103 protein-coding genes and 2 tRNA genes (1 of these 105 running past the window's edge) are annotated in these 111,221 nt (G+C 72.4%); 56 read left to right on the top strand and 49 right to left on the bottom strand.

Annotation, left to right across the window (positions count from 1 at the left end; translation table 11 throughout):
* The 3 genes from D3273_RS09495 to D3273_RS09485 form a co-directional block, all read left to right on the top strand.
* Positions 1–646 carry the 3' portion of an efflux RND transporter periplasmic adaptor subunit gene (locus D3273_RS09495; protein WP_129225804.1) on the top strand. The gene continues 449 nt to the left of window position 1, outside the view, so the window shows 646 of its 1,095 coding nt (coding positions 450–1,095); its start codon lies off the left edge, out of view; it ends in the stop codon at positions 644–646.
* A gap of 80 nt (positions 647–726) precedes the next feature.
* Positions 727–1,767, top strand: coding sequence for an efflux RND transporter periplasmic adaptor subunit (locus tag D3273_RS09490; protein WP_129225970.1), 1,041 nt, complete (start codon positions 727–729; stop codon positions 1,765–1,767).
* Positions 1,768–1,778: 11 nt separating this feature from the next.
* A complete protein-coding gene (locus D3273_RS09485) occupies positions 1,779–4,910 on the top strand; it encodes an efflux RND transporter permease subunit (RefSeq protein WP_129225802.1) in 3,132 nt (1,043 codons plus the stop codon).
* A gap of 10 nt (positions 4,911–4,920) precedes the next feature.
* Here the strand turns inward: D3273_RS09485 and D3273_RS09480 are convergent, their stop codons facing one another.
* From D3273_RS09480 to D3273_RS09470, 3 genes are read right to left on the bottom strand one after another with little or no spacing between them, the layout of a single operon-like run.
* Entirely contained in the window at positions 4,921–5,241 is a 321-nt protein-coding gene (locus D3273_RS09480; protein WP_129225968.1) for a DMT family transporter, read from the bottom strand.
* Positions 5,242–5,252: 11 nt separating this feature from the next.
* Complete coding sequence (locus D3273_RS09475) at positions 5,253–6,278, bottom strand: glycosyltransferase family 4 protein (protein ID WP_129225800.1); 1,026 nt, start codon at positions 6,276–6,278, stop codon at positions 5,253–5,255.
* Positions 6,278–7,099 (bottom strand): UDP-2,3-diacylglucosamine diphosphatase, encoded by an 822-nt coding sequence (locus tag D3273_RS09470; RefSeq protein ID WP_129225798.1) that lies wholly within the window; start codon positions 7,097–7,099, stop codon positions 6,278–6,280. The genes D3273_RS09475 and D3273_RS09470 overlap by 1 nt, the downstream gene beginning before the upstream one ends.
* A 364-nt stretch (positions 7,100–7,463) precedes the next feature.
* Between D3273_RS09470 and D3273_RS09465 the strand changes: the two genes are divergently transcribed.
* A complete protein-coding gene (locus D3273_RS09465) occupies positions 7,464–8,081 on the top strand; it encodes a helix-turn-helix domain-containing protein (RefSeq protein ID WP_129225796.1) in 618 nt (205 codons plus the stop codon).
* 81 nt (positions 8,082–8,162) lie between these two features.
* On the opposite strand, the gene D3273_RS09460 is transcribed toward D3273_RS09465, so the two are convergent.
* A complete protein-coding gene (locus D3273_RS09460) occupies positions 8,163–16,493 on the bottom strand; it encodes an apolipoprotein A-IV repeat region-like domain-containing protein (RefSeq protein ID WP_129225794.1) in 8,331 nt (2,776 codons plus the stop codon).
* A 287-nt stretch (positions 16,494–16,780) separates the two neighbouring features.
* Here D3273_RS09460 and D3273_RS09455 point away from each other — a divergent pair, with 287 nt between their 5' ends.
* From D3273_RS09455 to D3273_RS09440, 4 genes are all read left to right on the top strand, one after another.
* The gene (locus D3273_RS09455) at positions 16,781–17,182 is read left to right on the top strand and encodes an Hpt domain-containing protein (protein WP_129225792.1); all 402 of its coding nucleotides are present in this window, start codon (positions 16,781–16,783) and stop codon (positions 17,180–17,182) included.
* Positions 17,183–17,464: 282 nt separating this feature from the next.
* Positions 17,465–17,785 carry a 2Fe-2S iron-sulfur cluster-binding protein gene (locus D3273_RS09450; RefSeq protein WP_129225790.1) on the top strand — a complete coding sequence of 107 codons (321 nt, stop codon included), beginning with the start codon at positions 17,465–17,467 and terminating at the stop codon, positions 17,783–17,785.
* A gap of 129 nt (positions 17,786–17,914) precedes the next feature.
* The gene (locus D3273_RS09445; RefSeq protein ID WP_129225788.1) at positions 17,915–18,952 is read left to right on the top strand and encodes an NAD(P)/FAD-dependent oxidoreductase; all 1,038 of its coding nucleotides are present in this window, start codon (positions 17,915–17,917) and stop codon (positions 18,950–18,952) included.
* 400 nt (positions 18,953–19,352) lie between these two features.
* Entirely contained in the window at positions 19,353–20,036 is a 684-nt protein-coding gene (locus D3273_RS09440) for an outer membrane protein (RefSeq protein ID WP_165359441.1), read from the top strand.
* 94 nt (positions 20,037–20,130) lie between these two features.
* Here D3273_RS09440 and D3273_RS09435 read toward each other — a convergent pair whose 3' ends face one another.
* Together D3273_RS09435 and D3273_RS09430 are read right to left on the bottom strand one after the other, a co-directional pair.
* Positions 20,131–20,727, bottom strand: a complete 597-nt coding sequence (locus tag D3273_RS09435; protein WP_129225784.1) for a glutathione S-transferase family protein — start codon at positions 20,725–20,727, stop codon at positions 20,131–20,133.
* Between the two features lie 79 nt (positions 20,728–20,806).
* Complete coding sequence (locus D3273_RS09430) at positions 20,807–23,017, bottom strand: TonB-dependent siderophore receptor (RefSeq protein WP_165359440.1); 2,211 nt, start codon at positions 23,015–23,017, stop codon at positions 20,807–20,809.
* 454 nt (positions 23,018–23,471) lie between these two features.
* Between D3273_RS09430 and D3273_RS09425 the strand changes: the two genes are divergently transcribed.
* The 5 genes from D3273_RS09425 to D3273_RS09405 all read left to right on the top strand — a co-directional run bounded on the left by D3273_RS09425 (position 23,472) and on the right by D3273_RS09405 (position 29,599).
* Positions 23,472–24,152, top strand: a complete 681-nt coding sequence (locus D3273_RS09425; RefSeq protein WP_129225780.1) for a hypothetical protein — start codon at positions 23,472–23,474, stop codon at positions 24,150–24,152.
* Between the two features lie 95 nt (positions 24,153–24,247).
* Positions 24,248–26,983 (top strand): TIGR02302 family protein, encoded by a 2,736-nt coding sequence (locus tag D3273_RS09420; RefSeq protein ID WP_165359439.1) that lies wholly within the window; start codon positions 24,248–24,250, stop codon positions 26,981–26,983.
* Between the two features lie 208 nt (positions 26,984–27,191).
* Positions 27,192–27,962 (top strand): hydroxyacylglutathione hydrolase, encoded by a 771-nt coding sequence (gene gloB / locus D3273_RS09415; RefSeq protein WP_129225776.1) that lies wholly within the window; start codon positions 27,192–27,194, stop codon positions 27,960–27,962.
* Positions 27,959–28,408 carry a cupin domain-containing protein gene (locus D3273_RS09410; protein WP_129225774.1) on the top strand — a complete coding sequence of 150 codons (450 nt, stop codon included), beginning with the start codon at positions 27,959–27,961 and terminating at the stop codon, positions 28,406–28,408. The genes gloB and D3273_RS09410 overlap by 4 nt, the downstream gene beginning before the upstream one ends.
* Before the next feature lie 18 nt (positions 28,409–28,426).
* The gene (locus D3273_RS09405; RefSeq protein ID WP_129225772.1) at positions 28,427–29,599 is read left to right on the top strand and encodes an aldose 1-epimerase family protein; all 1,173 of its coding nucleotides are present in this window, start codon (positions 28,427–28,429) and stop codon (positions 29,597–29,599) included.
* Positions 29,600–29,636: 37 nt separating this feature from the next.
* Here D3273_RS09405 and D3273_RS09400 read toward each other — a convergent pair whose 3' ends face one another.
* Both D3273_RS09400 and cueR read right to left on the bottom strand, forming a co-directional pair.
* On the bottom strand, positions 29,637–30,134 hold the full coding sequence (locus D3273_RS09400) for a hypothetical protein (protein WP_129225770.1): 498 nt from the start codon (positions 30,132–30,134) through the stop codon (positions 29,637–29,639).
* Entirely contained in the window at positions 30,131–30,535 is a 405-nt protein-coding gene (cueR, locus tag D3273_RS09395; protein WP_129225768.1) for a Cu(I)-responsive transcriptional regulator, read from the bottom strand. Before cueR ends, D3273_RS09400 begins: the two co-directional genes overlap by 4 nt.
* Before the next feature lie 76 nt (positions 30,536–30,611).
* On the opposite strand from cueR, the gene D3273_RS09390 reads away from it, so the two are divergent.
* The 5 genes from D3273_RS09390 to D3273_RS28195 all read left to right on the top strand — a co-directional run bounded on the left by D3273_RS09390 (position 30,612) and on the right by D3273_RS28195 (position 34,480).
* Positions 30,612–33,131: a heavy metal translocating P-type ATPase gene (locus tag D3273_RS09390; protein WP_281011245.1), complete on the top strand. Its 2,520-nt coding sequence runs from the start codon at positions 30,612–30,614 to the stop codon at positions 33,129–33,131.
* Between the two features lie 32 nt (positions 33,132–33,163).
* On the top strand, positions 33,164–33,541 hold the full coding sequence (gene copM / locus D3273_RS09385; RefSeq protein ID WP_428977765.1) for a CopM family metallochaperone: 378 nt from the start codon (positions 33,164–33,166) through the stop codon (positions 33,539–33,541).
* Between the two features lie 84 nt (positions 33,542–33,625).
* Entirely contained in the window at positions 33,626–33,934 is a 309-nt protein-coding gene (locus D3273_RS09380; RefSeq protein ID WP_129225764.1) for a DUF4164 family protein, read from the top strand.
* A 7-nt stretch (positions 33,935–33,941) separates the two neighbouring features.
* A complete protein-coding gene (locus tag D3273_RS09375) occupies positions 33,942–34,313 on the top strand; it encodes a cell division protein ZapA (RefSeq protein ID WP_129225762.1) in 372 nt (123 codons plus the stop codon).
* Complete coding sequence (locus D3273_RS28195) at positions 34,310–34,480, top strand: hypothetical protein (RefSeq protein ID WP_165359438.1); 171 nt, start codon at positions 34,310–34,312, stop codon at positions 34,478–34,480. The genes D3273_RS09375 and D3273_RS28195 overlap by 4 nt, the downstream gene beginning before the upstream one ends.
* On the opposite strand, the gene D3273_RS09370 is transcribed toward D3273_RS28195, so the two are convergent.
* On the bottom strand, positions 34,477–34,746 hold the full coding sequence (locus D3273_RS09370) for a hypothetical protein (protein ID WP_129225760.1): 270 nt from the start codon (positions 34,744–34,746) through the stop codon (positions 34,477–34,479). The genes D3273_RS28195 and D3273_RS09370 overlap by 4 nt on opposite strands.
* Before the next feature lie 374 nt (positions 34,747–35,120).
* Between D3273_RS09370 and D3273_RS09365 the strand changes: the two genes are divergently transcribed.
* Positions 35,121–35,348, top strand: coding sequence for a hypothetical protein (locus D3273_RS09365; RefSeq protein WP_129225758.1), 228 nt, complete (start codon positions 35,121–35,123; stop codon positions 35,346–35,348).
* A gap of 108 nt (positions 35,349–35,456) precedes the next feature.
* Here D3273_RS09365 and D3273_RS29105 read toward each other — a convergent pair whose 3' ends face one another.
* Entirely contained in the window at positions 35,457–35,726 is a 270-nt protein-coding gene (locus D3273_RS29105) for a hypothetical protein (RefSeq protein ID WP_245501086.1), read from the bottom strand.
* A 99-nt stretch (positions 35,727–35,825) separates the two neighbouring features.
* Positions 35,826–36,095, bottom strand: coding sequence for a hypothetical protein (locus D3273_RS09355; protein ID WP_129225756.1), 270 nt, complete (start codon positions 36,093–36,095; stop codon positions 35,826–35,828).
* 294 nt (positions 36,096–36,389) lie between these two features.
* Between D3273_RS09355 and D3273_RS09350 the strand changes: the two genes are divergently transcribed.
* The 8 genes from D3273_RS09350 (at position 36,390) to D3273_RS09315 (ending at position 43,159) form a co-directional block, all read left to right on the top strand.
* The gene (locus D3273_RS09350) at positions 36,390–36,581 is read left to right on the top strand and encodes a twin transmembrane helix small protein (protein WP_129225755.1); all 192 of its coding nucleotides are present in this window, start codon (positions 36,390–36,392) and stop codon (positions 36,579–36,581) included.
* A gap of 5 nt (positions 36,582–36,586) precedes the next feature.
* On the top strand, positions 36,587–37,168 hold the full coding sequence (locus tag D3273_RS09345) for a cob(I)yrinic acid a,c-diamide adenosyltransferase (protein WP_129225753.1): 582 nt from the start codon (positions 36,587–36,589) through the stop codon (positions 37,166–37,168).
* A 248-nt stretch (positions 37,169–37,416) separates the two neighbouring features.
* Positions 37,417–37,899, top strand: coding sequence for a hypothetical protein (locus tag D3273_RS09340; RefSeq protein ID WP_129225751.1), 483 nt, complete (start codon positions 37,417–37,419; stop codon positions 37,897–37,899).
* 10 nt (positions 37,900–37,909) lie between these two features.
* The gene (locus D3273_RS09335) at positions 37,910–38,482 is read left to right on the top strand and encodes a hypothetical protein (RefSeq protein ID WP_129225749.1); all 573 of its coding nucleotides are present in this window, start codon (positions 37,910–37,912) and stop codon (positions 38,480–38,482) included.
* Positions 38,483–38,734: 252 nt separating this feature from the next.
* On the top strand, positions 38,735–39,577 hold the full coding sequence (efeU, locus tag D3273_RS09330; protein WP_129225747.1) for an iron uptake transporter permease EfeU: 843 nt from the start codon (positions 38,735–38,737) through the stop codon (positions 39,575–39,577).
* 52 nt (positions 39,578–39,629) lie between these two features.
* Positions 39,630–40,835 carry an iron uptake system protein EfeO gene (efeO, locus tag D3273_RS09325; protein WP_129225745.1) on the top strand — a complete coding sequence of 402 codons (1,206 nt, stop codon included), beginning with the start codon at positions 39,630–39,632 and terminating at the stop codon, positions 40,833–40,835.
* A gap of 88 nt (positions 40,836–40,923) precedes the next feature.
* Positions 40,924–42,261: an iron uptake transporter deferrochelatase/peroxidase subunit gene (efeB, locus tag D3273_RS09320; protein WP_129225743.1), complete on the top strand. Its 1,338-nt coding sequence runs from the start codon at positions 40,924–40,926 to the stop codon at positions 42,259–42,261.
* A 7-nt stretch (positions 42,262–42,268) separates the two neighbouring features.
* On the top strand, positions 42,269–43,159 hold the full coding sequence (locus tag D3273_RS09315; protein ID WP_129225741.1) for an alpha/beta fold hydrolase: 891 nt from the start codon (positions 42,269–42,271) through the stop codon (positions 43,157–43,159).
* Between the two features lie 76 nt (positions 43,160–43,235).
* Here the strand turns inward: D3273_RS09315 and D3273_RS09310 are convergent, their stop codons facing one another.
* Together D3273_RS09310 and D3273_RS09305 are read right to left on the bottom strand one after the other, a co-directional pair.
* On the bottom strand, positions 43,236–45,614 hold the full coding sequence (locus tag D3273_RS09310) for a putative bifunctional diguanylate cyclase/phosphodiesterase (protein ID WP_129225739.1): 2,379 nt from the start codon (positions 45,612–45,614) through the stop codon (positions 43,236–43,238).
* Between the two features lies 1 nt (position 45,615).
* The gene (locus tag D3273_RS09305) at positions 45,616–47,049 is read right to left on the bottom strand and encodes a cytochrome P450 (RefSeq protein WP_245501085.1); all 1,434 of its coding nucleotides are present in this window, start codon (positions 47,047–47,049) and stop codon (positions 45,616–45,618) included.
* A 272-nt stretch (positions 47,050–47,321) separates the two neighbouring features.
* Here D3273_RS09305 and D3273_RS09300 point away from each other — a divergent pair, with 272 nt between their 5' ends.
* Positions 47,322–49,292 (top strand): bifunctional 2',3'-cyclic-nucleotide 2'-phosphodiesterase/3'-nucleotidase, encoded by a 1,971-nt coding sequence (locus D3273_RS09300; RefSeq protein ID WP_207210750.1) that lies wholly within the window; start codon positions 47,322–47,324, stop codon positions 49,290–49,292.
* Between the two features lie 15 nt (positions 49,293–49,307).
* Here D3273_RS09300 and D3273_RS09295 read toward each other — a convergent pair whose 3' ends face one another.
* Together D3273_RS09295 and D3273_RS09290 are read right to left on the bottom strand one after the other, a co-directional pair.
* Entirely contained in the window at positions 49,308–49,643 is a 336-nt protein-coding gene (locus D3273_RS09295; RefSeq protein ID WP_129225737.1) for a hypothetical protein, read from the bottom strand.
* 112 nt (positions 49,644–49,755) lie between these two features.
* Positions 49,756–50,268: a DUF892 family protein gene (locus D3273_RS09290; protein ID WP_129225735.1), complete on the bottom strand. Its 513-nt coding sequence runs from the start codon at positions 50,266–50,268 to the stop codon at positions 49,756–49,758.
* A 187-nt stretch (positions 50,269–50,455) separates the two neighbouring features.
* On the opposite strand from D3273_RS09290, the gene D3273_RS09285 reads away from it, so the two are divergent.
* The 3 genes from D3273_RS09285 (at position 50,456) to D3273_RS28190 (ending at position 52,546) form a co-directional block, all read left to right on the top strand.
* On the top strand, positions 50,456–51,793 hold the full coding sequence (locus D3273_RS09285) for an MFS transporter (protein ID WP_129225733.1): 1,338 nt from the start codon (positions 50,456–50,458) through the stop codon (positions 51,791–51,793).
* Entirely contained in the window at positions 51,790–52,320 is a 531-nt protein-coding gene (locus D3273_RS09280; protein WP_129225731.1) for a metallophosphoesterase, read from the top strand. The genes D3273_RS09285 and D3273_RS09280 overlap by 4 nt, the downstream gene beginning before the upstream one ends.
* A 61-nt stretch (positions 52,321–52,381) precedes the next feature.
* On the top strand, positions 52,382–52,546 hold the full coding sequence (locus tag D3273_RS28190) for a hypothetical protein (RefSeq protein ID WP_165359437.1): 165 nt from the start codon (positions 52,382–52,384) through the stop codon (positions 52,544–52,546).
* A 234-nt stretch (positions 52,547–52,780) separates the two neighbouring features.
* Here the strand turns inward: D3273_RS28190 and D3273_RS09275 are convergent, their stop codons facing one another.
* Positions 52,781–53,218 (bottom strand): hypothetical protein, encoded by a 438-nt coding sequence (locus D3273_RS09275; RefSeq protein ID WP_129225729.1) that lies wholly within the window; start codon positions 53,216–53,218, stop codon positions 52,781–52,783.
* Positions 53,219–53,294: 76 nt separating this feature from the next.
* On the opposite strand from D3273_RS09275, the gene D3273_RS09270 reads away from it, so the two are divergent.
* On the top strand, positions 53,295–54,497 hold the full coding sequence (locus tag D3273_RS09270; RefSeq protein ID WP_129225727.1) for a pyridoxal phosphate-dependent aminotransferase: 1,203 nt from the start codon (positions 53,295–53,297) through the stop codon (positions 54,495–54,497).
* A gap of 152 nt (positions 54,498–54,649) precedes the next feature.
* Positions 54,650–55,138 (top strand): DUF992 domain-containing protein, encoded by a 489-nt coding sequence (locus D3273_RS09265; RefSeq protein ID WP_129225726.1) that lies wholly within the window; start codon positions 54,650–54,652, stop codon positions 55,136–55,138.
* Between the two features lie 60 nt (positions 55,139–55,198).
* Here the strand turns inward: D3273_RS09265 and D3273_RS09260 are convergent, their stop codons facing one another.
* Entirely contained in the window at positions 55,199–57,016 is a 1,818-nt protein-coding gene (locus D3273_RS09260; protein WP_129225725.1) for an NAD(P)/FAD-dependent oxidoreductase, read from the bottom strand.
* Positions 57,017–57,350: 334 nt separating this feature from the next.
* Here D3273_RS09260 and D3273_RS09255 point away from each other — a divergent pair, with 334 nt between their 5' ends.
* Positions 57,351–57,629: a hypothetical protein gene (locus D3273_RS09255; protein WP_129225724.1), complete on the top strand. Its 279-nt coding sequence runs from the start codon at positions 57,351–57,353 to the stop codon at positions 57,627–57,629.
* A 22-nt stretch (positions 57,630–57,651) separates the two neighbouring features.
* Here D3273_RS09255 and D3273_RS09250 read toward each other — a convergent pair whose 3' ends face one another.
* Positions 57,652–58,221 (bottom strand): helix-turn-helix domain-containing protein, encoded by a 570-nt coding sequence (locus tag D3273_RS09250; protein ID WP_129225723.1) that lies wholly within the window; start codon positions 58,219–58,221, stop codon positions 57,652–57,654.
* Between the two features lie 140 nt (positions 58,222–58,361).
* On the opposite strand from D3273_RS09250, the gene D3273_RS09245 reads away from it, so the two are divergent.
* Genes D3273_RS09245 through D3273_RS09230 form a run of 4 tightly spaced genes read left to right on the top strand, consistent with a single transcriptional unit; the run spans position 58,362 to position 60,599 of the window.
* Positions 58,362–58,604, top strand: coding sequence for a GcrA family cell cycle regulator (locus tag D3273_RS09245; RefSeq protein WP_245501084.1), 243 nt, complete (start codon positions 58,362–58,364; stop codon positions 58,602–58,604).
* The gene (locus D3273_RS09240; protein WP_129225719.1) at positions 58,601–59,026 is read left to right on the top strand and encodes a hypothetical protein; all 426 of its coding nucleotides are present in this window, start codon (positions 58,601–58,603) and stop codon (positions 59,024–59,026) included. The genes D3273_RS09245 and D3273_RS09240 overlap by 4 nt, the downstream gene beginning before the upstream one ends.
* 2 nt (positions 59,027–59,028) lie before the next feature.
* Positions 59,029–59,664, top strand: a complete 636-nt coding sequence (locus D3273_RS09235) for a hypothetical protein (RefSeq protein WP_129225718.1) — start codon at positions 59,029–59,031, stop codon at positions 59,662–59,664.
* 32 nt (positions 59,665–59,696) lie between these two features.
* Positions 59,697–60,599 carry a glycosyltransferase family 9 protein gene (locus D3273_RS09230; protein ID WP_207210749.1) on the top strand — a complete coding sequence of 301 codons (903 nt, stop codon included), beginning with the start codon at positions 59,697–59,699 and terminating at the stop codon, positions 60,597–60,599.
* A gap of 7 nt (positions 60,600–60,606) precedes the next feature.
* Here the strand turns inward: D3273_RS09230 and D3273_RS09225 are convergent, their stop codons facing one another.
* Positions 60,607–61,245: a L,D-transpeptidase gene (locus D3273_RS09225; RefSeq protein WP_428977764.1), complete on the bottom strand. Its 639-nt coding sequence runs from the start codon at positions 61,243–61,245 to the stop codon at positions 60,607–60,609.
* Between the two features lie 334 nt (positions 61,246–61,579).
* Positions 61,580–62,767 (bottom strand): GGDEF domain-containing protein, encoded by a 1,188-nt coding sequence (locus D3273_RS09220; protein ID WP_165359436.1) that lies wholly within the window; start codon positions 62,765–62,767, stop codon positions 61,580–61,582.
* Positions 62,768–62,957: 190 nt separating this feature from the next.
* Between D3273_RS09220 and D3273_RS09215 the strand changes: the two genes are divergently transcribed.
* Both D3273_RS09215 and D3273_RS09210 read left to right on the top strand, forming a co-directional pair.
* Positions 62,958–64,997, top strand: coding sequence for an NAD(+) synthase (locus D3273_RS09215; protein ID WP_129225712.1), 2,040 nt, complete (start codon positions 62,958–62,960; stop codon positions 64,995–64,997).
* Positions 64,998–65,184: 187 nt separating this feature from the next.
* On the top strand, positions 65,185–65,379 hold the full coding sequence (locus D3273_RS09210) for a type II toxin-antitoxin system HicA family toxin (protein WP_129225710.1): 195 nt from the start codon (positions 65,185–65,187) through the stop codon (positions 65,377–65,379).
* On the opposite strand, the gene D3273_RS09205 is transcribed toward D3273_RS09210, so the two are convergent.
* The 3 genes from D3273_RS09205 to ispG all read right to left on the bottom strand — a co-directional run bounded on the left by D3273_RS09205 (position 65,380) and on the right by ispG (position 67,539).
* Positions 65,380–65,817: a type II toxin-antitoxin system HicB family antitoxin gene (locus D3273_RS09205; RefSeq protein ID WP_245501083.1), complete on the bottom strand. Its 438-nt coding sequence runs from the start codon at positions 65,815–65,817 to the stop codon at positions 65,380–65,382.
* A 282-nt stretch (positions 65,818–66,099) separates the two neighbouring features.
* A tRNA-Sec gene (locus D3273_RS28185) sits at positions 66,100–66,196 on the bottom strand.
* Positions 66,197–66,264: 68 nt separating this feature from the next.
* Positions 66,265–67,539: a flavodoxin-dependent (E)-4-hydroxy-3-methylbut-2-enyl-diphosphate synthase gene (ispG, locus tag D3273_RS09200; protein WP_245501082.1), complete on the bottom strand. Its 1,275-nt coding sequence runs from the start codon at positions 67,537–67,539 to the stop codon at positions 66,265–66,267.
* A 266-nt stretch (positions 67,540–67,805) separates the two neighbouring features.
* Between ispG and D3273_RS09195 the strand changes: the two genes are divergently transcribed.
* Complete coding sequence (locus tag D3273_RS09195) at positions 67,806–68,009, top strand: hypothetical protein (protein ID WP_129225706.1); 204 nt, start codon at positions 67,806–67,808, stop codon at positions 68,007–68,009.
* 23 nt (positions 68,010–68,032) lie between these two features.
* Here D3273_RS09195 and ppa read toward each other — a convergent pair whose 3' ends face one another.
* The 3 genes from ppa to D3273_RS09180 all read right to left on the bottom strand — a co-directional run bounded on the left by ppa (position 68,033) and on the right by D3273_RS09180 (position 70,691).
* The gene (gene ppa / locus D3273_RS09190) at positions 68,033–68,563 is read right to left on the bottom strand and encodes an inorganic diphosphatase (protein WP_129225704.1); all 531 of its coding nucleotides are present in this window, start codon (positions 68,561–68,563) and stop codon (positions 68,033–68,035) included.
* A 154-nt stretch (positions 68,564–68,717) separates the two neighbouring features.
* Positions 68,718–69,224, bottom strand: a complete 507-nt coding sequence (locus D3273_RS09185; RefSeq protein ID WP_129225702.1) for a GNAT family N-acetyltransferase — start codon at positions 69,222–69,224, stop codon at positions 68,718–68,720.
* A 54-nt stretch (positions 69,225–69,278) separates the two neighbouring features.
* Complete coding sequence (locus D3273_RS09180) at positions 69,279–70,691, bottom strand: DEAD/DEAH box helicase (protein ID WP_129225700.1); 1,413 nt, start codon at positions 70,689–70,691, stop codon at positions 69,279–69,281.
* A gap of 293 nt (positions 70,692–70,984) precedes the next feature.
* On the opposite strand from D3273_RS09180, the gene D3273_RS09175 reads away from it, so the two are divergent.
* Positions 70,985–71,347: a hypothetical protein gene (locus tag D3273_RS09175; protein ID WP_129225698.1), complete on the top strand. Its 363-nt coding sequence runs from the start codon at positions 70,985–70,987 to the stop codon at positions 71,345–71,347.
* Positions 71,348–71,434: 87 nt separating this feature from the next.
* On the opposite strand, the gene D3273_RS09170 is transcribed toward D3273_RS09175, so the two are convergent.
* From D3273_RS09170 to D3273_RS09140, 8 genes are all read right to left on the bottom strand, one after another.
* Positions 71,435–71,995 (bottom strand): YceI family protein, encoded by a 561-nt coding sequence (locus tag D3273_RS09170; RefSeq protein ID WP_245501081.1) that lies wholly within the window; start codon positions 71,993–71,995, stop codon positions 71,435–71,437.
* Positions 71,992–72,615, bottom strand: coding sequence for a cytochrome b (locus tag D3273_RS09165; protein WP_245501080.1), 624 nt, complete (start codon positions 72,613–72,615; stop codon positions 71,992–71,994). The genes D3273_RS09170 and D3273_RS09165 overlap by 4 nt, the downstream gene beginning before the upstream one ends.
* A 169-nt stretch (positions 72,616–72,784) precedes the next feature.
* Positions 72,785–73,387, bottom strand: coding sequence for a YceI family protein (locus D3273_RS09160; protein ID WP_129225696.1), 603 nt, complete (start codon positions 73,385–73,387; stop codon positions 72,785–72,787).
* 121 nt (positions 73,388–73,508) lie between these two features.
* Positions 73,509–75,284: an asparagine synthase (glutamine-hydrolyzing) gene (gene asnB / locus D3273_RS09155; protein ID WP_129225694.1), complete on the bottom strand. Its 1,776-nt coding sequence runs from the start codon at positions 75,282–75,284 to the stop codon at positions 73,509–73,511.
* Positions 75,285–75,404: 120 nt separating this feature from the next.
* The gene (locus D3273_RS09150; RefSeq protein ID WP_165359435.1) at positions 75,405–76,844 is read right to left on the bottom strand and encodes a carbohydrate porin; all 1,440 of its coding nucleotides are present in this window, start codon (positions 76,842–76,844) and stop codon (positions 75,405–75,407) included.
* Positions 76,845–76,950: 106 nt separating this feature from the next.
* On the bottom strand, positions 76,951–77,154 hold the full coding sequence (locus tag D3273_RS28180; RefSeq protein WP_165359434.1) for a hypothetical protein: 204 nt from the start codon (positions 77,152–77,154) through the stop codon (positions 76,951–76,953).
* Between the two features lie 90 nt (positions 77,155–77,244).
* Entirely contained in the window at positions 77,245–78,030 is a 786-nt protein-coding gene (locus D3273_RS09145) for a 3-hydroxybutyrate dehydrogenase (protein WP_129225691.1), read from the bottom strand.
* Positions 78,031–78,095: 65 nt separating this feature from the next.
* Positions 78,096–78,395, bottom strand: a complete 300-nt coding sequence (locus tag D3273_RS09140) for a putative quinol monooxygenase (RefSeq protein ID WP_129225689.1) — start codon at positions 78,393–78,395, stop codon at positions 78,096–78,098.
* A 170-nt stretch (positions 78,396–78,565) separates the two neighbouring features.
* Here D3273_RS09140 and D3273_RS09135 point away from each other — a divergent pair, with 170 nt between their 5' ends.
* Positions 78,566–78,826, top strand: coding sequence for a DUF1488 family protein (locus D3273_RS09135; protein ID WP_129225687.1), 261 nt, complete (start codon positions 78,566–78,568; stop codon positions 78,824–78,826).
* A 67-nt stretch (positions 78,827–78,893) separates the two neighbouring features.
* Here D3273_RS09135 and D3273_RS09130 read toward each other — a convergent pair whose 3' ends face one another.
* The gene (locus D3273_RS09130) at positions 78,894–79,922 is read right to left on the bottom strand and encodes an aldo/keto reductase (RefSeq protein ID WP_129225685.1); all 1,029 of its coding nucleotides are present in this window, start codon (positions 79,920–79,922) and stop codon (positions 78,894–78,896) included.
* 158 nt (positions 79,923–80,080) lie between these two features.
* Here D3273_RS09130 and D3273_RS09125 point away from each other — a divergent pair, with 158 nt between their 5' ends.
* The 3 genes from D3273_RS09125 to D3273_RS09115 all read left to right on the top strand — a co-directional run bounded on the left by D3273_RS09125 (position 80,081) and on the right by D3273_RS09115 (position 83,488).
* On the top strand, positions 80,081–81,253 hold the full coding sequence (locus D3273_RS09125) for a dimethylmenaquinone methyltransferase (RefSeq protein ID WP_129225683.1): 1,173 nt from the start codon (positions 80,081–80,083) through the stop codon (positions 81,251–81,253).
* A 61-nt stretch (positions 81,254–81,314) separates the two neighbouring features.
* Complete coding sequence (locus D3273_RS09120; protein WP_129225681.1) at positions 81,315–82,694, top strand: deoxyribodipyrimidine photo-lyase; 1,380 nt, start codon at positions 81,315–81,317, stop codon at positions 82,692–82,694.
* Complete coding sequence (locus tag D3273_RS09115) at positions 82,691–83,488, top strand: hypothetical protein (RefSeq protein WP_129225679.1); 798 nt, start codon at positions 82,691–82,693, stop codon at positions 83,486–83,488. The genes D3273_RS09120 and D3273_RS09115 overlap by 4 nt, the downstream gene beginning before the upstream one ends.
* A gap of 52 nt (positions 83,489–83,540) precedes the next feature.
* Here D3273_RS09115 and D3273_RS09110 read toward each other — a convergent pair whose 3' ends face one another.
* Both D3273_RS09110 and D3273_RS28175 read right to left on the bottom strand, forming a co-directional pair.
* Positions 83,541–84,602 carry an HD-GYP domain-containing protein gene (locus tag D3273_RS09110; protein WP_165359433.1) on the bottom strand — a complete coding sequence of 354 codons (1,062 nt, stop codon included), beginning with the start codon at positions 84,600–84,602 and terminating at the stop codon, positions 83,541–83,543.
* Complete coding sequence (locus D3273_RS28175) at positions 84,599–85,198, bottom strand: hypothetical protein (RefSeq protein WP_165359432.1); 600 nt, start codon at positions 85,196–85,198, stop codon at positions 84,599–84,601. Before D3273_RS28175 ends, D3273_RS09110 begins: the two co-directional genes overlap by 4 nt.
* On the opposite strand from D3273_RS28175, the gene D3273_RS09105 reads away from it, so the two are divergent.
* Complete coding sequence (locus tag D3273_RS09105) at positions 85,187–85,840, top strand: AraC family transcriptional regulator (protein ID WP_165359431.1); 654 nt, start codon at positions 85,187–85,189, stop codon at positions 85,838–85,840. The genes D3273_RS28175 and D3273_RS09105 overlap by 12 nt on opposite strands.
* A gap of 45 nt (positions 85,841–85,885) precedes the next feature.
* Here the strand turns inward: D3273_RS09105 and D3273_RS09100 are convergent, their stop codons facing one another.
* The 6 genes from D3273_RS09100 to putA all read right to left on the bottom strand — a co-directional run bounded on the left by D3273_RS09100 (position 85,886) and on the right by putA (position 93,545).
* Positions 85,886–87,178, bottom strand: coding sequence for an MFS transporter (locus D3273_RS09100; protein ID WP_129225673.1), 1,293 nt, complete (start codon positions 87,176–87,178; stop codon positions 85,886–85,888).
* Between the two features lie 60 nt (positions 87,179–87,238).
* Entirely contained in the window at positions 87,239–87,475 is a 237-nt protein-coding gene (locus tag D3273_RS09095) for a hypothetical protein (protein ID WP_129225671.1), read from the bottom strand.
* Between the two features lie 199 nt (positions 87,476–87,674).
* Positions 87,675–89,180 (bottom strand): carboxypeptidase M32, encoded by a 1,506-nt coding sequence (locus D3273_RS09090; RefSeq protein WP_129225669.1) that lies wholly within the window; start codon positions 89,178–89,180, stop codon positions 87,675–87,677.
* A 139-nt stretch (positions 89,181–89,319) separates the two neighbouring features.
* Positions 89,320–89,517 (bottom strand): hypothetical protein, encoded by a 198-nt coding sequence (locus D3273_RS09085; protein WP_129225667.1) that lies wholly within the window; start codon positions 89,515–89,517, stop codon positions 89,320–89,322.
* Between the two features lie 63 nt (positions 89,518–89,580).
* Complete coding sequence (locus D3273_RS09080; protein WP_129225665.1) at positions 89,581–89,799, bottom strand: hypothetical protein; 219 nt, start codon at positions 89,797–89,799, stop codon at positions 89,581–89,583.
* Between the two features lie 83 nt (positions 89,800–89,882).
* Positions 89,883–93,545: a trifunctional transcriptional regulator/proline dehydrogenase/L-glutamate gamma-semialdehyde dehydrogenase gene (putA, locus tag D3273_RS09075; RefSeq protein ID WP_129225663.1), complete on the bottom strand. Its 3,663-nt coding sequence runs from the start codon at positions 93,543–93,545 to the stop codon at positions 89,883–89,885.
* A gap of 162 nt (positions 93,546–93,707) precedes the next feature.
* On the opposite strand from putA, the gene D3273_RS09070 reads away from it, so the two are divergent.
* Complete coding sequence (locus D3273_RS09070; RefSeq protein WP_129225661.1) at positions 93,708–94,178, top strand: Lrp/AsnC ligand binding domain-containing protein; 471 nt, start codon at positions 93,708–93,710, stop codon at positions 94,176–94,178.
* A 115-nt stretch (positions 94,179–94,293) separates the two neighbouring features.
* Here D3273_RS09070 and D3273_RS09065 read toward each other — a convergent pair whose 3' ends face one another.
* From D3273_RS09065 to D3273_RS09055, 3 genes are read right to left on the bottom strand one after another with little or no spacing between them, the layout of a single operon-like run.
* Positions 94,294–95,538, bottom strand: a complete 1,245-nt coding sequence (locus D3273_RS09065; protein ID WP_129225660.1) for a GNAT family N-acetyltransferase — start codon at positions 95,536–95,538, stop codon at positions 94,294–94,296.
* Between the two features lie 19 nt (positions 95,539–95,557).
* The gene (locus tag D3273_RS28170) at positions 95,558–96,823 is read right to left on the bottom strand and encodes a lipopolysaccharide biosynthesis protein (RefSeq protein ID WP_165359430.1); all 1,266 of its coding nucleotides are present in this window, start codon (positions 96,821–96,823) and stop codon (positions 95,558–95,560) included.
* Positions 96,820–97,983, bottom strand: coding sequence for a glycosyltransferase (locus tag D3273_RS09055; RefSeq protein ID WP_129225658.1), 1,164 nt, complete (start codon positions 97,981–97,983; stop codon positions 96,820–96,822). Before D3273_RS09055 ends, D3273_RS28170 begins: the two co-directional genes overlap by 4 nt.
* Before the next feature lie 165 nt (positions 97,984–98,148).
* Here D3273_RS09055 and D3273_RS09050 point away from each other — a divergent pair, with 165 nt between their 5' ends.
* The gene (locus tag D3273_RS09050) at positions 98,149–99,342 is read left to right on the top strand and encodes a DUF1972 domain-containing protein (RefSeq protein ID WP_129225656.1); all 1,194 of its coding nucleotides are present in this window, start codon (positions 98,149–98,151) and stop codon (positions 99,340–99,342) included.
* A complete protein-coding gene (locus D3273_RS09045) occupies positions 99,339–100,595 on the top strand; it encodes a glycoside hydrolase family 5 protein (protein ID WP_245501079.1) in 1,257 nt (418 codons plus the stop codon). Before D3273_RS09050 ends, D3273_RS09045 begins: the two co-directional genes overlap by 4 nt.
* 27 nt (positions 100,596–100,622) lie before the next feature.
* Here D3273_RS09045 and D3273_RS09040 read toward each other — a convergent pair whose 3' ends face one another.
* On the bottom strand, positions 100,623–101,840 hold the full coding sequence (locus D3273_RS09040; protein ID WP_129225654.1) for a VpsF family polysaccharide biosynthesis protein: 1,218 nt from the start codon (positions 101,838–101,840) through the stop codon (positions 100,623–100,625).
* An 83-nt stretch (positions 101,841–101,923) separates the two neighbouring features.
* Entirely contained in the window at positions 101,924–104,047 is a 2,124-nt protein-coding gene (locus tag D3273_RS09035) for a GumC family protein (protein WP_245501078.1), read from the bottom strand.
* 369 nt (positions 104,048–104,416) lie between these two features.
* Here D3273_RS09035 and D3273_RS09030 point away from each other — a divergent pair, with 369 nt between their 5' ends.
* Entirely contained in the window at positions 104,417–105,964 is a 1,548-nt protein-coding gene (locus D3273_RS09030) for a glucosamine inositolphosphorylceramide transferase family protein (protein WP_342634265.1), read from the top strand.
* Positions 105,965–106,003: 39 nt separating this feature from the next.
* On the opposite strand, the gene D3273_RS09025 is transcribed toward D3273_RS09030, so the two are convergent.
* Complete coding sequence (locus tag D3273_RS09025) at positions 106,004–107,134, bottom strand: FAD-dependent oxidoreductase (protein WP_165359429.1); 1,131 nt, start codon at positions 107,132–107,134, stop codon at positions 106,004–106,006.
* A gap of 586 nt (positions 107,135–107,720) precedes the next feature.
* Between D3273_RS09025 and D3273_RS09020 the strand changes: the two genes are divergently transcribed.
* The 5 genes from D3273_RS09020 to D3273_RS09000 all read left to right on the top strand — a co-directional run bounded on the left by D3273_RS09020 (position 107,721) and on the right by D3273_RS09000 (position 111,036).
* A tRNA-Pro gene (locus D3273_RS09020) sits at positions 107,721–107,797 on the top strand.
* A 138-nt stretch (positions 107,798–107,935) separates the two neighbouring features.
* Entirely contained in the window at positions 107,936–108,181 is a 246-nt protein-coding gene (locus tag D3273_RS09015) for a hypothetical protein (protein ID WP_129225648.1), read from the top strand.
* Positions 108,178–109,182 (top strand): 3'-5' exonuclease, encoded by a 1,005-nt coding sequence (locus tag D3273_RS09010; protein WP_129225646.1) that lies wholly within the window; start codon positions 108,178–108,180, stop codon positions 109,180–109,182. The genes D3273_RS09015 and D3273_RS09010 overlap by 4 nt, the downstream gene beginning before the upstream one ends.
* 141 nt (positions 109,183–109,323) lie before the next feature.
* Positions 109,324–109,701, top strand: a complete 378-nt coding sequence (locus D3273_RS29935) for a glutathionylspermidine synthase family protein (protein ID WP_129225948.1) — start codon at positions 109,324–109,326, stop codon at positions 109,699–109,701.
* Positions 109,702–109,830: 129 nt separating this feature from the next.
* Positions 109,831–111,036 (top strand): AAA family ATPase, encoded by a 1,206-nt coding sequence (locus tag D3273_RS09000; RefSeq protein WP_129225644.1) that lies wholly within the window; start codon positions 109,831–109,833, stop codon positions 111,034–111,036.
* The last annotated feature ends 185 nt before the right edge of the window (positions 111,037–111,221 follow it).

Raw genomic sequence — 111,221 nt, 5'->3', positions numbered from 1 at the left:
CCGCGTCACCCAGGCGTCGGTGGATTCCGCCCAGGCGGCCCTCGGCACGGCCGAGGAGCAGCTCGGCTTCACGGAGCTGCGCTCCGGCGTGGCCGGCATCGTCACGGCGCGGGACGCCGAGGTCGGGCAGGTGGTGGGGGCGGGCACGCGCGTCTTCACGCTGGCGCAGGACGGGCCGCGCGACGCCGTGTTCAACGTCTACGAGGCGCTGCTGGTCGAGCCCCCGAAAGGCGGCATCGCGGTGGCGCTGCAGTCCGACCCGTCGGTCGTGGCGACCGGAACCGTGCGCGAAATCTCGCCCACGGTCGACCCGGCGTCCGGCACCGTGCGGGTGAAGGTGGCGCTGGCGGCGACGCCCCCGCGCATGTCGCTCGGCGCCACGGTGCTGGGCACGGGGCGGTTCCGGCCGCAGCGCGGCATCACCCTGCCGTGGAGCGCGCTGTTCCGCCAGGGCGACGGGCCGGCCGTGTGGGTGCTGGGGCGGGACGGGACGGTGTCGCTCCACCCCGTGACGGTGGCCCGCTACCTCGACGACGCTATGGTGCTGTCCTCCGGCGTCGAGGCGGGGCAGCGCGTCGTGACGGCGGGGATCCAGTTCCTGCGGCCCGGTCAGGCGGTCGACGCCGTCGAGGGAGGCGCGCCGTGAGCGAGGCTCGACGCGGTCGGGGCGCGGTGCCCGGGTTTCGCCGGGGGACGCGGGGAACGCCGAACCCGCCGTGGCTCGTGATGGCGGCGGCGCTCGCGCTCGCCGGCTGCGACCGGAAGGAGGCCGAGGCGCCCGTCCCCGTCCGACCCGTGCTCTACACCGTGGTGGCCCCCGTCACCTCCGAAACATTCGGGCCCTTCGCCGGCACGGTGGAGCCGCGCTATTCCGCCAAGCTCGGCTTCCAGATCGCCGGCCGCATGGTGGCGCGCGACGTCGAGGTCGGCGACCTCGTCAAGCCCGGCCAGCGCCTGGCCGCGCTCGACGCCAAGGTGCCCTCCTTCGCGCTGAACCAGGCCAAGGCCGACGTCGCCGACGCCGAAGCGCAGAACAGCAACGCCGCCGCCACCGCGGCGCGGCAGAAGCGGCTCTACGACGGCGGCTCGGTCACGAAGGCCCAGCTCGAAACCGCGACGGCGGCGGCCGACACCGCGGCGGCCCGCCTCGTCCAGGCCCGCGCGGGCCTGCAGAAGGCCCAGGACCAGTTCGGCTACACGGAGCTGCGCTCCGACGGCGCCGGCGTCGTCACGGCCTGGACCGCCGAGGTGGCGCAGGTGGTGCCGGCCGGCCAATCCGTCGTCACGGTGGCGCGGCCTGACGTGATCGAGGCCGTGGTGGACATCCCCGACGGACTGATCGGCGGGGTTCGCCCCGGCGAAGCCTTCTCGGTGGCGCTGCAATCCGCCCCCGGCGTCACGGCGCGGGGCGCGGTGCGCGAGATCGCGCCGCAGTCCGACAGCGCCACCCGCACCCGCCGGGTGCGCCTGACCCTGGAAGGGCCGCCGCCCGCCTTCCGCCTCGGCACCACCGTCGCGGTGTCGCTGCGTCGCCCGATCCCGCCCCGCATCGCCCTGCCGGCGACCGCCCTGCGCAGCCGCGACGGCCATGACGCCGTGTGGCTGGTCACCGGCGACCGGGTCGTGTCGCGCGACGTCACCGTCGCCGACCGCGGCGCCGATGCCGTCACGGTGGAAACCGGCCTCGCCGCCGACGACGAGGTCGTCATCGCGGGCGTGCACAGCCTGTCCGAAGGCCAGGCCGTGCGCCTCGGCAAGCCGCTTTGAAGGGGGATGCGATGACACCCGAGATCCCCGCCGAGGACCTTCCGGAGGCGCCCGGCTTCAACCTGTCCGAATGGGCGCTCGAACACCGCTCCTTCGTGTGGTTCCTGATGCTGGTGTCGCTGCTGGCCGGCGTCATGGCCTACCGCGGCCTCGGCCGCGAGGAGGACCCGCCCTTCGCCATCAAGACCATGATCGTGTCGGCCTCCTGGCCCGGCGCCACCGTGGGCGAAACGATGGACCAGGTCACCGACCGCATCGAGAAGGAGCTCCAGCAGATCGACGCGCTCGACTACACCAAGAGCTACACGACGCCGGGCAAGACCACCGTCTTCGTGCAGCTCAAGGACACCATCGACAAGCGCGCCATCGGCCAGGTCTTCTACCAGGTGCGCAAGCACATCGGCGACATCGCGGGCGACTTCCCCTCGGGCGTCCAGGGGCCCTTTTTCAACGACGAGTTCGGCGACGTTTTCGGCAACGTCTACGCCTTTACGGCGGACGGCCTGAGCTTCCGCCAGCTGCGCGACTACGTCGAGCGCGTGCGGACCGACATCCTCAAGGTGCCGAGCATCGGCAAGATGCAGCTCCTCGGCACCCAGGACGAGGAGATCCGCCTCGATTTCTCCATCCGCAAGATGGCCGGCCTCGGCGTCGACACGCAGACGCTCATCAAGACCCTGCAGGCCCAGAACGCCATCTCGCCGTCCGGCGTCGTGCAGGCCGGGCCCGAGCGCGTCAGCCTGCGGGTCGGCGGCCAGTTCAGCTCGGAGGACAGCCTGAAGGCCATCGACCTGCGCATCAACGACCGCTTCTTCCGGCTGAGCGACATCGCCGACATTTCGCGCGGCACCGTGGACCCGCCCCAGCCGATGTTCCGCTACGGCGGCAAGCCCGCCATCGGCCTCGCCATCGCCATGCAGCCGTCCGGCAACCTCCTCCACTTCGGCGACGCCTTGAAGGCGCGCATGCGCCAGGTCGAGGCGGAGCTGCCGGTCGGCGTCGGCGTGCACCTCGTGTCGGACCAGCCCAAGGTCGTCGAGGAAGCGGTCGGCGGCTTCACGGAAGCGCTGGTGGAAGCCGTCGCCATCGTGCTCCTCGTGTCCTTCGTCAGCCTCGGCTTCCGCGCGGGCCTCGTCGTCGCCTGCTCGATCCCGCTGGTGCTCGCCATCGTGTTCGTGGTCATGGGCGAGATGAACGTGTCGCTGCAGCGCATCTCGCTCGGCGCCCTCATCATCGCGCTGGGCCTGCTGGTCGACGACGCGATGATCACCGTGGAAACCATGGTGGCGCGGCTGGAGCGCGGCGAAAGCCTGCGCCGCGCCGCCACCTTCGCCTATTCGTCGACCGCTTTCCCGATGCTCACCGGCACGCTGGTGACGGTGGCGGGGTTCATCCCCATCGGCTTCAACGGGTCGTCGGCGGGCGAATACACCTATTCGCTGTTCGTCGTCATCGCGGCGTCGCTGGTCGTGTCCTGGATCGTGGCGGTGCTCTTCGCGCCGCTCATCGGCGTCACGCTGCTGCCCCGCAGGGTGAAGCACCACGCGGACCGCAAGGGCGCCGTGGCGCGGGCCTTCTCGGTCATGCTCGCCGTGGCGATGCGGGGCCGCTGGCTGACGGTCGGCTTCTGCGCCGCGCTGCTGGTCGCGTCCTTCGTCGGCATGGGCTTCGTGCAGCAGCAGTTCTTCCCGTCGGCCGACCGGCCCGACCTGCTGGTCGACATGACGCTGCCGCAGAACAGCTCGATCGCCGAAACCCGCCGCCAGATGGACCGCTTCGAGAAAGCGCTCGCCGGCGACCCCGACATCCGGTCCTGGAGCTCCTACGTGGGGCAGGGGGCGGTGCGGTTCTACCTGCCGCTCGACCAGCAGCTCGCCAACGCCTTCTTCGGGCAGATCGTGCTGGAGCCGCGCGACCTCGCCGCCCGCGAGCGCGTGCAGGAGAAGCTGCGCCGCTTCGCGGCCGACGACTTCGTCGGCATCGACGTCTTCGTCCACCCCCTCGACCTCGGCCCGCCGGTGGGCCGCCCGGTCCAGTACCGCCTGTCCGGCCCCGACCTCCAGGTGGTGCGGGACCGCGCGCTGGAGCTGGCCAACATCGTCGCCGCCAACGCCCATGTCGGCCAGCCCACCTTCGACTGGAACGAGCCCGGCAAGGTGGTGCGGATCGACGTCCTGCAGGACAAGGCGCGCCAGCTCGGCGTGACGTCGCAGGACGTGGCGGGGCTGCTCAACGGCATCGTGGGCGGGACGACCATCACGGACGTGCGCGACAGCATCTACCTCGTGCCGATCGTCGGCCGCGCGGAGCGCACGGAGCGCGACACGGTCGACACGCTGCAGGGCCTGCAGGTGCCGCTGTCCAACGGCACCGTCGTGCCGCTCCTGTCCTTCGCCACGATCCACGACGGGCTGGAGCAGCCCATCGTGTGGCGGCGCGACCGGCTGCCCACCATCACGGTGAAGAGCAACATCGCCGACGGCGTGCAGCCCGCCACCGTGGTGGCCGAACTGGCGCCCGCCATCGCGGCCTTCGCGGCGAAGCTCCCGGCCGAATACGGCCTCGCCACCGGCGGCGCCGTCGAGGAAAGCGCCAAGGGGCAGGGGCCCATCGCGGCGGTCGCGCCCCTGATGCTGCTCGCCATGGCGACGCTGCTGATGGTGCAGCTGCAAAGCTTCGGCAAGCTGCTGCTGGTGGCCAGCGTGGCGCCGCTCGGGCTGATCGGCGTGGTGATCGCGCTGCTGGGGTCCGGCAAGCCGATGGGCTTCGTGGCCATCCTCGGCATCCTGGCCCTCATCGGCATCATCATCCGCAATTCGGTGATCCTGGTGACCCAGATCGACGAATACGAGGCGACCGGGATGGACCGCTGGCAGGCCGTGGTGGAAGCCACCGAGCACCGCATGCGGCCGATCCTGCTCACCGCCGCGGCGGCGAGCCTGGGGCTCATCCCCATCGCCGGCCAGGTGTTCTGGGGCCCGATGGCGGTGGCGATGATCGGCGGCATCCTGGTGGCGACGGCGCTCACGCTGCTGTTCCTGCCCGCCCTCTACATCGGCTTCTACGGCATCCAGGCCCCACCGCGGGGCGTGCCCGCGGCGGCCGGGGCCGGACGGGTCGACGGGGCGGCGTCGCCGGCGTGACCCGCCGGCGTCAGTCCCCCGACGCCAGCTTCAACCCCACGATCCCGAGCAGGATCAGCGCGACGCTGCCGACCCGCAGCGCGGACGCGGGCTCGCCCAGCACCGCCACGCCGAGCGCGAAGGCACCCAGCGCGCCGATGCCGGTCCAGGCCGCATAGGCGGTACCGAGCGGCAGTGAGCGCAGGGCGAAGGACAGCAGCGCGAAGCTCAGCGCCGCCGCGGCCAGCGTCGCCACGCTGGGCCACAGCCGCGTGAACCCGTCCGACCGCTTCATCGCGTAGGACCAGGCGACCTCCAGCAGCCCCGCCACGGCGAGCACCGCCCAGGCCAGCGAGGGGGGCGTCACGCGGCGGTCCGCGGGGCGGCGTCGGCCTGGGCCCGCGCCACGTTGGCGATGAACTGCCGGGCGCTGGCCGACCACGTGTAGCCGAGCGAGAAGGCGCGCGCCCGCTCGCGCGGCACCGCCAGGGCGGCGCGGCAGGCGTCCCCGAGGTCGTCCCGCATCACGCCGGCGTCGCCGCCGGCCAGCACGTCGCGCGGCCCCGGCACCGGATAGGCCGCCACCGGCAGCCCGCTCGCCAGGGCTTCCAGCATGACGTTGCCGAACGTGTCGGTGCGGCTCGGGAAGACGAACACGTCGGCGCTGCTGTAGATTTCGGCCAGCGCTTCGCCGGTCCGCACGCCGAGAAAGCGCGCCGCGGGATAGCGGACCTCGAGGTCGGCCCGCGCCGGCCCGTCGCCCACGACCACCTTGGTGCCGGGCAGGGCGAGCTTCAGGAAGGCTTCCACGTTCTTCTCCACCGCGACCCGCCCGACGCACAGGAAGATCGGCCGCGGCAGGTCGAGCACCGCATGGTCGCGGGGCCGGAACAGCGCGTGGTCGACGCCGCGCGACCAGCGCATGAGGTGGGCGAAACCCCTCCCCCCGAGGTCCTCCGCCACCGTGGCGGTCGCCACCATGGTGCCGCAGCCGGCGTTGTGGAAGCGCCGCAGCCAGGCGTAGCTCCAGGCACGGGGGACGGGCGCGCGTGCCGCGAGGTAGTCGGGGAAATGCGTGTGGTAGCTCGTCGTGAAGGGCCGGCCGACGCGCAGGCAGTGGCGCCGCGCCGCCAGGCCCATCGGCCCCTCGGTGGCGACGTGGACGTGGTCGGGCCGCAGGGATTCGATGCGAGGCCCGAGCCGCGACGCCGTGACGAGCGCCAGGCGGATGTCCGGGTAGGTGGGGAGGCCGACCGTGGGCCAGCCTTCCGGCGTTTCCGGCAGGATTTCGGCACCGAGGTCGGCCGCCTCGCGCCGCAGCGCCTCGATCGACCGGACCACGCCGTTGACCTGAGGGTGCCAGGCGTCGGTGGCGACCAGGATCCGCATCAGGCGGCGGCCTTGGCGGCCTCCTCGCCGAGGTTGAGGTCGAGGTCGGCCTCGGCGACGGCCGAGGTGGCGCTGCCCGTGGTGAGCCAGCGCATCACCTCGAGGCGGCCGTCGTGGTGCTCGGCCACGAAGGAGCAGGATTCGACGAAGTCCCCGCAGTTCGCGTAGGTGATGCCGCCAATCTCGCGCATGGCGGCGTGGTGGATGTGGCCGCACACGACGCCTTGGGCATCGTGGCGCGCGGCCTCCTCGACCAGCGCGGTCTCGAACTCGCCGATGAAGGACACGATGTTCTTCACCTTCAGCTTCGCCCAGGCCGAGAACGACCAGTACGGGAAGCCGAGCCGGCGGCGGACGACGTTGAAGGCGTGGTTCGTCACCAGGGCGGCGCGATAGGCCCAGTCGCCGAGATAGGCGAGCCACACGGCGTAGCGCACCACCACGTCGAAATCGTCGCCGTGGGTGATCAGCAGGCGGCGGCCGTCCGCGGTCGTGTGGATGGCGGTGCGCATCACCTCGACGCCGCCGAAGGTCATGCCGACGTATTCGCGGGCGAACTCGTCGTGGTTGCCGGGGATGTACACCATGCGGCTGCCGCGGCGCACCTTGCGCAGCAGCTTCTGCACGACGTCGTTGTGGGCCTGCGGCCAGTACCAGCCGGATTTGAGCTTCCAGCCGTCGACGATGTCGCCGACGAGGTAGATGGTGTCGGCGTCGTTGTGCTTGAGGAAATCGAGGATCAGGGCGTGCTGGCACCCGCGGGTTCCGAGGTGCAGGTCCGAGATGAACAGGGTCCGGTAGTGGGCGGTCTTCTGCGTCATCGCGTTACTCGGCGCTCCTTCGTCGACGCTGGCGACTCTAAGCCATGCCGGCCGCGCGACGGATGACAGCTCGGGGACGCGGAGCCGGCTTCGAGGGATCTGCTCGCGTCGATCCGTGTCTAGCCTCGGTTGCGTGGCGCCCGTGTGACGGCCGAACGATAATGGCGTCGGCTCCCCGCCGCCGCAATCCCGCCACGGCGAAAGCCGGTGGAGGGTGGCTTTGGGGCAACGGCGGCCCCCGCCCGGCCGCGGCGCAGCCCGCGCCGACGGGCTCCCCGACGCCGCGGCGGGGGCACGATGCACTCTGGCGTTCGATATCCCGAACGAAATCGTCTATCATCGCGGACGGATCGGGGAGCATGCCGTGGGCGTCGAGGGTCGTGACAAGGCGAAGGCGCTGGAAGCGGGGGCGAGCGCCCTGTCGGGGCAGCTCGGCCGCACCGTGCAGCGGCTGCGCAAGGCCTACAACCTGTCCTTGTCGGACCTGTCGGAACAATCCGGGGTCGCGAAATCGATCATCAGCCAGATCGAGCGCAACGAGACCAACCCGACGCTCGCCACCATCTGGCGCCTCGCCCAGGCGCTCGACGTGTCCATCGACAAGGTGCTGCAGGGCGCCGAGGACGAGCCCTTCGTCGAGAAGACGTCACGCACCGACATGCCGATGCTGCTGTCCGACGACGGCCGCTGCCGCCTCGCCATCATCGGCTGGATCAAGACCGTCGACTGGCTGCAATGGTACGATTTCCACGCCGAGCCGGGCGGGGTGCTCGAATCCGACGCGCACCAGCGCGGCTCGATCGAGTGCCTGTCGGTGCTGGACGGCGAATTGGAGGTGTCGGTCGGCGGCCGGCTGGAGCACGCCCGCGCCGGCGACACGCTCCGCTACCGCTGCGACCGCCCGCACGTCATCCGCAACACGGGATCGACGCCGGCCCATGCCACGATGGTGTGCATCCTCAAAGCGGCCGTGATGGACTGAACCGCGGCCGCGGCCCGACGCCGGGGCCGCGCCGGACGTTTCGATCCCGCACCGCCCCGGCGCCGCCCCGGCGGAAGCGGCTCAATCGAGCCGCCCCGCCGCGTGGGCCAGAAGCACGTACACCTTGCCGGTGGCGGCCGCGACGATGCCGCGCACCCGCGCGCCGTCCGTGTCGCCGCTGCCCGCACCGCGCAGCAGCCGCTCGAACTCGCCGAGGTAGCGGTCGACGGTTTCGCGGAAGGCCGCGTCCGCCTCGTAGCGGCGGCGGATCTCGGCGAAGCTCGTCAGGCCCGCGGGCGTGTAGAGCCGCTCCGTGAAGGCGCCGCGCTCGCCCTGGGCGTGGCGGTCCCAGGCATCGATCAGCGCGCTGTCGTAGATCAGCCGCGCGATGTTGGACGCCACGCCGTCGAGGGCCGCCAGAGCGCCCGCCGTGCCGCCGGCTTCGCCGGCCAGCACCGGCGGCGCGGCCGGGACCGGCACCGCGTCGGGCTGCGGCGCTTCCGCCCGCGTGGCCTCGTCGGCCGCGTCGTCGCGGTCGACCTTGGCCAGGAGGTCGGACAGCCAGCCGCCGCGCTTGCCGCCCTTGCCCAGGGCCGTCGACGTGGAAACCTGACCCGCGGGCGACGGGGCCGAGGACGCCGGGCTCCCGGGGGCGGGAAGCGCGGGGGCCGGGGCGGACAGCGTGCGTGAGGCGGCCGGCCGCTCGCGCGGCAGGGCGGCGCCGTCCTCGCCCTCGCCCACGTGGGCGATCAGCGCCGTCAGGGCTTCCAACGCCTCGACCTGCTGGCCGATGACGCGGCGGACCTCCTGCGCCTGCTCGGCGGTTTCGCGCGGCAGCTCGATCGTGGCGCGCCGCAGGTCGTCGCGGGCGTCCTCGAACTGGCGGGCGATCTCGGCCGCCATGCCCTGCACTTCGCCGGCCGAGCCGCGGAACCGCTCCACGGCGTCGGCGAACAGCCGCTCCATGTCGCGCACCGCCCCGGCATAGGCCTCCTCGAGCGCCGCGGCGGCCCTTTCGCCTTCGCGGCCCGTCGCGGAGCGCACCTCGTCGAAGTGATCGCCCACCGCGCCGGCGGCCGCCTGGGCAGCCTCGGCCAGGTAGGTGCCGAGGTCGCGGGCGCGGCTTTCCGCGGCGCCCAGCGTTTCGTCGATCAGCACGGTGAAGTGCCCCATCGCGGCGTCGAGTTCGCCGGCCCGGTCGCCGATGCTCGACGCCAGCGCGTCGAGGGCGAGGCGCCGCCGCTCGATCTCGGATTCCACGGCCTCGTGGGTGGCGCGCAGGTCGCGCGCCGACCCCGCCAGCGCGCGGTGGTGCTGTTCCAGCGCGCCCGCCACCGAACCCGCGTCGTGGAGCGCCACGCCGGCGGTGGACCGCATGGCCTCGACCTGCCGGCCGACGCCGTCGAGCATCTCGCCGAAGGCCACGACGCGGACGCCGAGCGCCCCCTCGACCGCTTCGAGGCCGGAACCCGCGCGCTCGAGCAGGCCCGACAGGGCACCGCTGGCGGCGTCGATCCGGGCGATGAGGGCCGCGAGGCCCCGCCGCAGGTCTTCGCCGGTGGTCGCCACCACCGACAGCGAGCGGATGGCGGCCTCGTCCAGCGCGCCGCGGAGGCCGTCGCCGGCCCGCGCCACGGCGGCGGCGATCTCGGCGCCCTTCTCGTCGAAGCCGAGCACGCGGCCGTCGAGGTCGCCGAGCCGGGCGTCGAGGCCCGACAGGAGGTGGCTGGCGCGCTCGTCGATGGTGGTCGCCACCGTTTCGCCGGCGCCCGCCAGGGCCTGGACGACGTCGCCGCCGCGCGCCGACAGCAGGTCGACCAGCAGCGCACCCTCGCGCTCGAACAGCTGGCGCAGCTCGCCCGAACGTTCCGCCAAGGCGTCCGACAGCCCGCGGCCGCGGGTGTCGAGCGCCGCCGACACGTCGTCCATGCGGGCGCCCACCGAGGCCAGCACGGCGTCGATGCGGGCCTTCAGCGCGGTGCCGGCCTCGGCGCCGTGCGCCCCGACCGCGCGGTCGAGGTCGCCGGCCGCCGCGTCCAGCAGGCCCTTCAGGGCATCGAGGTTCGACGACAGGGCCGCCTCGATGTCGCCGCGGCGGCTGTCGAGGGCGCCGGCGATCTCGTCGGCCCGCGCGCCCAGCATGCCGTCGAGCCGCTCCAGGGACGCGTCGACGCCTCGCCCGAAGTCGTCGGCGTGGGCCAGAACGGCGTTTTCCACCTCGGCGGCCCGCCGCGCCAGCGTCCGGTCGAGCTCGCCCGTGCGGGCGCCGAGCTCCCCGTCCATGCGGCGCGCGGCGCCGTCGAGCAGCAGCTGCAGCCCGGCCGCATGGGTCTTCAGGGTGGCGTTGAGGTCCTCCGACCCCGCCGCCAGCGCGTCCTTGATGGCGTCCGCGCGGGACCCCAGCGCGCCGTCGAGGCCGTGCTGCGCCGCGTCGAGCAGGCGCCCCAGCTCGGCCACCTGGGCGGCGATGCCGGCGTCGATGTCTCCGACGCGGTCGGCCAGCACGCCGTGGATCTCGACCGCCCGGGTCGCCAGCGCCCCGTCGACCGCGTGGACGGCGCCGTCGAGCAGGTCGCGCAGGGCGGCGACCTGGCCCTGCACGGCCAGGTCGACGTCGCGGCCCGTGCCGGCCAGCGCCTCGTTGACGCCCGCCGCATGGGTGCCCAGCGCGGCATCGAGCCCGCCGAGCGTTTCTTCCAAGGTGCGGCGCAGCGCCGCGAGATGCACGGTGAAGTGGCGCGACAGGTCGAGGGCGCCGCCCGTCACGGCATCGCCGATCTCGATCGCCCGCCCGCCGAGCGTCGCCCCGATGTCGGCGAGCGCGCCGTCCAGCGCGCCGCGCAGGTCGGCGACGTGGGTGCCCAGCACCGCGTCGATGTCGCGAGTGCGGGTCTCGACGGCGTCGCGGATCTCGCCCGAACGGGCGTCGAGCACGGCGTTCAGCTCGTCCACCCGGCGGCCGACTTCGGCGGCGTGGGAGTCGAGCGTGCCGTCGAGGGTTTCGACGGAGCTGCGCAGGGTCGAGCGCAGCGCGCCGATGTGACCCGTCAGGGTTTCCCCGACGGCGCCGACCTCGGCGCCGAGTTCCGCGCCGGCGCCGCGCAGCGTGGACGCGCCGGCGTCGACCGCCGCCTGGACGGCCTCGACGTGTTCCGCCAACGCGCCCTCGATCCGGGTCGCCCCGTCGCCGAGCGTCGCCCCGAGGCGGTCGGACGCGGAGTCCAGGGCGGTCTCGACCTCGTCGAGGCGGCTGCCCAGCGCGTCGCGCATCCAGGCGGTGCGGTCTTCGAGGGCGGCGGCGGCCGCGGCGGTCGCGTCCGCGAAGGCGCGGCGGACCCCGTCGACGCGGCGGTCGAGCAGCTCGGTCACACGCGACGCCGAGCCGTCGAGCGCCCGGCCGATGCCTTCCGTGCCGGCGGCGGCGACGCGGCCGAGTTCCTCGGCGCGGGCGGCGAGCCGCTCGTCGGCGAGGCCCGTGCCGGCATCGAGCTCGGCCGCCAGGGCGCCGAGGCGCGCCGCAGCGGCGGCGATCTCGTCCGAGCGGGATCCCAGCGCGGATTGGAGGGCGGCGGTGCGGTCGGCCAACACGTCGGCGATCTCGCGCGAGCGGGCCACCAGCGCGGCGTCGATCTCCCCGGCGCGCCCGTCGAGCGCGCGGCCGACGGCGCGGCTGCCGTCGTCGAGCACCTGCGTGAGTTCGAGCGCGCGCAGCGCCAGCGCCTCGTCGAGCGCGCTGCGGCGCCCGTCGAACCCCGCCTCGACCTGCCCGAAGGCCCCCTCGATCGCGGCGCGTAGCCCTTCGGCGCGCGCGTCCACCCGTTCGGCGAAGCTGTCGACCTGGCGGTCGAAGCCGGCCTCGGCGTCGCGGACGCGCTCGCCCAGGCGGTTGGCCAGGGCGCCGCCCTTGTCGCCCACCACGGCGTCGAGCGCGCCGAGGTGGCGATCGATGGATCGGGTCAGGTCGTCGACGTGGCGGGCCACCCCGTCGTTGTAGGCGGTGGCATGGTCGGCGAAGGCCGACTCGATGCGGGCGCCCCCGGCGCCGAGCTCGGCGGCGAGCCGGTCGGCCTGGGCCGCGATGGCGTCCGCCAGGGCGCCGCCGGGCTCCAGCACCGCGCTTTCGAACTGGGCGATGCGGTCCGCCACGCTGGCGTTGAGCCGGTCGCCGTGCGTGCCGATGGCCGCGATGGCCTCGCCCGCGGTTTCGCCGAACCGGCGGTGCAGCGTGCCGGCCGTGCGGCCGAGGCCCGACAGCGCCGTCTCGGTCGCCTCGACGAAGCTGTCGCGCAGCGCGTCGACGTGCTGGGCCAGGACGCCGCGCACGGAATCCTCGCGCCCTTCGAACACGCGGCGGAGGTCGCCGACGGAGCCTTCGAGCGCGTCGCGCGCCGCGGCTGTGCGGGCCTCGATGGCGGAAGCGATGCCGTCGCCGGTCGCCGCCAGCGCGTCGCGGTGGCCGCCCAGCGTGCGGTCGAGCGCGCCGCCGGACGCGTCGAGGAGGCGGCTCGCTTCCGCGGTGCGATCGGCGATGAGGGCGACGAGGCGGTTGCCGTCCCGGTTCAGGAGCTCTTCGCGCTCCTGCAGGAGCCGGCGCAGGTCCTCGCCCGACGCCGCGAGGGCGCCCCGGGCCGCGGCGGTGCGCTCCTCGATGAGGATGGCGGCCTCGGCGGCGGCGGTGCCGAGCGCCGTGCGGCGGTCGGCGAACAGGCGCTCGAAGGCGCCCTCGGCGTCCCCGATGACGCCGCGGGTCGCGGCCACATGCTCGTCCAGCCGCTGGGCCAGCACCTCGTTGAGGCCGCCGAGGTCCGCGCCCCGCCCGGCCACGATCTCGGCCAGGGCGTCGCCGGACTGCGCCAACGCGTCGCGCGCCGCCTGGGTGCGCTCGTCGAGCGCGGCGAGGAGGTGGTCGCCCGCGGCGAACAGGCGGGCTTCGCCGTCCTCGAGGTTGCGGCCGAGCGCTTCGCCGGCGTCGAACAGCGACGCGTTGAGGTGGGCCGTGCGGTCCTCGACGGCGCCGACCAGGTCGTCGCCGGCGGCGACGATCTTGCGGCGCTGCGCTTCGAAGGCGGCGTCCACGGCCTCGCCCGAGGCGGCGAGCGCGTCGCGGGCCGCCGCTGTCCGCGCTTCGACGTCGGCCAGCATGCGGCCGCCCACGGCCGCGATGCGCTCTTCCCCGTCGGCGAGCGCGCGCTCCAGCGCGGCCGACAGGCCGCTCAGGCCGTCGCGGGCCGCCCGCGTGCGCTCGGCCACCAGGGCGGCGAAGCTTTCGTCCGCGTCGCGCAGCCGCGCGTTGTGGGCGTCGAGCGTCCGGCCGACGGCGTCGTCCGAGCCCGCCAGGGCCGCCTGCGCTTCCGCGGCGCGGGCCGCGATGGCGGCCGCCAGGGCTTCGCCGGCCGCGACGAAGCGGGCGTGGTGGCCGTCGAGGACGCGTTCCAGCGCTTCGCCGGCGCCGGCCGCCGCGGCTCCGGCGGCGGCGGACCGCTGCTCGACCAGCGCGGCATGGCGCTCCACGGCGGCGACGATGCCGGCGCTGTCCTGGTCCATGGCGCGGCGCGCGCCGTCCACGGCGTCGCGGGTCGCGGCGAGGCGGGCGTCGAGCCCGGCCGCGAGGCCGTCGCCCGCGGCGCCCATGCCGTCGAGGGCGGCCGCGGCGGCGTCCACCGTCGCGGCGAGCGCGGCCTGGCGCGACGCCAGGGCGGCGTCGAGGGCTTCGGCGGCGCCGTCCATGGCGGCCCGGATCTGGGTCGCGTGGCCGTCGAGCAGGGTTTCCAGCCGGTCGGTCGAGCCGCCGATGTCGCCGCCGCGCGCGTCGAGCATCGCGGCCAAGCGGTCGCCGGCCTCGGCGAGGTCGCGCTGGCGCTCGGTCAGCAGGGTGTCGAAGGAGGTGCCGGCGTCCTCGATCAGGCCGCGGGCGGTGCCGAGGTGGTGCTCGACGAGCTCGCCCATGCGGTCCGCGGCGAGCTGCAGCTCGGCGCGGCGCGCGTCCAGCGCCCCGTCGATCGCGGCGGCGGAGCCGTCGACCGCGTCGCGGGTGGCGGCGACGTGGTGGTCGAGCAGGCCCGCGACGTTGTTCGACACGGTGCCGAGGTCGTCGCGATGGGCGTCGATGGCGACGTGGAGCTGGCCGAGCGCGTCCTGAACGGCGGCCAAGCGCTCGCCGAGGGTCGCGGCGAGGCCGTCGGCCAGCGCGACCGTGCGGGTCTGGCCGTCGGTGAACAGCCGGTCGAGGTCGGCGTTGGCGGCTTCGGTGACCTCGCGGGTGCCGGACAGGTGGCCGTCCAGCAGGCCCGACAGGCGGTCGCCCGTGGCGGCGAGGTCGGCGCGGTGGGCGTCGATCGCTTCGGCCAGGGTGGCGGCGGAGCGGTCGAGGTCGTCGCGGTAGCCGGTGCCGCGCATCAGGGCGGCGAGCCGGTCGCCGGCGTCGGCGATCCGGGCTTCCCGCTCCGCGAAGGCGCGGTTCATGTTGTCGTTGGACGCGTCGAAGGCGGCGCGAACGCCCGCGGCGTGCTCGCCGACGCGGCCGGCGAGGCGCTCGCGCGCGGCGTCGAGGGCGGACTGGTGGCGCTCCAGCAGGGCGTCGAGTTCGGCGCTCGCGGCCGCGATGCCGTCGCGCGCTTCGCCGGCGCGGGCCGCCACCGCCGCGGTGGCCCGCTCCGCCACCTCGGCCAGCTGGGCTTCGCGGTCCTCGATCATGATCTGCAGGTCGGCGGCGGCCGACTGGAACGAGGCGCGCGATGCCGCGGCGCGCTCGTCGATGGAGCGCACCACGCCCTTGCCGAAGCCCGACAGGTCGTCGAGGCGCGTTTCGAAGATGGCGGCGAGGTCGCCCTGGACGGCGTCGAAGGCCGCCTGCGCGGCGGCGGTGCGGTCGTGGAGCAGGGACGCCAGCCCTTCGGCCGAAGCGTTGAGCTCGGCGCGGCGGATGTCGAACAGCGACGCGATGTTCTCGCTGGCGGTTTCGAAATCGGCCGCCACCGCCTCGGCGCGCTCGCCGATGCGGGTCGCGATGCGCTCGCCCGTGGCCTGCAGGGTGCCGTTCAGCGCCGTGCCGTAGGTCGTCACGACCTCGCGCAGCTCCTCCTGGATGCGGGTCAGGCGGCCCGCCAAGGCGTCGCCGCGCGCCGACACGTCGTCGCCGATGCGCATGGCGAGGAGGTCTACGCGCTCCGCCACGGCGTCGCCGCGGGTGGCCAGGTGGGCGACGAGGTCGTCGCCGGTCTGGCGCAGGCGCTCGTCGACCGAGGCGACCTGGTCGGCCACCTCGCGCGACACGCGGTCGGTGGCGGCGTCGAGGCGCTGCGCCACGTCGTCGGCCGCGGCGTTCAAGCGGTCGGCGATGCCGGCACCGTGCTGGCCGATGGCGGCGGCCGTGCCGTCGCCGACCAGCGCCATGGATTCGGCGATCTCGCGGCCCTTGACGTCCAGCGCCTCGGTGACGCGGGCGCCCGCTTCCGCCACGCTGGCGGTGAGCTGCTCGGACACGGAGTCGAGGTCGCGCGCCAGGCCCTCGTGGGCGCCCGCGATGGCGCCGCGCACGCGGTCGGCGTTCACCACGATGGCTTCGCGCTCCACCGTCAGCTCGTCGATCATCGAGCGGATCCGGCGCTCGTTGTCGGTGTAGGAGCGTTCGAGGTTAGCGACCTCGTTGCGCACGATGGTTTCGAGCTCGCCGGCGCGGGCGAGCGCGCGCTCCAGCCCGTCGCCCATGGAGGCGACTTCGCGGCGGATGGCCTGCGACAGGCTCATCACCTGCTCGGTGGCGATGGTTTCGGGCTCGGCGAGCCGGACCGCGATGGCCGCCATGGAGCGCGTGGTGAGGCGCATCTCCTGGGTGCGGCGCATCAGGGCCGCGATGATGAAGAAGAACACGACCGGGCCCACCAGGGCTCCGATGCCGCCGAGCACCTCGGGGCGGGCGAGGCTCGCCGCCGACAGGCCCCCGCCGAAGGTGCCGCCGGCCACGAGCCCGTAGCCGCATGCGAGGGCCCAGGCGAGCGAGCCGGCGAGCGCCAGCGCGAAGGGCGCGCCGCTCGGACGGGTCTGCAGGGCGGCGAGGAGCTGGCCCACGGAGCGCCGGTCGTCGTTGGCATGGAGGTTCGCCGCCGACAGGCCGCCGCCCGCCGAAAGGGTCCCGGCCGGCGGCAGGCCGGCCGTCGCGCGCCCCGCCGGGCGGCTGGCGCCTTCGGCGGGGCCGATGGAGGGCGCGTCGGCGGGAAGCGGGCCGCCGCGGTCGGCCGTCATGCGGGGCAGAGGGCCCGCGGCGTCGCGGTCCGGCGCCCGGCCCGCGCCGCCCAACGCCGGGGCGTCCGGTCCCGCGCCGGGTTCGGAATCGAGTTTGACGAGGTTGAGCGCTTCCTCGATGGCCAGGAGCGCGGCGGCCGCCGGATCCTTGGCTTCGTTCTGTACGGCCATACTCGCCTCACCCGGATCGGGAACTCACGCGGTCAGGAGCAACGCGTCGCCGCCGGCCCCGCGCCGGCGGGGGCGGAACTGATGGATCGAATGCGAAACATTAACCAAATCCCAGTCTACTCGGAGGCTCCGGGGATTGAAACCACCCCCAAACGGCTTCGGGCAACGTCGTTAACGGCTTGTTCACCCCCGAAACCTCATGCCCTGCGCCCTCGACGGCGCCGCCCGCCGTTCGACGGGGCAGGGGGCCGAAACCGCCCCACCGAGACAGACTGCAGGAGTCGCGTATGAGATCCTCCGCCCTTCGATCGGACGTCCTCGCCGAGCGCCAAACCGGCGAGCGCCCGGTCGACCTCGTCCACCTGACCCGCCAATGCTTCGGCGACAAGCGGCTGGAAACCGAGCTGCTGAGGCTGTTCATGCGGCAGGCGCGGCAGATCCAGGGCGGGCTCGACGCCGAGGTGGGCGACGATTCCGTGGCGAGCCTGCCGGCGGGCGACCTCCTCCACACGCTGGTGGGCTCGGCCCGGGTCGTGGGCGCGCATCGCGTCGCCACCCTGGCGGAAACCTACGAGGCGTCGCTGCGCGGCCGCGACCATGCGGCGCTGGGCGACGCGGACCGGGCCGCCATGCGGGCCGCCGTCGACGAGGCCTGCGGCTATATCGGCAGCCTGCTCGACGCGGCCTGATCCCCGGCCCGGGCCATGCCCGGGCTCCCGTCCCCATGCCCGGGCCGTGCCCGGGCTCCCCCGCCCACATCCCGCGCCGCGGCGATCCGCCCTGGCGGCATCCGTGCCCGGAGGGCGGGGCCCGAGGCTGCGCGGTTCCGCCCGCCGCCTGCGGCCTCGCCAAGGCGGGTGATCTGCCCTAGAACCGCGCCAGCGGTGCCGCGCCCGAACCGGGGCGCCTGCCGCGACCCGGGCCGGACCGCAGGGGGACGGCTTCACGGTGCGGAGCGGATCGGTCGAGGCATGGTCAAGATCACCTTCATAGATTCCGCCGGCCAGTCCCGCACGATCGACGCCGAGGAAGGCGCCACCGTGATGGAAACCGCCGTCCGCAACGGCGTGCCCGAGATCGAGGCGGAATGCGGCGGCGCCTGCGCCTGCGCGACCTGCCACGTCTACGTCGACCCCGCGTGGGTGGCGGCGACCGGCAAGGCCGAGCCGATGGAAGAGGACATGCTCGACTTCGCCTTCGAGGTTCAGCCCACGTCCCGCCTGTCCTGCCAGATCAAGGTCAAGGCGCCGCTCGACGGCCTCGTGCTGCGCACCCCGTCCCGCCAGGGCTGACCGACGCATCTTCGTCACCCTGCGTCGATTGTCGCGCGGCGCCCGCCGCCGTAGCATGGTCCAAGTGACAGCCCCGGGCGCCGCTTCGGCTTCCGCCCCGGGTCGGCGGGCGTGGGGTTGGGGACCGGGATGGGCGAGATGATCAAGACCGACGTGCTGATCGTCGGAGCCGGGCCGGTGGGGCTCTTCGCCGTGTTCGAGCTCGGGCTGCTCGACCTGCGCGCGCACCTCGTCGACATCCTGTCCATGCCGGGCGGCCAGTGCGCCGAACTCTACCCGGAAAAGCCCATCTACGACATCCCGGGCTTCCCCATCGTCACCGGCCAGGCGCTGGTCGACAACCTGCTCGAACAATCGAAGCCCTTCGCGCCCCAGTTCCACTTCGGCGAGATGGTGGCGGCGCTGGAACCGGTCGGCACCCCCGACGCGCCCCTGTTCCGCGTGAGGACGGACGCCGGGACGGCCTTCGAAGCCAAGGCCGTGCTGATCGCCGCCGGCGGAGGGTCGTTCCAGCCGAAGAAGCCGCCCATCGCCGGCATCGAAGCCTACGAGAACTCGTCCGTGTTCTACGCCGTGCGCAGGATGGACCAGTTCGCCGGCAAGCGCGTGCTGGTCGTCGGCGGCGGCGATTCCGCGCTCGACTGGGCGCTGAACCTCCAGCCCGTGGCGGAGCGCGTGACGGTGCTCCACCGCCGCGACGCCTTCCGGGCCGCGCCCCATTCCGTGAACGCCATGCGCAGCCACGTCGCGGAGGGCCGCATGGGGCTGGAGATCGGCCAGGTCACGGCCCTGCGGGGCGAGGGCGGGGCGCTGTCGGGGGTGACGGTGCGGCACGACGACGGCACGACGACCGACGTCGCCTGCGACGCCATGCTGCCGTTCTTCGGCCTGACCATGAAGCTCGGGCCGGTGGCCGACTGGGGCCTGAACCTCCACGAGAACCTGATCCCGGTCGACACCGAGAAGTTCGAAACCAGCGTGCCCGGCATCTTCGCCGTCGGCGACATCAACAGCTACCCGGGCAAGCTGAAGCTCATCCTGTCCGGCTTCCACGAGGCCGCGCTGGCGGCCCAGAAGGTCCACCGCTACGTGTTCCCCGACAAGCGGCTGACGTTCCAGTACACGACCTCGTCGACCAACCTCCAGAAGAAGCTCGGCGTCGCCTGACGGCGGGCGGGGTCCGCCCCGCCCCCGCCCCCGCTACCGGCGCGGCATCGCGCCCTGCGGGCTCTCCCGGCAGGCCGTCGCGGTCGCCCCTCGCCCGGCCGCGCACCATCCGGCCGCCGCGCGCCAGATCAGACGGCGCTTTTAAGTCGCCGTTCACCCTGATGTATCGCCGCCCCGAAAATCAAATTCGCCGCCGCCGCGCAGTCCGGGTTCGAATAGCCAAGGTAAACGAGAGCTGAACGTTTGCATTTGACTCATTACGCTATTCGGTAACTTAGACAATTTGCCGCCATATTTGCTCGGATGCCCCGCGTTAGGGTAAACATCTGGCGTTGGCTCGACGGAAACGGACTTCCATCCGTCGGGCTCGGCAGTGTTCCGCGTGGTTCGGAGTTCGATGATGAAGCATCTGTTGTTGGCGGCCGTGGCGATGTCGGCCGTCCTGGGCGGTTCGGCCCTGTCCGGCGCGTCCGCCGCCGATCTCCCCCGCCGCTCCCCGGCCTACATCCCGCCGGCCTATGCGCCGCTCTTCACCTGGACGGGCTTCTACGGCGGCATCAACGGCGGCTACGGCTTCGGCGATGCCAACGGCAACGGCCGCGCCCAGGCGGGGACCCCCAACGGCGGCCTCATCGGCGTCACGCTCGGCTACAATTACCAGTACCAGCGCTTCGTCCTCGGCCTCGAAGCCGATTTCGATTATGCCGGCATCGGCAGCAACCAGACCTCGGCCGGGCCGCTGACGGCGAAGAGCAACCTCAACTACGAGACCACCATCCGCGCCCGGGCCGGCTACGCAGTCGACCGCGCTCTGTTCTTCGTCACGGGCGGCTACGCCGGCGGCAACCTGCATTCCACCGTCTACGACACGCCGAACAACTTCTACGCGGCGAACAGCAACTACCTGAACGGCTACGCCATCGGCGCCGGCGCCGAATACGCCTTCATGCCGAACCTGTCGGGCAAGGTCCAGTACCTGTATACCGACCTCGGCCAGGCCTACAATTTCGCCTATACGCCCGCCGTGAGCCGCATCGGCATCAGCACGTCGAACATCACCGCCGGCATCAACTACCACTTCTGAGGCGGGATCCGGCCGGTCCCCATCCGCCGACGCCGGGGCGGACCCTCGCGCATCGTGAAAGGCCCGGCGGTCCCCGCCGGGCCTTTCACGCGTTTCAGGCCGCCTTCACGCGCGTCGTTTCGAAGCTCGGCACCTCGGCGGCGAAGCCGTCGAGCCAGGCGACGAGCGCCGGATGGCCGTCGCGCCACGCGCCGGCGAAGCGCAGGTCGAGGTAGCCGAGCGCGCAGGCGAGCGCGATCGACCCGACCGTGGCCGGCCCCTGCGGCGGCGCGGCTTCCAGCGCCGCGAGCGCGCGCGACACCTTGCCGGCCTGGTGCTCGACCCAGGCGGCGTCGTGCCGGTCCGGCCCGCGCCAGCGCGCCTCGTAGACCTGGAGCAGCGCGGCGTCGCACAGCCCGTCCGCCAGGGCTTCGAGGCGCAGCGCCGCGAACCGGGGCCCGATGGCCGACGGGATGAGCCGGTCTCCGCCCGCGACGGCGTCGAGGTAGGCGACGATGACGGCGGAATCGAACAGCGTCGTGCCGTCGTCGAGGACCAGGGTGGGGATCTTGCCCAGCGGGTTCTCGCGGCGGAGCGAGTCGGTGGGGCTCGTCGTGTCGGCCTCGACGACCGAGACCGGCAGGCCGAGCAGGGCCGCGGCGATCTTGACCTTGCGGCCGAAGGGCGAGGCGGGGGCGGAGCGGAGGATCATGGGCGGGCCTTCTGGAACGGACGGCGCACCTTGACAGGTCGGGCCGGGGCCGGCCAGGGCCGGCCGCCCCCGCTCCTCCTCACCACTGGTAGCTCAGCGAGGCGGTGACGCGGCGGCGGTCGCCGTAGAAGCAGTAGGCGACGCCGTAGCACCCGCTCACGTAGGTCTTGTCGAGCAGGTTCTGCGCCGTCACGGCCACGCGGTAGCCGTCGCGCTCGTAGTGGATGCCCGCGTCGGTCAGCCAATAGTCCGGCACCTTGTAGCTGTTCACGGAATCGGCGTAGGAGCGGCCCACGTAGCGCTCGCCCGCCCCGAAGCCGAGCCCGCGCAGGGCGCCGTCCGGGATCGTGTAGTCGACGAACAGCGACGACAGCGTTTCGGGCGTGTCGTAGGGGACCCGGCCGACGATCGCCGTGTTCAGGTCCCTGGTGTTGGTGATGTGGAACGCCGTGAAGGAGCCGACGGCCTTCAGCCCCTCGGCCAGCGTGGCGTTGGCCTGGAGCTCGATGCCGCGCGAGCGTTCTTCGCCGGTCTGGACCGAGGTCAGCACGTTGACGGGGTCGGTCGTCAGCACGTTGGTCCGGGTCACGTCGAACAGCGCCAGCGAGGCCGTGACGGGCAGGGTGGGCGCCTGGTACTTCAGGCCGACCTCCTTGGTTTCCCCTTCCTCGGGCTTGTAGGCCTGCTGCGTGGTGCTGTTGAGGCCGATGATGGGGTCGAACGAGGTCCCGTAGGCCACGTAGGGGTTCACGCCCCAATCCGTGTTGTAGAGCAGGGCGGCGCGGCCCGTGAGGGCGTGCGGGGTGCCGTCCGAGCTTTGGGACGGGTAGAGCAGGTTGTTGATGCTCGTGTCGACGACGTCCCCGCGCGCGCTCAGCAGGGCCACGAAGCGGCCGAGCTTGATCTCGTCCTGCGCGTAGAGGCCGACGTCGCTCTGCGTTTCGGTGGCGAGCGTGTAGCGCGTGCCGGGAGCCGTCGTGACGATGCCGTTGACGGGACGGAGCACGTTCAGCGGGGCGGCGGCCGAGGAGCCGTTGTTGTCGTTGACGATAAAGTGCTTGAAGTCGAGCCCGGCCAGGAAGGTCTGCTGCACGCCGCCGAGGTCCAGGCGCGCCTGGGCCTGGTTGTCCAGGGTGAACTCGCGGCCGCGGTCGGTCGTGATGAAGTTGTACCGCGCGAGGTCGCCCGCGGCGGGCGTGGTCAGGTAGCCGACGCCGTAGGGGCCCACCTCGTGCGTGTCCACGTAGGCGTAGCGCAGGTTCTGCCGCAGGGTCAGGCCGTTGGCGAAGCTGTGCTCGAACTCGTAGCCCATGAACGCCTGCTCGCGCTCGAACTTGGACACCGCGGTGTCGCCGGTGAACAGGCTCGTGGAGATCCGGCCGTAGGGCGCCGGGCGGACCGTGCCCTCGTAGGGGAGGAACTGCGCCGCCTGGGTGAAGTCGCGCTGGTACTGGCCCAGGAAGGTCAGGGTCGTGGCGCCGTCCGGCCGGTAGGACAGGGCCGCCGAGATGTTGCCGCGGTCGTCGTCGATGTGGTCGACCTGCGTGCCGCCGGCGCGGCCGATCCCCGCCACCCGGTAGGACCAGGGGCTGCCCTCGGTCACCGGCCCGCCGAGGTCGAAGGCCGCGTAAGCGTTGCCGTAGTTGTTCACCCCGATCTCGACCCTGTGGTAGGGCACGGCGGTGGGGCGCTTGGAGATGGCGTCGATGAGGCCGCCCGACCCGGCGCCGCCGTAGAGGGACGAGGCCGGCCCGCGCAGGATGTCGATCCGCTCGAGGCTCCAGGGCTCCACCTTGAAGGCCACGTAGGCGTAGGAGAAGAGCTGCAGCCCATCGAGGTAGTAGCCTGTCTCGCTGGCCGCGAAACCGCGGATCTGGTACAGGTCGTAGCGCGGGTCGAAGCCGGACGTGTCCGAGAACACGCCGGCCGTGTAGCGCGTCGCTTCCGACACCGATTGCGCGCCCGTGTCGCGGATCTGGTCGCGGCCGACGACCGAGATGGAGGCCGGGGTTTCGCTCAGCTTCGAGCCGGTCTTGGTGCCGGCCGTGCTGTCCGTGGCGGTGAAGCCCTGCACCGGGCCGGTGGCGGCCGCATAGGGCGTGACGGCCCGCTCGGCCGGCCGGCCCTGGACCTCGATCGGGTCGAGCTCCACGGCGCCGCCCGCCGCCTGAGCCCGCGCTGGAAGGGCGGACAACAGGGCCGCCGCCGCGCAGCCCGCCATCAGCGCTGCCGGAAGGCGACGATCACCCGTCGTCCCGCCCGCCCGCGGCCCCCCGAAGAAACGCTCCATCCCACCCATCATCGCCGCTCACCCTCGAGATCGTGTCGAACTCTGTTCAATGACGGTCGTTTAAACGGGCGGACGGCAAGTCACAGCAGAAATTCACCCCGAGCATTCACATCGGAATTGTTCTGATTCTCGATTTTATATCTAGAACGGCTCCAATCTCATCGCGCCTTCCCGGTGGTCGATCGTCGTCTCGACCGGAGTGGACTTCGCTTTCGCCCCGTGCCGGACGGCGCGGACCGTGCCGTCGGGCGGGCGGGGAGGGGTCGAAGGGGGATCCGGCCCGCGGCGGCGCCGGACTGCCACCGTGGCATCAGCGTTAGCGAGCCCTTAACGTCCAAGCGTTAGTGGGAAAGCGTCCCACGTCGAACGTCGTCCTGCCGCGGTTTTGGGGAGCCGGGGCGGGGGCGTTCCCGGCGGGCACGCATCGTCGAACCGGCTCCCGACGGAGATCCCCTTGTCAGTCTCGCTCAGCACGCAGTCCCACCACCATCACCACCTGGCACAGAGCCAGAAGGCCGCCTCGGCCCAAGCGACCGCCGTCGACGCGACCGCGACATCCACCGACACCGAAACCTCCGCGGCTTCCGGCTCGACCGCGACCCCGTCAGTCGACGCGAGCGGCCTGGGGTCGGCGATGTCGAGCCTGATGTCGGTGCTGTCGCAACTGCAGACCGGCAGCGGATCGGACGACGGCGACGCGTCCGATCCGAGCGGGTCGAGCACGGACGCCACCTCGTCCACGGCGAGCGACACCACCGCGTCCGGCACCACCGCGTCCGACACCCTGGCGACCGACCTCGAGCGACTGCAAAGCCTGCTGACGACGCTGTCGAGCGACCTCGGCGACGGCGACACGACCGCGGACGGGACGTCGGGCACGTCCGGGGCTTCGGGCACGTCGTCGCGCTCCGGCGCCGGACGGCCCAGCGGCCCGCCCCCCGGGCCGCCGCCCGGTCCTGCGCCGTCGGACGACGCGGACCCGTCGACGGATGCGGCTTCGACGGCGTCCTCGACCACGGCCTCGACCACCGCGTCGACGTCGTCGACGGACGACAGCGCGAAGCTGCAGAAGCTCCTCAAGGCGTTGGAAGCCTACGCGTCCCAGGGGAGCGACGGCGCCACCCCGTCCGCCTGACCGCGCCCCTTCGCCGCCGCGGGGCCTAGGCCGGTCGCGTTTCGTCCCGTTTGTCCCTAGACTGGCGCGGGATGCGCTGAGACGGGAGTGTGGCCGTGGCGGACGCGGATGCGAGACGGGGCACGCTGGATCGGCTCCTCGCCCGGGCGAGGGCCGTCCTGGTGTTCGAGCGGTTGTGGCCGGCCGTCGTCGGGGTTCTGGCCCTCGCCGCGCTGTTCCTGGCCGTGTCGTGGTCGGGCCTTTGGACGGTGCTGCCGCGCGCCCTGCGGCCGGTCGGCGTGCTGCTCTTCGCCGTGGCCTTCGGCGCGGTCGTCCGGGACGCCGTGCGCCGCCGCCTGCCCGGCCGGCGCGACGCGCTCGCGCGGCTCGACCGCGATTCCGGCGTGCCCCACCGCCCCATCTCGTCGGCCGAGGACGCCCTCGCGGACCCGCAGGCCGATGCCACCACCCGCGCGCTCTGGGCGCTGCACCGTCGACGGCTGGACGCGGCGCTCGGCGCCGTCCGGGTCCGCGCGCCGTCGCCCCGCATGGTGGAGCGCGACCGCTACGCGCTGCGGGCCGGGGCGCTGCTGCTCGCCGCCGCCTCGGCCTTCGCGGCGGGGCCGGACCGCGGCGGGCGCCTCGCCGCCGCCTTCGACTGGTTCGGCGCCGGCACGCCCGCGGCCGGGTTCCGCCTCGACGGTTGGATCGACCCTCCCGCCTACACGGGCCGCCCCCCTGTGGTGCTGTCGGGGGCCGGTGCCGCCCCGGCGTCCGCCGACGGGCGGACCGCGCCCGTGTCGGCCCCGGCGGGCTCGGTCGTGGTGGTGCGGGCCGCGGGCGAAGGCCGGGTCGAGGTCGCCGCCGATGGGGGCGTGACGCCCGCGCCGGCCGGCGAGGCCGGGCCCGGCCCGACGCCCGCTCCCGCCGCCCAGCCCGCGTCCCCGCCCCCGGCGGCCTCCGCGGAACGGCGCTTCCTGCTCGGCGGCGACGGCCGGGTGACGGTGACGCGCGACGGCGCGACCGTCGCCGCCTACGACCTCCGCGCGGTCCCGGACCTGCCGCCCACGGTCGCGCTCGACGGCGCGCCGGTGCGCAACGGGCACGGCTCGCTGACGCTGCGCTACGCGATCGGCGACGATTACGGCGTGGTGTCCGCGGAAGCGCTGCTGTCCGCCCCGATCGTGAACGGCAAGCCCGTGACCGGGCGCACGCTGGTGCCGCCCCCGAAGGTGCCGCTGGCGCTGCCGGCCGCGCCGCGGGGGCTCGGCAAGGGTGAAACCACCGCCGACCTCGCCGACAGCCCCTGGGCCGGCGCCACCGTGACGATGGTGCTGACGGCGCATGACGAGGGCGGCAACACCGGCCGCAGCGCGCCGTCGAGCCTGGTGCTGCCGGCGCGGGGCTTCGGCCAGCCGCTGGCGCGGGCTCTGGTCGAGCAGCGGCGCGACCTCGTCCTCGACCCGGACCACCACGAGGCGGTCGACACGGCGCTCGACGCGCTGACGCTGGCGCCCGACGTCTTCGCCACGCCGCCCGCGGTGTTCCTCGGCCTGCGCACCGCCAAGACGCGGCTCGACGCGGCCCGGACCGACGAGGACCTGATCGGCGTGGCCGACCTGCTGTGGGCGATGGCGCTGCAGATCGAGGAGGGCGACCTGTCGAAGACGGAAGCCGACCTCAAGGCGCTCCAGGGGGAATTGAAGGACGCCCTCGCCCGCAACGCGCCCCCCGAGGAGGTGAAGCGCCTGACCGACGCGCTGCGGCGGCAACTCGACAAGTACCTGGCCGAGATGGCCCGGAAGGCCGACCCGGCGCAGCGCGCCGACCGCCGGGACCCGGACGCCAGGACCCGGACCATCACGCCGGACCAGCTCCAGAAGATGATCGACCGCATGGAGCAGGCGGCGAAGGACGGCGACACCGCCGAAGCGCAGCGCATGCTCGACCAGCTCCGCGGCGTGCTCGACAACCTGAAGACCGCGAAGCGCCGCTCGGGCGCGCAGGCGCAGGCGCAGCGGCAGATGAACGGGGCGATGCGCGACCTCGACGCGATGGCCCGCGACCAGCAGGCGCTGCGCGACGACACGTTCAAGAAGGGCCGCGAGGACCGCAAGGCCCAGGGCGACCCGAACGACGACGAGGACGCCCAGGCGGAAGACGGGGGCGACCAGCCCGAAGGTCGGCCGGGCGACGACGGGCAGCCGACGGACGGGGCCCAAAGCCAGCAGGACGGCGGCGGGCAGGACGGTGGCCAGCAGGGCGGCCGCATGCCGGGCGGGCAGGGCCAGAAGGGCGCGGCCGGTTCCGGCGGCAAGCAGGGCCAGGGCGCCGACCTGCAGGGGCGCCAGGGCGCGCTCCGCCAGAAGCTCGGCCAGGTGCAGAAGCAGATGCGCGACCTGGGCCTTGAGGGCGAAAAGGGCTTCGACGACGCCGCCAGGTCGATGAAGCAGGCCGAGGAGGCGCTCGGGAAAGGGCAGGGCGGCAACGACGAGGCGGTGGGGGCGCAGGGCCGGGCGCTGAGCCAGCTGAAGCAGGGCCTGCAGGGCATCGAGAAGCAGATGGCCCAGGGCGGGCAGGGCCAGGGCCAGGCGCAGCAGGACGCCGAGGACGGCCAAGGCGAGGACGGGGGCACCGGCGGCCCGAACGGCCAGCAGACGGACCCGCTCGGGCGCCAGATGCATCCGCAGCGGGGGCCCTTGCAGGGGAACGGCAACGGCGAAACGCCGCTGCCCGGCGGTTCCGGCGCCCGCGCCCGGCAGGTGCTGGACGAGCTGCGCCGACGCCTCGGCGACCCGTCGCGCCCGCAGGTCGAGCAGGACTACCTGGAGCGGCTGCTGAGGCGCTACTGACGACCGGAGGATCCGGGCGCCAGCGGCCCTCGGCGAAGCTCGCCGCCCGGGCGGGCGGCCGGTCGTCCGCGGCCGGCGCGGACCGCCGCCCCGCCCGAATATGCCGGGGCGCCGGCGATCCCGCACAGCTTTCCGCGCATTGGGCGGTGCGGTCGATCGGGGGACGCGCTACAGCGTCGACCCGGCCCATCGAGTCGAGGACGCGGACATGACGGCGCATTTCCATCAGTTCCCCTGCCGCAGCGACAATTACGGCGTGCTGGTCCACGATTCGGCCACCGGCTCGACCGCCGCCATCGACGCCCCGGAAGCCGGCGCGGTGCTGAAGGCGCTGGAGGAGACGGGCTGGACGCTCACCGACATCCTGGTGACGCACCACCATGCCGACCACGTCGACGGCATCCCGGCGTTGAAGGCCAAGTTCCCCCGGATCCGCGTCGTCGGGCCGGCCGCCGAGGCGGCGAAGATCGGCGGCCTCGACCTCGGGGTGAAGGAGGGCGACGAGGTCCTCGTCGGCCACCTCGCCGCCAAGGTGCTGGCGACGCCGGGCCACACGGCGGGGCACATCGTCTACTGGTTCGAGGAAGCGGGCGCGCTCTTCGCCGGCGACACGCTGTTCTCGCTCGGCTGCGGTCGGGTGATGGAGACTCCCCTGGCGACCATGTGGGACTCCCTGCTGAAGCTGTCGCAGCTGCCCGGCGAGACCCAGGTCTACGCGGGCCACGAATACACGGTGTCGAACGCCAGGTTCGCCCTCACGGTCGAGCCCGGCAATGCCGTGCTGAAGGAGCGCGCCGGCGAGGTCGAGCGGCTGCGCGCCGCCGGGCACCCGACGCTGCCCACCACGCTGTCGCTGGAACTCGCCGCCAACCCGTTCCTGCGCTGCGCCGTGCCGGCCGTGCAGGCCGCCGCGGGCCTGCCCGGCGGCGACCCGGCGGCCGTCTTCGCCGTCCTGCGCGAGCGGAAGAACCGCGCGTGAGCGACCTCGCCGCGCTGTCGGCCCGCGAGGTGATCCGGGCGCTGGACCTCGCCCCGCATCCCGAAGGCGGCCATTACCGCGAAACGTTCCGCGACACGGCCGTGGACGCCGACGGGCGCCCGCGCTCCACCGCCATCCTGTTCCTGCTGGCCGGGGACGAGTTCTCGGAATGGCACCGGGTGGATGCCGCGGAAGTCTGGCACTTCCACGCCGGGGCGCCGCTGGTCATCACCCTGTCGCCCAACGGCCACGACGCGTCCGCGCACCGGCTCGGCCCGGACGTCCGCGCCGGGCAGAGCCCCCAGGTCGCCGTGCCGGCCGGCTGCTGGCAGACGGCGGCCAGCATGGGCACGTGGACGCTGGTGGGCTGCACGGTGGCGCCCGGCTTCCGCTTCGAGGGTTTCGAGCTGGCGCCGCCGAACTGGCGGCCCAGGCCTCGTTCATAGGGCCGCGGGGGTAGGGCCATGGTGGAGCTTCACGGCCGCGCGATGTCGCGCCTGGACCTGGCGCGGCGCACAGGCAGCCTCGCCGCCTTCGCGGGCGTGCGCCTCGTCACGCTCGGCGACGGCGTCGAGCGCGGGGTGCGGGTGCTGGAGTTCCGCACCGGCACGGGCCTGGCCTTCGACGTGCTGGTGGACCGGGCGATGGACATCGGCGCCTGCGAGCACAGGGGGCGCGCGGTCGGCTGGCAGTCGCCCACCGGCTTCCGCCACCCCGGCCTGCACGAGACGGAGGGGGAAGGGGGGCTCGGCTTCCTGCGCTCCTTCTCCGGCCTGCTCGTCACCTGCGGGCTCGACCACGTCGGCTTCAACGCCGAGGAGCCCGCGCCGCACTACCATTACGGCCCGCGTGCGAGCGTGAAGCACACGATCCACGGCCGGGTCGGCACCGTGCCGGCGCGGCTCGGCGGATACGGAGAGCGCTGGGACGGCGACCGCTGCACGCTGTGGTGCGAGGGCACGGTGCGGCAGTCGGCGGTGTTCGGCGAGGACCTGCACCTCCACCGCCGCATCGAGGCCGACGTCGGGACGGACGAGATCCGCATCCTGGACCGGGTGGTCAACCACGGCTTCTACGACACGCCGCACATGCTGCTCTACCACCTCAACGTCGGCTATCCCGTGCTCGACGAGGGCTCGCGCTTCCTGGCGCCGGTGGCCGACGTCGTGATGGCGTCCCACGCCGGGGAAGGCTACCGGCGGCAGGGCGTGGGCTACCGGGCCATGCCGGGCCCCCGCGATGGCTTCACCGAACAGGTGTGGGAGCACGACCTCGCGGCCGACGCCGACGGGCGGGTTCCCTACGCGGTGGTCAACGACGCGCTCGGCTTCGGGCTCGCCGTCGAGGTCGTGAAGGCGCAGCTGCCCTGCTTCACCGAATGGCAGCACTTCCAGGCCGGCGCCTACGCGCTCGGGATCGAGCCGGGGACCAACCATGTCCCGGGCCACGCCTTCGCGCGGGAGCGGGGCGAATTGGCCATGCTCAAGCACGGCGAGGAGCGGCGGTACGACCTGACGCTGAGGGTGCTCGACGGGGCGGGGGCGGTCGCCGCGGCCGAGCGTCGGATCAGCGCGGTGGGCGGCCAGCCGGAGGAGGACTATCCGGAGCCGTCGGGGGTGTTCGCCGACCTGCGGTGACGATGGGATGCGCGCCCACCATCGGTCCGCGTCGAGGTCATCGAAGCCATAGTTTCGCCTGGCGAAACACTGCGACCGTGACAGCGGTAAGAAGAGTCAAGATCGACAGCCACGAGATCGGCAACCACCAGAGTTCGATCCCCGGATAGATGCGTCCTGTGCTGACGAATGTCGCATGCATCCGGCTGGCGTCACCCAGATACATCAGCACCGGGATCACGAGCGCGATCCTGAGGGGGAGCAGGGTTGGAAGCAGTGCCACCAGAACGACCAGGACGGCGAACCCGCCGTTCACGACGTCGAAACGGTTCACATCGGACAGGTGGCAGGCGTGGACCATCAGGGACCATCTGACCACGTCCCACCTGCCATTGCAGGCCTTGCCGACCGTTTCTCCGATGAGGTAGTCGGCCCGTGCGATGGCCAGGGCGGTCACGAGGCCGACGGCTAGGGACGTCAGGATGTAACCGCGTCCTGGCCTGCCCGCGGTGCCGGGTTTCGAGCCCTGGCTTGTCCGCCCGCTGCGCCCGATCATCCCTGCGAAGCCCTGCACCCGGCCAGCCCCTCGATGATCGGGCAGTCCGGCCGTCCATCGCCGGCGCAGCCGTCGGCCAGGCGGTGCAGCGTCGCCACCATGTCGCGCATCCCGGCGATGCGCTCCTCCAGCTCGGCGACGTGGTCGAGCGCGATGCGCTTCACCTCGGCGCTCGACCGGCCGCGGTCGCCCCACAGCGCCAGCAGCTCGCGGATGCGGTCGATGGGGAAGCCGAGGTCGCGGGCGCGGCGCACGAATTGCAGCCGCGCCACGTCGTCGGAGGAATAGTCGCGGTAATTGCTGTCCCGCCGCTCGGCCGGTGCGATCAGGCCGATGGATTCATAGTGCCGGATCATCTTCGCCGAGGCGCCCGACGCCTTCGCGGCCTGCCCGATCTGCATCCGTCCCATCCCCCGCGAAAAGCCCTTGACCCTCCCATGATGGGAAGGTCCAGGCTCCGCGGCAAGGATGGACACCATGACCCACGACCACCACGGCCCCGAGGCCGTCGCCGCGACGACGACGGGCTGCTGCTGCGGCTCCGCGGCGAAGCCCGCCCCGGCGCCCGGCGCCGCGAAGGACCCCGTCTGCGGCATGACGGTCGACCCGGCGAAGACGCGGCACCACGCCGAGCACGCCGGCACCGCCTATCACTTCTGCTGCGACGGCTGCCGGACCAAGTTCGAGGCCGATCCGGATAGGTACCTCGCCCCGAAGGCGAAGGACCCCGTCTGCGGCATGACGGTCGACCCGGCGAAGACGCGGCACCACGCCGAGCACGCCGGCACGGCCTTCCATTTCTGCTCGGCCGGCTGCCGGACGAAGTTCGCCGCCGACCCCGCCAAGTATCTGGCGCCGCGCGAGGAGCCGCCGGCACCGCCCGGCACGACGTTCATCTGCCCGATGGACCCGGAGGTGCGCCAGGACCACCCGGGCGCCTGCCCGATCTGCGGCATGGCGCTGGAGCCCGAGGAGGTGTCCGCCGACGCCGGCCCCAACCACGAGCTGATCGACATGCGCCGCCGCGCCTGGATCGCCGCCGCCGGCGCCCTGCCGGTGGTCGCGCTGGCCATGGGCGAGGACGCGTTCGGCGACCGTTTCCCCGTGCGCGGGCAGCTGTCGAACGGGCTTCAGTTCGCGCTGGCGAGCCTCGTGGTGTTCTGGGCCGGCTGGCCGTTCCTCCAGCGCGGCTGGGCGTCGCTGCGCTCGCGCCACTTCAACATGTTCACGCTGGTGATGATCGGCACGGGCGTGGCCTGGGGCTACAGCGCGGTCGCCACCCTGGCGCCCGAACTGTTCCCGCCCGCCTTTCACGGGCACGGCGGCGCCGTGGGGGTGTATTTCGAGGCCGCCGCGGTGATCACGCTGCTGGTGCTGGTCGGGCAGGTGCTGGAGCTGAAGGCGCGCGACAGCACCTCGGCCGCCATCCGCGGGCTGCTCGACCTCGCGCCGAAGACCGCCCGCCGCATCGCCCCGGACGGCACCGAGGCCGACGTGCCGCTCGACGCGATCGGGGTCGGCGACCGGCTGCGCTTGCGCCCCGGCGAAACCGTGCCGGTCGACGGCACGGTCGAGAGCGGGAACGCGACGCTCGACCAGTCGACCGTGACGGGCGAGTCGCTGCCCGTGTCGAAGCGCGCCGGCGACGCCGTCATCGGCGGCACGGTCGCGCGCAGCGGCGGCCTCGTGATCCGCGCCGACAAGGTCGGGCGCGACACGCTGCTCAGCCGCATCGTGCAGCTCGTCGCCGCGGCGCAACGCTCCCGCGCGCCCATCCAGCGCACCGCGGACCGCGTGTCGGGCTGGTTCGTGCCGGCCGTTCTGTTCGCCGCCGCCGCGGCCTTCGCGGCCTGGATGGCGGTCGGCCCCGAGCCGCGCTTCAGCTACGCGGTGATCGCCGCCGTGTCGGTGCTGATCATCGCCTGCCCCTGCGCGCTCGGGCTCGCCACGCCGATGTCGATCATGGTGGGGGTGGGGCGGGGAGCCCAGGCCGGCGTGCTGATCCGCGACGCGGAAGCGCTGGAGCGGCTGGAAAAGGTCGACACGGTCGTGCTCGACAAGACCGGCACGCTGACGAGTGGAAAGCCTGAGGTCGTCGGCGTCGCCGCCGCAGCGGGCTTCTCGGACGACGAGGTGCTGGCGTTGGCGGCCTCCGTCGAGCGCGCGAGCGAGCATCCCTTGGCGCGGGCCATCCTCGACGCCGCCGCGGCGCGGACGCTCGCCGTCGCCGCCGCGGACGGGTTCGACGCCCCCGCGGGCCGCGGCGTCTCCGCCACGGTGGGCGGCCGGGCCGTGCTGGTCGGGTCCGCGGCGTTCCTCGGGGAGCGTGGCGTCGATGCCGGGGCGCTGGCGGCGGAAGCCGAGGCGTTCCGGGCGCGGGGCGCCACGGCCGTCCTGGTGGCCGTCGACGGCCGGCTCGCGGGCGTGCTCGGCGTCGCCGACGCGGTGCGGCCCGAAGCCGCCGCGGTGGTGCGTGCGCTCAAGGCCGCGGGCCTGCGCGTCGCCATGCTGACGGGCGACAACGCCGCCACGGCGCGGGCCATCGCGGGGCCGCTCGGCATCGACGAGGTCCTGGCCGACGTCCTCCCCGACGCGAAGGCGGCGGCGGTGGAGCGGCTGAAGCGGGAAGGCCGCGTGGTCGCCATGGCGGGCGACGGCGTCAACGATGCGCCGGCCCTGGCGCTGGCCGACGTCGGCATCGCCATGGGCACCGGAACCGACATCGCCATGCAGAGCGCCGGCGTGACGCTGCTCGGCGGCGACCTCGCCGGACTGCTGCGGGCGCGGCGCCTGTCGAAGGCCACGATGGGCAACATCCGGCAGAACCTCGCCTTCGCGTTTCTCTACAACGGCATCGGCGTGCCGGTGGCGGCCGGGGTGCTTTACCCCGTGTTCGGCCTGCTGCTGTCCCCCATGCTGGCGGCCGCCGCCATGGCGCTGTCGTCCGTCAGCGTCATCGGCAACGCGCTGCGCCTCCGCTCCGCCGACCTCGGCTGACCGTCCCCGACCACCAGCGAAAGGACCATCCCTTGACCAGACTCCTGCCGATCGCCCTCGCGGGCAGCTTCCTGTGCGGGCTCGCCGGCGCGGCCGCCGCCGCCGAACCCATGACGATGGACCATGGCGCGATGGCGCCGGCCGCGACGGCGCGGACCCCGGCCGACAAGGCCTTCGCGGCGTCCAACGAGGAGATGATGAAGGGCATGGAGGTGAAGCCCTCCGGCGACCCCGACCGCGACTTCGTGGCGATGATGCTGCCCCACCACCGGGGCGCGGTCGAGATGGCCAAGGTCGAGCTGCAGTACGGCAAGGATCCGGAGCTGCGGAAGCTCGCCGCCGACATCGTCAAGGCCCAGGCGGTCGAGATCGCCCAGATGCAGGCCTGGCAGGGGAAGCGCGGGAAATGACCGCGGCGGCCGTTTGACCTCGTCGGCATTCCTCGCCAGGGTCCTGCGGCGCGCCCCGGCGCCGCCCGACCCTCGCGGAGCACCATGGACCTGCCAGACCCCCTGCAGCGCGCGCTCCAGCGGCTGAACGCCGCCCTCGAAGCGCTCGACGCCGCCGCCGAGCGCCGCGCCGAGGCGGATTCTGCCCGCACGGACGCCGACGCCGAATATGCCGTCCTGCAGGACGACCGGTCGCGCCTCGCCGTCGAGCTCGACGCCGCGCTGGCCCGCGCCCGCGCGCTCGACCGCGTCGCCGGCGACGTCGCGGTCCGGGTCGAGCGGGCCGGCGCCACCGTGCGCGGCATCCTGGCCGAACTCGCCCCGGCGGGATCCACCCCGCCCGGCCCGGCCTGAGGGCGACATGGCGCAGGTGAACGTCAGGATCGGCGGCCGGCTCTACCGCCTGGCCTGCGCCGACGGCGAGGAGGATCACCTCGCCGGGCTCGCGGCGCGGCTCGACGCCAAGATGGACGAGCTGCGCGGCAGCTTCGGCGAGATCGGCGACACCCGCATCACCGTGATGGCCGCGCTGACCATGGCCGACCAGGTCGGCGAAGCCGAGCGCCGCATCGCCGCGCTGGACGGCGAGAACGACCGGCTTCGCGCCGAACTGGCCGGGCACGACGCCCGCACGGCCGCCCTGGCCGAGGCGGCCGCGGAAGCGCTCGACGCGGCGGCGGCGCGGGTCGTGCGCATCGCGCATGCGCTCGACGCCGGGGCGGCCGGCGATTGAGCCGCGCCGCCGTGGCCGACGCCGCGGCCCTGCTCCTGTGCTGCACGGCGACCGGCACCATCCCCGCTTCCCGCCGCACCGCCCGGCTGGCCCCGGCCGCGCCCGTGTGGCACCAGGGGAGGGGGCGTTGGGAGCGGAACGAGGCGCGAGGCCGGGCGATGGCCTAGACGGCGTCCATGTCGAGCATTCTTTCGACTTCGATCATGACCCGCTCGAGGGTGTAGCGAGCGACCGCAACGTTGTGCGCCTGGCGATCCGACATGGCGGCGATGCTCGCCTTCAAGGCGGCATCCATGTGCCCCGCCATGGGCAGGTCCACATCTGACCTGATGCCTTGCAGGAGTTGGAGGACGCGGATCGCATCGAACGGACTCGATGCCTTCAGCGCTTGCGCGAACAGCAGGAACACATGGAGCGTGGCACGGTCGGTCATAGGGCAGCCGTCCCCCGCAGCGGCTGCGGCACCCTGGCGCCCGCGACATTCGGTTGCAACATCATAGGTTTGCATGCTGGAAATTCACTCCGCCATAATATTATTTGGCGAGGAAGCTTCGGCGCCGCCGCGCTGGGCCTCGGCGTGCGGGGCCGGGCGAACCTGCCGTCGCCGGATGAGGGTGGGCGAGTCTTCGAAGAAGGCGGCGAGCCCAAGCGCGATGTCGCGGGCGGCGCAGGTCAGCCGAAGCGCCGAAAATAACGAGCGCTAACCTCGTCCCTTCTGGAGCCGTTCATCTCCGCACCCGTACCTGCATACAGCCGGTCACAAACTTCCCTCCCCGGGACGGCGATCGGCACAGGGGGAAACGGAACATGAAGATCAAGGCTCTCATCGCCGGCTGCGTCCTCGCAGCCACCCTCGGCGCGGCTGTCGCCCCCGCCCAGGCGGACCCGATGGACCGGCGCATGCACCACATGATGAAGCGCCACGAGATGCACCGCATGATGCGCCACGAGAGGATGCGTCACGAGATGCACCGGATGATGCGTCACGACCGGATGCGGCACCACAGGCACCACATGATGCGCGACGGCATGTGACAGCGCGCTCGGTACGGGTTTGATTCGGGCCGGCACCTTCGGGTGCCGGCTTTTTCGTGAGCGCCCGCCGTCAGGCTGGGGGGTACGGCGGTGCCGCCGCCGGCGGGCTCAGGGATCGCGTGCGGTCGGACCCGCGCCGTCCGGAGAAGGGCGGGCGGGCGAAGGTGGACGGCGGCGGGCCGGGAGCGGCGTGGCGGCTGACGGGAGTGCGACGGCCGGCGGGACGTCCGGCGGGGTGGGGGATCCCAGATCCGGCAGCATCGCGCCGCACACGGGATAGGCCCCCTTGAAGCGCTTCAGGCCCCGGTTCGGGCAATCGGCGGAAAGCCGCTTGAGGACGTCGTCCAGGCCGGCTTCGGCGCCGAAGCGATCCGCCAAGCGTGCGAGTCGATAAGCGCCCTTGCGACGGCAGCCCTCGCAAGCGATGCGGACGATGACGTAGGGGTATGTGGACAGCCGCGGGACGTCCATGGCCCGTCAGGAGGGCGCGCCGTCGCGGGCCGGCACCGGAGCCGCTGCCCGGGGCGCCGCGGCGTCCGCCAGGGCGAGGAACCCGCTCTGCCCGGTGAGCTGGTGCGCCAGCGTTTCGAGGCTGGCCCTGGCGTCCCCGAGGGCGCCGAAGCTCCGGCCGAACGGGTCGACCTCCGTTTGCGCGTCGCGGATGGCGCGCCAGCACTGCGCCGTGCTGACGATGAGGTCGGGGAGGTGGGGGACGAAGTCCGCTCGCGCTTCCGCTTGCCGTGCCATGGTGCCGCCCTCCGCCGTGGATGTGTTCCTTTTTTGTTCTCAACGGCGGGAGAGTCAAGGCCCGGTCCCGCCCTCGAACCGGGCGACGGAAACGCCGACGCCTTCCCGCCGACGCGCGCCGCACGAGCGGCGGCGCGCGTCGGCGCTCCCCCGCGGTCGAGACCGTCGACCGCCGGTGTCGGGAGCCCGAAACGGACCCGCCGCCGCAGCCCCTCCGCCTACCCGTCCGCCGCGCGATGGCGTAGGGTCGGCGACCGTCCCCGTACCGGGCCGAACGCCAACCGGGCCACCGCGATGTCCGCCGCAACCGCCAACAGCTTCATCCTGGTCGCGATCGGGCTCGTCTTCGCCGTGCTGGTGGCGGGGCTCGTCAACATGGTGCGGGGCGGCAGTTCCAGCACGTCGCAGCGCCTGATGCGCTGGCGCGTCGGGCTGCAGTTCCTGGCCATCGTGGTGGTCATGACCGTGCTGTATTTCAGGGGGTAGGCGTCTTGGTGGTCCTCAATCGCATCTACACGCGCACCGGCGACGACGGCACGACGGCGCTGGGCTCGGGCGAGCGCCGTCGCAAGTCGGACGTCCGCATCGCCGCCTACGGCACGGTGGACGAATGCAACGCCGCCATCGGCATGGCGCGCCTCTACGCCGCGACGGAAGCGCCCGCGCTCGACGCCATGCTGGGCCGCATCCAGAACGACCTGTTCGACCTCGGCGCCGACCTCGCCACCCCGCCGGCGGAGGGTGAAGCGGAGGGCGCGCGGCTGCGGGTGGTGCAGGCGCAGGTGGACCGGCTGGAGCGCGAGATCGACGCGCTCAACGCCGACCTCCAGCCGCTGCGGTCCTTCGTGCTGCCGGGCGGCACGCCGGCCGCCGCGCACCTCCACCTCGCCCGCACGATCTGCCGCCGGGCCGAGCGGCTGATGGTGGACCTCAAGGTCGGCCAGGGCGAGGCGGTCAGCGCGGCCGCGGTCGGCTACGCCAACCGGCTGTCGGACTTCCTGTTCGTGGCGTCGCGCCACTGCAACCACCTGAAGGACGGCGACGTGCTCTGGGTGCCGGGCAAGAACCGCTAGGGCGACGCCGGACGCCGGGCCTTCGACACTTCCGGGGCTCCGCCCCGGAACGGGCCGGAGGTTTTTTGAAACCGCTCCAGACGGGATCTCAGGCTGGAACCCTTATAGACTTCCGGGTGGGAAGTCCTGCTTTCGAACCTCTCCAATAGTCTGTCCCCTATATTGACGATCTTCTCCGATGGGCGGAAGAGCAAGGCATCGATGGCGCCCTGATCCGGTGCGCCGCGCGCCCCGCCGGAGATGCCGCCATGATCCACGCCCCGCCGCAGGCCCCCGCGAGCCCGCTCGAAGCCCTCGCCCTGTCGGAGCGCTTCGTGCTGTGGAACCTCCGCGCCTGGGCGTGCTGCTGCCGCGGCCGCCGCCTGCCGGCCGCGCCCGTCGTGTCGGCCTTCGCCGACCTCGGCGCGCCCGCCGCCGCCGACGCGCTCGACGCCGCCATGACGCGCCTCGTGCTGGCGACCGGGCGCCCGCTCGCGGTCCATTGCCCGCCGCATCCCGGCCTGTCGGACGACGAGCGGACCCTGCTGGCCGCCGCCGCGGCGGCCCAGCGCCACGACCGCGATGCCCTGGCGACCCTGTTCGCGGATGTCCTGAGCCCGCCCGCCTCGGCCCTCGTCGGCCGCTCCCTCATGGAGTTCGGCGCCGCCATCGCGCTGGTGGGGGTGCTGCTGCCCCAGCCGGGGCCCGCGGCGGGCTGGCCCGCCCCGGCGGCCCCGGCCACGCTGCACTGAAGGCGCCGTCATGACGCCGCCACCCCGCCGCTGCCCCGCCGCCGGAGGGCGGGTTCCGGCCTGCCCCGAGCGCCCCGACTGCCCGGCCGCCCCCGCGGCGACCCTGCCGCGCGACGGCGCGGAGCGGACCGTGATGCTCGCGCTGCGCTTCGTGGCCGCCGCGGCCGACACGGGCGACGCCGCCTGCTTCGACGCCGCCTTCGACGGCGCCGAGGCCGCCTTCGGCGCGCGCGACGGCGCGCTCGTCGTGGCCCGCGCCGCCGCCCTGGTGCGCGCCTTGAAGCGCGACGGGGCCGCCTGGCAGTTCCTGCCCCCGCCCTGCCGGTTCCTGTCGCCGGGCGAAGCGCGCCTCCTCGCCGCGCTGCGGCTGCGCTTGTCCGGCGCGCGGGGCGCCGGCACGGCCGAACTGTCCGGCGCGCGGGGCGCCGGCACGGCCGAACTGTCCGGCGCGCGGGGCGCCGGCACGGCCGAACTGTCCGGCGCGACCCGCGCCGCGCTGGCCGACCTCGCCGTCCCGGTCCGGGCCGCCGGCCTGCCGCTTCTGCCGCCGGCGCCGCGGGCCGACGCGCGGGCGACAGTCTAGAGCCGCCCCGGCCCGCGGCGCCGGCCCCGGTCCATTGTTTCGGGGCGCGTCTTCGCGCGATCGCGCGGCGTTAACCGGTCGCGATCTGTTCCAGTCCGCTCCCGGACGACAGATTGGAGCGGTTCCGAACTGTGCCGGTCCCAGTTTCCACCCATTCTAAGTTGAAGCGCGATCGGTCGATTCGGCTTGAACGAGGCCGCCGGCGGTTCTAACCTGAGCCGCTGATTCACCGGAACGCCGGGAGGATGCCGCATGCTCGTCGCCTATCTTATCATGCTGCGCGAGGGGATCGAGGCGGCGCTGATCGTCGGCATCGTAGCGGCCTACCTGAAGCAGACCGGCCGCTCCCGCTTCATGCCCGCCGTGTGGACCGGGGTCGCGGTCGCGGTGGCCCTGTGCCTCGCGCTCGGCATCGCCATGAACGCCGTCGAGGCTGAGTTCCCGCAGAAGACTCAGGAGTTCTTCGAGGGCGCGGTCGCACTGGTGGCCGTGGGCGTGCTCACCTCCATGGTGTTCTGGATGAAGAAGGCGGCGAGGAGCATCAAGGCCGAGCTGCACGATTCCGTCGAGGCCGCCCTGGCGCGCTCGTCGGGCCGCCGCAGCGGCGGAGGCTTCGGCCTCGTGCTGATGGCCTTCTTCGCGGTCGGCCGCGAGGGGCTCGAATCCGTGTTCTTCCTGCTCGCCACCTTCCAGCAGGACCTCGGCTGGGGCCCGCCCGCCGGCGCGCTGCTCGGCGTGCTCACCGCCGTGGGCTTCGGGGCCGCCGTCACCTACGGCGGCTACCGGCTCGACCTGCGCCGCTTCTTCACCTGGACCAGCGCCCTCATCGTCTTCGTGGCGGCGGGCCTGCTGTCGACCGCGCTGCGCTCGTTCCACGAGGCCGGCTTGTGGAACGGCCTGCAGGGGCAGGCCTTCGACCTGTCGAACGTGCTGCCCGCCGACGGCACGCTGGGCACCCTGCTCAGCGGCATCTTCGGCTACCAGGACGCCCCCACGGTCGGCGAAGTGCTGGTGTACGTCGCCTTCCTGGTCCCGGCCCTGTGGCTGCTCTTCGCCCCGAGCCGCGCGTCGGCGCCGGCGGCCCGCCCCGCCTGACGCCTTCCCTTCCCACACCTTGCCCTTCCCAGAACCCGAGGACAGCATCCCCATGAGGACCGTCGCCCTTTCCGTCAGCCTGTCGGCCCTCTGCGCCGCCGGCGCCCTGTCGCCGGCCCGCGCGGCCGATGCGGCGCCCATCGGCGTGACGATCTCCGACAAGGGCTGCGAGCCGGCTTCCGTGTCGGTCGGGCCGGGCAAGTCGGTCTTCAAGATCAAGAACGAATCCAAGCGCGCCGTGGAATGGGAGATCCTCAAGGGGGTCGACGTCGTCGAGGAGCGCGAGAACATCATCCCGGGCTTCACCCAGACGCTGACCGCCACGCTCGACGCCGGCGACTACCAGATGACCTGCGGGCTGCTGTCCAACCCCAAGGGCGTCCTGACGGTGGCGGCCCCGGCCGCTGCTGCGGCACCCGAAGCGCCGAAGGCCGCCGACGCCAAGCCCGCCGACGCGAAACCGGCGGACGAGAAGGCCGCCAAGGCCGACGCCCCCAAAGGGCCGCCGCTGTCGCCGATGGACCTCGTCGGCCCCCTGGCCGAGTACAAGGTCTACGTGACCCGGCAGGTCGACGCCATGGTGACCGCCACCCGGGCCTTCACCGACGCCGTCAAGGCGGGCAAGCTCGACGACGCCAAGGCCCTCTACGCCCCGGCCCACGAGCATTACGAGCGCATCGAGCCCATCGCCGAGCTGTTCAACGACCTCGACGGCTCGATGGACAGCCGCGAGGACGACTTCGAGAAGAAGGCCGAGGACCCGGGGTTCCTGGGCTTCCACCGCATCGAGAAGGGCCTGTTCGCCGACAAGTCGACCGCCGGCCTGGCTCCCACGGCCGACAAGCTGATGGCCGACTGCCTCGACCTCCAGAAGCGCATCACCGACCTCACCATCACGCCGAAGAGCATGGTGGGGGGCGCCGCCGACCTCATCGAGGAGGTCGCCTCCAAGAAGATCGCCGGCGAGGAGGACCGCTACAGCCGCACCGACCTCGTCGACTTCCAGGCCAACGTCGACGGCGCGCAGAAGATCGTGACGCTGCTCGTCCCCCTGGTGCAGAAGCGCGACCCCGCGCTGGTCACCCGCGTCAAGGCCAACTTCGGCAAGGTCGACGCGGTGCTGGGCAAGTACAGGACGGCTCACGGCTTCGAGTCCTACGACAAGCTCGTGCCGGAGGACCGGAACAAGCTGAAGGGCCCGGTGACGGCGCTGGCCGAGGACCTGTCGACGCTGCGCGGCACGCTCGGCATCGATTGACCGCGACGGCGGGGCCGGGGCGGGCGGCCGGTCCGCCCCGGCCGTCCCAGAGGGCGGACCGGGCCGGCGAGAGAAGGGGGAAGAACGGATGACGGACAAGGCTGACCTCGGGCGCTGCCCCTTCGGCGTTCCCGCCCCCGCGGGGCCCGTGCCGTCGCTCGGCGATGCGCCGGCCTGCCCGGGCCGCCGCGGCCTGCTCGGCCTGCTCGGCCTCGCGGGCGCGGCCGGGCTGGCCCCCGCGGCGGCGCTGGCCGCGACGGCGCAGGAGGAGCGCCGCGCGGCGCCCGACGCCGACGGGACGCAGGATCGGCGGAGCTTCTACGGCGCCCACCAGTCCGGGGTGGTCACCCCCCAGCCCGCCGCGGCGCTGCTGGCCTCCTTCGACGTGCTGGCGGACTCCCGCGACGACCTCGCGTCGCTGATGCAGCGGCTGACGGCCCGGACCGCGGCCCTGATGGCGGGCGAACTCCCGCGGCCCGTGAACGACGGGCTGCCGCCGCCCGACAACGGCATCCTCGGGCCGGCCGGCATGACCGACGGCCTGTCAATGACGGTGGGGTTCGGCGCTTCCATGTTCGACGCGCGCTTCGGCCTCGCCGCCCAGCGCCCGAAGCGCCTCGTCGCCATGGCGGCCTTTCCCAACGACGCGCTCGACGCCGACTGCTGCCACGGCGACCTGCTGATCCAGTTCAACGCCAACACGGCCGAAACCAACATCCACGCGCTGCGGGCGGTGCTGAAGGAGTTCCCGGCCGACCTCGCGCTGCGCTGGAAGCAGGACGGATTCCTGCCGCCCCACACGGTCAAGACGCAGGGGCGCGACACGGCGCGCAACCTCCTCGGCTTCAAGGACGGCACCGCCAACCTCGACGCCGCCGACGGGGCGCTGATGGACCGCATCGTGTGGGTCGGCGAGGGCTCGGACGAGCCCGGCTGGGCGCGGGGCGGCAGCTACCAGGTGGTGCGGATCATCCGCACGCTGGTGGAGCGGTGGGACCGCACGCCCCTCCGGGAGCAGCAGACCATCATCGGCCGCGACAAGGCCGAAGGCGCTCCGCTCGGCCTGCGCGGCGAGCACGACATCCCCGATTACGCCGCCGACCCGCGGGGCCTCGGCGTCCCCCTCGACGCCCACATCCGCCGCGCCAACCCGCGCACGGCGGCGACGGCCGACAGCGTGATCCTGCGGCGCGCCTACAATTATTCCAACGGCCTGACCAAGGCGGGGCAGCTCGACATGGGGCTGCTCTTCTCGTCCTTCCAGGCCGACCTCGACCGGGGCTTCGTGGCGGTGCAGACGCGGCTGAACGGCGAAGCGCTGGAAGAATACATCAAGCCCGTCGGCGGCGGGTATTTCTTCACGCTGCCCGGCGTGGAAGGCCCGCGCGACCACTTCGCCAAGGCGCTGCTGGACGCCACCGCGTGAGCCGCGCATGACGGACCTCCTGCCGGGCTTCGACGATCGCACGATCGAGGTCGGCCAGGGGATCGGGATCCACGTCCGCACGGCGGGGCGGGGCGCGCCCGTGCTGCTCCTGCACGGCCACCCGCAAACCCTGTCGACCTGGCACGGCGTGGCGCCGGCGCTGGCCGAAACCCACAGCGTCGTCCTCATGGACCTGCGCGGCTACGGCGCGAGCGCGAAGCCGCCGTCGCCGCCCGACCATTCCGCCTATTCCAAGCGCGCCATGGCGCGGGACGCCGCCGCGGTGATGCGGCGGCTCGGCCACGGCGGCTACGCGGTCGTGGGCCACGACCGCGGCGGGCGGGTGGCGCACCGCCTGGCGCTCGACCACGCCGACGATGTCGAGCGCGTCGCCGTGCTCGACATCGCCCCGACGCTGCACATGTACGAGAGCACCGACATGGCCTTCGCCAAGGCCTACTTCTGGTGGTTCTTCCTGATCCAGCCCGAGCCGTTGCCGGAGCGCATGATCGGCGCCGATCCGGAGTTCTTCCTCCGCAGCCACCTGAAGCACCAGAGCAGGACCCCGGGCGTGCCGCGCGAGGACGTGGTCGCCGAATACCTGCGCCACTACGACGACCCGGCCGCCATCCACGCCATCTGCGAGGACTACCGCGCGGCGGCCTCGATCGACCTCGTCCACGACAGCGCCGACCGGGACGGCGGCCGCGCCCTGGCGGCGCCGCTGCTCGCGCTCTGGGGGGCCGAGGGCACGGTGGGCAAGCGCTACGACGTGCTCGAAACCTGGCGCGAGGTGGCCCGCGACGTGCGCGGCCGGGGGCTCGCCTGCGGGCACCTGCTCCAGGAGGAGCGGCCCGACGAGGTGGTGGCGGAGCTGCGGGACTTCCTGAAACCGTGACGGTTCGGACGCCGCGCCCGAGCGGGCGTCCGGGCGCCTCCCTGGCCGCGTCACCGGATCCGGGCGGCGATGGCGTTCACGCGGCCCGCTCCACCTCGGCGCGGGCCTGCAGCGCCTGGATCAGGTCCGCGATCTCCCGGGCCGGTCTGGCCTTGCTGTAGTAGAAGCCCTGGATGGAGCCGGTGAAACGCTGCCGCAGGATCTGCATCTGCTGCTCGTGTTCCACGCCCTCGACGGTGACGGACATGCCCAGGGCCGTCGCCATCCCGTTCATCGCGTCGAAGATCGCCAGCACGTCGCTCCTCACGTGCAGCTCCCTGACGAAGGAACGGTCGACCTTCAATTTGTCGAAGGTGAACCTGCTGAGGTAGCTCAGGGACGAATAACCGGTGCCGAAGTCGTCGAGGGACAGCCTGACCCCGGCGGCGCGCAGCCGCTCCATGTTGGTCGTCACCTCGGTCCCGCCTTCCAGCAGGATGGACTCGGTGATCTCGATCTCCAGCCTGGACGGCGCGAGACCGGTCCGGCACAGGACCTCCTCGACCTCGGTGCAGAACGCGGCCGAGCGGAAATGCACCGAGGAGATGTTGACCGCCACGGTGAGGCCGGGCCAGGCCAGGACGTTCGTGCAGGCGGTCAGGAGCGCCCACCGGCCGATGTCGGCGATGAAGCCGGTCGCTTCGGCGATGGGGATGATCTCCGCCGGGGAAATCCACCCGTCGTCCCGCGAATGCCAGCGGAGCAGGGCTTCCACCCCGACCACCCGCCCGCTCACGATGTCGACCTGGGGCTGGTAGTGCAGATCCAGCTCGCCCCGGTCGAGGGCCACCCGCATCGCGGCATCGAGGTGGCGGTGCCGGAGCGCCCGCTGCTCCAGCTGCGGGTCGAAGTGCTTCCAGCACCCCTTGCCCGCCGCCTTGGCGCTGTAGAGAGCGAGGTCGGCCCGGCTGAGGAGCGTGGCGGCGTCCTCGGCGTCGGCCGACGTGCGGGCGATGCCGACGCTGGCGCCGACGACGATGTTCAGGCCGTCGATGGCGTAGGCGCGCGAAAGGTCGGCGACCACGTCGCCGGCCAGCGCCGCGGCGCTGGCCTGGTCGTCGCATCGATGCAGCATCGCGAATTCGTCGCCGCCGAGCCGGTAGGCCCGGCTCCGGTCGCCGCACGAGGCGGCGAGCCGGCCGGCGACCGCGCGCAGCAGCATGTCGCCGGTCGTGTGGCCGTAGGTGTCGTTGACCGCCTTGAACCCGTCGAGGTCGATGTAGAGCAGGGCCGACTGCGCTTCGGACAGGGCCGCCGCACCGCAGGCCTGCTCGACGGCGGTCTGGAAGGCCGCTCGGTTGGGCAGGCCGGTGAGGGTGTCGTGGTTCGCCAGATAATTGATCTGCGCTTCCGATTCGTGCGTCCGGGTGACGTCCGACCCGACCCCCCTGTATCCCGCGAAGGCCCCGTCCGCTGCCCAGGACGGGTTGCCGTTGAGGCGCCACCAGCGCGTCCCCAGGGCGGTCTCGAGCCGGACGACGCGATCGTGGAAGGATTGCCGCTGCGCCATGGCGTCGGCGACCTCGGCGACGCCGTTCCCGTTCTCCCCGCGATACGCGTGGTCCGACAGCAGCTCCGCCAGGGTGGTCCCGCACAGGTCCTCGGCGCTTTCGCCGATCGCGGCCGCCAGCCGGGGCGGCGCGTGCCGCAGCCGGCCCGCGACGTCGGTTTCCCACAGCCAGTCGGTGGCGGATTCTTCGAACTCGTTCAGCAGGAGGCCGATGGTCTGGCTCTGGTCCTGCACCACCACGCGGTCGAGCAGGCGCTGGTACGACAGCTCGCTCATGCGCCGCGTGCTGAACAGCACGAAGAGGGCGTAGACCACCAGCAGGAGGGAGATGTAGAGGCCGAACGGGGCCTCGCAGGCGGCGAGGCCCACGAAGGTGCCGAGCACGATGGGGACGATCATCAGGGTCGAGACGGCGAGGATCGGGCCCACCACATAGGCGTCCGAGATCAACCCCGCCGCCGTGGCGACGGCCACCAGCTGGTAGCCGCTCTCGTGCGACGGGATCAGCATCGCCGGCATGGTGGACCAGATCAGGCCGATCAGCAGCGCCGCCAGCTTGGCGAGCGCGATGCCGCGCCGCACGATGTCCTCGGACAGGGCGGGGCCGAGCCACCGGCTCGATCGGTAGGTCAGCGTCATGGTGACCGACACCACGACGAACATCGCGACGTTGAGGCCGATCAGGTAGGCGGAAGGCGCGTGCCCCCAGAACAGGCACCCCAGCACCACCGATACGGCGAGGTGGGTCACCGTCGAATAGTTGGACACCTCGACGGTTTCGCGCAGCATGCCGGCGCGCGCTTCCCGGTCGTGGCGCTCGTCCACCGCGAGGGTGCCCCCGGCCGTCGGCGACGATCGGCCGAACGGGTGGAGCAGGCGTCCGAAACGCAGGGTTCCGTCCGCCATGTCAGCCGCCCACACGGGGCTGGGCCCTCCGGGCCTCCACGCGCACGGGCATTCCCCCGATCGGCCTCAGGGTGACCCGGAGATGGGCCCGCGGCAGGGGGGCGCCTTCGAGCGGGCCGAAGCCGAAGCGCGGCAGCAGGCCCGCCAGGATCACGAGGCACTCGGTGATGGCCATGCCCATGCCGATGCAGACCCGGGGGCCGCCGCCGAAGGGCAGGAAGGCGAACCTGTGCCGGAGCCGCTGCCGGTCGGGCGCGAAGCGATCGGGGTCGAAGGTTTCGGGATCGTTCCAAAGCCGCCGGTGGCGGTGCAGGGCATAGATCGGGATGTGCAGGGAGCCGCCGGCCGGGATGCGGAGGCCGCCGACCTTCAGGTCCACCGCGGCGCGGCGCACCAGAAGGGCCGCCGGCGGATAAAGGCGCATCGCTTCGCAGACAACTTGGCGGCAGAAGACGAGCCGGTCGACGGCCCCGGGATCGTCGACCGGGGACGGGACACCCGCGATCTCGTCCAGCATCCGCCGCTGGACCCCCGGGTGCTCGGCGATCAGGCGCAGAGTCCAGGCCAACACGAGCGCCGTCGTCTCGTGCCCCGCCACCACGAAGGTCAGGAGGTTGTCGACCAGCTCCCGGTCCGAAAGGGGGAGTCCCGTGTCGGGGGCGACGGCGGACAGCAGGGCGCCGAGGACGTCGCAGCCGTCCCGGCGGTCCCGCCGTCCCGCGACGACGCGGGCCGCCATGCCGCGGAGGTCGCGGGACGCCTTCGCGGCCCGGGCGGATCCGGGATGGGGCAGCCAGGCGGGGGCGCCCAGGACGCCGTAGGCGATCTTCCAGTTTGTGTGTTTCAGGTAGCCGTCCAGCGCCCGGCCGAAGCGGGCCGGGTCCAGCCCCGCGTCGCCGCCCAGCATCGTGCCGACGACGATGTCGAAGGCCGTGCGCATCATCTCGGACTGCAGGTCGACGACGCCTTGGCGGGGGGCCTCCTCCCAGCGGCGCAGGGTCGCCCGGGCGGCGTCCGCGATGGCGGGGATGGATGCCGCGACGCGGTCGGGCCGGAAGGCGGGGGCCGCGGCCCGCCTCTGGGTCCGCCACGCCGGCCCGTCGGACGTCAGGAGGCCCGTCCCCAGGATGGGCGCGAGAGCCCGGGTCATGGCGTCGTCGCGCACGAGCTTGTCGGCCTCGTCCACCAGGAGCGTGCGGATGCACTCGGGGTCCACGACGTAGGTGACCGGCCGCCCCAGCAGCCGCCCGGCCACGACGGGTTCGCGATACACGTCCTCGGGCCAGGCCTCGACGAGGTTGTTGAACGCCCTGACGACGTCGCGAGCGCCGGCCAGCGGGCGACGTGCGACGGGCCCCGGCGCCGGCGCCACGTCCATGATCGACGAACTCACAGGGCACATCACGGTTTCGACAGTCTCGGGTTCGCGGGACATCAGCAGTCGACCTGCCTCCGTCGGCTTGAACTAAACTGATGAACGAGCCGTAATCCCCTATAGACAATCGATCCGCTCCTCCGATGGTGTCAATTGGGGTACATCGGCACGGTGGGTTGCATGTCGTTCGGGTAAGTCAATTTCGGGTAGCGGTCGCGGGTGCGGGGCGGTCGTGTCACCGTGGCGCGGGGTCGCCGCTTCGGCGCATCGCCTTTCCACCGACATCCCCCGCCGTCATGATGCGGCGCCCGCCGCCCCAGGATCGACCCGCCATGTCCCTCGTCGTCCCACGCCGCGCCGTCCTGCGCGGCACCGCCGCCCTGGCGGGTGCGGTCGCGCTCCACCCCTTCGCGGCCCGCGCCGCTTCCGACCAGGCGCACCTGCGCGTGCTCGAAACCACCGACCTCCACGTCAACGTGTTCCCCTACGATTATTACGCCGACAAGCCGAACGACACCTTCGGGCTCACCCGCACGGCGAGCCTGGTCGACGCCGTGCGGGCCGAGGCCGGAAACACGCTGCTGATCGACAACGGCGACATCATCCAGGGCAGCCCCATGGGCGATGACGTGGCCTTCGCCCACGGCCTGCCGGACGGGTATGTCCACCCGATCATCCGCGCCATGAACACGATGGGCTACAGCTGCTCGACGCTGGGCAACCACGAGTTCAACTACGGGCTCGATTTCCTCGACCGGGCCATCGCGGGGGCGAACTTCCCCTTCGTCTGCGCCAACCTGGCGCGGGGCGCGCTGGCCGCCGATCCGCTGAAGGACCGGACCTACGTGGCGCCCTACGTCATCCTCGACCGCACCGTGAAGGACGGCGCCGGGCGGGACCTGCCCATCCGCATCGGCCTCATCGGCTTCGTGCCGCCGCAGATCATGACCTGGGACGCTCAGCACCTCGACGGCCGGGTCGCCACCCGCGACATCGTCGAGGCCGCCCGCGCCTGGGTGCCCCGCATGCGCGAAGCCGGCGCCGACCTCGTGATCGCGCTGTCGCATTCCGGCATCGCGGGCGGCGGCCCCTCGGACCGCATGGAGAACGCTTCCCTGTACCTCGCGGGCGTGCCCGGCATCGACGCCATCCTGACCGGCCACCAGCACCTCGTCTTCCCCGGCCCGAAGGACTTCGGCGGCATCGCCGGGGTCGACACGGCGCGGGGCACGCTGCAGGGCGTGCCGGCCGTGATGGCGGGGTTCTGGGGGTCGCACATGGGCCTGATCGACCTCGCGCTGGAGCACGGCGGCGGGCGCTGGCGCGTGGCCGACTTCACGAGCGAGGTGCGGCCGATCTTCCGCCGCGACGGCAAGGCGGTGGTGCCGCTCGTCGCCGACGACGCGGCCGTCGCGGCGGCGGCGAAGCCCGACCACGACGCCACGCTGGCCTACGTGCGGACGCCGGTCGGCCGCACCTCGGCGCCGCTCTTCTCCTATTTCGCGCTGGTGGCCGACGACCCGTCGGTGCAGATCGTGTCCGACGCGCAGCTCTGGTACGCGGCGCCGCTGCTGGCGGCCACCAGGTGGGGCGGGCTGCCGCTGCTGTCGGCCGCCGCGCCCTTCAAGGTCGGCGGCCGCAACGGCGCCGACTATTACACCGACATACCGGCGGGGCCGATCGCCATCCGCAACGTCGCCGACCTCTACCTCTACCCCAACACGGTGACCGTGGTGGCCGTGACGGGCGCCACGTTGCGCGAATGGCTGGAGCGCTCGGCGGGCATCTTCCGGCGGATCGTGCCCGGCGTCGCCGACCAGCCGCTGATCGACGCGGCCTTCCCGTCCTATAACTTCGACGTGATCGACGGCGTCACCTACGCGATCGACCCGACGGAGCCGTCCCGCTACGACGTCGACGGGGCGCTCGTCGCCCCCGACGCGCACCGCATCGTCGACCTGCGCTACGGCGGCCAGCCCATCGAGGAGGCTTCCACCTTCGCCGTGGTGGTCAACAACTACCGGGCGGGGGGCGGCGGCAACTTCCCGGGCGTCGACGCCCGCGCGGTGATCCTGGCCGCGCCCGACACCAACCGCGACGTCATCGTGCGCTTCGTCCACGGGCGCGGCACCGTGGACCCGCAGGCCAACGGCAACTGGCGCCTGGCGTCGGTGCCCGACACCAGCGTGACGTTCGACGCGGGGCCCGGCGCCCGAGCCCACCTCGGTGACGTGAAGGGGCTGGCGATCGAGGCGGTCGGCCCCGCCGGCAACGGCTTCGAGCGCTTCCGCATCCGGCTGTGAGGCCGGGCCGCGGCTTCAGCCGAAGGCCTTCTTGCGCCCGCGCGGCTTCGGCGTCGGCTTGGCATGGGCCTGGAGTTCGGGCAGCAGGCCGTCGAGCAGGGGAGCCGATGGGGCACCGGCCGCCTCGGCCCTGTCGGGGCCCGCGGCGGCCATCGGCTTCTTGCGGCCGCGCTGTTTCGGCTCGGGCTTGGCGTGGGTCAGGCCGGGCAGGGGAGCCTCGCCGCCCGGCGAGGCTTCGGGTTCGGCCTCGGGTTCGATTTCGGGCCCTGCCTCGCGGCTCCCGCGGCGGACCGGCGGGGGTTCCGCCTCCTCGCCCTTGCCGGAGCCCACGTCCACGAACCTGATCGCCATCATGCACCTCCCCGCCGTCGCCGGCCCTCGGCCCCACAGGTGGCACCGGAGCGCGCTCCCCGCCAGGGCGTGCCGCGCCGCGGCCGACACGGGCCCCGGCGACGGGTGTCGATCAGCTGTCGGCCTTCTGGCCGCTGGTGGCGAGCTTCAGGTAGTCGCGCGTGATGGACTCGATCATGCCGTCGATCACGTCGGCCGACGCCTTGTCCTCGGTCATGCTGGTGCGGAACTCGGACGCCGCATCGGCGTGGCCGGCCTGCTCGGCGATCACCGCCAGGGACTTGTAGGCCGCGACCTTGTCGAACTGGTAGGCGTAGCCGGCGTAGAGATTCTTCAGCGTCTCGTCCGAGGCCGTGGCATGCACCGCCGCGCCGATCTTGCCGGCGACGCTCATCACGCCCTCCTTGAACCCCGAGGTCGACCCGCCGACGGCCGCCAGCGCCTTGTCGAGCCGCCCCATGTGCTTGGTGCCGATCTGCTTCTGGGCTTCGAGCGCCGACCTGTACTGCGGGTACTGGCCGAGGCCGGACAGCTGATGCTCGATCTGCTGCAGGCCCTGCTGCTCCAGCGCGTGGGTGTTCTGCAGCGCGGTCGTGTAGATCGCCTTGATGTCGGTCCCCGCCATGATGTGTCCCTTCGTCCTTCGCGTCCGCGCGTCGCGGCGGGGTCCTAACGGTGCCGGCGGGCGGGAGTTCGCCGCCACACCGCCGCAGGGGCAGGCCGCCGCAGCGGTCGCTTGACCGCGCCGCACGGCCGCCCCCATGCTGGTGGCGGGGACCGCCGCGCCGCGGGCGGCTCCGGGAGGATGGGCGATGGACGGAACCGAGGCCGCGCTCGCGGCCGTCATCCGCAAGGCGACGTGGCGCATCCTGCCCTTCCTGATGCTGTGCTACTTCATCGCCTTCGTGGACCGGGTGAACGCGGGCTTCGCGGCGCTGCAGATGAACCACGACGTCGGCATATCGCCCTCGGCCTTCGGCTTCGGCGGCGGCCTGTTCTACATCAGCTACGTGCTCTGCGAGGTGCCGAGCAACCTCGCCATGCGGCGGTTCGGCGCGCGCGTCTGGATCGCCCGCATCATGATCTCCTGGGGGCTCGTGTCGGCGCTGATGGCCGCGGTGGTCGGGCCGAATTCCTTCTACGCGGTGCGGCTGCTGCTCGGCGCCGCCGAGGCCGGCTTCTTCCCCGGGGTGATCCTGTATCTCACCTCCTGGTTCCCGGCCGAAACGCGCGGGCGCATCGTCGCCATCTTCATGGTGGCGATCCCCATCTCATCGTTCCTGGGCTCGCCCATCTCGGCGGCCCTGCTCGGCACGGACGGCTGGCTCGGCCTCCACGGCTGGCAATGGCTGTTCGTGATCGAAGCCGTGCCGGCCGTCGTCCTCGGCGTCGTGTGCCTGTTCTACCTGCCGGACGGCCCGCGCGACGCCGCCTGGCTGTCGCCTGCCGAGCGCGACGTGCTGGCGGCGCGGCTCGCCCGGGAGGACGCGGCGCCCAAGCCCGCCGGCGGCCACCTGTCGCTGTGGCGCGTGCTGTCGAACCCCTACGTGCTGGCGGCTTCGCTGATCTACGCGGGCGCGTCCGGCGCCAGCCAATGCCTGTCGCTGTGGCAGCCGCAGATCATCAAATCCTTCGGGCTGAGCGTGAGCGCCACCGGGTGGCTCAACGCGCTGCCCTTCGGCATCGCGTCCGTGCTGATGGTGCTGTGGGGCCGCGATTCGGACCGCAGGCGCGAGCGCGTGTGGCACACGGCGCTGCCCCTCGCCCTCCTGGCCGGCAGCCTGTGCGCCGCCCTGCTAACCGGCGCGCTGCTGCCCACCATGGTGCTGCTGTGCCTCGCCGTCACGGCCACCTACGTCGTGAAGGGCCCGTTCTGGGCGCTGTCGACGGAATGGCTGGCGGCGGGCGCCGCCGCGGCCGGCATCGCCCAGATCAATGCCATGGGCAACATCGGCGGCTTCGTCGGCACGGCGCTGCTCGGCGCCATCAAGGACGCGACCGGCTCCTACGCGCTGGGGCTGATGCCCATCGCGGCCCTGTCGGCGGCGGGCCTCGTCGCCGTGCTGGCGCTCGGGCGGGGGCCGCGCGGGGCGATCCGGGGGGCCGAGCCAGGGATCGCCGGCCCGGCCCCGCGCGTCGGGAAACGATGACCACCTTCTTCACGAGCGACACGCATTTCGGCGACATGCGGGTGCTGCGCTTCGACCATCGGCCCTTCGCCACCCTGGCCGACCACGACGACGGGCTGATCGCCCGCTGGAACGAGCGGGTGGGGGAGGGGGACGTGGTCTGGCACCTCGGCGACTTCGCGCTCGGCCCGCTTCCCGCGCGCGCCTCGGCCATCCTCGACGCGCTCCGCGGCGAGAAGCACCTGATCGTCGGCAACAACGACGACGCCGCCACCCTGGCGCTGCCGGGCTGGGCGTCCGTGCGCCATTATGCCGAACTGTCCGTCGACGCCCGCCCCCTGGTGCTCTGCCACTACGCCTTCCGGACCTGGAACGGCATCGGGCGCGGCGCCGTGAACCTGCACGGCCATTCCCACAACAAGCTCACCCCCCTGCCGAAGCAGTACGACGTCGGCGTGGACGCGCAGGGGTTCCGGCCCGTGACGCTGGCCGAGGTGTTGGCGAGCCGGAAGCGGGGCGCCCGAAAGGCGCCCCCCGCGCCCGCCTGACGACCTCGGGCCGCCGCCCTGCGCGGCGAATTCGTTCCGTCCCGGTGGGGCGAAATTCACAATGATCCCGCAGCGTCAATGTCTTTCGTGCGGGCTGCCGAACTTTTCCACCCCCGTGCCGTTAAGGGTCCATCAACGAATGGAGACGGGCATGGACAAGTCGATGTGGATCGCCGCCGGCGCCTTCACGGCCTGGATGATGATCGGCGTGGCCGCGATGATGTGAGGCGGACGGGATGTCCGCTCGGGGGCAGGTCGGATCGACCGCAGGCCCCGGCGCAGCAGCACGAGGCACGGCCTGAAGGGCGCATCGTTCGATCGATGCGCCCTTCGCAGTTTCGGCGCCTGATCCGTCTCGACACCTTCCGTCGCGCGGCGGCCCGTCGTCCGGGATCGCCCGATGTCGGCACGCGTCCGCCTGCCGTGGGGCAGGGGCCCTCAGCCCTCCCGGTCTGCCGCTTCACGCCGCCCGGTGCGGGTTCTGCGACACCCGGAAGTCGACCGTCACGGCCGTGCCGGAGACCACGCAGGCCACCACGCCGTCGACGCGCGATCCTGCCGCCCCATCCCGGAACGTGAAGCTGTCGCCGAAGCTCCGGTCCCCCGCCCAGGGCGAGCCGAGGGTCGGCTCCGGCCCGAACTCGACGTCGTCGGGCTGGAAGCCCCGTTCGGCCAGCCGCCGCACCAGCGGCCCCCGGCACGCGTCGGCGAGGTCGGCGCTCCCCATGGCGGCGCGCACGAGCCGCCCGCCGTCGAAGCGCAGGTCGGCGAGCAGCACCACCCCGCCGAGCGCCGCGGCGAGCAGCATGCCGGCCACCACCAGGGCCAGGCCGCGCAGCACCGGCCGGCCCCGGCGGGGCGGCGGATCGGGGGCGGCGGCGGCGGTCGTATGCGGCAAGGCGGCGGCCCCTGCGGTTGCCGCGTCCCGGCGGCGACACTATGGTCGCGCCGCCTCAAAGACACGGAGCGATCCCATGGCCTTCATCTCCGACACGCTGGCGCGCGTCAAACCCTCCGCCACGATCGCGGTGACCCAGAAGGCGCGCGACCTGAAGGCCAAGGGGCGGGACGTGATCTCGCTGTCGGTCGGCGAGCCCGACTTCGACACGCCCGACAACATCAAGGAAGCCGCCATCGCGGCCATCCGCCGGGGCGAAACCAAGTACACGCCCGTCCCCGGCATCGTGCCGCTGCGCGAAGCCATCGCCAAGAAGTTCAAGCGCGAGAACGGCCTCGACTACAGGCCCACGCAGACCATCGTCGGCACCGGCGGCAAGCAGATCCTGTTCAACGCCTTCCTGGCGACCTGCAACCCCGGCGACGAGGTGGTGATCCCCGCGCCGTTCTGGGTCAGCTACCCCGACATGGTGCTGATCGCCGGCGGCACGCCCGTCATCGTGCAGACCACGCTCGAGCAGAACTTCAAGCTGCAGGCCGAGGACCTCGAGCGCGCCATCACGCCGAAGACCAAGTGGGTCCTGCTGAACTCGCCCTCGAACCCGTCGGGCGCCGCCTATTCGCGCGCCGAGATGAAGGCGCTGACCGACGTCATCCTGCGCCACCCGGACGTTTGGGTGCTGACGGACGACATCTACGAGCACCTCGTCTACGGCGACTTCACCTTCTGCACGCCCGCCGAGGTCGAGCCCGGCCTGATGGACCGCACGCTGACGATGAACGGCGTGTCCAAGAGCTACGCCATGACGGGCTGGCGCATCGGCTACGCGGCCGGGCCGGACCGGCTCATCAAGGCCATGGACATGCTCCAGGGGCAGCAAACCTCCGGCGCCTGCTCGATCGCCCAATGGGCCTCGGTCGAGGCGCTCGAAGGCCCGCAGGACTTCATCCCGAAGAGCCGCAAGGTGTTCGAAGGCCGGCGCGACCTCGTCGTGTCGATGCTGAACCAGGCCAGGGGGCTGAAGTGCCCCGTGCCGGAGGGCGCCTTCTACGTCTACCCGTCCTGCGCCGAACTGATCGGCAAGGCGACGCCGGCCGGCAAGGTGATCGCGACCGACGAGGACTTCGTCACGGAGCTCCTGGAAGCCGAGGGCGTCGCGGCGGTCCACGGGACGGCCTTCGGCACGGGCCCGAACTTCCGCATCTCCTACGCGACCTCGAACGAGCTGCTGGAGAAGGCCTGCGCCAAGATCCAGAGCTTCACGGCCTCGCTGCGCTGAAACGGCCGCCCGGAACGGCGCGCCCTGTGGCCGAAACGCCATAGGGGCGCGCCGATGTCGATGCGGCGGCGGCCGGGCGCGACGGCGGCCACAATCGCCGTGTCTGTGGCGCTCCAGCGGCGCGGTCCCCGCGCCCCGGAGCCACATCCATCATGATCCAACCCAAAGTCCCGCCCGCCAAGGTCCTGCTCGCTGCGTCCGCGCTGCTCGCCGCCGCCCTGGTGCCGACGGCTTCCGTCGCGGGCCCCGTCGGGCAGCTCAACTGCAACGTGTCGGGCGGCGTCGGCTTCCTCGTCGCGTCCCGCCGCGCGTTGAACTGCGAATACACGCCGGCCAACGGCGCCCGCCGCCAGCATTACCTCGGCAGCATCAGCCGCTACGGGCTGGACCTGGGACCCCAGGGACCCGGCAGGTTGACCTGGGACGTGGTGTCGCTCGGCGGCGCGGTGGGGCCCGGCGCCCTGTCGGGCAACTTCGCCGGCGCGTCGGCCTCCGCCACGGTCGGGGTGGGCGTCGGCGCCAACGCGCTCGTCGGCGGCGCCAACGGGGGCCTGCAGCTCCAGCCGCTGTCCGTCGAGTCGCAGTCGGGCTTCAACGTCGCCGCCGGCATCGGCGCCATGACGCTCGACTACGCGCCCTGACGCGAGCGCCGGGGCGGGGCGCCGCGCCCCGGCCCGGCTTCGGCCCCGCGGGTCGGCGGATCAGCCCCGGTGGTGCGTTTCCGCCAGGCCGTAGACGGGCGTGGGGAGGCCCTCCATCCGGGCCTTGAGCTGCAGCGCCAGGTACAGCGAATAGTGCCGGGACTGGTGCAGGTTGCCGCCGTGGAACCACAGCGCCTCCTGCCGGGTGGGCTTCCACATGTTGCGCAGCTCGCCTTCCCAGGGGCCGGGGTCCTTGGTGGTGTCGGAGCCGAGGCCCCAGCACTTGCCGACCTTGTCGGCCACCTCCTGGCTGATGAGCTTCGCCGCCCAGCCGTTCATGGAGCCGTAGCCCGTGGCGTAGACGATCACGTCCGCAGGCAGCTCGATGCCGTCCTGCAGCACCACGCCCGAGGGGGTGATGCGCTCGACCTGCCCGGCCTGGAGCCTGATCGACCCGTCGGCGATCAGCTCGGACGCGCCCACGTCGATGTAATAGCCGGAGCCCCGGCGCAGGTACTTCATGAACAGGCCGGACTCGTCGTCGCCGAAGTCGAGCCTGAAGCCGGCGGCGCGCAGCCGATCGTAGAAGTCGGCGTCCCGCTCCTTCATGGCGGCGTAGACCGGCCGGTGGAACTCCGGCATCAGCCGGTAGGGCACGGACGCGAAGATCAGGTCCGCCTTGTCGGTGGTGATGCCGCTCGCCACCGCGCTTTCGGAATAAAGGCCGCCGAGCGACAGCTCCATCAGCGATTCCGACCGCGCGATGTGGGTCGGCGAGCGCTGCACCATGGTGACGTCGGCGCCGTGCTCCCACAGGTCGGCGCAGATGTCGTGGGCCGAGTTGTTGGAGCCGATCACCACGGCGCGCTTGCCGGCATAGCGCTCGCCCCCCTCGTGCCGGCTCGAATGGTGGCTTTCGCCCGCGAAGCCGTCCATCCCGGGGAAGTCCGGCAGGTTGGGGATCGCCGACATGCCGGTGGCGAGCACGAGCTGCTTCGGGCGCAGCGTCAGGGGCTCGCCGTCGCGCAGCAGCTCCACCACCCACTCACCCGCGGCCTCGTCGTAGCGGGCGGAGCGGCATTCGGTCAGGGGCCAATAGTTCAGCTCCATGACCTTCACGTACATTTCCAGCCAGTCGCCGATCTGGTCCTTCGCGGCGAAGACCGGCCAATGGTCGGGGAAGGGCAGGTAGGGCAGGTGGTCGTACCAGACGGGGTCGTGCAGGTGCAGCGACTTGTAGCGCTTGCGCCACTGGTCGCCGGGCCGCTCGTGCCTGTCGACGACGAGGGTCGGCACGCCGAGCCGCTTCAGCCGGGCGCCGAGCGCGATGCCGCCCTGGCCGCCGCCGATCACCAGCGCGTAAGGCTGCAGGCTGCGGCCGAGCTCCGCTTCCTCGTCCCGGCGGCGGTCGAGCCACGATCGCCGGCCGCGCGCGATGCCGTGCTCGACGCCCTTCTCGCGCCGCGGCCCGCTCGACTCCTCGAAGCCCTTGAGCTCGCGCGCCGACGTGAGCAGCGTCCAGGCCTCGTCGCCCTTCAGCCTCAGGTGGCCGCGCCCCCGCGCGTGCCCGGTTTCGAAAGAGATCCAGGCTTCGGTGAGCCCGTCCACCTCGGTGGCGGCCTCGTCGAGCTCCCAATGCCGGGGACGGATGGCGTCGAGCTGGGCGTCCAGCATGGCGCCGATGGCGTCCCGCCCTTCCAGCGTGACGATGTTCCAGGTGAAGGCGACGAGGTCGCGCCAGAAGCCGTCCTCGCAGAAGAGCCCCGCCGCCGCAGGGGCGTCGCGCCGCGTCAGCGCGCCCTCGAAGCGGTCGAGCCAGGCGAGCACGCGCTCGTCGGCCACCGACAGGGGGTCGTTCGACCGTGCCAATGCCGTCATGACGTTTCCTCCGATCGACGCTCTGCGGCGTTGATTCCCGTCGAAGGTCTGCCACTTTGGCGGGGCTGTCCAGTATCGGAGGGGCTTTCCCGACGGGCCGGCTCCGCGCCGCGGTGATCACGGGGCGCGATGCCTCAGCAAGGGGTGGTGGTGCATCAGGGGACGACGCATGGTCATCCGGCGGTGCATGGCGTGGCGACGGTGCTGCATCGTCGTGGGCCCCGCTTCGGCGGGGGCGACGGCCTACGGCCGAGGGCGGGGTTCTCGGCGGGATCGGCCGAACCGGCCGTGCGCCGGGCTGGACGGCGCGGGGCGCCGCCCTAGCTTGGTCGCCATGCGCCTTCCGGTCGCCCTCGTTCTCCTCGGTCTCGTCGGCACCCTCGGCGGGGCGGATGCGGCGACCCACCGCTACACCCGCGCGGAGCGCTATGCGGGCTGCATGTTCGGCGAAACGATCCCGCTGATGCGGCGCGGCACCGAGCGCGAGCGCGCCCTCGCGATCGCGTCGGACCGCTGCATCGCCTGGTCCGAGGGGCTGTCGGCGAGCGACATCCGCGAGGTCGACATCGAGCTCCACCGCGCCATCGAGCGCTCCGAACGCCAGGGCCTGTGACCTTCGGGAGGGCTTCCCTCCCTCACCCCGGCATCATGCTCTTCACCCGCGCCGCCCAGGCGACGTCGGCGTCGAGCACGGGCTCGCCGAACTGGCCGTGCAGTTCGAAGCGGCCCTCGGCCTTGCCGCGCAGCACCTGCTTCACGAGCACGCGGCCGTCCGCCAGCCCCACGACGCAGAGCCGCCCGATGAGGTCGTCCGTCACGGCCTCGCGCCGGTCGTCGAAGTAGACCCGCCACCCGTTGAACAGCGGCCCGAGGCTTTGGCCGCGGATCTCGGCCGCGATCGTCTGCGGCGTCGCATCCTCGGGCGCCGGCGCCTCGTCGAACGGGCCCTGGCATTCCGAATAGAAGTGCATCTCGGTGCCGGCCCCGACATAGCCCGCCACCGGAACGGTGCCGGAGCGGTCCGTCACCACGTCGCCCGGGTCGACCCCGTAGGCGTCGCTGGCGAGCTTGATCCATTTGTCCGACAGCCGACGGCTGCCGCCTTCCAGCTTGACGTACTGGTTGCGCGTGGTGCCGAGCGCCGCCGCGGCCTCGCCCTGCGTCCAGCCGCGGCCGTCCCGCAGCATCCTCAGATTGTTGGCCAAGGCCGCGTCTCCGCCAAATGTAGCCCATAATGGGCACAACATCTTGACTACTGTGCCCTAATAGGGCATATCATAGCCATCGACGGCGAGCTGTCCAGGGTGGCGGCAGCGTCGATCCCCACCGCAAACGTTGGATGCCCATGGTCCTGTCACCGCCGGTCCTGGCCGGGGAACGCGGCTTCGCGCCCGCCTTCCCCCATTTCCCGCCTGCCGCCGCCGCCGTGGCGTCGCTCGCGCCCCACGAATGCCGCTGGCCCCTGGGGGAGCCGGGCGACGCGGGTTTCGTCTTCTGCGGCGGCACGCGGCTGCCGCACGGCAGCTATTGCGCCGTGCACGCCCGCACCGCCGGGCCCGCGACCGCCGGCCGCGGGGGCAGGGCGTGACGGCCCCGCGCGTCGAGCGGGCGCCGCGGCGCCGGGGCGCCTTCGGGCTCGACGAGCGGCGCTTCCCCGACCCCGCGCGGGTGGAAGCGGACCTGCGCCGCTTCCTGGCCGGCCGGCTGCCGGACGTGTGGCCCCTCCCGGCCCCGCCCGCCCCGGCGGCGGACGACGCCGGGGCCCGCACCCTCACGCTGCTGCTGCCCCGGGGCCACGTGGCCGTGCTGCGCATCGACCGCGACCCCGTCCACCCCGGGCCGGCGTCGCGGGCGCTGGCGGACCGCTGCCGGGCCATGCACATCCCCCACGCCACCGTGTCGAGCCTGCCGGAAGGGCGGGCGGCCCTGCGCCGCCTGGGCGTCGAACCCCGGCCCGTGGATGCGGCACCGGCCGGGCCGACGCTCGCGTCCGTCTTCGGGGGGGCCTGACCGTGCCGAAACGCAAGGTTTCCGCCGTGTCGCTCGCGGGGGCCGCCCCGGTGGCGCGCGGGCACGAGGACGCCACGCCGGAGCGCCTCGCCCGGGCGCGGGAGGACGGCGACGCGGCCGTCGACCGCGCCGGCGTGCGCCGCATCGGCGACCCCTTCGACGCGCTACGCAGCCGCAACCTGCTCGACCGGCTCGACATCGCCGCCAACGAGACGCTGTGGCACGCCGGCGACCGGCTGCGCCGGCACTGGCACCTGTCGCGGCTCGGCGCGCTGACGGCCGTCGATCTCGCCCGGCCCTGCGTGGACGGGGGCGGCGGCGGTTCGGGCGGCCCGGGTGAAGCCGCCCAGCGCCACCGCGACGCGTTCCGCCGCGCCGTGGACGCGGTCGGGCCGCGGCTGATGCCCTACGTCGCGGGCGTGGTCATCGCCGGGGCGCCGGTGGCGAGCCTGCGCGGCCTGGTGGGCGACAGCGCCCACGCCCGAACCGCCGACGCCTTGGCGCTGGAGCGGCTGCGCGAAGGCCTGCACCGGCTGTGCGAGCTGTGGCGCATGCGCCCCGAAGCGCGGCCGCTGCCCATCGCGAGCTGGCGCGCGGCCGGCGCGGAAGCGGTTCCCGACCCGGACGCGAGGGGGTAGAACGGCCTCCGCACGGGGGCGGGGGAAGCGGCTTGGCGGAAAAGATCCTGTTCGTGGCGCCGCGCATGATCGGCGACGCCGTGATGGCCTCGGGCGTGCTCGACCGCCTCGTCGCGACCCGGCCCGGCGCCCGCGTCACCGTGGCGGCGGCGCCGGAAGCCGCGGACCTGTTCACCCACATGCCGGGCCTCCACCGCTTGATCGCGGTGCGCAAGCGCCGGGACCACGCCCATTGGCTGGCGCTCTGGGCCGAGGTGGTGGGCACCCGCTGGGACCTGGCGATCGACCTGAAGGGCTCGGGCCTGCCCTACGCCGTGTGGGCCCGGCGGCGCTTCGTGCGGCGGCCGATGCCGGGCCTGCGGCTCTTCGAGCAGCATGCGGCCCTGCTCGGGCTCGACCCCGCGCCGCTCCCGGTGGCCTGGACCGGCCCGGCCGAGCGCGCCCGCGCCGCGGCCCTGATCCCCGACGGCCCGCCGGTCGTGGCGCTGTGCCCGACGGCGAGCTGGGCCCCGAAGATGTGGCCGGCGGAGCGCTTCGCCGCGCTGTTCCGGCGCTTGGCCGGCGACGCGCTGCCCGGCGCCCGCGCGGCGGTGTTCGGCGGCCCCGGCGCCCGCGAGCGTCAGGGCGCGGCGCCGCTGCTCGCCGCGCTGCCGGGCGCGATCGACCTCGTCGGCGCCCTGACGCTGCCGGAAGTGGCGGCCTGCCTGGCGCGCTGCGCGCTGGCGGTGAGCAACGATTCCGGCCTCATGCACATCGCCGCCGCGACCGGCGTGCCCACGCTCGGCCTGCGGGCGCATTTCCCCGATCAGGCGGCGCGGGTGCGGCCCGCCGGCCGCGCGGCCGGCTGGGTGCTGCGCGACGGCGACGACATGGCGGCGATCGGCGTGGACGACGCCGAGGAAGGGTGCCGGAAGGTGCTGGCGATGGCCGGGTGAGCGCCCGTCAGCGCGGCGCGCCGAGGTCGTCGCCCTCGTAGAGTTCGTCCGTCGGCGGGGCGACGGCGCGGAGCCTGCCGGCCCGGCGTCCCCTCGGGGGGGCGATGGACGGCGCGTCCTCGGCGTAGAGCCCGCCGTCGCCATCGACGTCCTGGCCGTAGCGGGTCCGGTCGTAGCGCGCGAGGCCGGGGGTGGTGTCGGCCGGTTCGGCGATGCCGGCGTCGTCGCCCTCGATGACCACCCGCGTGTTGCCGAGCCCTTCGGCCTTCACCAGCGCGAAGAGTTCCGCGGCATGGGGGCGCGACAGCCGCACGCAGCCGTGCGACGCCGGACGGCCGAGCGCCGCCACGTGCCCCGTGCCATGGATGGCGTGGCCCATGCCGGTGAAGAAGATGGAATAGGGCATGGGAGCGTCGTCCCATTCCCGCGAAAAGTGATCGCGATCAAGGCGCATGGGCTGGAAGGAGCCGCTCGGCGTGTCATGGTCGGCCACGCCGGTCGACACCGGCCAGGAATACCGATCCTGCCCGTCCACCGCCACGGTCATGCGCTGGGCCGCCTTGTCGACCGTGACCAGGACGTCGGCGGAGGCCGCGGCCGGCAGCAGGGCCGCGCCGGCGAGGGCGGAGATGAGAAGGGTCGTCAAGCGGCGCATCGTCGTCCATGACCGGCTCAGAGGGCAGACGTCGGACGCGCCGCGGCGTGACCCGTCAGAGTCTGCAGGTGTATCGGACTCGGGCCCGAATGCACCCTGAAAACGTCGAGGGCGTCCCCCTCGGTTCCGGCGAACGGGGCATGCCGTCACGAATTCCCATGCCGGGCGACGGGATTGCCGGCGCATCTCCGTCGCGCCGCACGCGCGGCGGCGCGCGTTCGCGCCGGCCAGCGGTCGCGGTGTTCGACCGCCGACACCGGTGACGAAAGATCCTCCAGGGCGGCCGGCACGACGAGGCCGTCCACCGCGCGCCGCGGCCGGCGGCTCAGCCGGCGCGGGCGAAGCGCGGTTCCGGCGTGCCGATCGGCGACGGGTGGAGCGAGAAGCGGCGGTGGATGCCGCGGCCGGCCCGCTTGGCCTCGTAGAGGGCCATGTCGGCCTTGCGCTGGAGATCCGCGCAATCCGAGCCGTCCTCGGGCGAGCAGGCGAAGCCGACGCTGATGCCGACCCGCATCGGCGGCAGTCCGGGCAGCAGGAAGGGCCCGTCGGCGACGGCCCGGATGAGGGTGTCCGCGAGCTTGCCGCCTTCGGCCGGGGACAGGCGCCGCGCGATCACGACGAACTCGTCGCCGCCGAGCCGGCACACGAGGTCGGTCGGCCGCGTGGCCCCCCGGAGGCGATCCGCGACCGCGCTCAGGATGAGGTCGCCCACCGGGTGGCCGAAGGAATCGTTGATCGGCTTGAAGCCGTCGAGGTCGAGGTAGAACATGATGAAGTCTTCGCGCCCGCCGGCATATTCGGCGTCGAGCCGCTTCATCAGGCCGAAGCGGTTGAGAAGGCCCGTCAGAGCGTCGTGGCGCGCGTGGCGGCTGCTGTCGTGCTCGGCCTGGATGTTGGCCATCGCCATGACCTGGATGCGGGCCACGACGGCGTTCACCCCGTAAAGGAACAGCGGGATCTGGGCCAGCAGCACCAGCATCCACCTGTCGCCCCACAGCATGGCGGCCGACAGGAAGGGCAGCTCGCACAGGCACACGAGCAGCATGGCGTAGCGGGGGGCGCCGAAGTTGCGGGCCGAGATCGGACCGACGAGGGCCATCGTGCTCGTCGCGGCGAGCAGGCTGAGCGTCGGGTTGCCGCCGCGCACCGCTTCGAAGGCGATGGCCCCCTGGAGCGCGCACCAGCAGATGGCCGTCACGAGGTAGAGGTCGGTCGGGGTCGTGGCGCCGGCCCGGGCCCGCCCGACGGCGTGCTGCACCACGACGATCCTCAGGACCGACAGGGCGAGGTCGAAGACGATGAAGGCCGTGAAGACGCTCCCCCCGAGCATCGCGAGGGCGAGCACGTTGAACAGCAGCCCGTTGATCACGCCGACGATGATGGCCTTCGGAGACCCGAAGATTTCGCCGAGCAGCCGCGTGCGGATCTCGGCCGGGACGTGGCGACCGGGGTCGGTCAGCCAGCGCAGCGCCGCGAGGCGGGGCGGCGTGAAGGCGTTGCGCGTGGCTGGCATGTCCGACTCCCCGAGCGTGAAGGGATGACAAAGCCGGATAAAGGCGGCCTTAACGGGCGATGGGCGGCTTCCCGGCCGCCCCCGCGTCCACGGCCGCCGGGGCGTGGAGGGGAACCCCCGGCGCCTTGACGGCCTGCCGTCCCCGGCGCACCTCGGGGCGAGGCGGCGCGGGGCCGGGCAGGAGGGCGCCATGGCGTTCAGGTCGATCTATTCCCATGGATTCCTGCGCGTGGCGGCCTGCACGGTCGAGACCGCCATCGCCGAGCCGGCCCGCAACGCCGAAGCCATCCTGGGCGCCGCCCGGGACTGCGATCGGTCCGGCGTCGGGCTCGCGGTCTTCCCGGAGCTGTCCGTTTCGGGCTACGCGCTCGAGGACCTGTTCCTGCAGCAGGCCCTGCACGAGGCGGTCGGGGCGGCGCTCGACGCCATCGTCGAAGGCTCGCGGGACCTGCTGCCGGTGCTCGTCGTCGGGGCGCCGCTGCGCCACCGCCACCGGCTCTACAACACCGCGGTGGTGATCCACCGCGGCGCCGTCCTGGGCGTCGTGCCGAAGAGCTTCCTGCCGAACTATCGCGAGTTCTACGAGAAGCGGCACTTCGCCGCCGGCGCCGGCCTGCGCGGCGAAACGATCCGCGCGGGCTCGGCCGAGGCCCCCTTCGGCACCGACCTGCTGTTCGAAGCCCGGGACCTGCCCGGCTTCGTGCTGGGCGTGGAGGTGTGCGAGGACATGTGGGTGCCGGCGCCGCCGGCCAACGCCCTGGCGCTGGCCGGCGCCACCGTGCTGGCGAACCTCAGCGGCAGCCCCATCACGGTCGGCCGGGCGCGCAGCCGCGAGCTGCTGTGCCGGGCCAGCTCCGCGCGGCTGCTCGCCGCCTACGTCTACGCGGCGGCGGGCGCGGGCGAGTCGACCACCGACCTGTCGTGGGACGGGCAGACCGTCATCCACGAGAACGCCGTGCTGCTCGCCGAAGGGGAGCGTTTCGCCGCCGGCGGGCAGGTGACCGTCGCCGACGTGGACCTCGACCTCCTCCGCCAGGAGCGGCTGTCGACGGGGTCCTTCGACGACGCCGCGCGGGCCGCGGCGGCGGCCGCCTTCCGCACCGTGCCGTTCCGCCTCGACCCGCCGGCGGGCGACATCGGCTTCCGCCGCCGGGTCGAGCGCTTCCCCTTCGTGCCCTCCGACCGCGCCCTCCTGGCCCAGGACTGCTACGAGGCCTACAACATCCAGGTCGCGGGGCTGAAGCAGCGGCTGCGGGCCATCGGGGTGGAGCGCATCACCATCGGCGTGTCGGGCGGGCTCGATTCCACCCACGCGCTCATCGTCGCCGCCAAGGCCTTCGACCTGTCGGGCCTGCCGCGGGCGAACATCCTCGCCTACACGATGCCGGGCTTCGCCACCGGCGCGGACACGAAGGCCAACGCCCACCGGCTGATGGCGGCGCTGGGCGTCACCGCCCACGAGCTCGACATCCGCCCCGCCGCCGAGCAGATGCTGCGCGACCTCGGCCACCCCTATGCCGATGGCGAGGCGCAGTACGACGTGACGTTCGAGAACGTGCAGGCCGGCCTGCGCACCGACTACCTGTTCCGCCTCGCCAATCATCAGAATGCGATCGTGCTCGGCACCGGCGACCTGTCCGAGCTGGCCCTCGGCTGGTGCACCTACGGCGTCGGCGATCAGATGAGCCACTACAACGTCAACGCCGGCGTGCCGAAGACGCTGATCCAGCACCTGATCCGCTGGGTCGTGTCGAGCCGGCAGCTCGACCGGGCCGCGGACGAAACGCTGCTGTCGATCCTCGACACCGAGATCTCGCCCGAACTCGTCCCCGTCGAGGCCGGGTCGAAGCCGCAGAGCACGGAGGAGCGCGTCGGCCCCTACGAGCTGCAGGACTTCAACCTGTTCTACACGCTGCGCTACGGCTTCAAGCCGTCGAAGATCGCCTTCCTGAGCCTGATGGCGTGGGGCGACGTCGACGACGGCGGGTGGCCGGAGGGCTTTCCGGAGGAGCGGCGCCGGGCCCACGACCTCGCGCAGATCCGGAGATGGCTGCGCGTCTTCGTGCACCGCTTCTTCGGCTTCAGCCAGTTCAAGCGCTCGGCGCTGCCCAATGGGCCGAAGGTGTCGGCGGGGGGAGCGCTGTCGCCGCGCGGCGACTGGCGCGCGCCCAGCGACGGCAACGCGCGCCTGTGGCTGGAGGAGCTGGAGCGGAACGTGCCGGAAGGGTGAGCCCCGTCGCAGGGTTCGACCCTACGGCCGGGCCGCAGCGTCCGCCGGATCCCGAGATCGGCGCTGTTCCATACCGAGGCGCGTCGACTCGGCTCTCGTTCGCGAATCCCTCAGAGTTTCAGCGCGGCTCGAACCTTGATCTTCTTGGGATGAGGATTGCGGCCTGGACTTGTGACGGTGCTTGGCGATGTTGATGGACAGCCGCTTGATCGTGTCGCGGCTTCAGCGAGAAGGGTGGGAGCTGATCCGCACGCGCGGGTCACACCATGTTTTCCGTCGTCCCGGCTGCGCCGACTTGGTCGTCGTTCCCCACCCCAGGAAGGATTTTCCGGTGGGCACCGCAAGGAACATCCATCGTGCTGCCGGACGGCCCGTGGCTTGATTACGCCGCAACGTGGAAAGCGCGAGCGGGTGAGGGCACTGCGATGACGAACGCAGCGTCGGCGAAAGACTCGACCCAGTGAGCATCACACCGAAGGACAGAAAGATCGCGCGGCTGCGGGATCGCGCTCATCTCAGCCGCCGCCGTCTCGAGCCATAGCCCCAGCGCTTCCTCGGCCGTGACGAAGACGTCGTCGATCGTATCCGAGGCAGAAAAACAGCCGGAAGCATCGGGAAAGGTGACCCCGTAGGCACTGCCGGCGTCATGATGCACGATCCCGATATAGGGCTTCATCTCGCTGCCTCTCGCACCGGATTCGAACTTATCGTGCGCGCCGAGCGGTGCAAGGGCGCGTGTTCCCCGACACACCTCGACGATGGCGATGTCTGTCCCTGGATCGCCTTTCGAAGAGAGTGCCGAGCGCCACATCACCTCCATCGACTCCGATCGACGGACGGTGGCGTGCGACGGGGATGCGCCCCAGGAGGCCAGTACAGGGAGCGCCGTATCTCGGCGGCGACATGCAGACCATCTCCGCGCGGTCGATCGACGGGGACGGACCCCGGATGAAGGCCAGCGCACATCGCCATCCGGCGCGCACGCCCCGACCGCGCATCGTGCCGCCCGATGAGGCGCCGCCATTGCTCTACACGACCGCTGTACGTACCAGATCGAGATTGTCGCGGACACACGACGCCGTGGCGCATAAGCGATGCGTGATGGCGGAAGAGAGTGGGGGTCGAACCCACCAAGAACCGGCTCGCAGCCCTTCCCGGATTTGAAGTCCGGACGTCCCACCGGGGAGCGTTTCTCCTCCACGCACGCCGGCCCGGGCCGGCGTCGCGATAGCGTGATTCTAGCGCGAGGCCCGCGCGCGTCCACCCGTCACTCGGCCGCGTCGCGCTTGCCGGCGCCGAAGCGGTTGACGATGTAGTCGTCGACGAGCTGCTTGAACTCGGCCGCGATGTTGGCGCCGCGCAGGGTGAGGGCCTTCTGCCCGTCGATGAACACGGGCGCCGCCGGGGTTTCGCCGGTGCCGGGGAGCGAGATGCCGATGTCGGCGTGCTTGGACTCGCCCGGACCGTTGACGATGCAGCCCATGACGGCGACGTTGAGGTTCTCGACCCCGGGGAACCGCGTCTTCCATTCCGGCATGGACTGGACGATGTAGCCCTGGATGTCGCGGGCCAGCTCCTGGAACGTCGTCGAGGTGGTGCGGCCGCAGCCCGGGCAGGCGGCGACGAGCGGCACGAAGGTGCGGAACCCCATGGTCTGCAGGATCTCCTGCGCGACCTTGACCTCGACCGAGCGGTCGCCGCCCGGCTCGGGGGTGAGGGACACCCGGATCGTGTCGCCGATGCCGTCCTGCAGCAGGATGCCGAGCGCCGCCGACGAGGCCACGATGCCCTTCGACCCCATGCCGGCCTCGGTCAGGCCGAGGTGGATGGCGTAATCGGTGCGCGACGCCAGCGTCTGGTAGACGGCGATCAGGTCCTGCACGGCCGAAACCTTGGCGGACAGGATGATGCGGTCCTTCGACAGGCCGATCTCCTCCGCGCGCTCCGCCGAATACAGCGCCGAGCGCACCATGGCCTCGCGGGTGACGGCGCGCGCCTCCACGGGGTTGGGCGAACGGGCGTTCTGGTCCATCAGGCTGGTGAGCAGCTCGCCGTCGAGCGAGCCCCAGTTGGCGCCGATGCGGACCGCCTTGCCGTAGCGGATCGCGGTCTCGACGATGGCCGAGAACTGCTTGTCCTTCTTGTCCTTGAACCCGACGTTGCCGGGGTTGATCCGATACTTGGCCAGCGCTTCGGCGCAGGCCGGGTGGTCGGCGAGGAGCTTATGGCCGATGTAGTGGAAATCCCCGACCAGCGGCACGTCGCAGCCGATGCGGTCGAGCCGCTCGCGGATCTTCGGCACCGCCGCCGCCGCCTCGTCGCGGTCGACCGTGATGCGGACGAGTTCGGAGCCCGCGCGTGCCAATGCGGCGACCTGCCGGACGGTGCCGTCGATGTCCGCCGTGTCGGTGTTGGTCATGGACTGGACCACGACCGGGGCGCCGCCGCCGACCGTGACGTGGCCGACCTTCACCGCCACGGTTTGGCGCCTCGGCGAGGGGCCGGCGCGGCCGTCGGGGATGGTCGAGGTTGCCTCGGACATGGGAGGCGCGTCTCCGCTGATCGTCATGCCGCACTCAATGGTGGGGAAAGGCGACGAGGTCAAGACGAAGGGCCGCCTGGGGCGGAAGCGCGGCGGCCCGGCCAGCGTGGTCCCGTCGCGCCGCCTTCCGCCTCGCCCGTTCGGGCGGGGCCGCAAAGATTCACCGTCGGCCCGCGCGATTCCAACCCGGGATGGTGGTATAGAGCGCGCGCCGGATCGGGCCCGACCGCCGGCGGACACCTGCGAACGACCGGAAGCGCGCCGCCATGCACCCGACCGATCCGAAGCCGCTCGGCGACTATTTCAAGGAAGGCCTCGATGCCCGCCTCGACGCCCGGGCGCTCCACGACAACCCTTACGCGGCGGGCAGCGCCAAGCGGCGCGAATGGCACGCGGGCTTCTGCGCCACCGTGAAGCCCGAGGACGCCGTCGACCCCGACCCCGACGAGGGCCCGACGCCCGCGACCTGAGCCGGGCGGACGTCGGCGGCGGTTCACGCCTTCTTGGCGCGCTCCATGGCCTGACGGATGAGGTCCTTGGCCTCGTCGGCGCCGACCCACTTGATGATCTTCACCCACTTGCCGGGCTCGAGGTCCTTGTAGTGGGCGAAGAAATGCTCGATCTGCTCCAGCGTGATCTGCGGCAGGTCACTGTATTCTTTGATCTTCTCATAGCGCTTGGTGAGCTTGGTCACCGGCACGGCGATGATCTTCTCGTCGCCGCCGCCCTCGTCTTCCATCAGCAGGGCGCCGACGGGACGGCAGGCCATCATGGCGCCCGGCACGATCTCGCGCGTGTTGGCTACGATGACGTCGCAGGGGTCGCCGTCGTCCGACAGCGTGTGCGGGATGAAGCCGTAGTTGCCCGGATAGCGCATGGACGTGTGGAGGAACCGGTCCACCATCAGGATGCCGGCCTCCTTGTCGAGCTCGTACTTGATCGGCTCGCCGCCGATCGGCACTTCGATGATGACGTTGATCTCGTCGGGAGGGTTCTTGCCGATCGCGATGGCGTCGAGGTTCACGGGGCGTCTCCGGTGTTTCTTCGGTCCAGGGTCCCGCGCCGGGGGCACAGGAAGCGCGACCGCTCATAGACGACGGGAGCGGCGCGGCAAAGTCTCAATCGAAGGCGATGCGCCCGCGCATCGCTCCGTCGAAGCCGATGCGCCCGCGCATCGCTCAGTCGAAGCCGAAGGCGATGCGCCCGCGCATCTCCTGGCCGAAGCGCTCCTCGGCGCGGCGGACGATGCGGCCGCCCAGCCGGAGGTAGAAGGAGGTGGCGCGCTCGTTGTCGGCCAGCGCCCAAACCAGGCACGTCTCGTAGCCGTGCTCGCCGAGGTCCTTGCGGGCCGCCTGGAACAGCCGCCGGCCGAAGCCCATGCCCTGGTATTCGGGGGCGAGGTAGAGCTCGAAGATCTCGCCCCGGTAGGGCAGGGCGGGCACGCGGTTGCGGCCGTAGCTGGTGTAGCCGCTGATGCGGTCGTCGAAGTCGAGGACGGACAGGCGGCTGCCGTTGCGGATGGCCTTGAGCCACCACGCCGGGCCGCGCCGCGCCACCATCTTGTCGAGTTCACGGCCCGGGATGATGCCGCGGTAGGCGTCGAGCCAAGCCGCGTCGTGGACGGCCGCGATGGCGTTCGCGTCGCCGGTCCGTGCCCCCCGGATCGTGATCAGAGTCTCGGCCATGCGCGATGGTATGACCGGGGTCACCCGTCGCGCAAGGGCCCAGATGGGGTGGTGTCACCGCGGCTGTTGGGCGCGGCGGCCGTCGCCGCGGGGGCGGTCCGTCCCCTGGGCGGCGGGGCGCGACGCGTCCCGCGGGCGGTTCTGCGCGGGGGCGCCGTCGCGCGGCCGGGCCGGGCCGGCGTTGGGGCGCGGCGCGCCTTCGGCGCCGTGCCGTCCCGTGCCGCTCCCGGGCTGCCCGGGGCGGCCCTGCGCCTGCGGCTTGCCGCCCTGGCCCGGGCGGCCCCGCACGGCGCGCGGGTCCCGATAGGGCACCTCGGCCTGGGTCGGGGCCGACACGCTGCCGAGCTTGCCTTCCACCACGGGCACCTTCTGGCGGATCAGCCGCTCGACGTCGCGCAGGAAGGAGCGCTCGTCCTCGCCGCAGAGCGAGATGGCCGAGCCGTCCGCGCCCGCGCGGGCGGTGCGGCCGATGCGGTGGACGTAGGTTTCCGAGATGTTGGGGATGTCGAAGTTGATGACGTGGCTGACGCCGTCGACGTCGATGCCGCGGGCCGCGATGTCGGTGGCGACGAGCAGGCGCGACGACCCCGACTTGAAGGCCGCGAGCGCCCGCTCGCGGGCGTTCTGGGACTTGTTGCCGTGGATGGCGTCGGCCTTGAAGCCGGAAGCGTTGAGGTACTTCACCACCTTGTCGGCGCCGTGCTTCGTGCGGGTGAAGACCAGCGCGCGGCTGATCGTGTCGTCGGCGAGCAGGCCGTGCAGCATGGCCTGCTTGTCGCGCGTCGGGCAGAAGATCACGCTTTGGCGGATGCGCTCGGCGGTGGACGACACCGGAGCCACGGCGACCTCGACCGGGTTGCTCAGCAGGTTCGACGCCAGCTTGGCGATGGCGGGCGGCATGGTGGCGGAGAAGAACAGGCTTTGCCGCTTCTTCGGCAGCAGGCTGACGATCTTCTGGATGTCGCGCATGAAGCCCAGGTCGAGCATGCGGTCGGCCTCGTCGAGCACGAACACGCCGACCTCGTCGAGCGTCAGGGCGCGCTGGTTCAGGAGGTCGATCAGGCGGCCGGGCGTGGCCACCACGATGTCGACGCCGGGCGCGCAGGCGCGGATCTGCCGGCCCACCGGCACGCCGCCGAAGACCAGCGTGGTCGAGAAGCGCAGGAACTTGGCGTAGGCGATGATGTTCGCCTCGATCTGGCTCGCCAGCTCGCGGGTCGGCGACAGCACCAGCACGCGGCAGGCGCGGGGCTTCGGGCGGGCGTCGGACATCATCAGGCGGCCGAGGATCGGCAGCGAGAAGGCGGCGGTCTTGCCGGTGCCGGTCTGGGCGATGCCGAGCAGGTCGCGGCCGGCCAGCACGTGCGGGATGGCGCCGGCCTGGATGGGGGTGGGGGTCTCGTAGCCCTCGGCGGTCAACGCCTGGAGGATCGGCGCGGGGAGGCCGAGATCGGAAAATGTCGTCAAAGTGTCCTGACTTTTCGTTCGAACTGCGCCGCGAGCCTCCAGGCGCGCTTCAAAGGGTGAAGCCGCCATCGTCCGGAGCAGGGCGCGAAAAGGCCGGTAACGGGAAACTCCCACTCCGGGGTGGGAGGAGCATGGGCGCGACGGGCGCGCACCATGTGTCCGGCTGACACCCATATGACCGTGTTGCGCTGCGAAATCAACAGCGCGCCGGGCGCCTTCGGCCGGCAAGGACGCTCGCCGTGCATCGAAAGGCGGTGTTCGCGCGTCCACGAAGGCGCGCTGGAGGGATCGACATGGCTGCTGTGAACCGGGACGCGAGGCGCGACGGGCCGGCCGAGCGGGCCGCGGCCGTCGTTCCGCCCCCCGCGGGGCGGGCTTTCCGCTTCGTCGTGGTGACGCTTCTGGCGTTGTGCACCGCGGCGCTCGCCGCCATCGCGGTCGTGGCGGCGCTGATCTACCTGCACCTGCAGACGATCGACGTGGCGTCCTTGAAATCGGACATCGCCGGCGTGAAGGCCGAAACGGCGGGCTTCCACGCCGACGTGGCGAAGCAGATGGCCGCGATGGGCAAGGGCCTGTCCGACACCGCCAACGAGGTGAACTCGGCGACGCTGGAACTCAACGACATCGCGCTGAGCCTGCACAAGAAGCCGTGAGCGGCCGTCCCGGCCGCCTCCGCTCGCCACCGTCCCGGGCGGCGGGCCGCGGCTCGAAGCCCCGCGACCCGGCCTCGCGCAACGCCGTCAGGGCTGGCGCGTCGCCACGAGGTCGAGGTCGACCGCGACGTCGAGCGCGACGTAGTCGCCCGACGTCCACGCCCCCTGGCCGACGCCGAAATCCGTTCGCACCAGCTTGGCGTGGCCGACCGCGTGGGCCTGGTCGCCCGTGAGCGTCAGGGTGAAGGGCAGCACGACGTCCTTCGCGGTGCCGCGCAGCGTCAGCTTTCCGGTCGTCTCGTAGGCGTCGCCGCCCTTCGGCGCGAAGCCCGCGGCGTCGAAGGTGGCGGTGGTGAACGAGGAAGCGTCGAACCAGTCGGGCGTCGGCAGGGCCTCGTCCTTCTGGGGGTCGTCGGTGCTGGCGCTCGCGGTGTCGACCTTGACGGAAACGCGGCCGGCCTCGGGGTGGGCGGGGTCGAAGTCGATCGCCGCCGTCCAGGTCTTGAAGCGGCCCGAGAAGGGCGTGCCGGTCTGGGAGCCGGTGAAGCCGAGGCGGCTCTTCGCCGGGTCCACCGTCCAGGTCGCCGCCTGGGCCGCGCCGGCGCCGATCAGCAGGGCCGCGGCGGCCATCGATGTGCAACGCATCATGGGGAACTCTCCGGTCGGGGCCGGCCGAGCCACGGCAGGCCGGGGATCATGCGGCGCAGCACGCCGTCGCGCAGCACGAGGTGGTGGCGCAGGGCCGCGCCGGCGTGGAGCAGGACGAGCGCGATCAGCGCGTAGCCCCCCCAGGCGTGGAGGTCGGCGAGGACCGGCGAGGCCTGGGCCTTGGTCCAGCCGAACCAGGCCGTGACGGGGATGTGGGGCCAGGGGATCCGGCCGTAGAGCACGGTGGGGATGTTCAGCGGCGAAGCGGACACCAGCGCCCAGCCGACCAGCGGCATGCCGATCATCAGGCCGTAGAGCAGGACGTGGGTACCCCCGGCGGCGCCCTTCTCCCAGCCCGGCATGTCGCCGGGCAGGGGCGGGGGCCGGTGCGTGAACCGCCACAGCAGCCGCAGCGCGGCGGCGAGCAGGATGGTGATGCCGACCGACTTGTGGAGCTGGAAGAGGGCGAACTTCTGCGCGGGCGGGATCGGCGCATGCGTCATGGCGAGGCCCATGACGAGCATGGCGATGATGCCCAGGCCGATCGTCCAGTGCAGGGCGATCGCCACCCAGGTGAAGCGGGGCGAGGCGCCGGTGGGGCGGACGGCGGATGCGGTCAAGGCGGGCCTCCCGGTGGCGAGCCGATCGCGGCCGGATGGCCCGGTCGCGCGACGATGCCCTTCGAAACGAGGGGCCGGAAACGAGGGGCGGCTTCGGCACCCCGAAAGCGGGCCGCGCCGGCGCCGTCCGTCCCCGGCCGCGTGCGGCCGGGGACGGGGGTCGCGGGTGTTACTTGGCCTTCTCGAAGGCGGCGTCGATGTCGATCGCGACGGCGTCGCTGATCATCGGCGCATAGGTCTTCACGCCGAACTCGGTGCGCATGATCTGCCCGCGCGCCTCGAAGCCGCTGGTGTAGTGCTTGTTCACCGGGTTGGTGCCGGCGGCGTTGAACTTCACGTGCAGGACGAGGGGCTTGGTCACGCCGTGCAGGGTGAAGTCGCCCGTCACGTCGGCGGTGTCGGCGCCGGTCTTGGCGACCTTGGTGGACTTGAAGGTGATCTGCGGGAACTTGGCGGCGTCGAGCCACTGGGCGCCTTCGAGCTCCTCCTTCAGCTTGGCGTTGGGCACGGCGACGCTGTCGGTCGCGATGGTGATGTCGACCTTGGAAGCGTCGGGGTGGGCCGGATCGAGCACCAGCGTGCCCGACACCTTGCGGAACTCGCCGTCGTACTTGGTGAAGCCGAAATGCGTCACGTCGAACCGCACGCGGGTGTGCTCGGGCTCGATCGCGTAGCTGCCGGCCTCGGCCTTGGCGGGATCCGTGACGGCCTGGGCGAAGGCCGGGGCGGCGGCGGTGGCCAGGAGGGCGGCGAGGGCGAGGGTGGTCTTCATGGGAAGGAGTCTCTGAACCTGGCGGGGCGGACGCTTCGCCGCGCATGCCCCTGTCTAGAACCGCCGGCACCGCCGGAAAACCCGCAAAACATGCGGCTGAACCATCGACATCTTCGATAGGTCAGGCGGATTCGAGGCAGGCGAGCGTGCCGCCCTCGGGCGCGAGGCCGCGGATGTGGCGGCGGTGCCAGAGCGCGAAGAACAGCAGCCGCCACGCCAGCAGCCGGTGCGCCTTGTCGGCGCTGGCGAACACGCGGCGTACCACGTCGGGCCGGCACAGCTCCGCGACGCCCGGCTCGCGGGCCACGAGTTCGCCCAGGCGCGCGCCGTCCCGCGCGATCCATTCGCCGACCGGCACCGTGAAGCCGAGCTTGCGGGCGAAGGGCTTCGCGGCCGGGTTGGCGTCGGCGAGCCAGCGGCGCAGCAGGTACTTGCCCTGGCGGCCGCGCAGCTTCAGCCCGTTCGGCAGGGCGAAGCCGAAATCCGCGACGCTCCGGTCGAGCAGCGGCGTGCGGCCCTCGAGGCCCCAGTGCATCAGGCAGCGATCCAGCGCCACCAGCACGGAATGGGGGAGCCAGTCGGCGAAGTCGAGCGCCTGGGCGCGCTGCAGCCGGTTGAAGCCGCGGGTCGCCGCCTCGGCCTCGGCGGCCGCGATGCCGTCGCGCCATCCGCTCAGCGCGGGCACGAACAGGTCGAGCCCGTCGCAGGGTCCCTTGCGGCGGCGCGGCCGCCCCCCGAGCCATCGCGGCAGGGCTTGCCGCCGGTAGCGGCTGTAGCCGGCGAAGATCTCGTCGCCCCCGACCCCGCACAGGACCACCTTCACGTCGCGGGCGGCGCGCTCGGCGAGCAGGAAGTTCGGCACCACCGCGTAATCGGCCACGGGGTCGTCCAGGCAGGCGGCGATCTCGGGCAGGCGGGCGAAGAAGGTGTCGGCCGTGATGGGCAGCTCGGTGTGGCGGGCGCCGGCGGCCCGCGCCAGGGCGGCGGCGGTTTCGCGCTCGTCGTGCACGCCCGTCTCGGGGAAGGCCGCCGTGTAGGACCGCACCGGCTCGGCGCCGCGCCGCGCCATGGCGGTCAGCACGGCCGACGAATCGATGCCGCTCGACAGGAACAGCCCGTAGGGCACGTCCGCGCGCTCGTGCACCGCCACCGCGTCCATGACGATGCGGTCGACCTCCGCCAGCGCCGCGGGCTCGCGCGTGCGCCGCACGGTTTCGGGCAGCGCCGCGGGCCCGTGCCGGCGTTCGACGATGCGGCCCCCCTCGACCACCAGGATCTCGCCCGGCATCACGCGCGAGATGCCGGCGAAGATCGTGTCGCGCCCGGTGGTGAACTGCAGCTGCAGCAGCTCGTGCGCCGCTTCGGGCCGGATCGCGACCGCGTTGCGGCCGGAAGCTTCGCGCCGCGCCGCCACGATGGCCTGCGGCTCGGACGCGAAGGCGAGCCCGTCCGGCTCCTCGGCGTAATACAGCTGCTTGATGCCGAACGGGTCGCGCGCCAGCACGGTGCGGCCCCGCGCCGGGTCGTGCAGCGCCAGGGCGAACATGCCGCGCACGTCCTTCAGGAAATCGAGGCCGTGGCGGTCGTAGAGGGCGAGCAGGGGCTCGCAGTCGCCCGCGGTGCGCCATTCGGTGCCGGCCAGGGCGGCGCGCAGCTCGACGTAGTTATAGATCTCGCCGTTGACCACCAGCGCCCGGCCGGCCCGGTCGAACAGCGGCTGGTCGCCCGTGGCGAGGTCGATGATGGCCAGGCGCTCGTGGCGGAAGCCGACGTCGCCGTTCCGATACTCGGCGTGTCCGTCCGGGCCGCGGTGCGCCAGCGCCCGGCCCATCGCGGCCAGGCGCGCCGCCGGCACCGCGGCGCCGTCCCGCATCAACATGCCCGATATGCCGCACATGGACCCTCCCCGCGCCGTCGAGGCCGCCACGGGTAGCCGAGCACGGCACGCGGCGCAAACCGGCCCCGACAGGGCGGACCGGAAAGCCGGCGCCGTCGGCGTGTCGCCCGCGCGACCGCTTCAGAACGTGATGGTCGTCCGCAGCCCCAGCACCAGCGCGTCGCCGGTGACGCGACCGGCGGGGCCGACATGGCCGCCGGCCGGGTCGATCACGTATTGGACGTCGGGCTGGACCTGCACGCCCTTCGCCAGCTGGGCCTGGTAGGTGACCTCGAAGCTCTTCTCCGCCCTGCCGAGCCGCACCTCGGTGCGGCCGAGCCCGTCGAGCGACGTCGCCGAAGTCTGCGCCACCGCGAAGCCGATCCCCACCCCGTCGTCCGGCCGGCCGAAGGGCCCGGAATACACCAGGCCGCCGTCCGCGAAGGCGGACACGACGTTGCGGTCGGAGGGGGCCGCCATGACGCGGAGGAAGGCGCTGAACCCGCTGTCCTCCCCGGCCGCGCCGCGCGTCAGGCGGTGGTCCGCGACCGCGTAGAAGCTGAAGTTGTGGCGCACGATGTCGGGCAGGGTTTCGAACAGGTCGGCGCCCGTCCGGCCCGTCCCGCCCCGCGTCACCCCGCCGTCGCGGTACCAGCCGCCGACCTTGTAGGTCCCGGGCAGCTCGGTTTCGCCCCGCCCGGTCTGGAACTGCAGCTCCGCAATGGCGAGCAGGCCGTCGTCCTGCGACACGGCGCTGGTCGAGGCCGCGCCGCCCGCCCCGCGCGTGTCGGCCTGGCTGCCGCGGTACAACCCCGCCAGCGCGTCCCAGCCGGGCGCCAGCCGGGCGTGGGCGCGCACCGCCGCGTCGGACGGGATGGGGCCGCCGTTCGGCAGGTCCTTGTAGGGCAGCGTGGGCCAGCCGAAGGAACCGTTCATGAAGACGTCGGCGCTGTCGGCGATCAGGAACTCCTCGTCGACGCTCATGCGGCCGGCCCGGACGTCGAAGCTCCCCCCGAAGCTCTGCTGGAGCCAGGCCTCGTAGAGCCCGCTGTCCCGCTTGTTCTCGAGGTCGCTGACCACGTCGAAGTTGCCGATATCCTGCGCCGACAGGCCGGGCCCGCCGTGGATCTGGAACACGCTGACGTTGGCGCTGGCACCCTTCAGCCCGGCGAGCCTGTCCAGGTCGACGCCGACCGCGACGGAGAACAGCCCCTCGTAGATGGCGCCCTGGCGGCGGCCGCCGGTCGGGTTGCCCAGCACCTCGCTGGTTTCGGACGCGTCGAAGGTGACGCCGTAGCGTTCGAAGAAGGGCCTCACGCCGTGGATGTCGCCGAGGACGCCCTCCGTGCCGGTGGCCTTGCCCTTGCCGTGGCCGGTGCCGGCGGGGGCGCGGTCCTCGCCGTCGGGCGCTTCGCCGCCCTCGTCCTTGTCGTCGTCGGCCTCGACGGCTGCGGGCTTGGCGGGGGCCGGCTTGGCGGAAGCCGCGGATGGCGCCGCGGACGCCCGCGGCACGCCGTCGAAGGACCACGACAGGAGCGCGATCGGCACGAGCAGGCTCGAAACATACGGTCTGATCGTCAATGAACCGGCTCGACCTGTCCCCTCGATGCGGGCGATGAACGCGAAAAGGGCGACGGAAGTGTGAACTCCCGCCGCCGTGGCATGGACAGGCCGCGCCGTCGTCCGTTCAGCCGAGCGCGATCCTGGCCAGATGCTCGATGGAGCTGCCGGCGAGCGTCGCCGCCGGGAGGACGCCGTCGATGCCGAGCGCCCGGCGCGCCCCGTCCTCGTCGGCGATCCGGATGCGGTCCTTCGGCTTCGCCGCCCTGCGGCCGAAGAAGAAGGAGGCACCGTGACGGTCGGCAGAGCTGGGGGGCGCGATGAATGTCACGGCGGTCGACTCCGGGACGACGGCGGAGCCGTCGCGTTTACGGTTCCTCAATGCTTGCCGCCGCGTTTCGGTTCGGGGCGGCCGGCGAAATCATGCGGCCGTCCAACCGCCGTCCATCGACAGGTTGGCGCCGGTGATCTGGGACGCGGCGTCGGAAGCGAGGTAGACGGCGAGCGACGCCACCTGTTCCACCGTGACGAACTGCTTCGTCGGCTGGGCCGCCAGCACCACGTCGCGGATGACCTGCTCCTCCGTCATGTTGCGGGCCTTCATCGTGTCGGGGATCTGCCGCTCGACGAGGGGGGTCCACACGTAGCCGGGCGAGATGCAGTTGACCGTGACGCCGTGGGTGGCGAGCTCCAGCGCGGCGGTCTTGGTCAGGCCCGCGATGCCGTGCTTGGCCGCCACGTAGGCCGACTTGAAGGGCGAGGCCACGAGCGAATGCGCCGAAGCGGTGTTGACGATGCGCCCCCATCGGCGAGCCTTCATGCCGGGGATCGCGGCCCGCATCGTGTGGAAGGCCGAGCTGAGGTTGATGGCGATGATGGCGTCCCAGGCGTCGACCGGGAAGTCCTCGATCGGCGACACGCGCTGGATGCCGGCGTTGTTGACCAGGATGTCGACGCTGCCGAGCTTCTCCTCGGCTTCGGCCACCATGGCGGCGATCTCGGCGGGCTTGGCCATGTCGGCGGGCGAATACAGCACCGCCGTGCCGAACTCGGCGGCGAGGCCGGCGCGGGTCGCCTCGATGGCGGCGGGGTCGCCGAAGCCGTTGAGCATCACCCCCGCCCCCTCCTTCGCCAGCGCGCGCGCCACCGCGAGGCCGATGCCGCTGGTCGAACCCGTGACGAGGGCGTTGCGGGACGTGAGGGACATGGCGGGGCTCCGGGCGGCCGATGGGGGCCGGCCATCCTTACAGGGGAACGCCCCCGCCTGCGACCTCAGGTCGGCGTCGAGGCCGCGACCTCGTGGAGCGTGAGGTCGCGGGAACCGAGGCCGAGCGAGGGCCAGGCGGCGCGCCACGCGGCGAGGTGGGAGCTCGCGAAATGCGCGTCGAGCGCGGCGCGGTCGTCCCACATCTCCGCCACGCGGATCAGGCCGGGGTCGAGCAGGTCCTCGGCATAGGAATAGCCGCGGCAGCCCGGCTCGGCCCGGCTCGCCGCGATCATCCGCTCCATGACGGGGCGGGCGGCGGCGAGGTTGTCCGGCGGCAGACGCACCGTCCCCACGATCAGAAGCATCGCCGTCCTCCCCCGACGGATCGTGAAGGGAGGCTCATCGCAGACGGACGGGGACCTCCGGGCGTCTTCGATGGGCATCCGGAAACCAACGCGATCCCGTCACAAACTCTGACGGCGGCGGCCCGCCGTGCTAGGCATCGCGCTTCCGCCGGATTGCGAGGGTCGCCACCATGCCGTTGAAGCCGACGCGGCTGCCCGCCGAGGAGGAGCGCTTCGAAGTCCGCTTCATCATGCGCGAAGGCGAGGAGGAGGTCGACTGCTTCGTCGACGAATCCGCCATCGAGGACCTCGACGGCGGCGAGGACGATGCCCTCGTCGAGCGCTTCGGGCGCCACCGCGCCCTGTTCGAGGCCATCGCGAGCTGGCTCCACGACGAGGGGGAGATTCCCCGCGTCGAGCTGCACCACGTGGTGCAGTTCCGGGAGCGGTGAACCGCCCCGTCGTCCCGGGCCCAGGGCCCGGGACGGCATCGCCGGGGGAGCGTTTCGCGGCCCGCCCTCACACCGGCGACGGGTTCCGCTCGGCGAAGCCCGCCTGGTGCCAGTAGGGGTAGGCGGCCGGCCTGGCGGAGGCCTCGTCGAGGCGCTTCACCTGGTCGGGCGTCAGCGTCCAGCCGACCGCGCCGAGGTTCTGGCGGAGCTGCTCCTCGTTGCGGGCCCCGACGATCACCGACGACACCGTCGGGCGGCCGAGCACCCAGTTCAGCGCCACCTGGGGCACGCTCTTGCCCGTCTCCTGCGCGACGGCGTCGAGCGCGTCCACGACCCTGTAGACGTAGTCGTCGTCGAGCGGCGGGCCGGCATCGGCGGTCTTGTGCAGGCGGCTGCCCTCGGGGAGGGGCGTGCCGCGGCGGATCTTGCCGGTGAGCCGGCCCCAGCCGAGCGGGCTCCAGACCACGGCGCCGAGCCCCTGGTCGAGCCCCAGCGGCATCAGCTCCCACTCGTAGTCGCGGCCCACCAGCGAATAATAGGTCTGGTTGGCGACGTAGCGCGGATACCCGTGCTTGTCGGCCGCGGCGAGCGACTTCATCACGTGCCAGCCCGAAAAGTTCGACACGCCGACGTAGCGGATCTTGCCCGCGCGCACGAGGCCGTCGAGCGTCGACAGCACCTCCTCGACGGGCGTCAGCGCGTCGAAGCCGTGGAGCTGGAACAGGTCGATGTAGTCGGTGCCGAGGCGCTTCAGCTGCTTCTCGACGCTCGAAACGAGGTGGTAGCGCGACGAGCCGACCTGGTTCGGGGCGTCGCCGGCCCGGAACGTCGCCTTGGTGGAGATGATGAGCGAATCGCGCGGGCGGCCCGCGATGGCGCCGCCCAGCACCTCCTCGGCGCCCCCGGCCGAGTAGATGTCGGCGGTGTCGAACATGTTGAGCCCGGCATCGAGGCAGATGTCGATCAGCCGCTTGGCTTCGGCGACGTCGGTCGAGCCCCACGCCCCGAAGAACTCGCCCCGGCCCGCGAACGTCCCCGTCCCGAAGCTCAGGGCCGGCACGGTGAAGCCCGAGGCCCCCAATCGGCGGTATTCCATGGCGATGCTCCTGCGTGGCCTATCGTCGGACAACGCCGCCGGGTCCCGCCCGGGTCCCGCCCGGCCGCGGGAGCATGGACAGGCGGCGGGCCGCCCGGCATGACGTGTCGGCCCCGGGGTTCGGCCCCGACCCATCACCGACCGAAAGCCCGCACCCCGTGAAGATCACGCAGCTCACCCACCACGACCTCGACGGTTACGGCGCTTCCACGGTCGCGGGGACCCGCGCGGCGATCGCGCGCGTGATCCACGTGTCGCGGTATTCCGACGTCGGCCCCGTGGTGGCGGCCGAGCTGAAGCGGCTGGGGGGCGCGGCCGAGCCCGAGACGATCCTGATGACGGACCTCGGCCTCGAGCCCGTGGCGGTCAGCTTCATCAAGGACTTCGTCGCCGCCAACGCCAAGCGCGCGCCCGAGCGCCGCCACCGCCTCGTCGTGCTCGACCACCACGCGTCCTCGCTGGACCGGCTGGCGGAACAGGGGCTGGTGCCGGCCGAGGCGGACCCCGCGTCGCCCTGGCCGGGCCTCAAGAGCATCGCGACGGGCGACCCCGCCGTCACGGTGCTGATCGACGACACGCGCTGCGCGACGCGCCTCGCCGCCGACCACGCCGACCTGTACGCCACCCACGACACCGACCCCGCCGTCGCCGGCACGCTGGCGGTGCTGATCGAGGCCGTCGACGCCGTCGACCTGTGGAAGAAGGACCGGCCGATCTTCCGCCAGGCACAGGTGCTCGACGAGGTGTTCTGGGACAACGTGACGGGCTTCGTGCCGCTCGGCCACCCGTGGCACGACCGCTTCATCGGCGACCTGCTCCTCGGCATGGCGGACCGGCTCGGCGGCGGGGCGACGCCGGCCGCCATCGAGCGTGACGCCGGCACGCTCAGGGCCCGCATCGTCGACGAGGCGCTGTCGGGCCGCGCGAACGACGACCCGGACGCCACCACGCGCACCCGCATCGCGTCGCTGCTGGCCGTGTCGCCGGAGCTGTTCGCGCGGCTGCCCGGGGGCGCGAAACTGTCCTTCGGGCTCGACGCGGGCACGTTCCAGCGCGTGTCGGACGTGGTGATGACGAGCCGCGACGCCGCGCTGGTGATCAACGTCGGGCGCTCGGGCAACATGTCGTTCCGCTCGAACGACGGCACGGCGCTCGACGCGGCCCGGAAGTTCCGCGGCGGCGGCCACCGGGACGCCGCGGGCGGGCGCCTCACCAGCGGCGCCGTGGCGTCGCTGGAGGATGCCGTCAGCCAGGTGGTGCCGCTGCTCGACCCGCCTAAGGCCGATCCCGCGTCGAGCCCCTTCGCGGAGCTGCGCGGCCTGAAGCTTTGATCGCGCCGGGCTGCGTCACGGCGGCCCTGGCCCGGTCCGGGGCACCGTGCAAGATGCCGGCATGATCCAGCCTTCCCGAATCAAGGTCCTGAAGGACGGCCCCGAGAACGCGGAGGGCGCCTACGTCCTCTACTGGATGGGCCTGTCGCAGCGCGCCGCCTTCAACCCGGCGCTGGAACACGCCGTGGACGAGGCCAACGCGCGCAAGCTGCCCGTGGTGGTCTGCTACGGCATCGCGGAAGGCTTTCCCGAGGTCAACGCGCGCCACTGGACCTTTCTGCTGGAGGGCATGGCCGAGGTCGGCCCGGCCTTGGAGAAGCGCGGCATCGGCTTCGCGGCCCGGCGCGAGGGCGGGCCGGTCGAGACCGCGCTGCGCTACGCCGCCGACGCCGCCCTGGTGGTGATGGACCGCAACTACCTGAAGCCCATCCGGGCCTTCTACGACGACTTCGTGCGCCGCGCCCCCTGCCGCGTCGTGCAGGTGGAGGGCGACGTCGTCGTGCCGGTCGAGACGGCCTCGCCCAAGCACGACTACGCGGCCCGCACCCTGCGGCCGAAGATCTACCGGCAGTGGGAAGAGTACCTCCACCCCTTGAAGGAGCGGAAGGTCCACCATCCCGCCCACGCCCTGAAGCTCGAGTCCACGCTCGACCTCGCCGACATCGCCCGCACAGTGGCGGGGCTGAAGTGCGACCACGCGGTCCGCCCGGTGAAGCGGTTCAAGGGCGGCCATTCGGAAGCCGAGCGGCGGCTGAAGCACTATCTCGGCGGCCCCTTCGAGCATTACGCGACCATCCGCGGCAGGCCCGAAGCGGGCGCGGCCTCGCACATGAGTCCCTACCTCCATTACGGGCAGATCTCGCCCGTGGCGATCGCCCTGGCGGTGAGGTCGTCGCCGAAGGGCGACGGGGAGGACCGCGCCGCCTACCTCGAAGAACTGGTGGTACGGCGCGAGCTCGCCATGAACCATGTCTTCTACGGGGCCGACTACGACGACCTCAAGGGCGTGCCCGACTGGTGCCGCAAGGCACTCGACGCGGCGCGCGGGGACGAGCGCCCCCACCTCTACACGCGCGAACAGTTCGAGGCCGGCGAAACGCACGACCGCCACTGGAACGCGTCCATGCAGGAGATGCGCGAGACCGGCTACATGCACAACCACATGCGCATGTACTGGGGCAAGAAGATCGTTCAATGGTCGAAGACGCCCGAGGACGCCTGGGACATCGCGTTGCGCCTCAACAACAAGTATTTCATCGACGGGCGCGACGCCAACTCCTTCACCAACGTGGGCTGGCTGTTCGGCCTGCACGACCGGCCCTGGGGACGGCAGCCGGTGTTCGGCACCGTGCGGTCGATGAGCGAGGCGAGCCTGAAGAAGTTCGACGCCGACGGCTACGTGCGCGACGTCGCCGAGCTCGCCGCGGCCGAGCGGGCGTGACGGCCTTCACCTTCGCGATCGCGCTGACGCCGCGCGCCAACGCGCGCGACTGGGGGCTGATCGAGGCGCTGCTCGACCTGACGCTGGCCTCGGTGCGGGCGCAGACCGACCCGGACTGGCGGGCGCTGATCGCCGTCCACGAGCGTCCCCGGCTCGCGGTCGGGGACGACCGGGTCTCCTTCGTCGAGGTCGGCTGGCCGGTCGAGCCGCCGGGGCCGCACAACGACGATTCGGGCCGCAAGAAGCACCTGCTCAGCGACATCGTGCGGGACCGCGGCGGCGGCCACCTGATGGTGCTCGACGCGGACGACTGGGTCGACCGCGAACTCGTGGCGGCGGCGCGGGCCGGGATCGGGGACGAGCACGTGGGCGCGCTGATCCACGAGGGCCTGGCGGTCGACTTCCGCAGCCTGCGCGCCGCCCCGCTGCCCCACCCGGACCTGGAAGGGCTGCCGTTCCACCGCTTCTGCGGCTCCTGCGGGGTGGCGCTGATCCGGCCCGGTGCGACGTCGGAGATCCGGCGCGACCCTTTCGCGGTGCTGCGCTCGCACCATCGCTGGGTCGAGGTGGCGGCGGAGCACGGGGAAGGGCTGGCGCGCCTGCCGGTGTCGGGCGCCTACCTGGTCAACACGGGCGAGAACCATTCCGACGTGCACGGCCCCCATGCCGAATGGCGGCGGGAGTTCATCCGGCGGGTCGACGCGGTCGGGCGGGACGTCGATGCCGGCGTGGCGGCGCGGTTCGGCCAGGAGGTCGGGGCGCTGCGGGCGGCGGGGCGGCTCGCGCGGGGGTGAGGTCCACCCGTCCCGCGGGAGGAGGGGGGATGGGGGCGGTGGCCGGCCGCCGTCACCCTTCGACCATCGCCTCGAAACTCCGGAGGAGGCCGCGGTCGAGCTTTCCCGCCATCCCGTGCAGGATCGCGAAGGCGTCCCGCGACGACATCGGCGCCTTGTAGGAGCGACGCTCGACCAGGGCGGCATAGATGTCGCAGATCGTCAGCAGGCGGACCAGCGGGGCGATCGCGTCGCCGCCGATCCCGTCCGGGTAGCCCGACCCGTCGAGGAACTCGTGGTGATGGAGCACCATGTCGAGCACCTGCGGGTCGAACCCGCCCTGGTTCACCAGCATGCGGTGCCCGATCGCCGGATGCCGGCGCACCACGTCCATCTCGGCCGCCGTCAGCTTGCCGGGCTTGTTGAGGATGTCCCGGTCGATGTGCAGCTTGCCGATGTCGTGAAGCAGGGCCGCCTTCGCGACCAGGCGCTGTCCGCCGACGGAAAGGCCCAGGCTCATGGAGAAGGACGCCGCGAAGCAGGCGACCAGCAGGCAGTGCTGATAGGTGATGTCGTCGTAGCTCCTGACCACATCGAGCCATGTCGCGAGCCGCCCTCCGCCCACCGCCGCCAGCACGGCGGTGCTGCCGCGTTCCAGCGTGTCGACGGAGACGGGCTCGCCGGACCGCAGCGAACCCAGCACGCCGTTGTAGATGGAGCCGGCCTTCCGGACGTTGTCGGCGACGACGGCGATCGCGGGGGCGGCCGTCCGCGGCACGGCGCTTCGCCGGGCCTCGACCAGGCGCTTCACCGTGAACAGGATCTGCGTCGGGGATGCGTCGTGCGGCATGACCGCCGTCGCGCCGAGCGACCGCGCCTGGCCGAGCGCGGCTTCGCCCCCGCGACGGGCGAGGTGCAGGACCGGGATGGTCGAACAAGGCCGGCACCGGGCCAGGACGGCCTTCGTCAGGGAAAGGACGTCGGGCGTGCCGGGGTCGATGTCGCAGATGACGATCGTGTGCTCGGACCCGACTTCATAAGCCTGCCCCAGGGCGACGACCGTGCAGGGCTCGACGACCTGTATCGTTTCCTTCAACGCGCAAGCGGTCGACAAGCGATCGGTGATCAGGATCATGGACGGGTTCCCGCGGCGCCGTCGTTGGTAAATGATACTGATATATAAACGGTAAATTGTCGATCCGAGCGCTTTGAAAATAATATTATCACTCGAATTCTTCTGAGACGTATTTGATGAAAATCCAATAGCGATGTCATTATCGCGAAATATTCGATCCATTTCGCGATAATGTCGATATAGCTGTCAAAGCGCAGTTTTAAGCAACTCTTCGTTGTCTCGACGCTGAGAGGATCATCTGCGACAATATAAAGATGAAAAAGACGACAGCCGGCCCCCCGCCGCAGGCCAGATCCTTCTTCAAGCATTCCATCGGGAACGCCCGACAGCTCGACCGACTGAATGTCGAAGCCGCGCTTGCCGTCCAGTTCAATCCGATCCGAGGGATGCAGACGTCCATCATCATCGAAGGGGGACAGAGCCAGTCGCTCAGTCTTTGGAAGACGCAATCTGACACCGGGTTTCTGACAACGCCGAAAGTCCATTTGGACGTGATCACCGTCCGATTCGTGATCGAGGGGGCGATGCTTCGCCGCGACCGCCGCCGCGAGCACATCGGGCAACCCGGGCGTGCCATGATGGTCATGTTCGACCATATGAAGAGCGAGGAAGCGTCGAGCGCCTTCACGGCGCTGACCGCGACCATCACCCCATCGGCGCTGATCGCGGCTCATCGGGCGCTCGAAGGCGAGGGGAACGAGATCCTGCCCCGCTTCGTGCCGGTCGTCGATCTGGTCGGCCTGCCGCTGCACATCCTGATGCGGACGATGGACAGGGTCTATCGTCAATTGCAGATCGGGGTCCCGGAGCCCGATCTGGTGTTCCCCCTGCTGGAGGAGGTGATGATCTACCAGCTGCTGTCGGCATGGCCCCGGGACAGCGGGGAGCGTGTCCGCGACGCGGCGCCCTCGACCGTGCGGCCGGTGCAGCGAGCCTGCGACTACATCGAGGGGAACCTGTCGCGGAAGCTGCTCCTCCACGAGATCGCGACCGCGGCCGGCATCGGCGTCCGCAGGTTGCAGACGCTGTTCCGGGCCGACACGGGGAAGACGCCCGTGCAGTTCATCCTCGAACGCCGCCTCGACCGCGCGCATGCGGACCTGTGCGCGTCCGAGCCGGAGGCTTCGGTGGCGGCGATCGCGGCACGGTGGGGTTTCACCCACATGAGCGATTTCAGCCGCCGGTATCGCGCGCGGTTCGGGGAAACCCCCAGCGTGGCGCTGCGCCGGCGCGGCTGACGGGATGCCGCGGGCCCGCGCCGCTCCGGGGCGGGGGGACGCGGCTCACGCATCGTCGAGATCGCGCCCCCGCGTTTCCGGCATCATCAGCGCCGCGACCGTGCCCAGCACGCTGAAGGCGACGAGGTAGTAGGCCGGCATGAGCCGGTCGCCCGACACGGCCACGAGCTTGTTGACGACGTAGTTGGTGCTGCCGCCGAAGATCGACACCGCCAAGGCGTACACGACCGACAGGCCGGCGGAGCGCACCGCGCGCGGCAGCGTTTCCGGGATCGCCACGATGATGGCCGCCGCGTTGATCGACGACAGCGCCGACAGCAGAAACGTCACGGCATAGACGGCCGCGGCCGACCGCTCGTGGACGAGCCACGCGAAGGCCGGCACGGCAAGGACGGCGATCAGCGCCCGCGGCCACACCATCACGGGCCTGCGGCCCAGGCGGTCGGCGAGGGCGCCCCCGACCAGCGGGAACAGCACGGACGCGAGCCCCAGGGCGATCGGCACCGCGGTCGACACCGCCGCGGTCAGGCCCAGCGTCGATTTCGCATAGACCGGCATGTTGGTCCCCACGGCGTTCGACACCGTCGAGGCCGAGATCACCACGAAGGTGGTGAGGAGCAGGCGCCCGTGGTCGCGCAGCAGGCGGCGCATCACCGCGAGGGTGGAGGGGGCGGCGGACGGGTCCTCGCCGGCGCCTCCCGTTTCGGGCAGGTGGCGGCGGATGACGAGCCCCACCGGGACGACGGCCAAGCCCAGCAGCACCATGACGCGCCAGCCCCACTGGCCCATGGCGGCCTCGCCGACGGCCAGCGTCAGCCCCGACGCCACGAGGCCGGCGAACAGCGCCGCGCAGCCCTGGCTGGCGATCTGCCACGAGGCGATGAAGCCGCGCCGCCCCTTCGGCGCGGCTTCGAGCAGGTAGGCGGTCGAGGGGCCGACCTCGCCGCCGAGCGCGAGGCCCTGGATCAGCCGGCCCGCGATGACGATGGCCTGCGCGGCCCAGCCGATGGTGGCGGTCCCGGGCGTGACGGCGAGGATCAGCATGCCCAGCGCCATCAGCGCGATGGTGAGCACCATGGCGGGCTTGCGGCCGGCGCGGTCGGCGAGGGCGCCGATGACGGCGCCCCCGACCGGCCGCATGACGTAGCCGATGCCGAACAGCGCCAGGGAGGCGAGCAGGCTGGAGGTGGGGTCCTTCGACGGAAAGAAGGCTTCGCCGATCGGCACGGCGAAGAAGGCGTAGACGGTGAAGTCGTAGAACTCGAGCGCGTTGCCGAGCACCACGGCCGCCACGGCCTTGCGTTCGAGCCTGGGATGGGTGGCGTCGGTCGATGTCATGGCGGCACCATGCACCGCATGGGGCCCGGTTTCAAAAGAGCCGTGGCGCCCGAGGGCGCGTCACAGGTGCAGGTGCGTCGGCCCGAACGTGTCCATCGCCCAACGCGCCGCGACGCCGTGGGCGGCGTAGATCTTCAGGGCGGCGTCGTCGGGCTCGCGGCCGCCGTGCCAGTCCGGGCGGTGGTGGAGCCTCAAGCGCATGTCGCGCACGGAGGTGATGACGAAGGGGTACACGTCCCCGACCGGGCTGACCACGGTGACGGCGTCACCCGCGCCCTTCACGGACCATTCGATCATGGATCTCGTCTCCCGAAGGCGGAGGGCGTGGGATGCGCCCGGCGCGGCAGACCCGAGGGCGGCAGACCTGGCAGTGTCATGAACACCCGGAGGGTGGCCCTATTACGGCGCGCGTCCGTGCCGGCCGCCACGCCCGCCCTCCGTGTAGGGCGCGATCGTGTCGGTGGCGTCACAGCCGCGGGCGGCGGGCCACCTGTCGTCAGGCCGCCACCCCTTCGCCGAGGTAGCGACGGCGCAGGTGCGCCCGGTAGCTGTCGATGCCGAGCGGGCGGCCCGTGGCGGCTTCCATGATCTCGTCCGTGCTGCCGGACGAGCCCTTGGCGTGGACGTTGGCGCGCAGCCACCCCAGCAGCGGCCGGAAGTCGCCCTCGGCCAGCCCCGGCCGGATCCCCGGCTCGGCGGCCGTCGCGGCTTCGAAGAGCTGCGCCGCCGCGACCGCGCCGAGCGTGTAGGTGGGGAAATAACCGAAGGCGCCCCCCGGCCAATGGATGTCCTGCAGGCAGCCGTGGGCGTCGTCCGGCACCACGAGGCCGAGGAGGTCCTTCATCCCCGCGTCGAAGGCGCCCGGCAGGTCGGCCACGGCGAGGTCGCCGTCCACCATGGCGCGTTCCAGGTCGTAGCGGAGCAGGATGTGGGCCGGGTAGGTGCATTCATCGGCGTCGACCCGGATGAAGCCCGGCGCCACATGCGTGTAGATCCGCTGGAGCGTGTCGGGGTCGAGCGCGGCGCCGTCCGCCCCGAAGGCGCCGGCGAGCACCGGCGCCAGGTGGCGCATGAACTCCGGGGTCCGGCAGGCCTGCATCTCCATCAGCAGGGACTGGCTTTCGTGCAGCGTCATGCCGCGCGCGTCGCCGACCGGCTGGGTCAGCCAGGCCGCCGGGCGGCCCTGCTCGTAGAGCGCGTGGCCGGTCTCGTGCAGCACGCCCATCAGCGAGCGGGTGAAGTCGCCGGCCGCGTAGCGCGTGGTGATGCGGACGTCGCCCGTGGCCCCCCCGCAGAACGGGTGCAGGCTCGTGTCGAGCCGCCCGCGCTCGAAGTCGAAGCCGAGCGTCCGCATCAGCGCTTCGCCGACCGCGCGCTGCGCCGCAACCGGGAAGGCGCCGGCGACCGGCGGCGGCGCGCCGTCGCGCGCCTGGCGCTCGCGGGCGGCGCGGATGAGGTCCGGCAGCTCGGTCCGCAGGGCGTCGAACATCGGGTCGATGCGGGCGCGGCGCAGGCCGGGGTCGTACTGGTCGAGGAGCGCGTCGTAGGGCGCGAGGCCGAGCGCCTGGCCCTTGGCGCGGCCGACCTCGCGGGCGAAGCGCAGCACGTCCTCCAGGTGGGGCTTCAGGATCGCGAAGTCGCTCGCGGCGCGGGCCTCGCGCCAGGCCATCTCGGCGGCCGAGGACGCCTTGGACTCCGCTTCGACGAGGTCGCCCGGGACCGCGGAAGCGTGGGCATGGGCGCGGCGCATCTCGCGCAGGTTCGCCGCCTGCCAGGCGTCGAGCGAAGCCGCGCCGGATTCGGCCTCGGCCAGGAGGTCGGCGGTGGAGGGGGCCACCAGCAGCTCGTGCGACAGGCCGCGCAGGGTGGCGAGCTGCTCGGCGCGGCCCGCCGCGGCGCCCGTCGGCATCAGGGTCTGGGCGTCCCAGCCGAGGATGCCGGCGGCGTCCCCGAGGGCGCGGAGGCGGGCGAAGAGGCGTTCGAGCGCGGCGTAGGCCGTCATGGGGCGGACCCTGTGGTGGTGGGGGGGCGCGCGACGGCCGGTGGCACGGGGTGCCCGCACGAGGGGCCTCGCCCGGGCAGCCCTTCCCGCCGGGCGACGGGCGGTGGAGGAAGGCCTGCCGGGCGGCGGAAGTTCAGGGTCAGTGCGCCGCCTGCAGCGCCGCCTTGCCGGCCTCGGTCAGCACGAGCTGACCCTTCTGCCGGGGCACCGGGCGCTTCTCGATGAAGCCGCCGTGGATCATCGGGTCGAGCTCGGACATGTTGAAGAAGATGCCGAGGACGGGCTCCTTGGCCTCGACCCAGCGCAGGAGCTTGGTCTGGTGAACGTCGAGTTGCATGGCGGCCTCCGTGTCGATCTTCGGCCCGGAGTCTCGCCTGCCGTGGTTAACGAAAGGTGAAGTTCAGATCAGCCCGTGGGCGATGGCGTAATCCTCGGCGGCCTTGCGGGCGAGTTCCAGCGTGCGCAGCGGCGTCGCGACCGGCAGGGTGCCGACCTTGACGTCGGTGCGCGGGGCCTTGCGGGTCGCGTGGAGCTCGTCGATCGGGAAGGTGAAGCGCTGCCCGGCCTCGTTCGTGGCCTCCAGCCGATCGTCGGCGATCGCCACCACGCTGAAATTCATAGCCGTCCGCCCCGTGTCGCCCCGCCGCCCCGTTCCCCGTAGAGGCAGGCGGCGAAGCGATCAAGGCGCACCCCCGTGCGGCGTCACCCGATCGACATCAGGCTGGCGTTGCCGCCCGCCGCCGCCGTGTTGGTGGAAACCGAGCATTCTTCGAGCAGCCGCACCAGCGCGTAGTCTTCGCGCTCGGCCGACCGCACGGCTTCGAGCGCCAGGATGGGGCCGGGCCGCTCGGCGACGCGGCGCGACAGCGCCGTCAAGGCGTCGGGCTCGCCCTCGAACAGGATCCCGCGCAGGCCGTCCTGCGCGTGCCAGTCGTCCACCACCGCCACCCGCGCCGCCACCTCGGCGGGCATGCCGTCGAGCGCGGCGGCCGCGGCGCGCTCCACCACGGCGACGTTGCCGGTGGCCAGGATGGCGCCGACCTGCATCCTGAGGCCCGCCGCCCCCGTGGCGAGCGCGGCGATGCGGCCGCGCGGGCGCAGCGCGTAGACGTTGCGCTCGCCCACGGGGCCGGGCAGCTCGACCCGGGCGCCCAGCGCCGACCGCGACAGGTCGGCGACGCAGCGCTCGGCTTCGGCGGCGTGGCCCGCTTCGCGCAGCCAATCCGCGTAGAGCCGCGCCGTCGCCAGCGCGGGCTCGGAGGCTTCCAGCCCCCGCAGCGCGGTGGCGGGCGGGATGTCGAGCAGGCGGCCGAGGTAGAGCGGGCCGCCGGCCTTGGGCCCCGTGCCCGACAGGCCCGATCCGCCGAAGGGCTGCACGCCCACCACGGCGCCGATGGTGTTGCGGTTGACGTAGACGTTGCCGGCCTCGACGCGCCCGACCACGCGGGCGATCGTTTCGTCGATGCGGGTGTGCAGCCCGAAGGTCAGGCCGTAGCCGGTGGCGTTGATGTCGGCGATCAAGCGGTCGAGGTCGCCGCGGCGGAAGCGCAGCACGTGCAGCACCGGGCCGAACACTTCACGCTCGACGTCGGCGATGCGCCCGATCTCGACGATCGTGGGCGGCACGAAGGTGCCGTGCCGGGCGCCGTCCGGCAGCGGCAGGCTTTCCACCGCGTGGCCGCGCGCCGCCATGGCGGCGACATGCGCCAGGATGCCGTCGCGCGCTTCCGCCGAGATGACCGGGCCGACGTCGACCGACAGCGCCCGCGGGTCCCCGATCTCCAGCTCGCGCAGCGCGCCCCTCAGCATGGCGAGCGTGCGGTCGGCGACGTCCTCCTGCAGGCACAGGATGCGCAGGGCCGAGCAGCGCTGCCCCGCGGAATCGAAGGCGGACGCGATCACGTCCGCCACCACCTGCTCGGCCAGGGCCGACGAATCGACCACCAGCGCGTTCTGGCCGCCCGTTTCGGCGATCAGCGGGATGGGGCGCCCGTCCGGCGTCAGGCGGTCTGCGAGGCGGCGCTGGATCAGGCGCGCCACCGCGGTCGAGCCGGTGAACATCACCCCCACGGTGCGGGCGTCGCCCACCAGCGCGGCCCCGACCTCGCCGGCGCCGGGCAGCAGCTGCAGCACGTCGGCGGGGACGCCGGCGGCGTGGAGCAGGCGCACGGCTTCCGCGGCGACCAGGGGCGTTTCTTCCGCCGGCTTGGCCAGCACGGGGTTGCCGGCCGCGAGGGCCGCGGCGACCTGGCCCGCGAAGATCGCCAGCGGGAAGTTCCACGGGCTGATGCACACCACCGGCCCCAGCGGCGCGTGCCGCTCGGCCCCGAAGGTGCGGACGAGCTCGGCGGCGTAGTAGCGCAGGAAGTCGACGGCTTCGCGCACCTCGGCGACGGCGTTGGAGTAGCTCTTGCCGGCTTCGCGGACGATCAGCCCGATCATCACCGGCATGCGGGCCTCGATGGCGTCGGCGCCGCCGCGCAGGCAGGCCGCGCGCTCGTCGGCCGACACGGCGGCCCAGGCGGGGGCCGCCGCGGCAGCGCGGGACAGGGCGGCGTCGACCTCGGCCGGGGTGGCGTGGCGCGCGACGCCCACCACGTCGCGGCGGTCGGCGGGGTTCAGAACCGGCTCGGCGCCGGCGTCGTCCGAGCGGCCGGCGGGCAGGGCCGTCCAGCGCGTCGCCGCGCTGGCGTCGAGCGCCGCCCCCAGCGCCCGGAGCGCGTCCTCGTCGGACAGGTCGAGGCCCCGGCTGTTGCGGCGGTCGGCGAACAGGTCGCGCGGGGCGGCGATGCGGTCGTGGGCGCCGCCGACGGGGCTCATCGCCCGCACCGCCGCCACGGGATCGGCGATCAGCTCGTCGACCTTCACCTTCTCGTCGGCGATGCGGTTGACGAAGGACGAGTTGGCGCCGTTCTCCAGGAGCCGCCGCACCAGGTAGGCCAGCAGCGTCTCGTGGGTGCCGACCGGCGCGTAGATGCGGCAGGGCCGGTCGAGCTTCCGGGCGCCCACCACCTCGTCGTAGAGCGGTTCGCCCATGCCGTGGAGGCATTGGAACTCGTATTGGCCGCGGGTGAAGTCCGGGCCCGCCATCGCCACGATGGCGCCCACCGTCCCGGCGTTGTGGGTGGCGAACTGCGGGAACACGGCGTCGGGCGCGTCGAGCAGCCGCTTCGCGCAGGCGAGGTAGCTCACGTCCGTGTGGACCTTGCGGGTGAAGACCGGGAACCCGTCGAGCCCGTCGACCTGGGCGCGCTTGATCTCGGAATCCCAGTAGGCGCCCTTCACCAGGCGCACCATGATGCGGCGGCCGCTGCGGCGCGCGAGGTCGACGATCCAATCGATCGCGAAGGGGCAGCGCTTGCCGTAGGCCTGGATTACGAAGCCGATGCCGTCCCAGCCCCCGAGGTCCGGGTCGAGCGCCAGGGCTTCGAGCAGGTCGAGCGACAGTTCCAGCCGGTCGGACTCCTCGGCGTCGATGTTGAGGCCGATGTCGTAGCCGCGGGCGAGCGCGGCCAGGCCCTTCACGCGCGGCAGGAGCTCCGCCATCACCCGGTCCGCCTTGGCGCGGGAATAGCGCGGATGCAGGGCGGACAGCTTGATCGAGATGCCCGGCCCCTCGACGATGCCGCGCCCCGCCGACGCCGCCCCGATGGCCCGGATGGCGTCCTCGTAGTCCTTCAGGTAGCGCGCCGCGTCCCCCGCCGTCGTGGCGGCCTCGCCCAGCATGTCGTAGGAATAGCGGAAGCCGCGCGCTTCGAGCTTGCGGCTGTTGGCCAGCGCTTCCGCGATGGTCTGGCCGGTGACGAACTGTTCGCCCATCATCCGCATGGCGAGGTCGGTCCCCTTGCGGATCAGCGGCTCGCCGCCCCGGCCGATGAGGCGCGTGAGCGCGCTGCCGAGCGAGGATTCGCTCGTCGTTGTGGTGAGCCGCCCCGTCACGACGAGGCCCCAGGTGGCGGCGTTGACGAAGAGCGACGGGCTTTGCCCCACATGGGCGCGCCAGTCGCCGGTCGAGATCTTGTCGCGGATCAAGGCGTCGCGCGTGGCGGCGTCCGGGATGCGCAGCAGCGCTTCGGCGAGGCACATCAGCGCCACGCCTTCCTGGCTCGACAGGGAATATTCGTGGATCAGCCCCTCGACGCCGCCGCGCCGCGTCGTCGCGCGCAGCCGCTCGACCAGGGTGCGCGCCGTGGCGGCGGCGGCCGCGGCGGCGTCGGGCGGCAGGGTGGCGGCGTCGAGCAGCGCCGCGACGCAGTCCTGTTCCGGGCGGCGATACGCGGCCGTGATGGCGGCGCGCAGCGGCGGCTGGCGCTTCACCGAGGGCGCGAAGGCGGCGAAAGGGGAGGCCGGTGCGGGGAGGGTCATGCGGGCTCGCGCGGGGCCGGGAGCGGTGGACACCTGCGGGGGACCGGCTTCCTTCCGCTGATGCGCCAGCGTATCAGGGTCCGCACCGCGCTTCCATCGGCGGAAAGCGCCGTCCTGCCGACGGAACGTCGGTCAAACGCGGCTTCAGGCGAGGATTCCACCATGGACGCCAGCGACATCAAGATCCTCGACATCCTGCAGGCGGACGGCCGCATCACCACGAGCGACCTCGCCGAGCGGCTCCGCCTGTCGCCCACCGCGACGGGCGAGCGGCTGCGGCGGCTGACGCGCGACCGCGTGATCACCGGCTACGGGGCGCGGCTCGACCCCGCGCTCCTCGGCCTGGGGCTCCTGGTCTTCGTGGAAGTGTCGCTCGACAAGACCACGTCCGACGCCTTCGACCTGTTCGCCCGCGCCGTGCGGGCGACGCCCGAGATCCTGGAATGCCACATGGTGGCGGGCGGCTTCGATTACCTCGTCAAGGCGCGCGTCGCCGACATGGGCGCCTACCGGCGCCTGCTCGGCCACGTGCTCGTGGGGCTGCCCGGCGTGCGCGAAACCCGCACCTATGCGGTGATGGAGGAGGTGAAGCGGGACGGCCCGCTGCCGCTGCGGGGCGCGCGGGCGGGGTGAGGGACGGGCGGCGCGCGGGCGGGCCCGTGAAGCGCTCGCGCCCGTCCGCCTCGTGGTCGGGAGGCCCGGTCCGCCCCCGAACCGATCTCGGGCCGCTCCCGGGAACCGGGCCCGGTCAGCCGGCCCGCGTGACGCCCGACCGCGGGCCGGGGCGGTCGGGCCCGGCCTTGGCGCCGAGCTTCCGGACGGCGCGGCGCGCGCGGCGGAGATTCTCGGCCCAGGCGGGATGACGCCGCAGCTCCGTTTCCAGCGCCGCCCGCACCCGCATCGCGGCGACCACCGACCGCCCGACCGGGGTGAGGGGCTGGACGACCTCGTCGAGGGCGCGCGTTTCGACGCCGAAATCCTTCTTGTAGGGCAGGTCGCCCACGGTGAAGTCGAAGTAGGTCACCCCCTCGGCGCGCGCCCATCTCAAGCAGTCGGCGACGATCTGAAGCCCCGGCGAAGCGTTGCGCCAGGCGTCCTCCATGCTGGTCGTCAGCAGGATGCCGTGGAACGTGGCGCCGTGGACGAGGCCGTAGGCGGCGGCGATCCACGCGCCGTCGACGGACAGCCCGAACAGCTTCACGGGCCCGCTCGACAACCCGTCCAGGGCCGCGGCCCGATAGAAGGACTCGATCTCCGGTCGGGCCAGGAGGTCGAACCGGCCGAGCGCGGCGAAGCGGGCGCGGCGCTGTTCCACCAGGGCGGCGAAGATGTCCTCCACCTCGTCCGCCGTGCCGGCCCGCGCGAACCGGACCGGCCCCGCCCGTTCGAGGCGCCGGCGCTGCTTCCCCAGGTCCCGCAGCGTGCTCGATCGGCACAAGCGCTGGAGCAGGGTTTCCGCGTCGCCGTCGATGGCGACCCCGGACGCGCTCAGCGCCATGGGGCGGCGGCCCGGCAGCGCCGCGATGGGGTTGGGGTGTGCGCCGACCCGCGCCGGGACCTGGCGGATGTGGATCAGGTCCGCGTGCGGCAGCACCGCCAGAACCGCGGCCCAGGCCGCCACGGCCTCGGCCGGCGACAGGGGCTGGCCTTCGGCGAGGAGGGGGGCGGCGTAGTCGCAGAGGCCGAGGTCGAACCAGGTGACGACGCGGTGGGCGCGGCGGCGCACCAGGGCGAGCGGGACGATCATCGCCGGCCGCCCCGTGTCCCGGTCGAGCACTTCCACGAGGAGCGGGCGGGCGCGCTCGGCGTCGGCGACGTGGGCCAGGATCTGGCGGACCCAGTCCAGCCGCTGGTAGGCCGTGGCGGCGCCGGCCGTTTCCAGGGTGCGCCAGGCGGCGGCGATGGGCCCGAGCGACTCGTGCAGGCGAGCTTCGAACCTGCGCGGGGCCGCCGGGGCCGGTGCCGCCGGATCCAGGGCGAGATCGAGAAACATCGTGTGTCCTTGAAGGGGTTCAGGCTTCGCCGGCCCGGTGGGAACGGGAATCGAACGGGTGCCGGCGCGCGGAGCGCCGGTCCAGCACGCCCGAACATGCGACCAGCACGATCGCTTCGGACGCCAGGAGGCCGAGGATCGACCAGGCGGGGGTCGACGCCACCAGGAGCAGGGCCACGAGCGACGCGCCGACGATCGCCGCCACGGCCGACACCAGGGCCAGGAAGCGGAACGCACCCCGCGTTTCGAGCAGGATCCGCGGCGCCGCGTAGCCGAGCGAGACGGCGGACACGAACCACATCAGGGCCGTGATGAGGCCGAAGGGCTCGCCCTCGAAGCGGCCGCCGAATAGGTGGGACCGGACGAACGGGAAGGCCGCCAGCAGGACGAGGCCGTAGGCGAGCGCGCCGCCGGCGATCAACGACCCGGCCTTCCGCACGAGGTCGCGCCGGCGGCGCGCGTCGCCCGACGCTAGGGCGGCGGCGATCTCGGGCTGGAGCATGTTCAGCAGCGCGCCCGCCGTCAGCCGCAGCGGGGCGAAGAGCACAAGGGACGCCGCGATCGGCGCATAGGCCTCGGGACCCGCCACCAGGGCCACCAGCAGCGTCTGCCCCTGGCCCTGGAGGTTGGTCGTCGTGACGCCGACGAGGGACCAGGTCAGCTTGCCCCGCAGCGCCCCGTAGCGCCGGCGCGTCGCGGGCCCGAAGCTCACGCGCACGGGTTCGCCCAGGGCCAGGAGCGACACCGCGCATCCGAGCGCATGCGCGCAGGCCAGCGCCAGGAACACGCCGTCGATCCGGGCCATGCCGGATCCGTGGATCAGGCCCAGGCCCAGGGCCGTGCCGCCCAGCGCGAAGGCGAGGTCGCCCAAACAGGCTTCCCGCGGGCGCCGCTTGGCGAACAACGCCAGGCGCAGGTAGCTGCGCAAGCACCACAGTCCCACGAAGGCGCCACCCTCGACGGGGTTGGCGCCGGGCATGAGCAGGAGAGCCGCGGCGACGCCGAGCCCGAACAGGGCGGACACCGCCACGGCGCCCGACCCGAACGTCACCTCGTAGGCGCGCGACGAGCGGTGGTCCGGGCGCCGCGGCACGTAGGTGCCCGCCGGCACGCCGGCCAGGGCCCGGACGTAGGTGAGGCCGATCCCGCCCACCAGGAAGATGATGGCGAAGAGGCCGTAGTCGGCCTGGCTCAGGGTGTGGACCAGCGCGATGTTCAGCCCGAAGTGGAAGGCGCTCTGCACGACTTCGCCGCCGAGCATGAGGGCGAAGCGACCGCCCATCATGGGTGGGCCGCCGACGGCACGGCATCGGCCGACGGCGCGGCGCCCCGGTCGAGCACGGCTCCGAGCACCTCCAGCATGGCGTGGTCGATCGCGGCGCCGCCGAAGACGGCCTCGTAGCGCTTTCGCGCGGCCTCCGCGTAGGGGCGCCACCCGCCGGGGTCCGCCACGGCGGACGCGAGCGTGCCGGCGAGGGCGGCGGCGTCGCCGGGCGGAACGATCCAGCCGCTGCGCCCGTGCTCGACGATCTCGGGCAGCCCGCCGATGTCCGACACGATCGGCGGCTTGCCGTGCGCCATCGCCTCGATGGCGACCCGGCCGAGCGACTCCGGCAGGCGCGACGGCACCGTCACGATGTCGGCCCATCGGAAATGGGGGGCCGGATCGGAGGTGAAGGGCAGCAGCACGACGCGATCCGACAGGCCCGCCGCCACGATGGACGCCGCGAGGGCGCGCTCCCGCGCCTCGTCCTCGAAGGCGCTCCCGACGATCCGCACCTCCACCCTGGCGCGGATGTCGCCGGGCAGGCGGCGGAGCGCGTCGACGAGCACGTCCTGGCCCTTGATCCGGCTGACGCGCCCCAGCATCAGCACCCTGAGGGGGCGGCTGCCGTCGTACGGGGCGGCGGCGGCCGGCCCGGGATCGGAGATGCGGTTGTAGATCACCCGCCGCGGCCCGCCCGCCGGCAGCGCGAAGGTCCGCGCGGTGGCGCGCGAGTTCAGCACCACGGAAGCGCGGCTCCAGCGCACCAGGGCCCGAAGCGCCGCGAGGGCGGGCCCTTCGGGAATCTCGTGGATGTGCAGCACCGTGCGGCCGGGCATCAGCCCGGACGCCAGCAGGTAGTCGACCACCACGCAGGTGTTCACGTAGACGAGGTCGCTCCGGCGGATGCGGGCCGCCGCCCGGGCCACGGCGGCGGGCAGCCGCGCCATGCCGACCGTGGCGAGCTTGGGCAGGTCGCGCCGCCGCAGGATCCACAGCGGCTCGACGGTGACGTCGACGTCGAGGGCGGACAGGGCGGCGACGATCGGGCCGCGGCGCGGCAGCACCACGTCGATCCTCGCCCCCGGATGCGCCGAGCGGACCAGCCGCACGGTGTCGACGAAGGCGCGGTCGGACCCGTAAAGCTCGAAGCCCTGGTGGACGCAGGTGATCACCGTCATTCTCGTTCCCGCCAGACGCCGATGAGGACTGCCGGATGAGACCTGTGCGCCGCGTTTCGGCAAAGAAGTCTAAACGTGAAAGCAACGCTTCCTGCGTATCGAAGGACAGCAGCATTCTCCTGCGAGCCTGCTTCACGCCCGTTTAACCATCATCCGTGGGTCACAATGAACGAGCTTTCCCCATCGGTGTTGATTTTGGGCACCCGCGGCATCCCCGCGGCGCATGGCGGGTTCGAAACGTTCGCCGAGCGCCTGGCCCTGTTCCTCGTCGCCCGGGGCTGGACGGTCGGCGTGTACTGCCAGAAGGACGTCGATCGGGTCGAGAACCGCGTATCGGTGACGCGGTGGAGCGGGATCGACCTCATCCACGTCGAGGTCGCCTCGCGGGGGCCGAAGGCGACGCTGGAGTTCGACGGCCGGTGCGTGCTCGACGCGGCGCGGCGCGGCGGCGTGTGCCTCGTCCTCGGCTACAATGGAGCGCTGTTCCTGCCGCTGCTCCGCCTGTTCGGACGGACCATCATGACCAACATGGATGGGATCGAGTGGCGGCGGCCCAAGTGGTCCTGGCCCGTGCGGGCCTGGTTCTGGGTCAACGAATGGATCGCGGCCTGGACCTCGCACCGCCTCGTCGCCGACCATCCCGCCATCGCCGACCATCTCGCCACCCGGCGCTCCCGCGACGCCATCCTGACGATCCCCTATGGCGGCGACCCCGTCCGGTCGACGTCCCCGGCGCCGATCCGGGCGCTCGGCCTCGTCCCGGGCGGGTACATGGTGTCGATCGCCCGGATCGAACCGGACAACTCGATCCTGGAGATCGTCCAGGCGTTCTCCCGCGAGCGGCGCGGCGCCAGGCTGGTCGTGCTGGGCAAGCTGGACGACGCCGTCCCCTACCATGCGGCGGTGCGGGCCGCGGCCAGCGACGAGGTGATGTTCGCCGGGCCGATCTACCACGCCGGGACGGTGCAGGCGCTGCGCTACCACGCGCGCGCGTACCTCCACGGCCACACGGTGGGCGGCACCAACCCGTCGCTGGTGGAAGCGCTCTGGGCCGGCAACGCCGTGATCGCGCACGACAACCCCTACAACCGGGCGACGGCCGGGGACGGGCAGGCGTTCTTCGACGGCGTGGACGCCTGCGCCCGCGCCATCGCGGCCCTGCTGTCCGACGACGAGCGTCGGGAGCGGGCCCGGCAGGCGGCCTTCGCCCAGGCGTCGCTGTTCGATTGGCCGACCATCCTGGAAGCCTACGAGACCGCGCTGCTGAGCCTCGGCGGGCATGCCTGGAGCGCTGCCGCGTGCGGCGATGAGGCCGCGGCCGTGCCGGCCGCCGTGTGCCGGACGGGCTCCGACGGGTGACGGGCCGCCGCCCCGCCGGCCTGACGCGCCGCGCCCTGCTGGCCGGCGGCGCGGCGCTCGGCGTCGCGCGTCCGGCCGAGGCCGCGCCGCCGCCACTGTCCCTGCGGAGGGGCCTCAACCTTTGGCCATGGTTCTCGCTGACGCGCGAGTTCCCGCCGCCGCGGACGGACTACGGGTGGCCCCCGTTCCAGCCGGGGCGCTCCGTGCCGACCGCGGGAGACCTGTCCCGGCTGGCCGGCTCCGGCTTCGACTTCGTCCGGCTCCCGGTCGATCCCGGGCCCTTTCTGGCCTTCACGGGAGCGCGCCGCGACCTGTTGCTGGCGCAGCTCGACGACGCCGTGGCGTCGGTCCGGGACGCCGGCCTGAGCCTGGTCCTGAACGTCCAGGCGAACGGGGCGACGCATCACTTCACCCCCGGAAACCTGTACGACGGCACGTCCTCGCCCCTGTTCCCCCGCTACCGCGACCTCGTCGCCGAGTTCGCGCGGAGGCTCGACCGGCACGGCCCCGATGGGCTGGCGCTCGAACCCGTCAACGAGCCGCCGCAGGCCTGCGGCGCGGCGCGGTGGACGGAGGTGCAGGGTGAGCTGATGACCGCGGCCCGGGGTGCGGCGCCGCGCCTGACGCTGGTCGCCACGGGGGCCTGCGGGGGCCTGATCGACGGCCTCGTCGCGCTCGACCCCGCGGCCCTGCGGGCGGCCGGGCCGACCCTCTTCACCTTCCACTTCTACGAGCCCTACCTGTTCACCCACCAGGGTGCGCCCTGGATGCGCGAACCGGTCTACCGCGCGCTCAACGGGGTGCCCTGGCCATCCTCGGCCGGCACTCTGGACGGGACGCTGGCGGCGGTGCGCGCCCGCATGGCGGCCGACACCGCCGCGCCGTCCGCCGACCGGGACGCGGTGTATCGCGTCACCGAGGCCAAGCTGCGGGAATACTTCGAGGCCCGGCCCGACCGAGGCTTCGTCGACCACGCGCTGTCGGCCGTTCGCGCCTGGGCGGACCGCTGCGGCATCCCGCCCGCCCACGTGGTGATGGGCGAGTTCGGGGCGCTGGGGAGCGGCGACGGCATGGTGGCGGCGGCGGCGGACGACCGGGCGCGCTACATCGAGGACGTGCGCCGCAGCGCCGAAGGGTTCGGCCTGCCCTGGGCGATGTGGACGGCGTTCGGCCCCATGGGGCTGATCGACCCGGCCAGCCGCGCCTTCGACCGCCCCATCGCGCGGGCGCTGGGGCTGAGCCGGCCGGGCTGAGCGCGCGGCGGCCCGGGCCCGGGGCCGTCAGCGGCGGTCCGGCTGGCGATACAGCGCCAGGGCGAGCACGGCGAACTTGGCCAGCAGCGTCGTCTTCCCGCCCAGGCTTTCGAACGTGTTGGCCAGGATGGCGAAGGCCAGCATGGGCAAGGCCACGCCGCGCCGGCACCGTCGCCCCGCCTCGACCAGGAACAGCGTCACGGCCCCCAGCAGCAGCGCCGTCATGACGGCGCCGTGGTAGAGCAGCGTGCGGATCACGGGGTTCTCGATGCCCCATTCCAGCCCGTCGATGCGGCGCAGCGTGTCGACCAGTTCCGTTTCGGGCGCCAGCACGACGTCGCGCAACGGCAGCTGCCCGAAGAGGTCGAACATGGCCACGCGGGCGTTGGCGCTGCCGCCGTCGTCGGTGAACCGGTCGAGCAGGGCGTCGAAGAAGCCGCCGGACGCGAGGATGCCGATGCCGAGCGGCACGAGCGGCAGCACCAAGAGCGCCGCGGCCGCGCCGAGGATGGGGACGCGCCCCGTCGACAGCAGCCGGTGGAGGCGAACGAGCCCGTGGACCCCGCCCAGCGCCAGCGTGACCACGATGGCGGAGCGCCCCCCGAAGGCCACGAGAGCGGCGCATTGGAGCACCGTCATGCCGACCTTCGCGGCGGGGGACAGGCCGCCCCCGCCGGTGAGGAGGGCCAGCACGTAGCAGGCCGTCAGCGTCGCGTTGCCGAGGGGGTGCCCCTGCAGGGACGCCGAACGCGTGTCGGTTTCGAAGACCGCGCCGTCGAACCGGTAGGGGAAGAAGCGCTCGCCGCTGGCGAACTCGAAGAGGCCGAGCAGCGCGTTGGCGAGCATGACGGCGTGAACGACGTATTCGAGGCGGAGCATCGCGGCGGGCACGAGGTCGGCCAGCAGGATGGCCAGGAGACCGGGCAGCACGAAGGTGTCGAGCGTCCCCGCGACGCCGGGAGCCCCCCGCAGGGCGACGTCGAGGAAGAAGGCCACGCCCACCACGGCCAGGAGCAGGCCGCCGGGCCGCCGCCGGGCCGCCGACGCCAGGTAACCGGCCGGGTTGCCGGAGCGGACCGCCGCCCAGCCGACGAGCAGAAGCGTCAGATAGGTGGAAGGATGCAGCTTCTGGGGCGCCGAGCCGGTCAGGCCGTCGTAGTTGATCCCGAGCGTCCACAGGAGGCCGCCCGACACCGCCAGGATGATCGCCGCGTCGACGAGCAGCAGGGTGTCGGCCAGCGGCACGGACCGGTTCCGCACCGCCGGGGTCGCCCATCCTTCCCCGGAGGGGAGCGCCGCCGCCCGGGACCGAGGCGACGGTCGGGCCGTCACGCGGCGCTCCGGCGTCCGACCAGCACCGAGGCCGTGAGGGGCCTGCCGACCACGGCCGCGGCCTTGAGGAGGTCGAGGGCGTAGCTTTGCGGGGTGACGCCTTCGCAGAAGACGGCCAGGAGCTGGTCAGCCGCGGCCGTCAGGGGCCCGGCGGCGAGATTGGCGGGCAGGCTGCCGCCGTCGATGACGACGGTGTCGAAGGAGCCGGCGAGGTCGCCGAGGAAGCGGCGGCCCCCGTCCCGCCCGAAGGGATTCCCCGCCCCCCCGACCCTGCGCCCGAGGCCGATCCACCAGGCCCCGGTGCGGGGATCCTCCGTGGCGGCATCCCGCGCGCGGCACTCGCCTCGCAGCACGTCGAGCAGGCCGGCGTCGTCGGCCCCCGGTCCCCCGAGATCCGCGTCGACGACCAGCACGCGTCCGCCGCGCCTCACCTCCGAAGCGGCCAGCAGGTCCAGCACGTCGTGGCGCAGGGCGCCTTCGGACGGCGCGCCCGTGACCATCACGCTCGCCACGCGGGAGCGGCCCAGGGGACGGGCGAGACAATGGAGGCCGTCGACCACGAGCGCGGCCGACAGCTGGGCCGCCCCGTCGGGCGGGCCGGACAAGGCCGGCATGGTGGCGAGCACGGGGACGCCCAGGAGCCGCTCGACCTGGCGGGACGACAGCAGCGTGGGCTTCCAATATTCGCGCCCCATCGCCAGCCCGGCGCCGACGCTGAGGCCGCCGACGAGCGCCGCGAGCACGATCACGAGCCGCGGCGGCCAGCTGGCGTCGACGGGCGGGATGGCGGAGCCGATGACGCGCGCGTTGGCGGGATCGACGTTGGCCTGCTCGGTGATCTGGCGGGACCGCAGGAGGAAATCGTTGTACACCGTGCGCCGCGTTTCGACGTCCTGTTCCAACTCGCGCATGCGCCCGGACGAGCCCGCGGTCGCCACGGCCTTGCTCTGCAGGGCGGCGAGGGTCGCGGTGAGGGACGCTTCGTTGGCCAGGGCGCGGCGGTAGTCGGTCGTGGCGCCGCGGCCGATGCGCCCCAGTTCCGCGCCGATGAGCCGCTCGACGTCGGCTTCCTGCGCCTGCACGGCCAGGAGGTCGGGATGGCGGCTCCCGAGGTGCATGCGCAGATCCGCGTCCTTGCTCGACAGCTCGGCATATTGGCTGCGGAGCCGCTCGACGACGGTGGAGTTCAGCGCTTCCTGCGTGGTCGCCCCGTCGGCGGCGGGGTCGCGCGGATCGCGGACCCGGCGGAGGCGGCTCGCGGCTTCGGCGGTGCGGCCCTGCGCGGCGACCAGCCGGGCGTTGACGTCGCTCAGCTGTTGCTCGTTCACCAGGCGACCGCTGGACGCGATCAGCCCGTTCTCGGCCTTGAAGGCGGCGAGGCGTCGTTCCGCCGCCTGGAGGTCGGTCCTCAAACCGTCGAGCCTCGCGTGCAGCTCGCCGGCGGCGCGCGACGCCGCCTGGACGCGGGCTTCGGCGCCGTCCGCCAGATAGGCGTCCGCGATGGCGTCGGCGATGCGGGCCGATTTCGAGGGGTCCGCGGTGGTGACGACCACGTCCACGACGAACACCTTGTCGGCCCGCTTCACGGCCAGCTTCCGCCGCAGCGCCGCCAGCGCGTCGGCGTCCAGCTCGCGCCCGTCGCGTCGGGCCGGGGCGTGCAGGACGATGCGCTTCAGCGTCGGGACGATCCCGTCCGCGGGCGGCACGAACTCGGGGTCGTCGGCGAGGCCGGTCGCCCGCACGGCGCGCAGCAGAACGGCGTTCGACTGGATGACCTTGACCTGGCTTTCCACCTGCGTCACCCCCCCGTCGGGCGCGACCGCGCTGGGGGTGAGGTCGTTCGTGACGACCTGTCGGTCGCGCGGGTCGATCAGGATCTGCACCGAGGCCGTGTAGAGGGGCGTGGTCCAAAGGCCGTAGGCCAGGGCCGCGGCGCCGAACAGCGACGTCGTCGCGACGATGAGGCGGCGGCGGTGCGACAGGATCGACCACAGGTCGCCGATCTCGGCGGTCGTGTCCGGCCCCTGCGGCATCGGCGCGGCATCGAGGTCGGGCACGTCCGGGGGGCCGGGCGCGAGGACCTCGGCGGCCTGGGCGATGGTTGACCGCCGATGGTTCAAGACAGCGCTCCCCACGTGCCGGCCTCCCGTCCGCGCACCGTCCGACGCCCGGCCCGTTGGGGCGGGGAGGAAGCGGCAGGCCAGGCCGACGATACCCGGCTCGCCCGACGATGCGTCCGTCGCGGAAGTGCGGCGTGCGGATCTGCGGGACCGACCCGCAATATGTCGTCCCACCGTAAACAAATCCCCCGCGGCCGACGGGCGGTTGTCCGGGCCCTTCAGGATTTGAGCACGAGTCCTGTCGGATGATCGCGGGCGAAGCGGGCCCGCGACGCCGTGGGGGCGGCCGCGGCGCTCGACGCGAGGCGGCACGGCATGCATGTGAGGCTGAGACTGGACGCCCGCCGGCCACGGCGGTGGCACGCGCTGTTGGCGGCCGAGCTTTCCGACGGGTTCGGATGTGCCGTCGACTTCGACCTTCGGCCGAGCCCCGACCCGTGGACGGGCTCGGCCGACCTGCTGTTCCGCCTGGAAGCGGCGATCCACCGCCTGCCCGACGCCCATATGGCGGCGCCCGCGCGGCCGTCGGACCTCGCCCGCTGGCCGGGAATCGGGCCGGCCCGGCCCGACATCGTCGTCGACCTGTGCGGCGACGTGCCGAAGACGGCCGCCCCGCGCGTGTGGACGCTGAGCTACGACGGCGTTCCGGGGGAACGGGGGCTGCTGGCGGCGCTGCTCGACGACCGCCCGCCGATCGCGGCGCTGGCCGAGGGCGACCGGGTGCTGGAAGTCGGCCGGATCGGCACCGAAGTCCGCGGCGTGGTCCGGACGGCCTTCGAGGACGGCCTGTCGCGCAGCACGACGCTGATCGCCGCGGCCGTGGCGAAATCCCGGATGCCGGGGACCGCCGCCCCGCCGCCGTGGGACATCCCGCCCCGCGCGCCATCGCCCCGCCTCGGCCTGGGCGATGTCGCGGGGCGCGCGGGGCGGGCCGGGGCCGGGGCGCTCGTGCGCCGCTTGTACCGCCTGGGCTTCAACGGGCCGCATTGGCGCGTGGGCTGGCGGCGGCTCGACGGACCCGACGTGGCGTCGCTCGGGCACCACCCGGCGGGCGGCTGGCAATCGCTGCCCGACGACGGGTCGCGCTTCTACGCCGACCCCTTCCCCATCGTCCACGACGGCACCTGCACGCTCTTCGTGGAAGACTACGTCCACGCCAAAGCCAAGGGCGTCATCTCGGCCGTTCGCTTCGGCCCCGACGGCCCCCTGGGCACCCCGGTGCCGGTGCTCGAGGAGCCGCACCACCTGTCCTACCCCTTCGTCTTCGCGCGGGACGGGGCCGTGTGGATGGTGCCGGAAAGCTGCGCGAACGGCACCGTCGACCTGTACCGGGCGACCGCCTTCCCCGGCGGCTGGGTGAAGGAGGCGACGCTGCTCAGCGGCGTGACGGCCAGCGACGCGACGCTGTTCGAGCGGGACGGGCGCTGGTGGATGTTCGCCACGCTGCGCCACGCCGCGGCGGCGGCGCCGCTCGGGCGGGGCTGCTTCTCCGACGCGCTCCACCTGTGGTCGGCGCCCGGCTTCCGGGGCCCCTGGACGCCCCACGCCGCGAACCCGGTCCTGATCGACATCGCGGCGGCCCGGCCGGCCGGGCGCGTCGTCGAGCGGGACGGACGGCTGATCAGGCCCGTCCAGGACTGTTCGGCGGGCTACGGCGCCGCCCTGGCCCTGGCCCGCATCGACCGGCTCGACGACGAGGGCTTCGGCCAAACGGTCGTGGCGCGCTTGGCGCCGGGGCCGTCCTGGCCGGGGAGCCGGCTCCACACGCTGAACGCCGCCGGCGGTTTCGAGTTCATCGATGGCTCGGCGCGGGCGCTCCGGTTCGCCCCGCTGGCCGCCCGCCTGCGCCGCGGCGCCGGAGCCCCGCCGCGCACGGACGCGCCTGCGCTGGCCCGCGACCCCGCCGCCGTCCGGTGACCCCGCCCCGTCCCGGCGCGGGCCCGCCGGGACGGGGCGTCACCGCGCGGGACACAGCGCGTCGATGACGTGGCGCCCGACGTAGTTGCGCATCCTTCGCGCCTTCCAGGGCAACCCCGTCGCGGTGCCGATGGCGCGCGCATAAACGCTGGCCCGCAGGCTTTCGGCGTCCGAAGCCGCCTTCACGGGGTCCGCGTAGAAATCCGCCGTGGCCGCACGGTCGATGTTCGGCAGGTCCATCCAGCGCGGCACGTAGACCCGGCAGAGCCGCTCGACGTCGACCAGCACCTTGCCGATGCCGGTGCCGGGGATGGGGCAGGTGTTGAGGTAGGCGTCCCCGATCAGGACGACGCCGTCGCGGGCGGGATCTTCGGCCCGCACGAGGTCGATGGGCCGGACCTCGACGGCCCCCGCGACCGCGAGGTCCGGGCACAGTCGCCGGAGGCGGGGCAGGAGCGCCGCGAGACCCTCGCTCGGCGCGGAGGCGAAGGCGCGCGTCCAGGCGTCCCCGGGTTCGCGATACGCGAACAGGTTGGCGCGCATCGTGTCGCCCAAGGGGAACAGCGTCAGGTAGGCGGCCGCCATGCCGAACGATTCGGCGTAATAGGTCAGGGACTGGAAGGGGAAGTCCCGGCGCGGTGCCCGCATGTCGAAGCCGATCGACAGGGAATGGCGCGGGCTGATCGACGTGCGCGAGATGCCGACCTTGCGCCGCACCGCGTCGCCGAGCCCCGTCGCGATGACGACCAGCCGGGCCGAGATGCGGCGCCCGTCGGCCAGGACCACCGTCCGTCGATCCCCCCCGGGCAGGATGTCGTCGATGCGGCCGACCGTCAGCGCCGATCCGCCCGGGAGGTCGGCACGGAGGCGGTTGACGAGGTTGGTGTAGGAGATCCCGTATTCGCGGCGACGCTCCCGCCGGATCAACGTCCCGAACCGCACGACGGTGACCTCGTCCACGGGCGTGGTGACCGAAGCCGCGCTCGCCCCGACGCCCAGGCGCTCGAACTGGTCCATCTGGGGCTGACCCAGCTTTTCGGCGCGGAAATCGTGCGGGTAGACGCCCCTGGGATCGATGAGGGCCGTCGCATATCCGGCCTTCGCCAGCACGCTGGCGGCGCAGGTGCCGGCGAGGCCCGCGCCGATCACCGCCACATCGACGTTCCGCATGTCAGACGTCATCGTCGCTCCCCCATCGTCACCGCTCCGGACGGCAGGCCCCTTCTCACGTCCTATCCAGCATGCCTTAAGGATTGATGGTCCGCGGAATCGACGCCGGGGGGCGCGCCCCCGTCAAATCGACCGGCCCCACCTGTCACCGACCGCCGCCGGCGAGCGCGGGTCCGTCAGTCTCCGCCGCGGCCGGCGGTCGAGTGCAAGCCGAAGGCGGCACCGCGCTTGGCTGAAAGCGGTCCGCCGCGCCGGATCCGGATCGACCGCAGCGGGGACGGGGCTCCTGCCCGCGCCCCAGCATCGTTCCGGGTCGTCCTGCCACGAGGGCGCGCTCCCATCGTCCGCCGGCGCGTCCCCGGCCCCCGGCCGGACGGAACCGTGCCGACCGGCACCTCGCCGTGCGGCGTTGAAACGGCGATGCGCCCGTCGGGCCGTCCCACGTCCGACCGTCACGCCCGCGTCCGGCACCGGCCGGGAGCCGGCACCAGATCCGCACCTCCGCTTTCCGACGCTCGGGGCTTGCGGGGGCCCGCCGGTCCCGCTATACACCCGCTTGTCGGCGCCACGCGCGTCCGGCCAGTGTCGGAGTGTAGCGCAGCCTGGTAGCGCACCTCGTTCGGGACGAGGGGGTCGTAGGTTCGAATCCTATCACTCCGACCAAGCATATCAGTGGTTTACCAGAACCACTACCAATCACCCGCACAGTTATCCGCACAGAAACGGCCACGTCAGGTTCGTTTTCGGCCTCCTGGCCCGCATTTTCGGGGCCGGTCGACATGTCCGTGAGGCGCTGCACGGATGATCAGCGCTCTGCCAATCGGCCGGCCCCATATCGAGCGACCCGATCCGATGCAGGGCTGCGCGCGCAGGCAGCTGTTCCCGCGACTTGGCACCGGTTTGCTGGGCCGGCTCCGGACCAGCCGCGTTTTCGTGATCCAGCATGAGGAGTGCATGATCTCCGCGCCCGACCTGATCTGCGTTCTGCTGCTGGCCGCCATCGCCGCCACCCTGGCACTGTGCGTCATCCATAGGCCGATGCCATGAGCCCCAGCCCGTTCTCCCAGCCGGACCTGTTCGGCGAGGATGAGGCGCCTCCAACCCCGTCGCCGCGGGCCATCCGCGCCCGCGCCGCACCGTCCAAGCGGCAGCGTGGTGGGCCCTGGCTCGACCACGAGTGCGCCGCGCGGGTCCTCGACGCCCACGACGACTACCGCGTGCTCCGGCGCCTGCAGCCGCGATCCGTCGACCCTGCCTACCAGCTCAAGCCCGGCGAGGCCGTGGCCTGCATCGTCGACGTCGAGACGACGGGACTCGACCACAGTCGAGACGAGGTGATCGAGCTTGGCATGGTGGCCTTCGTGCACGACGCCGAGGGTCGCATCGGCCAGGTGATCGGCGCGCTGAGCATGCTGCACGAGCCCAAGGGCGAGATCAGCGCGGAGATCACGCGCCTGACCGGCATCACGGCCAAAATGGTGGCGGGCCAGGTCATCGACATGGCGGCTGTCCGCGCCCTGTTGGAGCCGGCCGAGACCGTGATCGCCCACAACGCCAAGTTCGACCGCGCGTTCTGCGAACGATTGGACGAGGCCTTCGTGCATCGCGCCTGGGCCTGCTCGGTCAACGAGGTGCCGTGGAGTGAGGCCGGTTTCGAGGGCGCCAAGCTCGGGTACCTCGTCAACGGCTGCGGCCTGTTCCACAACGGGCACCGGGCCGTGGACGACTGTCACGCGCTCCTGGAGGTGCTGGCTCATGTGCCTGATGGCGATGCGGGCCCGATGCTCGGCCACCTCCTGCGCTCATCAGGCCGCACGCGGGTGCGGATCTGGGCCGAGTGGGCGCCCTACGACATGAAGGACGTCCTCCGTGCCCGTGGCTATCGCTGGTTTGGTGGTAGCGATGGCCAGCCGAAGGCGTGGTGGACTGAGGTCGACGAAGATGACGTCGCGGCCGAGATGCGGTTCCTGGAGCGCGAGATCTACCTACGCGAGGTCGAGCTGCGCAAGGACGTAATGACCGCCTTCGAGCGCTACCGCCCTGGATAAGATGTCGATGGCGACGGTTCGCATGGTCGAACCGGCCTGGAAGATGAAGCTGTCGAGCAAGGGCATTCTGCCGCTGCTGTGGTAGCTCGCGCCGGGTAATCAGAACCTGCTCCCCACCTTTATCGAAGACGAAGCCGGCGCATCGGCGCTCGGCGACAGCTGGGTGCGAAAGCCGATGCACTCGCGAGAGGGGCGAACATCACCATCGTCGAGCGTGGCGCTGCGGCGGCGCGGACAGAAGGTCTCTACGACGGCCCTGAAGTCTTTCGGGCCTTTCACCCCTTGCCTGTGTTCGATGGCATGCGGCCCGTTGTCGGATCGTGGATCGTCGTCGGCCGCCCTTGCGGGATTGGCATTCGAGAGGATGCGATGGCGATCACTGGAACCGATCGCGCTTCGTGCCTAACGCCATCACGTGAGGCCGAGCGCTTCGGAGAAGGGCAATCATCGGACGCACGCACCTTTTTCCCTACCCTAACGGCCAAGCCTGCACTCTGCGCCTCAGCCAACCGCACCTGAGCAACGATACGACCCTTTGATGCATCTATCTGGCCTTTCGACGCACCGAAAACGGCTTGAAACGCAACTCTCGGAGCGCTATATGCACCTGGATGGCGCTCAATGATACTGCGCCGCAGGGACCGCCTTATGGAACATTTCCCCATCGTCCAGGCTCTTTGTCGCGCTGCGATGGCTGACGCCTCTCCTGCCACTCGTAAACAGGTCGAGCGCTTGCGCGACGCTTTGGCTAGAGATGGGAGTAGTAAAGAGTCAGGAGCGCTCACGAGCATCCTGACGACTGCTGATCGCACTCACGAGATTGCCCCGAGCCGAATCGAAAGATCGAGATCCAAGGCCGTCGGCGAAGTACTAACACGAAGCACTCCGGTGCCAGTTGACCGCGAGACAGCAGCTGCTCTTGCGGATATTTTTTTCCCGGCAGATATTCAGCAGGGAGCACCGTTGTTCGATTCCATCGTCAGTTATGCGATTGAGACGATCGTGGAAGAGTGGGCTCACTACGACGCCATGTCTGCTCTGGACATTCGACCGTCAAAGACTTGTCTGATTTATGGAGAGCCAGGGACCGGCAAAACGCGCCTCGCTCTCTGGATTGCGCAACGACTAGACCTGCCTGTCATCTCGGTTAAGCTCGACGGCCTAGTATCTTCCTTCCTTGGAACGACTGCTAGGAACATCGGAAATCTTTTCAATTTCGCAAACCGTTATCAGTGCATACTGCTTCTTGATGAGTTTGACGCTATAGCGAAAGTGCGTGACGATCCGCAGGAAGTTGGTGAAATAAAGAGAGTAGTTAACACTCTGCTGCAAAACCTCGATCTGCGCCGTGATGTGGGATTTACAATTGGAATTACAAATCATCCCAAGCTATTAGACCCTGCCATTTGGAGAAGGTTCGAAGTCCAACTCGAGATTCCTAAACCAGACTTCGATCTACGGCGAGTTATAGCTGCTCATTTTATGAAGCCCGTTCAGGCGCCAGACGTTCATCTTCGTTTAATTTCTTGGTTCACTGAGGGAACGACCGGTGCGGAAATCGAGTCTCTTGTTCGGACGTATAAGAAGGTATTCACCTTACGTGATGATAACAAAAAGGGCTTGCTGGATACCTTGCGTCAGTTTGCGACGCTGAACTCCGCGCGCATAAAAACTGAGCGGCGTGCGTTGCTTTTCGGTGACTCGAAGTTGCTGTTTCAAGCCATGCGAGACGACCCGATCCTCGGGTTCACATTGGCCGATATTGGAGAAGTGTCGGGACGAGATAAATCCACCGTCAGTCGACAGCTTGGACGTGGTACAAAATCCAGCGATAGCGAGAATGTAAATGGCTAGCCCGATACAGATCGTTCTGAATCCTGCTAATTTCGAAGAAGCGCGAGACGCGGGAGGTGGTGGCGGGCGGAAAGACTTCTTCGCACACCGGAACGACGAGTTTCGTGCCTGAGCACCCATCAGTTTGACCGTTGGTCGTTGACGGGCTGACTCCTCCTGTGATTCAGGGCCTCTCGCTGATGCGG

This window comes from Lichenibacterium minor, from assembly GCF_004137685.1.
GTDB classification, from domain to species: domain Bacteria; phylum Pseudomonadota; class Alphaproteobacteria; order Rhizobiales; family Beijerinckiaceae; genus Lichenihabitans; species Lichenihabitans minor.
The sequence above is the reverse complement of the archived record's forward strand: the minus strand, read 5'-3'. Positions and strand labels throughout refer to the sequence as shown.

What these genes read in the sequence shown, in the direction of transcription:
- D3273_RS09390 (WP_281011245.1), top strand. Translation starts at nt 30,612, where the DNA reads ATGACCCACGACCACCACGGCCCCGAGGCCGTCGCCGCGACGACGACG.
- ispG (WP_245501082.1), bottom strand. Translation starts at nt 67,539, where the DNA reads ATGTCCGAGGCAACCTCGACCATCCCCGACGGCCGCGCCGGCCCCTCG.
- D3273_RS09130 (WP_129225685.1), bottom strand. Translation starts at nt 79,922, where the DNA reads ATGGAATACCGCCGATTGGGGGCCTCGGGCTTCACCGTGCCGGCCCTG.
- D3273_RS09370 (WP_129225760.1), bottom strand. Translation starts at nt 34,746, where the DNA reads ATGACCGACCGTGCCACGCTCCATGTGTTCCTGCTGTTCGCGCAAGCG.
- D3273_RS09450 (WP_129225790.1), top strand. Translation starts at nt 17,465, where the DNA reads ATGGTCAAGATCACCTTCATAGATTCCGCCGGCCAGTCCCGCACGATC.
- D3273_RS09310 (WP_129225739.1), bottom strand. Translation starts at nt 45,614, where the DNA reads ATGGCGGACGGAACCCTGCGTTTCGGACGCCTGCTCCACCCGTTCGGC.
- D3273_RS09025 (WP_165359429.1), bottom strand. Translation starts at nt 107,134, where the DNA reads ATGCGGAACGTCGATGTGGCGGTGATCGGCGCGGGCCTCGCCGGCACC.
- D3273_RS09305 (WP_245501085.1), bottom strand. Translation starts at nt 47,049, where the DNA reads ATGTCCCGCGAACCCGAGACTGTCGAAACCGTGATGTGCCCTGTGAGT.
- D3273_RS09120 (WP_129225681.1), top strand. Translation starts at nt 81,315, where the DNA reads ATGATCCAGCCTTCCCGAATCAAGGTCCTGAAGGACGGCCCCGAGAAC.
- D3273_RS28190 (WP_165359437.1), top strand. Translation starts at nt 52,382, where the DNA reads ATGATCCCGCAGCGTCAATGTCTTTCGTGCGGGCTGCCGAACTTTTCC.
- D3273_RS09185 (WP_129225702.1), bottom strand. Translation starts at nt 69,224, where the DNA reads ATGGCCGAGACTCTGATCACGATCCGGGGGGCACGGACCGGCGACGCG.
- D3273_RS09460 (WP_129225794.1), bottom strand. Translation starts at nt 16,493, where the DNA reads ATGGCCGTACAGAACGAAGCCAAGGATCCGGCGGCCGCCGCGCTCCTG.
- D3273_RS09340 (WP_129225751.1), top strand. Translation starts at nt 37,417, where the DNA reads ATGATCCACGCCCCGCCGCAGGCCCCCGCGAGCCCGCTCGAAGCCCTC.
- efeO (WP_129225745.1), top strand. Translation starts at nt 39,630, where the DNA reads ATGAGGACCGTCGCCCTTTCCGTCAGCCTGTCGGCCCTCTGCGCCGCC.
- D3273_RS28170 (WP_165359430.1), bottom strand. Translation starts at nt 96,823, where the DNA reads ATGATGGGCGGTCGCTTCGCCCTCATGCTCGGCGGCGAAGTCGTGCAG.
- D3273_RS09435 (WP_129225784.1), bottom strand. Translation starts at nt 20,727, where the DNA reads ATGATCCTCCGCTCCGCCCCCGCCTCGCCCTTCGGCCGCAAGGTCAAG.
- asnB (WP_129225694.1), bottom strand. Translation starts at nt 75,284, where the DNA reads ATGTGCGGCATATCGGGCATGTTGATGCGGGACGGCGCCGCGGTGCCG.
- D3273_RS09145 (WP_129225691.1), bottom strand. Translation starts at nt 78,030, where the DNA reads ATGTCCCTCACGTCCCGCAACGCCCTCGTCACGGGTTCGACCAGCGGC.
- D3273_RS09105 (WP_165359431.1), top strand. Translation starts at nt 85,187, where the DNA reads ATGTTCGACCATATGAAGAGCGAGGAAGCGTCGAGCGCCTTCACGGCG.
- D3273_RS09455 (WP_129225792.1), top strand. Translation starts at nt 16,781, where the DNA reads ATGAGATCCTCCGCCCTTCGATCGGACGTCCTCGCCGAGCGCCAAACC.
- efeU (WP_129225747.1), top strand. Translation starts at nt 38,735, where the DNA reads ATGCTCGTCGCCTATCTTATCATGCTGCGCGAGGGGATCGAGGCGGCG.
- D3273_RS09000 (WP_129225644.1), top strand. Translation starts at nt 109,831, where the DNA reads ATGGAACATTTCCCCATCGTCCAGGCTCTTTGTCGCGCTGCGATGGCT.
- D3273_RS09140 (WP_129225689.1), bottom strand. Translation starts at nt 78,395, where the DNA reads ATGCTTCTGATCGTGGGGACGGTGCGTCTGCCGCCGGACAACCTCGCC.
- D3273_RS09205 (WP_245501083.1), bottom strand. Translation starts at nt 65,817, where the DNA reads ATGGAGGTGATGTGGCGCTCGGCACTCTCTTCGAAAGGCGATCCAGGG.
- D3273_RS09300 (WP_207210750.1), top strand. Translation starts at nt 47,322, where the DNA reads ATGTCCCTCGTCGTCCCACGCCGCGCCGTCCTGCGCGGCACCGCCGCC.
- D3273_RS09315 (WP_129225741.1), top strand. Translation starts at nt 42,269, where the DNA reads ATGACGGACCTCCTGCCGGGCTTCGACGATCGCACGATCGAGGTCGGC.
- D3273_RS09365 (WP_129225758.1), top strand. Translation starts at nt 35,121, where the DNA reads ATGAAGATCAAGGCTCTCATCGCCGGCTGCGTCCTCGCAGCCACCCTC.
- D3273_RS09285 (WP_129225733.1), top strand. Translation starts at nt 50,456, where the DNA reads ATGGACGGAACCGAGGCCGCGCTCGCGGCCGTCATCCGCAAGGCGACG.
- D3273_RS09085 (WP_129225667.1), bottom strand. Translation starts at nt 89,517, where the DNA reads ATGCAACTCGACGTTCACCAGACCAAGCTCCTGCGCTGGGTCGAGGCC.
- D3273_RS09375 (WP_129225762.1), top strand. Translation starts at nt 33,942, where the DNA reads ATGGCGCAGGTGAACGTCAGGATCGGCGGCCGGCTCTACCGCCTGGCC.
- D3273_RS09335 (WP_129225749.1), top strand. Translation starts at nt 37,910, where the DNA reads ATGACGCCGCCACCCCGCCGCTGCCCCGCCGCCGGAGGGCGGGTTCCG.
- D3273_RS09065 (WP_129225660.1), bottom strand. Translation starts at nt 95,538, where the DNA reads ATGTTTCTCGATCTCGCCCTGGATCCGGCGGCACCGGCCCCGGCGGCC.
- D3273_RS09055 (WP_129225658.1), bottom strand. Translation starts at nt 97,983, where the DNA reads ATGACGGTGATCACCTGCGTCCACCAGGGCTTCGAGCTTTACGGGTCC.
- D3273_RS09015 (WP_129225648.1), top strand. Translation starts at nt 107,936, where the DNA reads ATGATCAGCGCTCTGCCAATCGGCCGGCCCCATATCGAGCGACCCGAT.
- D3273_RS09210 (WP_129225710.1), top strand. Translation starts at nt 65,185, where the DNA reads ATGTTGATGGACAGCCGCTTGATCGTGTCGCGGCTTCAGCGAGAAGGG.
- D3273_RS09070 (WP_129225661.1), top strand. Translation starts at nt 93,708, where the DNA reads ATGGACGCCAGCGACATCAAGATCCTCGACATCCTGCAGGCGGACGGC.
- putA (WP_129225663.1), bottom strand. Translation starts at nt 93,545, where the DNA reads ATGACCCTCCCCGCACCGGCCTCCCCTTTCGCCGCCTTCGCGCCCTCG.
- efeB (WP_129225743.1), top strand. Translation starts at nt 40,924, where the DNA reads ATGACGGACAAGGCTGACCTCGGGCGCTGCCCCTTCGGCGTTCCCGCC.
- D3273_RS09100 (WP_129225673.1), bottom strand. Translation starts at nt 87,178, where the DNA reads ATGACATCGACCGACGCCACCCATCCCAGGCTCGAACGCAAGGCCGTG.
- D3273_RS09405 (WP_129225772.1), top strand. Translation starts at nt 28,427, where the DNA reads ATGGTGGAGCTTCACGGCCGCGCGATGTCGCGCCTGGACCTGGCGCGG.
- D3273_RS09440 (WP_165359441.1), top strand. Translation starts at nt 19,353, where the DNA reads ATGAAGCATCTGTTGTTGGCGGCCGTGGCGATGTCGGCCGTCCTGGGC.
- D3273_RS09095 (WP_129225671.1), bottom strand. Translation starts at nt 87,475, where the DNA reads ATGATCGAATGGTCCGTGAAGGGCGCGGGTGACGCCGTCACCGTGGTC.
- D3273_RS09270 (WP_129225727.1), top strand. Translation starts at nt 53,295, where the DNA reads ATGGCCTTCATCTCCGACACGCTGGCGCGCGTCAAACCCTCCGCCACG.
- D3273_RS09090 (WP_129225669.1), bottom strand. Translation starts at nt 89,180, where the DNA reads ATGACGGCCTACGCCGCGCTCGAACGCCTCTTCGCCCGCCTCCGCGCC.
- D3273_RS09290 (WP_129225735.1), bottom strand. Translation starts at nt 50,268, where the DNA reads ATGGCGGGGACCGACATCAAGGCGATCTACACGACCGCGCTGCAGAAC.
- D3273_RS09355 (WP_129225756.1), bottom strand. Translation starts at nt 36,095, where the DNA reads ATGGCACGGCAAGCGGAAGCGCGAGCGGACTTCGTCCCCCACCTCCCC.
- D3273_RS09430 (WP_165359440.1), bottom strand. Translation starts at nt 23,017, where the DNA reads ATGGAGCGTTTCTTCGGGGGGCCGCGGGCGGGCGGGACGACGGGTGAT.
- D3273_RS09255 (WP_129225724.1), top strand. Translation starts at nt 57,351, where the DNA reads ATGCGCCTTCCGGTCGCCCTCGTTCTCCTCGGTCTCGTCGGCACCCTC.
- D3273_RS09280 (WP_129225731.1), top strand. Translation starts at nt 51,790, where the DNA reads ATGACCACCTTCTTCACGAGCGACACGCATTTCGGCGACATGCGGGTG.
- D3273_RS09380 (WP_129225764.1), top strand. Translation starts at nt 33,626, where the DNA reads ATGGACCTGCCAGACCCCCTGCAGCGCGCGCTCCAGCGGCTGAACGCC.
- D3273_RS09260 (WP_129225725.1), bottom strand. Translation starts at nt 57,016, where the DNA reads ATGACGGCATTGGCACGGTCGAACGACCCCCTGTCGGTGGCCGACGAG.
- D3273_RS09135 (WP_129225687.1), top strand. Translation starts at nt 78,566, where the DNA reads ATGCCGTTGAAGCCGACGCGGCTGCCCGCCGAGGAGGAGCGCTTCGAA.
- D3273_RS09475 (WP_129225800.1), bottom strand. Translation starts at nt 6,278, where the DNA reads ATGCGGATCCTGGTCGCCACCGACGCCTGGCACCCTCAGGTCAACGGC.
- D3273_RS09215 (WP_129225712.1), top strand. Translation starts at nt 62,958, where the DNA reads ATGGCGTTCAGGTCGATCTATTCCCATGGATTCCTGCGCGTGGCGGCC.
- D3273_RS09490 (WP_129225970.1), top strand. Translation starts at nt 727, where the DNA reads ATGGCGGCGGCGCTCGCGCTCGCCGGCTGCGACCGGAAGGAGGCCGAG.
- D3273_RS09110 (WP_165359433.1), bottom strand. Translation starts at nt 84,602, where the DNA reads ATGATCCTGATCACCGATCGCTTGTCGACCGCTTGCGCGTTGAAGGAA.
- D3273_RS09265 (WP_129225726.1), top strand. Translation starts at nt 54,650, where the DNA reads ATGATCCAACCCAAAGTCCCGCCCGCCAAGGTCCTGCTCGCTGCGTCC.
- D3273_RS09350 (WP_129225755.1), top strand. Translation starts at nt 36,390, where the DNA reads ATGTCCGCCGCAACCGCCAACAGCTTCATCCTGGTCGCGATCGGGCTC.
- gloB (WP_129225776.1), top strand. Translation starts at nt 27,192, where the DNA reads ATGACGGCGCATTTCCATCAGTTCCCCTGCCGCAGCGACAATTACGGC.
- D3273_RS09400 (WP_129225770.1), bottom strand. Translation starts at nt 30,134, where the DNA reads ATGATCGGGCGCAGCGGGCGGACAAGCCAGGGCTCGAAACCCGGCACC.
- D3273_RS09245 (WP_245501084.1), top strand. Translation starts at nt 58,362, where the DNA reads ATGGTCCTGTCACCGCCGGTCCTGGCCGGGGAACGCGGCTTCGCGCCC.
- D3273_RS09470 (WP_129225798.1), bottom strand. Translation starts at nt 7,099, where the DNA reads ATGACGCAGAAGACCGCCCACTACCGGACCCTGTTCATCTCGGACCTG.
- D3273_RS09050 (WP_129225656.1), top strand. Translation starts at nt 98,149, where the DNA reads ATGAACGAGCTTTCCCCATCGGTGTTGATTTTGGGCACCCGCGGCATC.
- D3273_RS09160 (WP_129225696.1), bottom strand. Translation starts at nt 73,387, where the DNA reads ATGAAGACCACCCTCGCCCTCGCCGCCCTCCTGGCCACCGCCGCCGCC.
- D3273_RS09195 (WP_129225706.1), top strand. Translation starts at nt 67,806, where the DNA reads ATGCACCCGACCGATCCGAAGCCGCTCGGCGACTATTTCAAGGAAGGC.
- D3273_RS09175 (WP_129225698.1), top strand. Translation starts at nt 70,985, where the DNA reads ATGGCTGCTGTGAACCGGGACGCGAGGCGCGACGGGCCGGCCGAGCGG.
- D3273_RS09295 (WP_129225737.1), bottom strand. Translation starts at nt 49,643, where the DNA reads ATGGCGATCAGGTTCGTGGACGTGGGCTCCGGCAAGGGCGAGGAGGCG.
- D3273_RS09080 (WP_129225665.1), bottom strand. Translation starts at nt 89,799, where the DNA reads ATGAATTTCAGCGTGGTGGCGATCGCCGACGATCGGCTGGAGGCCACG.
- D3273_RS28175 (WP_165359432.1), bottom strand. Translation starts at nt 85,198, where the DNA reads ATGGTCGAACATGACCATCATGGCACGCCCGGGTTGCCCGATGTGCTC.
- cueR (WP_129225768.1), bottom strand. Translation starts at nt 30,535, where the DNA reads ATGCAGATCGGGCAGGCCGCGAAGGCGTCGGGCGCCTCGGCGAAGATG.
- D3273_RS09220 (WP_165359436.1), bottom strand. Translation starts at nt 62,767, where the DNA reads ATGCCAGCCACGCGCAACGCCTTCACGCCGCCCCGCCTCGCGGCGCTG.
- D3273_RS09010 (WP_129225646.1), top strand. Translation starts at nt 108,178, where the DNA reads ATGAGCCCCAGCCCGTTCTCCCAGCCGGACCTGTTCGGCGAGGATGAG.
- D3273_RS09485 (WP_129225802.1), top strand. Translation starts at nt 1,779, where the DNA reads ATGACACCCGAGATCCCCGCCGAGGACCTTCCGGAGGCGCCCGGCTTC.
- D3273_RS09170 (WP_245501081.1), bottom strand. Translation starts at nt 71,995, where the DNA reads ATGATGCGTTGCACATCGATGGCCGCCGCGGCCCTGCTGATCGGCGCC.
- D3273_RS09445 (WP_129225788.1), top strand. Translation starts at nt 17,915, where the DNA reads ATGGGCGAGATGATCAAGACCGACGTGCTGATCGTCGGAGCCGGGCCG.